Source organism: Achromobacter sp. CF-sbj1-Ac2-l (assembly GCF_052698165.1).
Genome location: NZ_CP199855.1, coordinates 5,457,292 through 5,572,036, shown reverse-complemented (window position 1 = coordinate 5,572,036; position 114,745 = coordinate 5,457,292). Strand labels below are relative to the sequence as shown.

Sequence of the window (114,745 nt, the reverse complement as noted above, 5' to 3'; positions counted from 1 at the left end):
GTGCGTGACACCAGTTGCTCGATGCGCCGCTCGTTGAAGGCCAGCATCTCGTAGATGCCGCCGGGCGCGCGCGCGTCCAGCGTGAAGTAGCTCGACAGCGTGGGCTGCACGTCCAGGTCCAGCAGCAGCACGCGCAGCCCGGCATCGGCGATAAAGCCGCCCAGGTTGGCCGCCGTCGTGGTCTTGCCCACGCCGCCCTTGGTCGAAATGATGGACACCACCTGCATGGGCTTCTCCTCGTCGAATGGCATGAACCGAGAAGAAGCGTCAGGCGCGTTCTTTGAGGCGATCGGCGATCCACTGTTCGATCTCCACCGAGTCCCAGCCCACCGCGCGCACGCCCAGGCGCAGCGCCTTGGGGAACTTGCCTTCCTTCATCAGGCTGTAGATGTGCGCGCGCTTGAAGCCGGTCTTGGCTTCGACCTCGGCGCGGCGCAGGATGCGGTGCTCGGTCGGTGCCGCCGTGGCGGTGGTCTGCGAAGACATGAGGGTCACTCCTTAACGCTCAGTGGCGCTGATTGGCGTGACTCGCATTAAGAACGCCGCGCTGAGGAAAGACACCGCAAATGCGGCATCCGCGACCGCAGATACGGTCTGGCATCGCTCAGGAATTTGTGCTCTGCAGATTGCGCCGAGCCAGTGCGAACTTGGCCTGCAGCGTGCGCTCGGTGATGCCCATCGCGTTGCCGTGGTGCGCCACCATCGCGCTGATGATGGCTTCCTGCGTCAGGAAGCTGGAATACGGCATGCCGCTGGGCGACTTGCCCAGCAGTAGCGTCAGTAACCCGCCAACGATGTTCAGGTAGGTCGATTCGCTGCGCGGCCCAGGCGTGCTCGCACGCTCCGCGTCGGCCGTGTAGGCGGCGTGCGTCTTCAGCAGCGCCTCGTGCTCGGCGCGCAGCGTCTCGTGCACGCCCAAGTGTTCCGCCAGCCGCGCCTTGATCGCTTCCCGCTCGGCCATCAATGCGCCCACTGTGTCCAGGCTGATCGCCGGGTGAAGCGCACGCTCGATCTCATCGAACAGAAACGCCGGTTTCTCGCCGGGGTAGTAGTGCGCCATCCAGGCTTTCAGATCGACGTGCCGCACGGTCAGCGACGGGTCGTCCATCGTCAGGCCCTGCGTGTCCCGCGCCAAGCCGTCCTTGCCATACGGCAGCTCGCCGTGAGCCAGCGCATCGAAGATTCTTTCGGCGTTCAACCGCAGCATCGGCCAGCGCGGAAACTCCGTTGCCTCCGGCAGAGGCCGCTGTCCCAAGGTCGCCAGGATGCGCCGCTCGAAGCGCAGCAATCCGCTCCAGCGGATTGCCGCCTCGATCGGGCGGTAGTTGGTCTTGGCGCCATCGGCCAGGCTGCTCGACTTCGGCATATCACGCGCCTCCATTCGTCATCGCACCGAGTCCACACACACGCACCCGCCGTACAGGCGACGTGCGTGGCTGTCCAGAAATCTCCGGGCGAAACGAGCAAGTGGCGAAGCGGCGAAGACCGTGGCATCGACGATGCCGCCGGTTTCGTTGCGAGATGTGCGTCTTGCCGCGCATGGCGCCATCACTCACAATTCGCAAGCCGCGAAACATGCTGTCACCAGCATCATTCGCGGGCACCATGCCTGACCCGGATAACCAGGCCAAAGTCTTTGCAGGGGAAAAGGCCCAGTAAAGCGCGATCAGCTCAACACGCCAGAGCCGATGCGCATACGGCAAGCACTGTTGCGCCGCGCGTCTTCGCTGTGACGCGACGCGATGGGCATGCAAGTCTCATCGCAGGATGCCAACCGCAAGCGCGAGCAGCCTGAGTGCAGCACGCCCGTGCACCGCGTCAATGGAACCCCGCTATGACAAAACGGGTCTGGCACCTTGACCAAAATGGCATCGCCCCAACCCGCCTGAAGCAGCCTCATGCGAGCCGTTGCGTATCCAACGGCATATGGCCGACACGCTGAGCACGGTCGATGAAGTGGCGCAGCGGCTCCGACATCGCGCCCTCGGGATGTAGCAGGTAGGTCGTCAACGCCGCCGAGTCCTCGTCCAGCGGCCGGACGATCACGTCCGCCTGCCGGCATGCCACCGCGTGCGCCGCGGTGGAAAATCCCACGCCATAGCCGGCCGCCACCAGGGCCAGCATCAACGAGTGGGTCGTCACGTACTCGGCCACGACCGGCGGTGTCTCCACCAGGCGCAGCAGGCGCTCGCATTGCCGGCTGCACTCCTGACAAACCTGCGGGTGACACAGCACCAGCGGGTAGCCCACCACCTCGTCCAGCGGTACCCGCTTGTGCGCCAGCAAGGGGTGCCGCGCGGGTATGGCCACCACCAGTGGATCTTGCCACACCGGCCTGGCGACCACCCCGGCCGCCATCTCGCCGGCCATCGCAAAGGCCGCGTCGTACAGGTCGTTGCCCAGGCCGCCCACCACCTGCGACAGCGGCGCCTCGAACAGCCGGATGCCCACTTCCGGCGCCTCCTCGCGGCACAGCGCGAGCAGCGCCGACAGCCGGGTCCGCCCGACGCCGCCGGCCAGGGCGATGCGCAGGGTGCCCCGGTGTCCCACCGCCACCGCCCGCGTCTTGGTCTGGGCTTGCTCAAGGGTCAGCAGCACGCGCCGGGCCTCCTCCAGAAACACCTGCCCGGCCGGGGTCAGGCGCACGCCGCGCGGCGTGCGCTCCAGCAGCGCCACGCCCAGGTCGGCCTCCAGTTGGCGGATCGTGCGCGACAGGGGCGACTGCTCCACATGCAGCCGCCGCGCCGCCCGGCCAAAGTGCAACTCTTCGGCCACGGCGATGAAACAGCGAAGATGGCGTAAGTTCATGTAATTCCCCCCAGAAAGTGGAGTCCATTCCTCTGGCCGTAGGGAACCGCATGAGTGCTTCCCGGTGGCGATGCCGGTCACAGAGGCTTTCCAGTTGCCGCCATCCGGCCTCAGTCGCCGGCACGAGGCGGCGAGTGTCCAGGCGAGGCCGGGTGATTCCATCGGTGTTGCCATATCACATAAAACCACGGACAATCAATAATAATTCTCATTAGTATCTGTGTCTGAATGGAGTGAAGCCGATCAAGCCCGACGCGGCGAACCTGTCCGTCACCACCCACGGCAGCGTGTCCTGGAACGACGAACGCATGGGCGATGGGCAGCTCGCGCAGCGGCTGCAGGCCTCCGCGCCGCGTCAACCGCAGCCCGAGGACTTCATCCGCGGCGACCGCTTGGTGGGCCCGCCAGCGCGTCGCCCAGGTGTTGGCGGCTACGCAGAAGTCCGGGTGTTGAAACTGAGCTTCGTGACCGACCCGGGCAGCGACCGGGGTGAGCCGAAAGACACCCTCATGAAACTGCATCGGCACGCCCGCCCTGACGCCGGCGTGTCGTCGTCGGCTGCACTGATCGCGGACACGAGCCACACGCGCGCACCTGCGCGCGGTGCCCGGCGCACCGCTGCCCGCCCTGGCATGGCAGCAGCAGGCGCTGACCATCAGCATTCAGCCCGGGCTGTGCGCCGGCCTGCTCCGCGCGTGTCGGCGACGGGCCTGCTCCCGACAGGCATGAGTGCTTCGACGCGATGCCATCGAAGGAGGTGCTGACGGGATGCGGATGTAGATGCTGGCGCCCGAGAGGCCGAACCAGAAGAAGACAAACAGGAGGTGGCCTTGGATTTCAGATTGCTGCGTTACTTCATCGCAGTTGCGGAAGAACTGCATCTGGCCCGTGCAGCCGAGCGTCTGGGCATCGAGCAATCGCCTGTGTCGCGTGCGATGCGCGACCTGGAAAGCCAGCTTGGCGTGCAGTTGTTCGACCGCAGCACACGCCTGACGCGGCTGACCTGGGCCGGCCAGGTGTTCCTCGGCGAATGCCGGCGCGTGCAGGCCACCGTGGAGCAGGCAGTCAAGAGCGCCAAGGCGGCGGCACAGGGCTACCAGGGCCATCTGCGCATCGCGATCTGCGACAGCCTGGCGCAACCCCGCATCGCCACCTTGCTGGCACGCAGCCGCGAGGATGAGCCCGAGCTGGAGATTCGCGTCTTCGAGCTGCCGTTCGCGCAGCAGCTCAAGATGCTGCACAACGATCTGCTGGACATCGGCTTTGGCTTGTCAAACGCGGTGCATGATGGCCTCGTCGCCGAGCCGGTGTGGACCGATCCGCTGTCGGTGATCGTGCCCGCACGCCACCCCTTGCTGGCACACGTGCAGGTGCCGCTGCCCGAAGCCTTGAAGTTTCCGCTGGTTCTGTGCCACCCCGAGGCGGGCTCCGGTTGCCGCCACCAGATTCAGGCGGTGCTGCAGGACACGAACATGCCGCTCAAGCTGGTGGACGAAGTGACCAGCCTGGGCGTGATGCTGACCCTGGTCGGCGCCGGCTACGGCATCGGCTTCGCCATCGCCTCGCAGGTGCAGACGCTACAGCGCCCGGACATCTCCATTCGTCCCCTGGCCGGCATCCCACCGATGCTCTCCACCTACCTGCTGCGCCGCCGGGGCGAACCCTCGGAGCCCATGAGGCGGTTCATCGAGCGGGTGAAAGACGGGGCCGCGCCGGTCGATGATGAGCCGGTCCTTTGAGGACGCAGCTCGCCTGTCCGTTGCGGCCTGTGGCGTTATGTGCCGGTGGACAGATAGACTTCGGAATGAAATCCGATGCTCTGGCTGTTGATGGATGTGCTTGGCTCGCTTTGGATCACCCGCAACGGCCTGCGTTGACCAGGCCGAAGACTTGAGTCCACAATCGAGTCCATTCCGTGACGCCTGGATCGGAAAAAACGTTCGTAATAAATGAGTTAGCAGGCCGTTGAAGAACCCTGAATGAACGCGCGTTCCGCCATCGCTGGATGTTCTGGCAAGTTCATACAGTCCTCGGGTTCCACCCGGAAGGCCGCGGCGCGTGTGTTTCACCGGCATTCATGCATCCGCAAGAGGGCATTTCGACCTCTTCGCAGCTCATTGGACGCACCCCGGGCATGGCTGCGCCAGGTTGCGCAGTCGTGTGAGGTTGTAGGCTGTCATCGTCAGGGTCAGAAGCTGGTCCACCTTGTCCAGTCCTTGCACCATCACCTGACGGATCGGCCCGATGAGCTTGCCCCACCCGAAGCACTGCTCGATGCGCTTCCTCTTGCGCTGGCTGACAGCGTAGCCAGAATGTCTCGTGGTGCGCCCGTCAATGGCGCTGCCGCCATTGCGGCTCGTGTTCTGCGCAACGTGCGGCGTCACTCCGATCTCCCGGCACACCTTGACGAACCCCTTGGTGTCATATGCCTTGTCGGCACCCACCGTCACGCGCTTGCCCGGTCTTGCAACGTCGCCCAGCATCTGCGCGGCGACCTCGCGCTCGGCCGTGCCGTCCGCGGTGCTGGCCTGCACGTTGACCACCAGGCCATGGCGGTTGTCGGTCAGCACATGCCCCAGGTAGCTCGGCAGCGCAGGTGCGGCGTTGCTCTTGCGGTACAGCCGCGCGTCGGGATCCGACGTCGATTCGTGCGTGTCGTTGCTGCGGGGCTGGCCTTTCCAGTCCTCGGGTGGGCGCCCGTCGTCCGAACCGTCCTTGCGCCGCATGCTCTTGTGGCTGGCCCAGGCCTGGATCAAGGTCCCGTCCACGCTGAAGTGTTCGCCCGACAGCAGCCCGCGCTGGTGCGCCATCTCCACCGTGGCGTTGAAAAGCTCGGTCACCACATCGTGCTCGATCAGCCGGTCGCGGTTCTTGCTGAACACCGAGTGGTTCCACACCTCGTCGTCGATGGACAGCCCGACGAACCAGCGGAACAGCAGGTTGTAGCGAATCTGCTCGACGAGCTGGCGTTCGCTGCGCACGCTGTAGAGCACCTGCAGCAGCATCGCGCGGATGAGCTTCTCGGGCGCGATGCTCGGGCGACCGCCCTTGACGTCGGCTGCGTACATGGCCGCGAACGTATCGCCCATCTTGCCCAGCGCGTCGTTGACCCAGACGCGAATCGGCCGCAACGGATGCTCGGCCGGCACGAAGTCCTCCAGCCGTATCGTGCTGAACAGAGCCTCGTTGTAGCTGTCCGCTCCTCGCATCGTCGCCTCACCGTTCGTCGATCGATGGCCTCATCTTCCTGCTTTGCAGGTGAGGCGTCGATAGGTATTTCAACGGCCTGTTAGCGACCGGGTGCTGTTCCCTTCACCTCCACTGCATCGTTCCAGGGAATTCTGAGAATGTCCAAGAAGCATCGTAAGTCGTTGATTCTGGTTGAGTTTTCGACACCTCGATGTTCCAGTGGGCTCCACGGAAATCCACCTTAAGCCACGACGTTTATGTCCATTTTTGTGTCCATTTTTGCGGGCACGACGGCTTCCGGATTGTTGCTAGCAGGCTGGTGAGAAACCCCGACCGCTGCTCCGGGCGCGGGTTTTGAGGCAGACTCCTGCCTCGAATCGTCTTTCTGCTTTTCCCGATTTCCCATGCGCGGCCAAGAGAATCCCCAAGCGTCGATGTTCAGCTACGTGAGCCTGGAGCAACGCGTGCCGAAGGACCACCCGCTGCGCACTCTGCGTGCGCTGGTCGACGGCATTCTCGCCAACATGAGTGCGCTGTTCGATGAGCGTTACTCGCACACCGGGCGCCCGTCGATTCCGCCCGAGCAGCTGCTGCGTGCGCTGCTCGTGCAGATCCTCTTCACGATCCGCAGCGAGCGCCAGCTCGTCGAGCAGCTCGGCTACAACCTGCTGTTCCGATGGTTCGTTGGCCTGGGCATGGATGACGCGGTGTGGGACCGCACCGTCTTCAGCATCAATCGCGACCGTCTGCTCGGCACCGACGTCGCACGCCAGTTCTTCCGTCGCGTACTGCATCTTGCCGAGTGGCAGGGCTTCGTCTCCGACGAGCACTTCAGCGTCGATGGCACGATGATCGAGGCCTGGGCCAGCCACAAGAGCTTCGTTCCCAAGGACGGCAGTGGCCCGGACAAGCCTGCCGGGCGCAACCCGGAGGCGGACTTCAAGGGCAAGACGCGCAGCAACGCCACACACCAGAGCACAACCGACCCGCAGGCGCGGCTCTACAAGAAGGGCGAGTTCGCGGAAGCGAAGCTGCGCTACATGGCGCACGCGCTCTCCGAGAACCGCAACGGGCTCGTCGTCGATGTCGAGAGCACGCAAGCCACGGGACGCGCCGAGTGGGAGGCGGCGATCCGGATGATTGATCGCAGCGTGCGCAAGCCGGGCGCGACGGTGGGTGCGGACAAGGGCTATGACACGGCCGAGTTCGTTGCCGCACTCGAACGGCGCGGCATCAAGGCACACGTGGCGCGCAAGGTCAGCGGCAGCGCCGTCGATGGACGCACGGCGCGTGGCAAAGGCTACGCGATGAGTCTGCGCCGGCGAAAGATGATCGAAGAGGCCTTCGGCTGGATCAAGACGGTGGGTGGTTTGCGCAAGACGCGGCACAAGGGGCTGGAAAAGCTCTCGGGCCAGGCACTGTTCGCGTTCGCGGCGTACAACCTGACCCGAATGCTGAGCCTGATGCGAGCGGCTGCCGCGTAGAAGGGACAGATGCGTCCGCTGCCCGGCGAACAGCGGAATGCGAGGGTGAGAGAACCCTGAATCACACGCCACGGCGCACTTCCGGTGCCGGAAAAAATGATCGGAAGGACATGATCCGGAAGGATTCAAGGGTTTCTCACCAGCCTGCTAGGGCGCTGAGGTCGATGGGTTAAGCATCTGGTTCCTGACTCATGTTCAGGAGCTAGAGCATGGCACTCTCAGACTTGGTGGTCCGCCAAGCCAAAGCCACCGGCAAGGCCTACACACTTCCAGACGGACGCCGACCTTGCCGCGGCTGAGGCGCAGCTCCAGGAACTGCTGGGCAAGAAGAAGCCGCCGGCTACGCCTGGCGCGATGCCTAAGCGCACCGCCTTGCCGGCGGACCTGCCGCGCGTGGACTGCCACCACGAGCCCGAGAACACCCGCTGCGCGTGCGGCTGTGCGCTCAAGCGCATCAGCGAGAAGCTGGACTACACGCCGGGCGTGTTCACGGTCGAGTGCCACATCCGCGGCAAGTGGACCTGCGCATAGATGCCGAACGCTGACCCAGGCGCCGGTCCCGGCGGAGATCATCGCCAAGGGCATCCCCACCTCCGGGCTGCTCGCGTAGGTGCTGGTCGCAAAGGACTCCGACCATCTGCCGCTTACATGGTCGTCCCTAGGCAAGCAGGAATAAGCTGCGTGAGTGAATCGGGAGGTTTGCGTAGCTGATGGCTGGCCAGCAGCGTCTGCGCCGGCGGCTTCACCGGCACGAAGCGCATGTGCGGGCGGGTTGCCGCCTCGCAGATCGCTGCGGCATCGGCCGCACCGTTCTTGCGTCCCTTGCCGGCCATGCGGTAGGGCGTGACGAAGTGGCCTGCAATCAGCCGCGCATCCAGCCCATAGCCGCGCAGCTTGCGTGCCCAGTGATGCGCACCGCCGCAGGCCTCCAGGGCCACCAGGCAGCCGGGAGGCAGCTCCGCGCACCAGGCCGCAAACTTGTCAGCGGCCAGCGCCTTGGCAACCACCACGCGCGTCCACCGCATGCACCTAGATAACCCGCTTGGCCAGATCCACCCCGACTCGGGCAATCTCGTTCATGGACTTCCCCTTTCACATGGCAGCAGATTGATGACTTGGGGAGCACCATCGCGGTGGCAGCCAACATTTGTTTCCTGGCTGCTTACGATTGAGTCACATCAATCGGCCAGCAGATCGCTGGATGTTGACTCTTGACTTTCGGCATTTTAGGTACAATATCTTGCAAAGTCTTGCAAGAACTTCCTCAGGCGAGGCCGCGTGACGACGGAACTTGTGGGGGTGGTATGACAGCGCGCCAGCAGGCGATCTTCACACTCGACGAGTTGGCTGCCTACTTGAAAGTCGGCAAGCGGACGCTTTACCGGCTCGCCTCGCACGGGGAGATTCCGGCCTTCAAGGTCGGCGGGACGTGGCGGTTTCGTCAAAGTGAAATCGATCGATGGATCAATGATCAGATCCAAGCAGGCAGAAAGAAGGAGGTGATACGCACAGATGAGCAGCCAAAGTCAGCGGAACACTCCGTGTCGTCTGGGCGCGCTGTCCGTCGCCGCAGGCAAACGGAGTGAGCGAGAGTCTTCAATTTTTCTTCTGGAGGTGTGACATGGACATTGATTTCAAGAAATTGGCTCCCTGGAACTGGTTCAAGAAGGAGCAGGAAGAACAACAGAGCACTGCCTCGCTCCCGGTGCAGCGCAATGACCTGCCGGTGGCGGGTGGGCCCGTCAGTCCCATCCTGCAATTGCATCGCGAGATCGACCGCCTGTTCGACGACGCGTTTCGAGGCTTCGGTTTCCCGACGCTGGCCATGCCACGCTGGCCGTCGGACTGGCCGGGCATGCTGAAGCCGGCGCTGGACATCCAAGAGACCGACAAGCAGTACAAGATCGCCCTGGAAGTACCCGGCATCGAGGAAAAAGACATCCAGATCACGCTCGACAACGACGTGCTGCTGGTGCGCGGTGAAAAGCGTCAGGAGCAGGAAACGAAAGACGGCGGTTTCCATCGGGTGGAGCGCTCCTACGGCAGCTTTCAGCGCGCTCTGAACCTGCCGGCCGATGCCAACCAGGACACGATCAAGGCCGCTTTCAAGAACGGCGTGCTCACGATCACGATGGAAAAGCGCGAGGCCAGTACGCCCAAGCAGGGGCGCTCGATCCCGATCAACGGCTGACGCGGGGCAGCGCGTTTTTCTCAAAAACCACAAAGAGATGAGGCACCGTGATCGGCGGTGCCTCGTCAGATCAATCTTTACAGGAGCATCAGCATGGCCAGAAAACAATGCCAAGTCTGCGGCCAGCCCGCCACGGTGCGGGTGGAAGCCAATCTCAATGGTCGCCACAGCACCATGCTGTTGTGTGACGATCACTATCGCCAACTGGTGCGCCAGCAAAAGCGCACCGTCTCACCGCTGGAGGCCTTGTTCGGCTCGCGCAGCGGGCTGTTCGAAGACTTCCTTGGCAGCGACTTCTTCCGCATCGGTGACGACGCACCGTCCATGGCGGCCGATACCGACGAGGTCGTCGATGCCTCGTTCGGCGAACCCGCCCCGGCCGGTACGGGCACCGCGCGCCGTCGCGGCAGTGGGCTCGCCAGCCGTATCAGCGAACAGTCCGAGGCCCTATTGCAGGAGGCCGCCCGACACGCTGCAGAGTTCGGGCGCGCCGAAGTCGATACCGAACACCTGCTGCTGGCGCTATCCGACAGCGACGTGGTCAAGACCATCCTGGGGCAGTTCAAGATCAAGGTCGATGACCTCAAGCGCCAGATCGAATCCGAAGCCAAGCGCGGCGATAAGCCGTTCGAGGGCGAGATCGGCGTGTCGCCCCGGGTCAAGGACGCGCTCAGCCGTGCTTTCGTGGCCTCCAACGAACTCGGCCACTCTTATGTCGGGCCGGAGCATTTCCTGATCGGGCTCGCCGAGGAAGGCGAAGGTTTGGCGGCCAACCTGCTGCGCCGTTACGGCCTCACGCCGCAAGCGCTGCGCCAGCAGGTAAGCAAGGTGGTCGGCAAAGGGGCCGAGGATGGCCGCGCCGAGACGCCGACCAACACGCCGGAACTCGACAAGTATTCGCGCGACCTCACCAAGATGGCGCGCGAGGGCAAGCTCGATCCGGTCATCGGCCGCGCGCAGGAGATCGAGACGACCATCGAAGTGCTGGCCCGGCGCAAGAAGAACAACCCGGTACTGATCGGCGAGCCCGGCGTCGGCAAGACCGCCATCGTCGAAGGGCTGGCGCAGCGCATGGTCGCCGGCGAAGTGCCCGAGACGCTGCGCGACAAGCGTCTGGTCGAACTCAACATCAACGCCATGGTGGCAGGCGCCAAGTACCGCGGCGAGTTCGAGGAGCGCGTGCAGAAGGTGCTCAAGGAAGTGACCGAGCACCAGGGCGAGCTGATTCTCTTCATCGACGAGGTGCACACCATCGTCGGTGCAGGCCAGGGTGGCGGCGAAGGCGGGCTGGACGTGGCCAACGTGTTCAAGCCGATGATGGCGCGCGGCGAACTGAACCTGATCGGCGCCACCACGCTCAACGAGTATCAGAAGTACATCGAGAAGGACGCCGCGCTGGAGCGTCGCTTCCAGCCGGTGATGGTGCCCGAGCCGACGGTAGCGCAGACCATGATGATCCTGCGCGGCCTGCGTGACACCTTCGAGGCGCACCACAAGGTCAGCATCACCGAGGATGCGATCATCGCCGCCGCCGAGTTGTCGGACCGCTACATCACCGCGCGCTTTTTGCCTGACAAGGCCATCGACCTGCTCGACCAGGCGGCCGCACGCGTGAAGCTGTCGGCCACGGCCCGCCCGGTGGCGGTGCAAGAGCTGGAGTCCGAACTGCACCAGCTGCGGCGTGAGCAGGACTATGTGGCCTCGCGCAAGCAGTACGACAAGGCCGCCGAGCTGGGCAAGCACATCGAGGCCAAAGAGGCCGAACTCAAGAAGCTTGTCGAGGAATGGGAACGCGAGCGCGCCTCGGGCAGTGCCGAAGTCAAAGCCGAGCATGTCGCGCAGATCGTCTCGCGCCTGACCGGCATTCCGGTCAACGAGCTGACGGTGGAAGAACGCGAGAAGCTGCTGCATCTGGAGCAGCGGCTGCACGAGCGCCTCGTGGGCCAGGACGAAGCGGTGCGCGCGGTGGCCGATGCCGTGCGGTTGTCGCGCGCGGGCCTGCGCGAAGGCAGCAAGCCGGTGGCGACTTTTCTGTTCCTCGGGCCGACCGGCGTGGGCAAGACCGAGCTCGCCAAGGCGCTGGCCGAGTCCATCTATGGCGATGAAGGTGCGCTGCTGCGCATCGACATGTCCGAGTACGGGGAACGCCATACCGTGGCACGCCTGGTGGGGGCGCCTCCGGGTTACGTCGGCTACGACGAGGGTGGCCAGCTCACCGAGAAGGTGCGGCGCAAACCCTACAGCGTGTTGCTGCTGGACGAGATCGAGAAGGCTCACCCCGACGTCTACAACATCCTGCTGCAGGTGTTCGACGACGGGCGGCTCACCGACGGCAAGGGCCGGGTGGTGGATTTCACCAATACCATCATCATCGCCACCTCGAACTTGGGCTCGGACATCATCCAGCGTCGGCTGAAGGCCCGTGGCGCCGCCGGCGAGGAATACGAGAAGACCAAGGGCGAGGTGATGGACGTGCTGCGCGGACACTTCCGCCCCGAGTTCCTCAACCGCATCGACGAGATCATCGTCTTCCATGCGCTGGGCAAGGAGGAGATCCGCCATATCGTCGGCCTGCAGCTCGATCGTGTGGCCCGCAACGCCGCCAGCCAGGGCGTGACGCTGACCTTCGATCAGACCTTGATCGATCACTTCGCGGAGGAAGGCTACAAGCCCGAGTTCGGCGCGCGTGAGCTCAAGCGGCTGATCCGCAGCGAGCTGGAAACTGCTCTGGCGCGCGAGATGCTGGGTGGCGGTATCGGCAAGGCCGATCACGCCAGCGCCCGCTGGGACGACAAGGCCGAACGGGTGGTCTTCGAGCGCCAGGAGCCACCCGCGAAGCCGGCCGAGCCTGAGAAGCCCGATGCCGCGAACGTGGCCGAGACGCCGCCGAGCGACGCGAGCAAGCCTGCGCGCAAGAAGAAGTCAGCGGGCGGCGAATCTTGAGTCATGGGGAGGCTGTCGTGTCCGACCCCAACGGGCTGACATGGGCAGCCACCCTCGTGTCGCTGGCGGTCGCTATCCCCACAGCGGGGCACGCGGTCATCTACAAGCGTGACCCTCGATCGGCCACGCTGTGGGTGCTGCTGATCGCGCTGTTGCCGCTGGGCGGTTCGCTGCTGTATGGGCTGTTCGGCATCAACCGTTACCAGCGGCGGGCGCGGCGGCTGTTTCCGGGGGCAGATCCTGCTGTTCGGCAGGACCTCGCGCCTACGATGCCCCAGGCCGTATCGGCGCCGTTTGCCGGCCTGGCGCACCTGGTGGGACGTGCCACCGGCCAGTCGCTGACCAGCGGCAACCGCATCGAGCCGCTCGTCGATGGCGAGCAGGCCTACCCGGCCATGCTCGCTGCCATCGAGTCGGCGCGGCACAGCGTCGCGCTGGCTTCGTACATCTTCGACAGCCAAGGCATCGGGGCGCAGTTCGTCGATGCGCTGCGCCGGGCTCATGAGCGCGGCGTGCAAGTGCGGGTGCTGATCGACGACGTCTATGCCCGCTGGAGGCCCCGCAGCGCCTACCGCGCCTTGCAACGCGCCGGCGTTCCGGCGGCGACGTTCAACCCGACGTTGATTCCCGCGCGCCTGCATGCCGCGCATCTGCGCAATCACCGCAAGCTGCTGGTGATCGATGGCGAGACGGGTTTCACCGGCGGCATGAACATCTTCAGCCCGTATTGGCGGCCCGATGCGCCGGAGCAGGCCTGTCACGATTTGCACTTTCGTCTGCGCGGGCCGGTGGTTGCGCATCTGATGCGGTGCTTCACCGATGATTGGTGCGATACCACGGGCGAGCGGCTCAGCAAGGGTTTCTGGGGCGAACCGCCCGCAACGGCTGATGAGCAAGGAACCTCTTGGGCGCGCGGCATCGAGGCCGGTCCCGATGAGGCCCTGGACAGGATGCGCTGGACCTTCATGGGCGCTTTGAGCGCGGCGAAGCATTCGGTGCGCATCTGGACACCTTACTTCGTGCCCGATCAGCCGATGATCGCGGCGCTGAGCACGGCCGCGTTGCGCGGCGTGCGCGTCGAGGTGCTGACGCCCGCAAACGGCGACCATCCCACGGTGCAATGGGCCGCGCGCGCCCACTACTGGCAGGTGCTGGAGCACGGTGTACGCATCTTCGAACGGCCTGGCCCGTTCGACCACAGCAAGCTGATGCTGATAGACGGCCAGTGGTGCTGCCTGGGTTCGGCCAATTGGGATGCGCGCAGCCTGCGCCTGAACTTCGAGTTCAATGTGGAGGTGTACGACACCGCGCTGTCTACGCGGCTGGAATCCCTTTTTGATGCCGCCCGTGATGCATCGAACGAGATATCGGCCATGGCGTTGCGCGCCCGCCCGCTGGCCATCCGCTTGCGCGACGGGGTGGCCCGTCTGTTCACCCCCATTCTCTAGCGGCACGACTTGCGAGGAACATTGCCCATGGAAAAGAAAGATCAATGGAACATTGGCTACTGGATCGTCGCCGGCCTGTTGCTGCTGACGCTGCAGAACTACTGGCAGGCGGCCAAGACCGTCGAGCCCGTGCCCTACAGCGAATTCGAGAAGGCGCTGGCCGAGGGGCGCGTCGCCGAAGTGCTGGTGTCGGACCGCACGGTCACCGGGCGCCTGAAATCGCCGGACAGCCGGGGCAAGACCACCATCGTGGCCACTCGCGTCGAACCCGACCTGGCCGAGCGGCTGTCCAAGTACGACGTGCCTTACGCGCGGGTGGTGGAAAGCACCTGGCTACGTGATGTGCTCTCCTGGATTCTGCCGGCGGTGGCCTTCTTCGGCGTCTGGTTCTTCCTGTTCCGCCGCTTCGCCGAGAAGCAGGGCATGGGCGGCTTCCTGAGCATCGGCAAGAGCCGCGCCAAGGTGTTCATGGAGAAGAACACCGGCGTCACCTTTGCCGATGTCGCGGGTGTCGATGAGGCCAAGGCCGAGCTGGTCGAAATCGTCGACTTCCTGAAGAACCCGCAGGATTACGGCCGCCTCGGCGCGCGCATCCCGAAAGGTGTGTTGCTGGTTGGCCCGCCCGGCACGGGCAAGACCCTGCTGGCCAAGGCCGTGGCGGGCGAGGCCGGGGTACCGTTCTTCTCTATCTCCGGCTCGGAGTTCGTCGAGATGTTTGTCGGCGTGGGCGCGGCGCGGGTGCGCGACCTGTTCGAGCAGGCGCGCGGGCAGGCGCCGGCCATCATCTTCATCGATGAACTCGACGCGCTGGGCCGTGCACGCGGCGTCGGCGGGCCCATCGGCGGCCACGACGAGCGTGAGCAGACGCTCAACCAGCTGCTCACCGAGATGGACGGCTTCGACAGCTCGGTGGGGCTGATCATCCTCGCCGCCACCAACCGCCCCGAAATCCTCGACCAGGCGCTGCTGCGTGCCGGCCGCTTCGACCGCCAGGTGCTGGTGGACCGGCCCGACAAGAAGGGACGGCTGGACATCCTGAAAGTCCACGTCAAGAAGGTGACGCTGGCTCAGGATATCGATCTCGAACAGGTGGCTGCGCTGACCACAGGCTTTTCGGGTGCAGACCTCGCGAACCTGGTCAACGAGGCCGCGCTGGCCGCGACCCGGCGCAAAGCATCCGCCGTGGAGTTGCAGGATTTCACCGCCGCCATCGAGCGCATCGTGGCGGGCCTGGAGAAGAAGAACCGCGTGCTCAGTCCCAAGGAGCGGGAAACCGTGGCCTATCACGAGATGGGCCATGCGCTGGTGGCGCTGGCGCTGCCCGGCACCGACCCCGTGCACAAGATCTCAATCATCCCGCGCGGCATCGGCGCGCTCGGCTACACGCTGCAGCGCCCCACCGAAGACCGCTTCCTGATGACGCGCGCCGACCTGGAACACAAGATTGCCGTGCTGCTGGGCGGGCGTGCCGCCGAAAAGCTGGTGTTCGGTGAGTTGTCCACTGGGGCCGCCGATGATCTCGCGCGAGCCACCGATATTGCCCGCGACATGATCACCCGCTTTGGCATGGACGAAGGACTGGGCTACATCGCCTTCGAGGCGCAGCGGCCACGCTTTGTCGATACACCGGAACTGGCCCACGGCGGCTGCCGGGTGGCCGAATCGACCCAGGCGCGCATCGATCAGGCCATCCGCGACATCGTGATGGGCGTGTTCGAGCGCGCCTACCGGATCCTCGACACCAACCGCGCGGTGCTGGAGCGTTGTGCGCGCGAACTGCTGGCGCGGGAAACGCTCGACGAGAACGACATCCTTCAATTGACCCAAGGACTTGTTCTTGATGGAAACGAAAAGTAGTAGGCGCTATTCAGAGTGAGCCGGCGGCTCTGTTCGGTGCGTCATCCAATTCGCCGGCATTGTTCAAGGAGAACCGATATGTCTGCATTGACTCCGTGGGACCCCTTCCGAGAACTGGATGAATTGCAAAACCGCCTGGCGACGATGTTGGGACGGACACCCCAGCGACAGGGTGCCCGTACCGGCAACGAAGCCATGACCACGGCGGACTGGGCACCAATGGTGGACATCAGCGAGGATGAGAACGCATTCCTCCTCAAGCTGGATCTGCCGGAGGTCCCCAAGGATGCCGTGCGCGTCAGCGCGGAAAACGGCGTGCTCACCATCAGCGGCGAGCGCAAACTGGAAAAAGAGGAGCAGGGCAAGAAGTTCCACCGCATCGAACGTGCGTATGGCCGCTTTGTGCGCAGCTTTGTCTTGCCTGACAACGTTGATCCGACCAAGGTGACGGCTTCGATGAAAGACGGCGCGCTGGAAGTGCGGCTTGTCAAGGCCGAGCAAGCCAAACCGAAACAGATTGAAATCTCAGTCAACTAACTTTAATTAGGAGCCCAAGATCATGAATATCAAACAGCCCCAATCAACCTTCTCCGCACTTGCCCTGGCGGTCGTCGTCGGACTGAGCGGACCGGCCCAGGCCCAATCGGCGGCAGGTTCTAGCCCAGGTGCTGCAGCACCCTCTGCCGCATCCAAGGCGGCGCAGCCACAGGTAGATGACAAGGCCGCCCGGGAAGCCGAAAAAAAGCGTGCTGAGCTCACTCAGGACGCCATCACGGCGCTCACCAAGACCCAGGAGGCTTTGACACTTCTTGATGCAAAGAAGACCAAGGAGGCGCTCGCTGCGCTGGAACTGGCCAGCGGAAAGCTGGAACTGGTATTGGCACGCGACGCCAAACTTGCTTTGGCGCCGGTCAATGTACGCGTCATCACCCGCGATATCCACGCCAACGTGGAAACGGTGAAGAAAGCGGTCAAGTTGTCTCGGGAGTTGTTGGGTGATGGCGAGGTGCAAAAGGCCCGGCCCATCGTCGCCAATCTGGCCAGCGAAATCGTGATCGAAACCGACAACCTGCCGATGGCAACGTACCCGGCAGCGATCAAGTCGGCCGCACGGCTCATCGACAGCGGCAAGATCGACGATGCCAAGGCGGAACTCGCCCGAGCACTGAACACGCTGGTGGTGACCTCGGTCGCCTTTCCTCTGCCCGTGCTACGGGCTGAAGCCGCGATGGCAAAAGCTGAAAAGCTGGCCGAGACCGACAAGCGCGATGCCAAGCAGAACGAGGAGCTCAGCACCTTGCTGTCGTCCGCGCGCACGGAGATCGAAATGGCGCAGATCCTGGGTTATGGCAAGAAGGCGGATTTCAAACCCATCTTCGATCAGGTGAAGTCCATTGAGCAAAAGTCGGCTGGTGGCAAAAGCGGCAAGGGATGGTTCGACGAGTTGAAGACGCGCCTCCAAAAGCTGTTTTGAGGTGATGAAGGGGCCGACTGTTCGGTCGGTCAGTCTCGCGATGTTCGCAGTCAGCCCCAATAGATTCGCCTATTTTCACTAACTCATACGAGGCATATCATCATGAATGAGCAAACATCGAATCCCAATGCGACGAACAAAGAAATAAACGAACAGGCCGCGGTAAGCAGCCTTCCTGTCAGTCCACAGGCCAAGCCTGAAGTCGTCACGGAGGTACAGCCTGAGGTTCAGAAGGAAACGGACTCGCAGGCTGCAGACAAACGTAAACAAGTCCTCGATGAGGCCGTCTCGGCCTTGGCGCTGACCAAATCAGCGCTGGCCGCACTTGACGGCAAGGACGCTGCACGCGCATTGGCAACGCTGGCCGAAGTGACGGGAAAGCTGGAGCTGATCGTTGCGCGCGAACCCACGCTTGCCCTGGCCCCCGTTGATGTGCGCACCATCGTGCACGACTTGTTCGCCAACACGGAAACCATTGAGGCGATGACCGACGAGGCGCTGGATGCCCTCAAACATGGCGAGGTGCAACAGGCACGTCACGTGCTGGCTTTGCTGGCAAGTGAAATCGTGATCGCGGTCACCAACATCCCTCTGGCGTCCTATCCCGCAGCCGTGAAGTCAGTCGTGCCGCTGATCGATCAGGGCAAGATTGAAGAAGCCAAAGCCGCGCTGCAGGCAGCGCTCAGCACGCTGGTCGAGACGCGCAGCGTGCATCCGCTGCCCGCCCTGCGCGCCAGGCTGCTCCTGAAGCGCGCCGAGACCTTGGTAGAAGATGGTCAGCGGAGCGAAGCGTCCGATAAGCGCCTGGAGACATTATTGAACGAAGCGCGGCAGCAGTTGGAAATGGCAGAACTGCTGGGCTATGGAAAGAAGAAGGACTTTGAGCCCCTGTATGCTGAACTCAAGAAAGTCAAGCAAAAGACGGCTGGGGGAGGCGGCGGAAAAGGCTGGCTCGATGAAATCAAGGCAAAGCTGTCCAAGTTGTTCTGAAACCGCTGGATAGGGCGTAAGAGGGGCGCGTCGCGCCCCTCTCTTGGCTCAGGAGTGTTTGCTTTTTCACCCCATTAGATCTTTAGGAGATATAGCATGAATACAGACACCATCACCGATTCCAGTGCGGATGAGCCCACCAAAACACTGTGTTCATTGACCGAAAATTGGTGGATTTTTGCGTTGCGCGGTGTCTTGGCATTGATTTTCGCAGCCCTTGCGTTCTGGATGCCACAATCGGCTCTGTTGGCCATGACCTTAGTGTTCGGCGCATTTTCCTTGGTCAATGGCGCTTTCAACTTGGTTGCAGCGGTGCGCCATATCCAGAAAAAAGAGCGCTGGGGCTGGCTGCTGTTCAGCGGCATTGTCGGCATACTTACCGGCGTCGTCGTCCTGGTTGCTCCTTGGGTCGCCACGATGGTCATGGCTTCTTTTTTATGGGCTAGCGTGGGGTTCTGGGCGATTTTCACCGGTGTGCTGGAGATATCCGCCGCCGTTCGGCTGCGTCAAGAAATCAAGGGTGAAATCTGGCTTGCCTTCAGTGGACTGCTCTCGATTGTCCTTGGCGCTATCGTCTTGTGGATATTTTTTTCCCGTCCGGTCGAGTCATTCCTGGCCGCAGGCTGGCTGTTGGGCTTCTATGCGGCAGTCTATGGTGTCACGCTTTTGTTCTTGAGTTGGCGTCTTCGCAAAACGCGCCAGGGATAAGAGCGGGTCAAACTAAATTCTATGGATATGAGCATTTTCGGTTCGTGCCTCCATAGAAATGACATTAAAGGAGTCATACATGCAGATGCAATATAGCTATCGAGCTATCGACAAAGAGTTTCATGAACCATGGCAGAGAGCTTTGGGAAATGTGATCGAGCACGCCCTCAAGCCATTGCTCGACAAACACACTAAAGATTCAGTGCGACTTCAAATCGTCCTTGATCGCGACAAGACCAAGCGGCAATTTCTGGCCAGTGGCTATATGCACCTGCCCGGCAAAAAGATTGTCAGCGTTACTGCATCACATGACGAGCTGACGCCCCTCGCGCAGATGCTCGCACAGTCGTTGTTCCGTCAGGCCAAGAAGCATTTTGACCGGCTGCATGCTCAGGACCAAATCAAGCGCAAAGCACGACGCGAGCGCTTGCGCGAGCTCAAGGTGCGAATTGCCGCAAAACCCGCGTCAGCCGCCCATGAGGCCAAAGTGAACCGAATGCCTCTACTGTCGAAACTTGAGGCTGTCGCAAGGCGTGAGCTGGCTTATCTGCGTGCCGTCGGCGATTTACCGCGCGATTATCCGACGCTGCGCGACGTGGTGGATGAAGCGATTGTCCAAGCTGAGGTGGAATGGCAATCCGTGCCGGAAGAAAAAGCGGCTTACTTCGGTCTTCTGAAGCATCTGTTCGCCGTCCTGGATCACGAAGTGGCAAACAGCCGGCAATTTGGCGAATTCGTTTCTCTGGACGCGCCGGTCGAAGCGGATGCCCAGGACGTCGCCGAGGCCATGGTGGAAGAGGAAGTCTTCGAATTTTATCAGCCCGATGACACACTCAGGCTGGCCGATATCATCGCTGACAGTCAGCATCCCGATGCCGCAACGATCGCGGAACAGCAGGAGCTAGTTGATCGGTCGAGCGAGTTCGCTTTTGCATTCGACCTGCTGAAGGACATGCCGCGTTTGTGGCGGCGCATTTTTCTGCTTATCCGTGTGGACGGGCTGGATGCCAGCAGCGTCTCTGAAATCCTGCTGATTCCTAGTAAGGAAGATACTGTCCAAAGGTGGCTCATGCAGGCCGAAGCGTTCATCGCTGCTCATTTGGAAGAGGCCGGAGTAAGCAAAGACGGGAACGATTGGCTCCAAGGCGTTGATTGGTCGGCATTGTCTGTGACCCGAAGCGCGGCAGCCTCACTGTGGTCCAAGGAGGCGAACCATGAAGAATGATCTTCACCTCGTCTGTCCGCATTGCCAGTCCATCAACCGCGTACCGACTGCGAAGCTATCGGAACATCCCAACTGCGGCCGCTGCCAGCAGCCCTTGTTCACGGGCGAACCCATCGAGTTGACCACGGCGACGTTCTCGCGCCACGTGGAGCGCAGCGACCTGCCACTGTTGGTCGATTTCTGGGCACCTTGGTGCGGGCCGTGCAAGATGATGGCGCCGCAGTTCGAGCAGGCGGCCTCCCTGCTTGAACCCAAGGTGAGGTTGGCCAAGGTAAATACCGAGGCCGAGCCTCACCTGGCCGCCCAGTTCGGTATTCGCAGCATTCCAACCCTGATTTTGTTCCGAGGGGGACATGAGGTTGCACGTCAGGCGGGCGCCATGGGCGCGCAGGACATTATGCGCTGGGTGACATCCCGCTTGCCGCAATGACCCGGCGCAAACCACCCTGCTTATCAGTTGTTCGATCCTTGAAGAAAGTGCGTAGCCGCGATGCATAGCGACCCCAACCACACAATCTTTGACGAAATGCGTTCCCAGTTGCAGAAACTTTGGAACCTCTGTTTCACCCATAAGGAGCGTCACCTTTGAACGAGGCTCCTCAAATCTCAGCCCGACACTGTGGACAGATTAACCAGAATGCCCATTCTGGCAGTTGGCATCTCGATCTTGGCTCGCAACTCCTCACTTGCTCCGATGAAGCCTGCCGCGTGCTCGGCCTGGATATTGGTGCGCCAATAGCCTTCGAGCGATTCCTGCAGTGCATTCACCCTGAAGACCGCCCCCTCTTCGATAGGGCATGGGATGCTGCCATGTGCGGAAAGTCCCTTGATCTGCGGTATCGCATCGTCAGCGGAGGGCAGGTTCGCTGGATACACCTGCGGGCAACATTCAAGGGCGACGCCTCTGGTCGGCCCAGAGCGGCAGACGGGACGGTAGAGGACATCACCGATCTCAAGAGGGTCGAGCAGGCGCTGAACTCTATGCACCGGCAGCGAGAAGAATTGGCCAGCCACGTTCCCGGTATGCTTTACCAATACCGTCTTCGTCCGGACGGCAGCTCGCACTTCCCTTATGCCAGCGCGAGGATACAGGAAATATACGGGGTTGCACCGGAGGATGTTGTTGAAGATGCCACTCCTGCGTTCGCTGCGCTCCATCCTGAAGACCGCGACCGTGTGCATGAAACCATACAGGCGTCGGGGCAGTCACTCGCGCTTTGGCATGACGAGTACCGAGTGCAGTTTCCAGACGGTCGGGTGATCTGGGTCGAAGGCGAGGCGTCGCCTGAAGCCATGCCTGATGGGAGCATCCTCTGGCACGGCTATATCCATGATGTCACCTCACGCAGAAGATCCGCGGAAGAGCTTCGCCTTGCAGCTAAAGTTTTTGAGCACGCAGGAGAGGGCATCCTCGTTACGGACGCTCAAGGCCACATTGTCAACGTCAATCGGGCGTTTTCCGTGATCACTGGTTATGCGCGGGAGGAAGTAATGGGTCAGACACCTCGTCTGCTCGAGTCCGATCGCTATGACGATGAGTTCTATCAGACCGTTTGGCAGGCTCTGCGTGAGCACGACTATTGGCACGGAGAGCTCTGGTGCCGACGCAAGAACGGCAGTCAGTTTGCCGCGCTGCTGACGATCAGTGCAGTCCCGGATATGCGGGGCAATATCGAGCATTACGCAGCCATGTTTTCCGACATCACAGCGCTGAAGGAGAACCAGCAACAGCTTGAACGCGTTGCTCATTACGACCTGCTCACCGGCTTGCCCAATCGACTATTGCTTGGAGACCGCCTTAAGCAGGCCATTCGTCAGACACGTCGGCGTGGCATGCACCTGGCGGTTGTCTTCATCGATCTGGATGGATTCAAGAAGGTCAACGACCAGCACGGCCACGGAGTCGGCGACAAATTGCTTTCCGTCCTGTCCAGGCGTATGACGCAGGTGTTGCGCGAAGGCGATACCTTGGCCCGTCTTGGTGGTGATGAGTTTGTCGCTATTCTGGTCGACCTGCCGGATATTTCCATCAGCGTACCGATTCTCGATCGCCTGATCGAGGTGGCTGCACAGCCCGTACCGATTGGTGACGCACTGTGCGAAGTGAGCGCGAGTATCGGTGTGAGCTACTACCCGCAACTCGAAGACATCGACGCCGACCAACTACTGCGGCAGGCAGATCAGGCTATGTATCGTGCCAAGCAAGCCGGCAAGAATCGATATCACGTTTTCGATACGGAGAAGGATCGTACGCTGCGCACCCGTCACGAAGGATTGGACAGCATAGAGAATGCACTTGCCAATGGGCAGTTTCTGCTTTACTTCCAACCTAAGGTCAACATGCGCACCGGTGAGGTGCTGGGCGCCGAAGCCTTGATCCGCTGGCAACATCCGGCGCGTGGCTTGTTATCTCCTGCCTCCTTCATACCCATCATTGAGAACCATCCGCTCGGGGTTGACGTGGGGAAATGGACCATCGAGGCTGCGCTGACCCAGATCGAAGTTTGGCGCAAGGCCGGCCTTCATGTCCCGATCAGCGTGAATATCGGTGCGCGGCACTTGTTGCAACCGGACTTCACCATGCATCTACGGGGTATGTTGTCACGACATCCCGGCGCCCAGCCGCAAGACCTTGAACTGGAAATCCTCGAAACCAGCGCCGTGGAGGACTTCGTTCAAGTGTCTCAGTTGATGGCGCTGTGCGAGAGGATGGGATTGCGTTTTGCCCTCGACGATTTCGGCAGCGGCTATTCATCGCTGACCTATCTGAAGCGCCTGCCCGCGCACCTGCTCAAGATCGACCAAGGTTTTATACGCGACATGCTCGAGGATCCGGACGATATCGCCATCCTGGATGCGCTACTGGCACTGGCAAGGTCGTTTGGCAGGAACTGCATCGCGGAGGGAGTCGAATCCATTCGGCATGGTGAAATGCTGCTGCGTATGGGAAGCGAGTGGGGCCAGGGCTATGCCATCGGGCATCCGATGCCGGCGCATGAATTCGAGCAATGGCTACACACCTGGCAGGTACCTTTATCCTGGAAGGGATTCAAACCTGACAGTCGCGCCGCGCTGCCCGTGCCGTTCACATACGCCGACCACCGGGTCTGGATTTCCCAGATGATCGACTATCTGTCAGGTAAGACCCAAGTGCCGCCTCAACCCGAAGCACTCCAATACTGGCGGGATCAAAGTGGCCGCCCTACGTTCTTCGGCAAGGATCCTGATGATCAGGTCGATGTCCTGCATCAGAGCATCCAGCAGTTAGCGCACACCCTGAGTGAAATGAAAAATGCCGGCCGTGTCGAGGCATTGAGGGCTGGCATCGACAAGTTGCAACATTTGCAGGCGGATCTGCTGGGATTGCTGCCGCCAGACCAGAAGCCGGATTGATGCCATGCATGGGACAAAGGGTTGACGTGCAAGAGGCTGATCCACCCATCGGCGGCGCCACGGGCGCGCAGGGCATTATGCGCTGGGTGGCTTCGCAATTGCCTCGGCAATCCAGGTGTAATCGAGTCGTCCTCTCGGACTCCCCGTTCCATTAACGTTTCATTGAAAGAGAGAGCACAACGCTTATGCATAAAGAATCTGGCCACACGGCCCTTGACGAGATACGCTCCCAGTGGCGGTTGATGACGGTTTACGAGCGCTTCGAGCAGGTCGTTGCCATCACGCTTTCGGGCGTCATGTCGATGGTGGTTGTGATTTCGCTGATTCAGTTGATTCGGATCGTCTTCACGCTGCTCGTCATGGATGCACTGAATCCACTGGATCATAAGGTTTTCCAGCTGGTATTCGGTGCCACCATGACGCTGCTGATCGCGATGGAATTCAAGCATTCGATCGTCAAAGTGGCGCTGCGCAAGGAAAGCATCATCCAGGTCAAGACCGTCATTCTGATCGCGATCCTGGCGCTGGCCCGCAAGTTCATCATCCTCGAACCCGATGTTGCGCCTGCCAAAGTGGCCGCACTGGCGGGGACGGTACTGGCGTTGGGGCTGACTTATTGGCTCATGCGTGAACGCGACGACCGGAAGAGCGAGTAATTGGACCATGGCCCTTTATGGTCTAGCCGGCCGGCACGATGCCAGGTCGAGGCACCGCTGGCTCAATCGCTTTCAAACCGTACTGCTGGTTTTGACCCTGGTGGGGATCGCGGCTGCCGCTGGCAGTCTGCTGTTCGGCGACAACGGCCTTTGGCTGGCGCTGGCAACCTGCGCATTGACCCTGCTGATCGAACCTGTCGCTGCCTCCGCGATGACCTTGCGCCTCTATGGCGCCCGTCTCTTGCATTACCAGGAAGCCCCCGCAATCTGGTCGTTGCTGCGAGCGCTCGCAGCTCGCGCAGGATTGCCGAACACGCCGGTTCCGTACTATGTGCCCAGCGACATCGTCAATGCCTTTGCCACCGGCTCCAGGCGCCTTGCCTCCATTGCCCTCACCGATGGCCTGCTCCGCAGCCTGAGTATGCGCGAACTGCAAGCCGTGCTGGCGCATGAAGTCGCGCACATCGCTCAAGAAGATCTGCGTGTCATGGGCCTGGCTGATTCGATCAGCCGGCTCACGAACCTGCTGGCGTTGTTGGGTCAGGTCGCGCTCCTGATCAGCATGCCAGCCTTGCTGGTCGGTGCAGCAGAAATTAACTGGATTGGCTTACTGTTGTTGGCCGCTTCGCCGCAACTGGCACTGCTCGCACAGTTGGGTCTGTCACGTGTGCGAGAGTTCGATGCCGACCGGATGGCAGTAGAGCTGACGGGAGATCCGCACGGGCTCGCCTCGGCGCTGGCGAAGATCGAGCGGGTGAGCCGCTCGTGGCGAGCCTGGTTGTTGCCCGGCTGGGGGAATCCCGAACCGTCCTGGTTGCGCACGCATCCGGCGACAGAGGATCGTATCGCGCGCCTGATGGCGTTGGCGCCTCAGCCATCGCAGGCCCTGCCGTTCCAAACGGAATATCTCGCGCCAAGGTCGTTCGCCCCGATGCGCCCGCCACGCCGGGGCCTGAGCGGCCTTTGGCGCTAAATCACTCGAAAGGAACCCCCGCCATGGCTTACCACGATCCTTACCCACAACGCCCAGCTCCGGATCATTTCGTCCGGCGGTGGCTCTTCATCACTGCGTGCGTTGCCGCACTCATGCTGTTCTGGCAGTTCCTGCCCGCCATCGAGGCCTGGTTCAGCCCGCGCCAAGCCGCTGAGCGCACCGTCACGCCGCGTGGCGATCTGGCCGCTGACGAACAGGCCACCATCGAACTGTTCGAGAAATCCCGGGCATCGGTGGTCTACATCACGACGTCCCAACTGGTACGAGATGTCTGGACGCGCAACGTCTTTTCCGTGCCGCGCGGGACGGGTTCGGGTTTCATCTGGGATGACGCCGGTCATGTCGTTACCAACTTTCATGTGATTCAGGGGGCGTCGGAGGCCACTGTCAAACTGGCCGACGGCCGCGATTACCAAGCCGCGCTGGTCGGCGTGAGTCCGGCCCACGATATCGCGGTGCTCAAAATCGGCGTCGGTTTCCAGCGCCCGCCGGCCGTGCCGGTCGGCACCAGTGCCGACCTCAAGGTGGGTCAGAAGGTGTTCGCTATCGGCAACCCCTTCGGCCTGGACTGGACGCTCACCACCGGCATCGTCTCCGCGCTCGACCGCTCGTTACCCGGAGAAGCGGGCGGCCCGGCCATCGATCACCTGATCCAGACCGACGCCGCCATCAACCCTGGCAACTCCGGTGGGCCGCTGCTCGATTCGGCAGGAAGGCTCATCGGCATCAACACGGCGATCTATAGCCCCTCCGGCGCCTCGGCCGGGATTGGTTTCGCCGTGCCGGTGGACACCGTCATGCGCGTAGTCCCGCAACTCATCAAGACCGGTAAGTACATCCGTCCGGCGCTGGGCATCGAGGTGGACGAACAGCTCAATCAGCGCCTGCTTGCACTGACCGGAAGCAAGGGCGTGTTCGTGTTGCGTGTTACCCCTGGTTCGGCAGCGCACAAGGCCGGCCTCGCGGGTGTCAAAGTCACGCCGCAAGGCATCGTGCCGGGCGACCGCATCATCGATGTTGATGGCAAGGCGACGGACGATGTGGCCAAGCTGCTCGCGCGGCTAGACGACAGGAAGGTCGGCGATGTGGTGGTCTTGTCAGTGGAACGGGCCGGCAAATCGCGCGAGGTGCGTGTGGAGCTGCAACCCGGGAATTGATTGAACTGAACCTGTGGATCAGGCGGTAGTGCAGCGTCGCGGTGATTGAGGTTCTCAGGTCTTCGGCCAGGTAGCGTTCCGCCTCAACCTCCGTAATTTTCGGATGCGATCTGCCTATCCGAATAGGCAAGCATGCAACGCCGGAACCTCTTGCCAATCATCGAAGGAGAAAGCGAGGCGCAATCCGCATGAGGTGGACGCAGGCCAGGAACGAGGCAAACAGGAGGCCGCATTGGAACTCAGACTACTGCGCTATTTCGTTGCGGTCGCGGAAGAACTGCATTTCGCGCGAGCGGCCGAGCGCCTTGGCGTAGAACAATCGCCTGTGTCGCGCGCAATGCGCAATCTCGAAGCCACGCTCGGCGTGCAGTTGTTCGACCGCAGCGCGCACCAGACGCGACTGACCTGGGCCGGTCAAGTGTTCCTCGGTGAGTGCCGGCGTGTGCTGGCCACCATGGAGCAGGCGGTGAGTGCCGCAAAGGCGGCGGCGCAGGGCTATCAGGGTTATCTGCGCATCGCCATCTGCGACAGCTTGGCGCAGCCCCACATTGCCACCTTGCTGGCGCGCAGCCGCGAGGAAGAGCCCGAACTGGAGATTCGCGTCTTCGAGCTGCCTTTCGCGCAGCAGCTCAAGGGCCTGCACAACGATCTGCTGGACATCGGCTTTGCGCTGTCGGACGCGGTGAGCGAAGGCCTTGTCGCCGAGCCCGTGTGGACCGATCCTCTGTCGGTGATCGTGCCCGTGCGCCACCCCTTGTTGGCGCACGCGGAAGTGCCATTGGATGAAGCCTTGAAGTTTCCGTTGGTACTGTGCCATCCGGACGCGGGATCGGGCTGCCACCACCAGATCCAGGCGGTGCTTCAAGGTGCGTCCAAGCCGCTCAAGCTGGTAGATCAGGTGACGAGCCTAGGCGTGATGCTGACTCTGGTCGGTGCCGGTTATGGCCTAGGTTTCGCCATTGCCTCGCAGGTGCAGACCCTGAACCGCCCCGACATAACCGTTCGCCCCTTGGCCGGCTCGCCGCCCATGCTGTCCACCTACATGCTGCGCCGCAGCGCCGAACCCTCTGAGCCCATGAAGCGGTTTCTGCAGCGCGCCCGCGAGGAGTTCCTGCCAAAGGGAAATGAACCGGCCTCGTGACGTTGAGCGCTCGGGTACATTGGCTACTGCTGGCTGTCCATGGCTCGCACTGGACTTGGTCGGAGCGCACGTTGACCAAGCGTGGTTTTTCAGTCCATAATTATGTCCATCTCGGTTCGCCGAGTGCGGAAAACTCGTTATCAATCAACGAGTTGGGAACACGATGATGTTCCCATCGCCCGCTCCAATTCGCCAGTTCCCTGTCTGACTCGCAACGGGCCGTGTGCCATGCTCGCATGGGCCGCCGCGCCAGCGGGTGTGCGCGGCGTGACATCCGCGTCAATCGCGCATCATGCGGCAAGGCGGAAGGCCTCTGCCATTCGGTCCTGTTCCCATGCGGATAGGCCCAGTCTTTGGGCCAGGGTTCGCCATTGGCCGACAATGTCCCGGAAATCGTTGATGATTTCGTCTGCTTCATGAAGGGTCAGGCGGAAGTAGCTGGCAATCTGTCGAGTCAATTCCAGGTCCAGGGCATTATCCGCATCGGTAATGTTCAGCTTGAGACCGTCGGCGTAAGGGACGGGGTTCATGTCGTACGCCGGGGAGAGTTTCCAGCCCAGGCCCGGCACCAGGATGAAGCCATGGTTGCGAAGGTGATCGTCGGCGTTGGATACGAGGATGTTGAAGACGATTCGCGACCATAGTTCTCGCAGATCTTCATTGGGTTGCGCGCCCTGGTTCATGAGTGCCTCCGCCAGTTCCAGGTAACTGGCCCCCGTCGAGGCGTCGTCGCCATCGCTGTGGCCAGTCAGGGTCATCGCAGAGGCGAAATGCAGGCGATGGCTCGCATCGGTGCGATCGAAGCGGCGCACAATGAAGCAGTGATGATCGCTGGCAAACTTCCGGGCCTGAGCCGCCGCGACATTGAGGCCGCAACCGCTGGCCAAGGCGTTGACCACCATTTCCCATCCGCCGACGTCATGGGTATCTCGTGTGCTCGGAAACTTGGCAATGTAAAGACGACCGGCGTCGTCCACGACGCTCGCCTTGGGCCTGGCGCCGCCGAGTGAGCCGCCCGGCGCGATGAGCATGCGCAGCCAGTCCTGTCCCCGGACCGCGACGTTGTCGGGGTCTCGCTCAAGCGCACGGCTGGCCTGCTCCAGCGCGCGGATTTCTGTAAACGGCGGGGCCGCAAGGTTGATGCGATTGTCGAGGAAATCTCCAGTGTCCTCGCGTCGGTACCGCAGCGCGCCCACGCGGTACACATCATGCACGCCAAGCAGGTAATCCGACTCGTATAGACGGGCCCCCGCCGGCACCAGACCTTGGCGTTTGTCACGCTCGAATCTTCGATCCATCAAAAGGCGGCCCCAACGGTCGGGGCTGGAATCTTTGAAGACCCCGAATTGGTCTCTTGGTGCGACGGGGTACTGTGGTCCGCCGAAGGCGTGAATGCCCGGGTCCAATTGCAGCCCGCGGAAAAGCGGGGAGGTGAGCGCGGCTTCGTCATATTCGAATTCGAATCGCTCAGTCGCCCGGGTCTTGCGGCTGTGCAAGAAGCCGAGTCGTTGGGGGCCGGGCAGTCCATCCCAATCCGCATATACGGCGATCATGCTCATGACGGCGCATTCCCTTTACGTTTCGGTTTCCGAAGCAAAGAGGCCAGGCTGTCCGTACTCGCGATGTCGACGCTTTTCCCTGGTTTGCCTTCCACCGGCTTCCCCGCGGTTGCAGCCGCCGGCTTGCGGACCTTCGTTTTCGCGCTATTGGTCTGGGTTGAGGAGGCGTTGTCCCGCGCTCGGGCGTTCGGTGACGGGTGGCCGACCGTCTCCGGGGCGGTCCTGTGTTGGCGACGCACAGAAGCATTCCTGATCAAGCGAGCGTCCTGAAGTTGTCGGCCGAGTTCGTCGGCGCCCGCAAGCTTGGCGAGATCGTCGGCCAGCCCCAGGACTTGCATGACGGACAGGTAAGCCCCGATCGTGACTCCCGACCCGCCGGCCTCCAGGGAACGCAGGGTCATGGGAGACATGCCCGCTCGCTCGGCGACTTGTTTGGCGGACAACTTGCGGCGCAGGCGCGCAAGCTTGAGCCGCTCACCGAATTCGACGAGGAGCTTGCTGGTTCCTGGCAGGAGAGGGGCGGTCTTTTTTGCCATGGCTAATATTTTAGCTATTTAATATATTAGATGCCAAAATATTAGCATTTATGAGGTGTTTTCTGGGAGTCAGGGAGGCGCTTACGTCTTTTCCAGCAATATGGGAATGAAAATATTTCATTCTTTTTTGATAATAATGGCCAAAATAATTACATCCAAAGTGCCAGGCGTGATTCAAGTACCCTATAGCCCATCACCCGCGCCAGAATGACAAGTAATGCAAGAAGATCTTTTCGGCGACGCGCTGCCCGTCCCTCCGGCCGAGGCCCCGCGGCAGGCAACGCCTCCTGACATCCCCGAGCTTTCCGCCCTCCGGGGCATGGCCAAAGTGCTTCCCGCGCCCGCGGGGCAGGAATGGCGCGCGCTCGCCCAGCAGTTGCCCGCCCAATTGCGCTTTGGCGTCTCCACCTGGTCGTATCCCGGCTGGGAAGGGCTGGTCTGGGACGGCGAATACGATTCGAGCACACTGTCCAGGCACGGCCTGGGCGCCTACCACCAGCATCCGCTTTTGCGCACGGTCTGCGTGGACCGCACGTTCTGGCAGCCGTTGACGGCGAGCCAGTACGCCGCTTATGCGGGGCAGGTCGATGAGGATTTCCGTTTCGTCGTCAAATGCCCCGCCAGCGTTACCGATGCCCAGGTGCGTGGCGAAGCAGGCAGGACGCGGCAGGCCAACCCGCTTTTCCTCGATCCGTCGGTGGCTGTCCAGGAATTCGTGCGTCCGGCGCTCGAAGGCCTGGGGGCCAAGCTCGGCGTGCTGGTGTTCCAACTGAGTCCGTTGCCTCTGGGCATGTTGAGCCGCTCGGCATCGCTGTTCGAGAAACTGGGGCGCATGCTGGCCGCCGTGCGGGAGGCATTGTCCGCGCATGATGCCGTGATCGTCGCCGTGGAAGTGCGCGACCCGGAACTGCTGGGTCAGGCGCTGGTCGACACGCTCAAGGCGCATGGGGCCACGTTCTGCCTGGGGTTGCATGGCAAGATGCCGCCGATCGACGCGCAACTGCCGATGCTGCGCGCGCTGTGGCCGGGGCCGCTGGTCTGCCGCTGGAACCTGAACCGCGTGTTCGGCGCATACGGTTATGCCGACGCGCAGAAGAAGCATGATCCGTTCAATGCCCTGCTCAGCGAGGATCTTCCCACCCGCGCGGCGCTGGCGCGCACGATCCGCGGCATTACGGGCGCGGGGCAGCCGGCCTACGTGACGGTCAGCAATGACGCCGAGGGCTGCGCGCCGCTGTCCATCCAGAAACTGGCCCAGGCCATCGCCGGGTAGATCGGGCCTGTCCGGCTCGCCCCGCCCGGCATCGAGCTTGCCGGGCGCCCCCGCCGGGCGCGGTAAAATCCGCTCCCCATGCGCTACGCCGATTTCCACCAACGTCTCGCCGCCCTAGGCGCCCAGCCTGCCCATCGCGGGCGGGTCATGCGCGCCTGGCTGACCGGTCAGGCGTTCGACAGCGACACGTGGCGGCGGCGCTTCGACAACTATCTGCCGCTGGCGCTGCGCGAGGCGCTGCCCGCCCTGGCGGCGGAACTGGACGGCCTGGCCCGCGTCCGTTCCGAACACGCAGGCCACGATGGCTCGCGGCTGCTGGTCGACCTGGCCGACGGCCAGATGGTGGAAAGCGTGCTGCTGCCGCGAGACGGGCTGTGCGTGTCCACCCAGGTCGGCTGCGCGGTCGGCTGCCGGTTCTGCATGACCGGCAAGAGCGGCCTGATCCGCCAGGTGGCCAGCATGGAGATCCTGGCGCAGGTGGTGCTGGCGCGGCGGCTGCGCGCGGTGAAGAAAGTGGTCTTCATGGGCATGGGCGAACCGGCGCACAACCTGGACAACGTGCTGGAAGCCATCAACCTGCTGGGCACCGAAGGCAATATCGGCCACAAGAACCTGGTGTTCTCCACCGTGGGCGATCCGCGCGTGTTCGACGCGCTGCCGCGACAGGCCGTCAAGCCAGCCCTGGCGCTGTCGCTGCATACGACCCGCGCCGAGCTGCGCGAGCACCTGCTGCCGCGCGCGCCGAAGATCGCGCCGCGGGACCTGGTGGAAATGGGCGAGCGCTACGCCCGCGATACCGGCTACCCGATCCAGTATCAGTGGACGCTGCTCAAGGGCGTCAATGACGGCGACGACGAACTCGACGCCATCCCGCGCCTGCTCAAGGGCAAGTTCGGCGTGCTCAACGTGATCCCGTTCAACAGCATGGAAGGCGACGACTACCAGCGGCCCGAGGCCGAACGCATTCGCGAGATCGTGCGCACGCTGCATCGCCGCGGCGTGCTGACCAAGATCAGGAACAGCGCCGGGCAGGATGTGGACGGCGGTTGCGGCCAGTTGCGTGCCCGCGCGGCGGGGGCGGAGCAGGTGGTGGAACTGCGCCGCAACCGCGCCACCACGCGGCAAGCCGCGTAGACGCGGCCTTGCCCGGGGCGCGGCGCGTCGTGACGGCCGGTCAGGCGTCGGCGGGATTGATCAGCGACGTCAGCACGTGGTCCGCCCAGCTTCCGTCGATTTTCAGATAGGCCCGGGCCGTGCCTTCGCGCTCGAACCCCAGGCTGCTCAGCAGGCGCGCGCTGCGCGTGTTCTCGGGGCGATGGTTCGCCATGATGCGGTGCAGCCCGTGCTCGGCAAACATGAAATGGGTCGCCGCGACGAGGCATTCCCGCATCAGGCCTTGGCCTTCGCGGTCTTGCGCGACAGAGAAGCCCAGATGGCAGGCCTGGAAGGCCCCCCGCACGATATTGGTGAAGTTGCAGGTGCCGACCAGGCTGTCGTCGGTCCTGTCGAACAGCAGCAGGTGCACCGCCTGCCCGGCGGCGGCACTCGTTTCCATCGCGGCCAGCCGTTCTTCGGTCGACGCGGCGGTGTAGAACGCGTCGGACCGGGCGGGCTCCCAGGGCCGCAGGTGGGCCCGGTTGGCAAGGTGGTACGCCAGCAGGGCCGGGGCATGTTGGCGAGTCGCTTGCCGCAGCGACAGGCGGGGCGTGAGCAGGGGACCGGCCGGGGCCGTCGGGGTGGGGATCATGGGGCGCGGGATGAGCAGCAATGGAAGGCGAGAAGATACCGCGGACAGGTGAACGGCGGAAACGGTGAACGGCGGAAACGCGTGGCGTTGACCGCCCGGGTCGACTGGCGGGCTATGCGGGCATGTCGGCCGGGTGATCAGCAGGCTCGCGGTTGAGCTTCGCGTGCCGGTACAGGCCCTCCCGATCCAGGATCGTCATGCCGCCATAATGCGTGCGCAGCACCCCCGCCCGCGCCAGCTTCGTCAGCGCGGCGTTGCAGCGCTGGCGCGACACGCCGCACAGGCCGGCGATCTCTTCCTGTGAGATCTTGAGGCGGCCGTTGGTGCCGGAATGCTGCTCGGCGTTCAACTGCGCGGCGACGGCGCGGGCCACCGTGGTGTCCACGTCCAGCAGCACGTTGCCGGTATAGCAGGCCATCAGCCAATTGACGCGCTGCGCCAGGTGGGTCATCAGCGCTTTGGTGAACGCGATATTGTTGTTCCACAGGCGCTCGCAGGTGTCGCGCGGCAGGATCACGACCTGGCTCGGGCGCAGCGCCACCACTTCGTATTCGAACGGCTCGCGGCGGATCATGGTGGCCTCGCCGAACCAACTGCCGGTGCTGAAGCCGGCCAGCGACAGCGACCGACCGTCCGAGCCGCGCGACGACCATTTCACCAGGCCGTCCACCACGCCATACCAGCCCAGCGATTTCGAACCCTCGCGGAACAGGCGTTCGCCCGCCTGCAATGACACCACCCGCAGCTCGGCCCGGACCACGTCGCGTTCCAGCCGCGGCAGGCCGTTGTACCAGGGCACGACGGCCAGCATCCGGTCCACCGGGTCTTGCTTGGCTCGCCGCTTCGGGCTGGCAGGTTCATGGCCGGTTCCGGCTGCCGGTGCGCGCATGGTTGTCCCCGTTCCGCCGTGGTGAGGGCGCCCAGGTAAACCCTAGGGCGCTTTGTCAACATGATGACTGTTTGCTGGCGGGGCCAGTCCGAGAATATTCGGGGCCCCAGAGCCAAAAAACCATAAGAGGAGACAGGTATGTTGTCAATGCCACGCAGGTTTTCGCGCGCTGTCCTGGCCGGCGCCATCGCCGGCGCGCTGCTGCACGCGGGCGCGGCCCGGGCGCAGATTTCCGACGACGTGATCCGGATCGGCTTCATCACCGATATGTCGGGCGTCTATTCCGGGCCGGACGGCCCGGGCGGGGCAGAAGCCATCAAGATGGCCATCGAGGAGATGGGCGGCGAGATCAATGGCAAGAAGATCGAGCTGCTGACGGCGGACCACCAGAACAAGGCGGACATTGCCTCGGCCAAGGCGCGCGAATGGTTCGACCAGCGGGGCCTGGACATGCTGATCGGCGGCACCAATTCGAGCACGGCGCTGGCCATGTCGAAGGTGGCCGCCGACAAGAAGAAGCCGATCATCGTGGTGGGCGCGGGCGCGCCGGCCCTGACCAACGAGCAGTGCACCCCATACACGCTGAACTATGCCTACGACACCGTGGCGCAGGCGCGCGGCACGGGCGCGGCGGTGGTGAAGGCGGGCGGCAAGAGCTGGTACATCCTGACGGCGGACTACGCCTTTGGCCATGCGTTGCAGGCCGATACCACCAAGGTGGTCGAGGCGGGCGGCGGCAAGGTGGTCGGGTCGGTCAAGCATCCGCTGTCGACCAGCGATTTCTCGTCGTTCCTGTTGCAGGCGCAGGCCAGCAAGGCCGAGATCCTGGCGCTGGCCAATGCCGGCGCGGACGCCACCAATGCGATCAAGGCGGCCAACGAATTCGGCCTGACCAAGACGATGCGGCTGGCCGGCATGATCATGTTCATCAACGACATCCACGCCATGGGCCTGGAGACGGCCAAGGGCATGTACCTGACCGACAGTTGGTACTGGAACGCGTCGGACGAGACGCGGGCCTGGGCGCGGAAGTTCTACGAGCGCCGCAACGCCATGCCGTCGTCGCTGCAGGCGGCCGACTATTCGGCGGCCATCCAGTACCTGCGCGCGGTCAAGGCGACGGGCACGGACGATGCCGACAAGGTGCTGGCGTATCTGCGCGAGAACAAGCTCGACGACGTGTACATCAAGAACGGCGTGGTGCGTCCGGATGGCCGCGTGGTGCACGACATGTATCTGCTGCAGGTCAAGACGCCCGAGGAATCGAAGGCGCCCTGGGACTACTTCAAGGTGGTCCAGACCATCGATGGCAACGAGGCCTTCACCACCAAGGCCGAGACCCGCTGCGCCCTTTGGAAATAAGAGAATCGCCATGGCAAAACGCAAAGTGATCGTGACCATTGCTCCCACCGGGGGCATGGCGTTCAAGAGCCAGAACCCGCATCTGCCGACCCAGCCGGCCGAGATCGCCGAGGACGTCTACCGCTGCTACAACGCCGGGGCCAGCGTGGTCGCGCTGCATGCGCGCCGTCCCGACGACCAGGCCACCTGCGACGCGGCCATCTACCGCGACATGAACCAGCGCATCCGTGAGCGCTGCGACATCGTGCTGAACAATTCCACGGGCGGCGGCGTGCACGGCGACATGGTCAGGGAAACCACGCCGGGCACCTGGGAGATCCTGTGGGAAGAGCGGCTCAAGGGCATGGACGCCGGCGCCGAGATGTGCACGCTGGACGCCACCACGCTGAACCTGGCCTTCGGCGACCGCGAATACCTGATGAACACGCCCTTGTCCCGCGCCCGCGAACTGGCGGCCGGCATGAAGGCGCGCGGCATCAAGCCGGAGTGGGAGGTGTTCAGCCCGACCCATATCCTGCAGGACGCGACCACGTTGATCAACGAAGGGCTGGACGAGGAGCCGCATTTCATCAACCTGGTGATGAATGTGCACCGCAACTTCCAGAACGCGATGCCGTTCTCGCCGCGCCATTTGCAGATGATGGTGGACCTGCTTCCCAGGAACAGCATCTTCTGCGTCAGCGGCATCGGACCGTCGCAGCTCGAAGCCAACATCAGCGCGCTGCTGCTGGGCGGGCATGCGCGGGTCGGGCTGGAGGACAACCTGTATTACCGCCATGGCGAGCTGGCGACCAACGTGCAACTGACCGAGCGCATCGTGCGCATCATCCGCGAGCTGGACATGGAGCCCGCGACGCCCGCCGAGGCGCGCGAGATCATGGGCCTGCCGCTGCGGGGCGGCGTGCGGCCGGCATTCGCGCTGTGAGACCGATGCGGCATTTTTCAAAGGATGAAGCCTGATGATCGAATCGTTGCAAGGCAAGCGGGTCCTGGTCACCGCTGGCGCGGGGGGAATCGGGCTGGCGATCGCGCGCAAGTTCCTGGCGTCGGGGGCGCAGGTGCATATCTGTGATGTGGCGGCAGAGGCGGTGCAGGCCGCCGTGCGGGCGCATCCGGGCTTGAGCGGCAGCGTCACGGATGTATCCGATGAGGCCCAGGTGCTGGCCATGTTCACGGACCTGGCCACGCGCTGGGGCCGGCTCGACGCGCTGGTGAACAACGCTGGCGTGTCGGGCCCCACCAGCCGGCTGGAGGAGACGGACCTGGCGGCGTGGCGCGCCACGCTCGACGTCAACCTGACCGGCACGTTCCTGTGCGCGCGCGGCGCGGTGCCGCTGCTGCGCGAGGCGGGCGGCGGGGCGATCATCAATATCTCGTCGGTCGCGGGGCGCCTGGGCTTTTCGCTGCGCAGCCCCTACAGCGCCAGCAAGTTCGGATTGGCGGGGCTGACGCAGACCTGGGCGATGGAGCTGGGACCGTCCGGCATCCGCGTCAATTCGGTGCTGCCCGGCGTGGTGGCGGGCGAGCGGGTCGAGCGCATCATCGCCGCGCGCGCGGCGGCCGGCGGCGTCAGCAACGATGTCATGCGCGCGCAACTGGTGGAGAAGGTGTCGCTGCGCAGGATGACGCAGCCCGAGGATATCGCCAATCAGGTCGCGTTCCTGTGCTCGGACGAGGGCGCGATGATCAGCGGCCAGAGCATTTCGGTGTGCGGCAACGTCGAATACCTGGGGTGACGGGGCATGGCGGGCGCCGCGCCCGACAGGGCCGCCTGATCTGCGGCATGGCCGCGCGGGTCGATCGCCGCGACGGCTAGCGGCACCGCGGCCCGCCGGCGTTTCACTTTTTTTCACAAATCCCACACAAAAGGCGGCGGAACGGCCGCCGGCTTGTTTTCTATCATCCCGGGGCGCGCATCCGCCGCGGCCCGCGCGATCCGCCATTGCGGCCGTCCGCGCGTTTCCATCATCCCTCTCCGCCCGCCCTCGCTGCGCGGACGCGCCCGCCGCCGGCCCGAAGGCTACTGATGCTCAGATTTCTCATTCGTGTCGTTGTCGTGGTGCTGATCAGCCTGGGGCTGGCCTATCTGTTCGTGGACAAGGGGCTGGGGGCGCTGCTCAAGCCGATGGTCGAAGAGGTTGCCTTCCAATCGCTGCGGGGCCAGTTCTACGAGTTGCATGAGCGGTTGGACGCGGTGCCGCCGGCGCGGCGCGAAGACGTGCTGCGCGACCAGGTGCAGCCACATTACGGCATCGCGATGCGCTTGCTGCAAGCGCATCAGGTCCACCTGACCGAGGATGAGCGCGAGCAATGGCAGACCATGGGCGTCGTGATGCGCGACGATTTCGACACCCACCTGCTGCCGTTGCCGGGCGAGCCCGCGCAGTGGCTGGAGTTGCGCCTGCCCAACGTGTTCGACACCGTGGTCGCCCTGTCCGTCTGGCTGTGCCTGGGGATCGTGGTGGCGATCGGCCTGCTGGCGCTGTGGGCGTTGCCGATGTGGCGCGACATGGACGCGCTGCGCAATGCCGCGCTGCGCATGGGGCACGGGGAACTGAGCATGCGCGTGCGCCTGTCGCGCATCGCCGGGATCCGTCACGTCGGCGAGAGTTTCAATCACATGGCCGAGCGCATTGCCGCGTTGATCGAGAATCAGCGCAGCCTGACCAACGCCGTCTCGCATGAGCTGCGCACGCCGCTGGCGCGGCTGTCGTTCGAGGTGGACCAACTGGGGCGCGGCGGCCTGCCGCCAGCGCATCAGCCGGTCTTGCGCGACATGCGCGCGGACATTTCGGAGCTGGAGAGCATGGTGGCGGAGCTGTTGGTGTACGCGCGGCTGGAACGGCCCACCGAAGAGGCCGTGCGGTTGGAAACCGTGGACACGCGCGACTGGCTGGGCGAGGCCCTGGCCCAGGTGGCGCACCAGGCCGAGGCGCGCAATGTGCGCTGCGTCGTGGCGGACGGCCATCCCCCGCACGTGTGCCTGCATCCGCGCTATATGAGCCGGGCCCTGCTGAACCTGGTGCAGAACGCGGTGCGCTATGCGCGGGGCCGCGTCGAAGTCGCGCTGACGCACACGTCAGCGGGGCATTTCGAGCTGATCGTGGACGACGACGGACCGGGCATTCCGGTGGCCGATCGCGAACGGATTTTCGAACCCTTCATCCGGCTGGATGAAAGCCGCGATCGCGGCACCGGCGGCGCCGGGCTGGGGCTGGCGATCGCGCAGCGCGTCGCGGTCGGGCACCGTGGCGCCATCAGTGTCACGGACAGCCCGATGGGCGGGGCGCGCTTCGTGTTGCGCTGGGCGGTGCCAGCGTCGGCGGCATAGCATTCGACTGGCCGCCAGGCATAGGGGTCAACCCGCAGGCGTGGGCGGTCGCGCCCGGCCCGTTGCATGGCGGATTGCATTTTGTGGCACACGGGGCGCAAAAATGGTGTTTGATACAGGGGTTTGATTTCCCCCTCATAACGAGAACACCATGAGACACTTCCTGCCCGCCCTGGGCGCAGCCCTCGTTTTGTCCCTCGGCGCCCATGCCGCCTCGGCCCAGCAGGCGCCCGCCGCCGCCAAGCCGCCGCACGATCCTTTCTTCTGGCTGGGCGAGATCAACAAGGCCACGGCCGTGATCAACACCGACCAGGGGCTGCTCGACAAGGCCATGGCGCCGCGCCTGGCGGCGGGCGTGGCCAAGGTGATCAATGATGGCAACCAGCCCGGCGCCAAGCGGCCGGCCAGCGTCATCACCTTCGAGCCGCTGCTGATCAAGGCCGCGGGCGAGGACGTGACGCTGCTGCATGCCGGCCGTTCCAGCCAGGACATGCACGCCACCTACCGCAGCGCCATCCTGCGCGACAAGCTGCTGGAACTGGCGGACCAGCTCAATGCCACGTCAACCACGCTGGTGGAGCTGGCCGCCAAGCACAGCGCCACCATTGTGCCCAACTACACCAACGGCGTGGCGGCCCAGCCGAACAGCTATGGCCACTACCTGCTGGGACAGGCCGCCGGCCTGGCGCGCGACGCCCAACGCATCCGCGAAGCCTACGCGCGCATCGACCGCTCGCCCATGGGCACCACCGTGCTAAACGGCACCAGTTGGCCGCTGGACCGCAAGCGCATGGCGCAGTACCTGGGCTTCACCGCGCTGGTGGACAACGCCTATGACGCCTCGCAGATCTCGTCAATGGACCAGCCGGTGGAAGTGGCGTCGATCGTCACCAGCATCGCGCTGCGCACCGGCAACTTCGTCGAGGACGTGATGACGCAGTATGCCCAGTCGCGGCCCTGGATCCTGCTGGAAGAGGGCGGCGGCAACACCTACGTGTCCAGCGCCATGCCGCAAAAGCGCAATCCGGGCCTGCTCAATGACACCCGCAGCGACGCGTCGACGGCGGTGACGCTGGCCATGGGGCCGGTGATCCAGACGCACAACATCACGCCAGGCATGAGCGACCCCAAGGACGTCAAGCAGAACTCGGCCATGGTCGACGCCGGCATCTCCGCGCTCAAGCGCTGGGACCGCGTGCTCAAGGCCATGGTGATCAGCCCGGACCGCGCGCTGGAGGAACTGAACAGCGACTGGACCGCTTCGCAGGAACTGGCTGACGTGCTGATGCGCAAGTACAAGCTGCCGTTCCGCGACGGCCACCACTTCGCCTCCGAGGTGGTGAGCTACGCCAAGGCCAACAACATCAAGCCGCTGGACTTCCCGTATGACCAGGCGCGCCGCATCTACGCCGAGGCGATGAAGGGTTCCAAATACCCGAACGAACTGCCGATGAGCGAGGCCGAGTTCCGTTCGACGCTGGACCCGGTCGCCATCGTCAAGAACCGCGCCACCAGTGGCGGGCCTCAGCCGGCGGAAATGGAGCGCATGATCAAGGAGGCGCGCGAGCAACTGGCCTCGCAGGACAAGTGGATCAAGGAACGCCGCGCCCACATCGCCGATTCGCTGGCCGCGCTGGACAAGGATTTTGACGCGCTGGTGGCCAGCGCGCCGAAGGACAAGGCCCAGTAAGCGGCCGCCCGGCCGCGCGATGCCGGGCGGCGCGCCGCGCCGGCCGGGGTCAGCGGCACGCCATCGAGTAGTCGCAGCGGATCTGGTCGGGCAGGTCGCGGCCATCGAAGCCGCCCAGGTCCTTGCCGGCAAGGCCTTGCTCGATGTCGGCCTTGACCTGCGCATAGGGTTGGGGAATCAGGTAGTAGCGGCCCGGTCGGCGTCGGTCGCCTCAGAACCCGGTGGGCGGCACGTGCACCCGGCCTTCCATCAGCACGCGCGCGCTGCGGCTCATGATGGCCTTGGTGACGGTCCATTCGCCGTCGATCAGTTGGGCCTGGGCGCCGACGCGCAGCGTGCCCGAGGGGTGGCCGAAGTTGACCTGGTCGCGCTGGCCGCCGCCGGCCGCCAGGTTGACCAGCGTGCCCGGCACGGCCGCGGCGGTGGCGATGGCGACCGAGGCGGTGCCCATCATGGCGTGGTGCAGCTTGCCCATGGACAGGGCGCGCACCAGCACGTCGATGTCGCCGGCGCCGATCTGCTTGCCGCTGGAGGACGTGTAGGCCTTGGGGCGGGCCACAAAGGCCACCTTGGGCGTGTGCTGGCGCGCGGCGGCTTCTTCCAGTTTCTGGATCAGGCCCATGCGCAGCGCGCCGTGGGCGCGGATGGTCTCGAAGCGCGCCAGGGCGGCGGCGTCGCCGTTGATGTCGTCCTGCAGCTCGGTGCCGGTGTAGCCCAGCGCCTCGGCGTCCAGGAAGATGGTGGGAATGCCGGAGTTGATCATGGTGGCCTTGAAGGTGCCCACGCCGGGCACTTCCAGGTCGTCCACCAGATTGCCGGTGGGGAACATCGAGCCGCCGTCGCCTTCCTCGGCCGGGTTCATGAATTCCAGTTGCAGCTCGGCGGCCGGGAAGGTCACGCCGTCCAGCTCGAAGTCGCCGGTCTCCTGCACCGCGCCGTCGGTGATCGGCACGTGGGCGATGATTGTCTTCTGGATGTTGGCCTGCCAGATGCGCACCACGGCGATGCCGTTGCGCGGCACGCGGGCCGGGTCCACCAGGCCATTGGTGATGGCGAAGGGGCCGACGGCGGCCGACAGGTTGCCGCAGTTGCCGCTCCAGTCGACGAAGGCCTGGTCGATCGAGACCTGGCCGAACAGGTAGTCGACGTCATGTTCGGGGCGGCTGCTCTTGCCGATGATGACGGTCTTGCTGGTGCTGGAAGTGGCCGCACCCATGCCGTCGATCTGCTTGCCGTAGGGGTCGGGGCTGCCGATCACGCGCATCAGCAGCGCGTCGCGGGCCGGGCCCGGCACGCGGGCGGATTCGGGCAGATCGTCGAGCTTGAAGAACACGCCTTTGCTGGTGCCACCGCGCATGTAGGTGGCGGGAATCTTGATCTGGGGGGCATGGGCCATGGGGCAGTCCTGATGTCTTGGGTGGGGAAGGCGGGCGCCGCGGCGCCCGCCATGCTGTGGGGGGTCAGCCGGCCTTCTTGGCCGAACCGGCGGCCGATTCGGCTTCCAGGAAGTCCTGCGCGAAGCGTTGCAGCACGCCGCCGGCTTCGTAGATGGACACTTCCTCGGCGGTGTCGAGGCGACAGGTCATCGGCACTTCCAGGGTCTCGCCGTCGCGGCGGTGGATCACCAGCGTCAGGTCGGCGCGCGGCTTGCGCTCGCCCACCACGTCGTAGGTCTCGGTGCCGTCCAGGGCCAGCGTCTTGCGATTCACGCCGGGCTTGAATTCCAGCGGCAGCACGCCCATGCCGATGAGGTTGGTGCGGTGGATGCGCTCGAAGCCTTCGGCGGCAATGGCCTCGACGCCGGCCAGGCGCACGCCCTTGGCGGCCCAGTCGCGCGACGAGCCCTGGCCGTAGTCGGCGCCGGCCACGATGATCAGCGGCTGCTTGCGGTCCATGTAGGTCTCGATGGCTTCCCACATGCGCATCTCCTTGCCTTCCGGTTCCACGCGGGCCAGCGAGCCCTGCTTGACCGTGCCGTCGGCGTTCCTGACCATCTCGTTGAACAGCTTGGGATTGGCGAAGGTGGCGCGCTGCGCGGTCAGGTGGTCGCCGCGGTGGGTGGCGTAGGAGTTGAAGTCCTCTTCCGGCAGGCCCATCTTGTGCAGGTATTCGCCGGCGGCGCTGTCCATCAGGATGGCGTTGGACGGCGACAGGTGGTCGGTGGTGATGTTGTCGCCGAGCACGGCCAGGGGACGCATGCCGCGCAGCGTGCGCTCGCCGGCCAGCGCGCCTTCCCAGTACGGCGGACGGCGGATATAGGTGCTCTGCGGGCGCCACGCGTACAGCGGCTCGACCGCGGCGTCGCGTTCGTTGCGCAGGCCGAACATGGGCGCGTAGACCTTGCGGAACTGTTCCGGCTTGACGGCGGCCTTGACCATGGCGTCGATCTCTTCGTCGCTGGGCCAGATGTCCTTCAGGCGGATCTCGCGGCCGCTGGCGTCGGTGCCCAGCACGTCGCGCTCGATGTCGAAGCGGATGGTGCCGGCGATGGCGTAGGCCACCACCAGCGGCGGCGAGGCCAGGAAGGCCTGCTTGGCGTAGGGGTGGATGCGGCCGTCGAAATTGCGGTTGCCGGACAGCACGGCGGTGGCGTAGAGGTCGCGGTCGATGATCTCCTGCTGGATCACGGGGTCGAGCGCGCCCGACATGCCGTTGCAGGTGGTACAGGCAAACGCCACGACGCCGAAGCCGAGTTTCTCCAGGTCGGCGGTCAGGCCGGCTTCGTCCAGGTACAGGGCCACGGCCTTGGAGCCGGGCGCCAGCGAGCTCTTGACCCACGGCTTGCGCGTCAGGCCGGCGCGGTTGGCGTTGCGCGCCAGCAGGCCGGCGGCGATGACGTTGCGCGGATTGCTGGTGTTGGTGCAACTGGTGATGGCGGCGATGATGACGGCGCCGTCGGGCATCAGGCCCGGTTGGTTCTCGACCGTGCCGGCGATGCCGCGTTCGGCCAGGTCGGAAACCGGCAGGCGGCGGTGCGGGTTGGACGGGCCGGCCAGGGTGCGCACCACGGTCGACAGGTCAAAGCGCAGCACGCGCTCGTACTCGGCCGTCTTGAGGCTGTCGGCCCACAGGCCGGCGGTCTTGGCGTAGGTTTCCACCAGCGCGATCTGCTCGTCCTCGCGGCCGGTCAGGCGCAGGTAGTCGATGGTCTGCTGATCGATGGCGAACATCGCGGCGGTGGCGCCGTATTCGGGCGCCATGTTGGAGATGGTGGCGCGGTCGCCCAGCGTCAGGCTGGCGGCGCCTTCGCCGTGGAACTCCAGGTAGGCGCCCACGACTTTTTCCTTGCGCAGGAATTCGGTCAGCGTCAGCACCACGTCGGTGGCGGTGATGCCGGGGCCGGCGCGGCCGGTCAGTTCGACGCCGATGATGTCGGGCAGGCGCATCCACGAGGCGCGGCCCAGCATCACGTTCTCGGCTTCCAGGCCGCCCACGCCGATGGCGATGACGCCCAGCGCGTCCACGTGCGGGGTGTGGCTGTCGGTGCCGACCAGCGTGTCGGGGAAGGCCACGCCATCCTGCGTGTAGATCACCGGCGACATCCGCTCCAGGTTGATCTGGTGCATGATGCCGTTGCCCGGGGGCACCACTTCTATGTTGCGGAAGGCCTGCTTGGTCCAGTCGATGAAGTGGAAGCGGTCTTCGTTGCGGCGGTCTTCCACCGCGCGGTTCTTGGCGAAGGCGTCGGGATCGTTGCCGCCGTATTCCACCGCCAGCGAGTGGTCGACGATCAGTTGCACCGGCACCACCGGGTTGACCTTGGCGGGGTCGCCGCCCTTGTCGGCGATGGCGTCGCGCAGGCCGGCCAGGTCGACCAGCGCGGTCTGGCCGAGGATGTCATGACAGACCACGCGCGCCGGATACCACGGGAAGTCCAGGTCGCGGCGGCGTTCGATCAACTGCTTGAGCGCGTCGGTCAGCAGCGCCGGATCGCAGCGGCGCACCAGGTTCTCGGCGTGCACGCGCGAGGTGTAGGGCAGGCGGTCGTAGGCGCCGGGGGCGATGGCGTCCACGGCGGCGCGCGCGTCGAAATAGTCCAGGCGGGTGCCTTGCAGGGGCTTGCGATAGGATTTGTTCATGCCTCGGTGCGCTTCAGGTTGCCCTGAGCGATCTGTTTTTCAATGTTGAGACGGGATGCGCGGATGTGGCGGCGCATCAGGAGTTCGGCCAGCTCGCCATCGCGGTCGGCGATGGCGTCGAGAATGCGGTGATGCTCGGCATACGACTGCCGCGGGCGGTTGGGAGTGGTCGAGTACTGGATACGGTACATCCGCGCCAGTTGGTAGAGCTCGTCGCACAGCATGCGGAACAGCATCTGGTTGCCGCTGCCCTTGACGATGCGGTAGTGGAAATCGTAGTCGCCCTCCTGCTGGTAATAGCCGGTGCCGGCCTGGAAGGCCTCGTCCTTCTCGTGGGCGTGCAGCACCTGGCGCACCTGCTCGACTTCGGCCGGCGCCATGCGCTCGGCCGCCAGGCGGCAGGCCATGCCTTCGAGCGATTCGCGGATTTCGTAGAGTTCGGCCAGTTCCTGCGGGCTGAGCGACACCACGCGGGCGCCGGCGTGCGGCACGCGCACCAGCAGCCGTTGGCCTTCGAGCCGGTGCAGGGCCTCGCGCAGCGGGCCGCGGCTGACGCCGTGGATGCGCGCCAGTTCCGGTTCGGAAATTTTGCTGCCGGGGGCGATCTCGCCCTTGACGATGGCGGACTGGATCTTGCGGAAGATGTGTTCCGCCAGGGTCTCGCTATCGCCGGAGGCGGCGCCGGGCAGCGTCAGCACTTTGCTCATTGTGTCAACAATCTGATGATTTTTCCAGTGAAAAACCGATTAAAGCCCGTTCGGGGCGATTGATTGTCAACAATTTACCTTCCGTCCGATCTTGGCGCAAGCGCCCTGGGGCGCATTGGCGTCTGCGGCGAACCGGCGCTTCAAGGCGCGCCGGGGCGGCGCCAGACACGTGTCGTGGCGCATCGCGCTGGCGAAAGTGCGGGAAGTGGCCGTGGTGGACGCCGGCCAGGGCGCTCAGGGGCCGGTGTCCGGGTAGTTCGGGCCGGCGTCGTGGAAACCGCCGCTGCTGTAGGGATTGACCGCGCCCGGATGCGGCGGGCCGCCGGGACCCAGCGAGGAACAGCCGCCCAGTATCAGCAGGGCGGCCAGCAGGGCGAGTGTGCGAGTGGCGGTGGTTTGCATGGCGATCTCCGGCGGCTGCCCCTCGGCGGCCGCATACAGCTTGTCGTCACGGTTCAGTTTACGCCTGGCGCGGCCCGTCCGGGCGGTGCGCCGGCGTCACGAGCGGGGCAGGATGCCGTGGGTCGCCATCAGCGTCAGGTCGCCGCCCAGGCGGGGCTCGTCGTACGGCCCGGCGGCGTGCAGGGCGTCGAAGACGTGCGCTTGCGGCGCATGGCGGCGGTAGAACTCGACCCAGCCCGTGAATCCATGCGGCTGCCGGTCCTGCTGCGCCACCCCGGCCTGACGCGCGAACCAGGCGCTGTCGCGGTAGCCCTCGGCCACGCGCCGCGCCAGCCGGCCAAGCGCGCCGTCGCGGTAGCCATACCAGTCCTGGCCGTCTTCAAAGGCCAGCTCGGCCATTGTCACCAAGGGCGCGGCGGCATAGTCGTGATAGTGCAGCGCGCGGCCGCCGCGCGCCATTTCCATGGGCAGGCTGCCGTCGGCCTGGATGTCGTCGATGCCCTTGCGGTAGATCGTCTGCGCGCTGCGCAGCAGGCCGGCATCGCGGGTGGCGAGGGCGGTCGCCATGACGCCGACACCGGTCCAGTAATAGTGGTTGTTGCGCTTGTGCCGGGGATCGTCCCAGTAGGCGAGGTTGGCGCGCGATAGCTGTTCGAGCCAGGAGGCGATGAGGCCGCGCTGCGCCGGCGTGGCCAGCGGCAGGGTCTTGAGATAGGCCATGGCCGCCGCGCCGTGGGTCCATTCGCGCAGGTAGTCGGCCTGGTCGTTGTTGCCGTGGATCATGCGGCCGAGCATGGCGTCGTCCTTGGCCCAGGCTGCAAGCCACGCCAGCGCGCATTGGCCGGCGGCGGCGTCGCCATGGGCCAGGTAGGCGTCGGACAGGTCGGCAATGCGGCGGGCGTAATCGTTCAGCGGCTTGGTCTGGGCCTGGTTGCGGGCCTGCAGCGCGGGGTCGATCTTCGAGTGGGCGGCGTCGGTGTAGTAGCCGGTGCCTTCGAGGTCGCGCGGGCCGGGCGGCGCCGGTTCGCACTGGCGCGGCGCGGCCAGCGCCTGGGCGCCCAGCAGGATCAGCGGCAGGCAGGCGAGGTAGCGCCAGCGCGCGACGGCGGGCAGGGCGCCGCCACGGAAGGAGAAAGAAAGAGAACGCATTGCGGGTGCCTTTGTCCGGTCGGGCGGGTTGCCATTCACCCGCCTGCCCGGGGGGCGGTGGTGGCCGCCGGCCTGCCGGAGGGCGTGGTGTGGTGGATCGACCGCGCGCCGGGCGGAAAGTTGCACGGCGCGCGGCGTGTCAGGCGACCGTCAGGCAGGGCGGCGCACGCGCGCCTGCTCGACGCACCAGGCGAGCCGGGGATCGCCGGCGGCCATGATGTCGGCCTCCACGTCCAGGCGCAGGCGCGGCAGCAGCCGGCCCAGCAGTTGTTCGCAATCGCGCCGCAGGTAACTGGGTTCGCCGGTGAGGCGGCCGATGAGGCGCAGCAGGGCGGCGTCGCGCGCCAGCACCAGCAGCCGATAGCGGCCGCCGGCGGCCGGGCGCAGCAGCCAGGCGCCGGTGGCGATGCGCAGCAACGGGTCGAGCGTGTCGGCCAGCTTGCCGAGCTCGGCGGGCGACAGGTCGTGCGGATGGTAGCCGTCCGCCGCGTCCGCGCGCGGGGGGGATTGCTGCAGGGCGTCGGCCCGGCGGCGGTAGTCCTCGGCCAGTGCGTGGTCGCCCGCGCGCAGGGCCGCCAGGCTGAGCTGGCGCAGGCTGGGCAATTGTTCCGGGCCGGCGTGGTCCGCGACGCGAAGCCAGTGGTCCGCGGCTTCCCGTGGATGCCCCTCGCGCTGGCGGCAGCGCGCCAATTGGGCCAGCAGGGCGGGATGGCCGGGCGCCAGCCGCAGGCCGTCTTCGGCCAGCAGGGCGGCGCCCGCGACGTCGTCGTCCAGGGTGCCCCGCAACCAGGCGCAGCGCGCGGTCTCGTCGGCCGACAAGGCGCGGATGCGGCGTTTGCGCAGCAGGTCGTGGTACTGGGCGGTGAGCGCTTCCCGCTCCTGGCGGACCTGCGCGGCCTCGTCAGCCGATTGCGCCGCGCAGCACGCGTCGAGCCGGGCCGCCAGGGACGCGCGCTGGCCGGACAACCAGGCCTGCGCGGCGGTGGGGGCGGCGCGGCGCCACGGCAACGGCCGGGCCGGATCGGCCGCCAGCGCGGCCAGGCGATCCGCCAGTGACGGGTGTGTATCGCCGTCGGCGGTCGTGGCGCAGAGGGCGGCGTGCAGCCAGACGCGGGCTTCGGCTTCGTCGGCAGGCGCGGCCAGCGCGTCCCGCGCCGCCAACGCCGCGTAGGGCCGCGGCGGATCGCTGGCGGCGAGCAGCGCCGGCCAGGCGTCGCGCAACGCCCGCCATAGCAGCGCCATGGCCGACAGCGCCTCGGCCATGGCGGGCTGGCCGCAGACGCGCGCGGCTTCGGCATCGGCCTGGACTTCGCACTGCCGGGCGAAGTCCAGGCTGACCGCCAGGAAGCGCGGCACGTACCAGGCCACGAACAGCCGCAGCGGCGCGCTGGAGAGGCGCCGGCGCCGGTCCAGCCGGCGGGCGACTTCCTGCCATTGCAGGCGCGCGAAATACACGCGGCCGGCGTAGCGGCCATGACGTTGCGCGATGTGGGCGTATTCATGTGCCAGGATGGCGCGGCAGGCCGATGGCGACAGCATGTCGAGCAGCGGCAGCCCCAGCCACAGGACGTTGCGGGTCTTGCCGCCCAGCCTGCGGTGTTGGCGGATGGCGGCGTTGAATTCGCCGTCGAGATAGATCGCATCCAGCGGCGGCGCGGCCATCGCGTCGCGGATGCCGTCGAGCGCTTCGAACAGGCCGGGCGCGTCGTCACGCCGCAGCGGCAGGCCTTCCTCGCTGGTGTCGGGGGCGGCGCTGAACGGCGTCCTGAGCATGATGACGCCGGACACTAGCGCGGGCAGCGTGAGCGCCACGCCCGCCAGGGCGGCCGCGCCCGGCAGCAGCGCCCAGGCCAGCAGCGGCAGCGCGCACAGCGCCGCGCCGCCGGCCAGCAGCACGCCGTCGCCCAAGGCCAGCCAGGCGCCGATGCGCCAGCGTTGCGGGTTTGCCCGTCTATTGTCCATGGGTGTCCGCGCGGGCGGGCTGGCGCCGCAATTGCGCATCGATGAATGCGATGATCGCCCGGGTCTGTTCGTTGTCGCCGCCGACATCGGTATTGATTTGCCCGTGATTGCGCGCCACCGGCAGCACCTGCGCCTGGCCGCCGTGCTCGCTCAACCGTTGCGCGTAGTCGCGCGAACGCTGGCATGAGTGCGGCCGCAACGACGAGCAGACCAGCAGCGTCGGCGGGTTGGGGCCGCTCAGTTGCGCGGCGGGCGAGGCGGCGCGCCAATAGGCCGGATCGCTGCCGAATGCCTTGTCATAGAACGGCGCGTGCTCGGCGGCCATGATGCCCGGCAGATCGAAGGGCGTGCCGTCCAGGATGATGTTGGCCAACCAGGGGCGGGCGCCGGTGCGCTCGCGTAGCGGGGCGTCGGCCGCCAGCAGGGCCTGCAGATGGCCGCCCGAGGAATGGCCCATGATCAGGATGCGCGCCGGATCGGCCCGCCAGCCGGCGGCCTCGCGCTGGGCCCAGGCCACGGCCAGCCCCAGGTCCTCGGCCTGTTCCCGCGGCCCCGCGTCGGGCAGCAGGCGGGTATTGACGGAGACGACCACGAAGCCCAGCGGCAGCCAGCGCGCCAGCTTGCCCTGGATGAAATCGGGTGCGGCCTTGTCGCCGTGCAACCAGGAGCCGCCATGCACCAGCACCAGGATCGGGGCGAGCGGCGCGCCGGGCGCGGCGGGCAGATAGACGTCGGCAAGTTGCGCGGCGTCCGGACCATAACGCTGGTCCGTGAGCGTGGCGGCCGACGCCAAACCGGGCGGCAGGCAGAGCAGCGCAAGCAGGCAGAACAGGCGGAGGGCGGACATGGCGGTGGCGCGGGTGGTCGGGATGCCGGGTAATGTAGCCCGGCCGGCGCATGCGTGGGCGACGCGGAGCGGCTCTGTGGCATGCTGTGGGCTGCCCGCCGTCTCCCGACTATCACGCATGTCCAGATTCCTGTCGCGCCTGTGCGATTTCCTGTTGTTCTTCGCCACCGCGTCTTTGTTCGGCGCCCGCCTGACCGCCAAATTGCGCACGGGCAGCTATGGGTTGGAAATTCCCGAGGCGCCCTATATGTACGAGCGCGTCGATTTCTTCCTGCACGCGGCATTCGCTGGGCTGGCCGCGACGGCGGCCCTGGCGCTGGCGGAGCGATTGGCGCGCAGCCGTCTCCCGGCGCTTGGACGCGCCGGGCTAGTCGCGGTGGCCGCATTGCTCGCCATCTACCTCGGGCCGCCGGACCCACAGGTATTCGGCGCCACCTGGGCGCGCTGGGAGGCGACCTTCGAATTGTTCCTGGCGCAGTGGGATATCGCGCTGCCGCTGGCGCTGGCCGCCGCGGCCGTGCGCGGCGTCCTGCCCGGCGCGGCTGGGTCGCCGCGCTAGCCGCGCAACCTGCGATCCAGTTCCAGCACGGTCTGGTACAGCACGCGGGTGCCGTCCAGCAACTGCGCCGGCTCGATCCACTCCTCGGGGCAGTGGCTGCGTCCGTTCAGGCAGGGGATGAAGATCATGCCGATGGGGCCGGTGGGCGCCATGTAGACGGCGTCGTGGCCGGCGCCGCTGGGCAGGCGCATGCTGGCGTAGCCGAGCTGGTCGGCGGCGGCCTGCACCGCGTCCATCACCAGCGGGGTGCAGTCGGTGGGCTGGGCCCGGCTCAACTGCACGAAGCCGGCGGTCAGGCGCAGGGCCTTCAGGTCGGCGGCCACGCCGGCCATCAGGGTTTCGGGGAAGGCGTCCAGCACCGGGTTGCTGTCGCTGCGCATTTCCAGCGTCAGCTCGACGCGGCCGGGCACGGCGTTGGCGGCGTTGGGCGTCATGGCGAGCTTGCCGACGGTGGCGACCACGTAGTGCGGATGGCCGCTGGCGGCGCTGGCCTGGCGGCTGGCGGCGTCGATGATGCGGGCCGCGCCCACAAGGGCATCGCGGCGGATGTCCATGGGCGTGGTGCCGGCGTGGTCGGGCTGGCCTTCGACCGTGATCAGCACGCGGCGGATGCCGACGATGTTGGTGACCACGCCGATGGGCAGCTGGCGGCTTTCCAGCACGGGGCCTTGCTCGATGTGCAGTTCGACGAAGGCGGCGGTGCCGTCCGGGCCGCGCAGGGGCCGGGCCAGCGCGCTGGGGTCGCCGCCGATGCGGGCGATGCCCTGCGCCAGCGTCTCGCCGTCGGCGTTGCGGGCAGCCAGCATGTCGGCGCTGAGTTGGCCGCTCAGGGCGCGGCTGCCGACGCAGGAGATGCCGTAGTCGCTGGGTTCTTCCGACAGGAAGTCGATGACCTCGAACGGGTGCTCCAGTTCGATGCCGTGTTCCCGCATGGTGTGGGCGACCTCGATGCCGGCCAGCACGCCGATGATGCCGTCGAAGCGGCCGCCGCTCATGACGGTGTCGCAGTGCGAGCCGGTGGCGATGGGCTTGCGGTGCGCGTTGCGGCCGGCGCGCGTGCCGATGAGGTTGCCGCCGGCGTCCAGGCGGGTGGCCAGGCCGGCGGCCTCGAACTCGCCGCGCAGCCACTCGCGCGCTTGCAGGAACAGCGGCGAAAAGGCGCGGCGGGTCCAGGGTTGGTCGGGCAGGGTGTAGCGCGACAGGGTCTCGACGCGGGCCCAGAGGCGTTCGGCGTTCAACGGCGGAAAGGACATGGCCATGCCGTTCATGCCTTGCGCGGGCGCAGGAAGCGGCCGTCGCCCGGGTTGTTGACGATGCGGCGGCCGTCATAGACCTGCTGGCCGCGGCACCACGTGCCGGCCACGCGCACGGTGAACTCGCGGCCCTCGAACGAACTCCATTGCACCGCCGACAGGCTGGTGGACGGATCGTAGGCATGGCGTTCCGGCGTCAGGATGACGATGTCGGCGTCCTTGCCGGCCTCCAGCGTGCCCTTGCGGTCATCCAGCAGGAAGTGGCGCGCGGGGTTGTCGCACAACTGGCGCACCACCATCGACGGCGAGATGCCGTGTTCCTCGCAACCGGTCCAGAAGGCCGGCAGCAGCGTTTCCAGGCCCGGGCCGCCGGACGAGTTCTTGAAGACGTTGGGGTTCTGCTTGCGCTCCAGGCCCCAACTGACGTGATCCGACGACACGAAGGTGCATTCGTCGTTGGCGATGTGGGTCCACAGCAGGTCGACCTCGGCCTTGGGGCGGATCGGCGGGTAATGCTTGGTCTTGGCGCCGAAGCGGCGCGTGTGTTCCTCGTGGTTCAGCATCAGGTACTGCACGCAGGTCTCGATGCTGGCGCGGTGGCCGTTGCGGCGGTACATGTTGCAGATCTCGAAACCGCGCGAGGTCGAGACGTGCACCGCGTGGGCGCGGGCGCCGGTCTCGGCGCCGATCTCGTAGATCAGCGCGGTGGCCAGGTTCTCGATCAGCGGCGTATGGGCGCGCATGAAGGCATCCCAGCCGGTGTCGTCGGCCTCGATCAGGCGGGCGATGTTCTTGCGCGTCATTTCCTGCATCTGGTTGTGCACGCCGCACACCAGGCCGGACGGCGCGATCAGGCGGAAGGCCTCGTACAGGTCGTCTTCCTCGATACGCGGGAAGCGGCCCGGGGTGGCTTCGAAGGTCGAGAACTTGAAGGCACAGACGCCGCCTTCGATCAGGCCGGCGGCGGCCGCCAGGCCGTGTTCCTTGTTCAGGGTGCCGAACAGCCCCACGTCGACGTGGCAGTCGCGCTCGACCTCGGCGATCTTGGCGTCCAGGTGCGGGCGCGAGGCGACCGGCTCGGGATCGTCGTAGGGCATGTCGACCATGACCGTGACGCCGCCGGCGGCGGCCGCGCGCGAGGCCCAGCCCAGGCCTTCCTGGTTGGCCTGGCTGCCGGAGTGCACCTGGCCGTCGACCACGCCGGGAATGATCCACTGCCCGCTGGCGTCGACGCTGTCGCGCGCCGCGGGGGGCGCGCCGATGCCGCGCGCGGCGATCCTGCCGTCCCGCACGGCCAGCCAGCCGTTTTCCACGATAACGTGCGGATCGACGATATTGCCGCGCACCACCCAATCGAAATCGCTCATGACCCCTTCCATCCAATGAAGAACTGTAGGGCAGTGTAGTAAGCGCGATTCAAAACGTCTTATGCTTATATGTGCATGGGAATTAACATCAGGTTAAGCATATGAAATTGAATCTGCGCCAGATCGAGGTCTTCCGCGCCATCATGTTGAGCGGCTCGATCAGCGGCGCTTCCAAGCTGCTGTTCGTGTCCCAGCCGGCCGTCAGCCGGCTGATCGCCTACACCGAGCAGCGCCTGGGCCTGATGCTGTTCGAGCGCATCAAGGGGCGGCTCTACCCCACGCCGGAGGCGCGTCGGCTGTTCGTCGAAGTGACCGCGCTTTACCAGAACGTGCAGCGCGTCAACGAGGTGGCCGACAACCTGGCCGAGAACCGCGAGGGCCAATTGCGCCTGGCCTGTAGCCCGAGCCTGGGCCAGTCGCTGCTGCCGCGCGCCATCGCCCGTTTTCGCCAACTGCATCCGGAAATCCGCATCGTGCTGCAGACGCAGATTCCGGCGGCGATGGAACAGTCGCTGCTGACCCAGCAGGTCGAGCTGGGCGTGGCCTACATGCCCGTGAACCATCCCAGCCTGGCGACCCGGCCGCTGTACGAGAACCGCATCGTCGCGGTGCTTCCCGCCGGCCATCCGCTGGCCGGACGCCGCCAGGTCACCGCCGCCGAACTGGCGCGCGAGCCGCTGATCGGCTACAGCGCCGACATTCCCTTCGGCATGCTGGTGCACAAGCTGTTCGGCGCCGAGGACGCGCAGCCCGAGCCGCGCATCGAGGTGCAGCAGGCGCACGTGGCCTGCGCCCTGGTGCAGGCCGGCGCCGGCGTGGCGCTGGCGGACGAGATCACCGTGGCCGGGCCGATCTGGTCGGATGTGGTGACGGTGCCGATCGCCGACACGGTCAACGCGCCGGTCAACGTGTTCCACCTGCAATTGCAGCCGCTGTCGCGGCTGGCGCAGGCCTTCATCGACGTGCTGGTGACACTGGATCTGCCTGCCGGCGCCTGATCTTCCCCCTGCCGCCGCCTGGGGATATCCCTAGGTCCGTTCCGTCCCGGGATTGCCCCTTGCCCGGGGCGCGCCCCACCGTTAACCCAATGTTATGAACAAGGCATAAAAGGTAATACGACATTAAAGGGATTGGTTCCTATGATGCGCTCGTCTGTCTAGCGCGCGCGCCGCTGGCGCTGCTAACGCAATCGGGAAAGGAAGGGTGCAGCAATGGGAAGAATCTTGACGATGCGGGACGTCGAGGCCGCGGTCAGGGGCGGCTCGGTATTCGCCTGTGGCGGGGGCGGCTGGGCCGAGCATGGCCGCGAACTGGGATCGCTGGCTGTGACCATCGGCCGGCCCGAGCTGGTGTCGATGGACGAAGTGCCCGATGACGCCTGGATCGCCACCGCCGCCGCCATTGGCGCGCCGGGCGGCCTGACCGACTGGCAGATGCTGGGCATCGACTACGTCAAGGCGGCCGAGCGCCTGCAGGATGCGCTGGGCGAGCGCCTGTATGGCCTCATCATCGGCCAGAACGGCATGTCCAGCACGCTCAACGGCTGGCTGCCGTCGGCGGTGCTGGGCACCAAGGTGGTGGACGCGGTGGGCGATATCCGCGCCCATCCCACCGGCGACATGGGCTCGCTGGGCCTGGCCGGCAGCCCCGAGCCGATGATCCAGTGCGCCGTGGGCGGCAACCGCGCCAACAATGCCTATATGGAGCTGACCGTGCATGGCGCCACCGGCAAGGTGTCGCCGGTATTGCGCCGCGCCGCCGACATGGCTGGCGGCTTCATCGCCAGTTGCCGCAACCCGATCCGCGCGTCCTACGTGCGGCGCCACGCCGCGCTGGGCGGCATCAGCCGCGCGCTGGCGCTGGGCGAGGCGATCCTGGCGGCGCAGCCCAAGGGCGGCAGCGCCATCATCGAGGCCATCTGCAAGGCCACGCAGGGCGAGATCATCGGTTCGGGCAAGGTGGCGCGCAACACGCTCAAGTACACCGAGGAAGCCTTCGACATCGGCACCATCGAAATCGGCGAGGGCGCGGGCAAGCGCGTCATCCACGTCATGAACGAACACATGGCTGTGACCGACGCGCAGGGCGTGCGCATCGCCTGCTATCCGGACGTGATCACCACGCTGGACGCCGACGGCAATCCGGTCAGCGCCGGCAAGCTGCGCGAGGGCCTGCAGGTGTCCATCCTGCACGTGTCCAAGCAGCACATCCCGCTGTCATCGAGTGTCACCGACGCGTCGGTCTACCCCATCGTCGAGAAGGCACTGGGCATGGACTTCACCGGCTACGCGCTGGGCGGAGTCGGCAAGAAGGACATCGACCGCATCGACACGATGGCGACGCGGGTTTGAAAGGCAACACATAACAGCCCCGGACACGGGGCGAATCAACGGGAACGTCAATGAAAAACATCGCAATCAACCCGGGCGCGGGGATGGCGGGGGGCAATGCCGCCCACGCGGGCGCCGACGAGCACAAGGGCGCCAAGAAGGCGGTCATCGCCGCCTCCATCGGCAACGCGCTGGAGTGGTACGACTTTTCGGTCTACGCGCTATTCGCGGTGTATATCGGGCAGAACTTCTTCCACAATGCCGATCCGACGGTGCAACTGATGGCCTCGTTCCTGGCCTTCGGGCTGGGCTTCGTGGTGCGGCCGCTGGGCGCGCTGGTGCTGGGGGCCTATGGCGACCGCGCCGGCCGCAAGGCGGCGCTGACCATGACCATCATGCTGATGGCGCTGGGCACGCTGCTGATCGCCATCGCGCCGCCGTACGCCGCCATCGGCGTGGGCGCGCCCCTGCTGATCGTCTGCGGCCGCATGCTGCAGGGCTTCTCGGCCGGCGGCGAAGTGGGCGGCGCCACCGCCTTCCTGGTCGAGCACGCGCCCGCCGGCAAGCGTGGCCAGTATGCCTCGTGGCTGCAGGCCAGCATGGGCATCTCCAACCTGCTGGGCGCGCTGGTCGCCACGCTGGTCACGACGCTGCTGACGGAAGACCAGGTGGGCGAATGGGGCTGGCGCATTCCGTTCATCGTCGGCCTGTCGATCGCGCCGGTGGGCCTGTGGATGCGCCGCACGCTGGACGAGACGCCGCATTTCCGCGAGGAACAGCAGCGCCAGGCCGCCAGCGGCAAGCCCGTCAAGGCACCGCTGTTGAGCGTGCTGCGCGATTATCCGCGCGAGCTGTTCACCGGCCTGTGCATGTCGGTGCTGTGGGCCATCGGTCCCTACGCGCTGATCATCTTCATGCCGATCTACGTGCAAAAGAGCATGGGTTTCACCAGCTCTCAGGCCTTCCTGGGCGCGCTGATCGGCAACCTTTTCCTGATCGGCGGCTGCTTCTTCTCGGGCACGCTGTCCGACCGCTACGGCCGGCGCGCCGTGCTGCGCGCCTCGGCGCTGTTGCTGCTGATCGCGGTGTATCCGCTGATGATGTGGCTGCAGGCCAACCATACGCAGCTCGCGCTGATCGTGGTGCAGTCGTCGTTCTGCCTGCTGGTGGCGCTGTACGTCGGCACCGCGCCGTCGGCGCTGTCGGAGGTGTTCCCGACGGCGGTGCGCTCGTCCGGCATGTCCCTGGCCTACAACACCGCGGTGACGGTGCTGGGCGGCTTCGCGCCGGCCATCCTGACCTGGATCACCTACACCACCGGCGTGGCCTTCGCGCCGGCGCTGTACGTGATGGGCGCCTGCGTGGTGGCGCTGGTGGCCTTGACCGTGCTGCCGCAGAAGAACCACGCCTGAGGCCGACGCGCCGGGCGCGGCTGTGGATGGCGCGGCCGCGCGCTGCCCGGGGCGTGGGGGAGCAGGCTGGAGCCTTCGCCGCCGGGGCCGCTGACGATGGGCTTTCCGCTGGAACACTGTGTTGCGCCGTGGGAGCCCGCGGCGCGGCCGGCGGGCGTTTGCTTGCGGGCGATTTGCGCTACATTTGCCCGACGCGCGCGGGGCGCCAGCCAGGCGTCCCGCCTGTCACGATCGTCATCCCTTACCGCCACCGGATCTCCAGGAGCTCCCCCGCATGTCCTCCCTCGACGCGTTCGCCATCACCCGGAAATGGCCGGCCCAGCATCCCGACCGCATCCAGTTGTATTCGCTGCCCACGCCCAACGGCGTCAAGGTGTCGATCCTGCTGGAAGAGCTGGGCCTGCCCTATGAGCCGCATCGGGTCAGTTTCGACTCGCAGGACCAGTTCTCGCCGGAATTCCTGTCGCTCAGCCCGAACAACAAGATCCCGGCCATCCTCGACCCCAACGGTCCGGACGGCAAGCCGCTGGCGCTGTTCGAGTCCGGCGCCATCCTGGTGTACCTGGCCAGCAAGACCGGCCAGTTCATCCCGGCCGACACCGCCGGCCGCTACGAGACCCTGCAATGGGTGATGTTCCAGATGGGTGGCATCGGCCCGATGTTCGGCCAGTTGGGCTTCTTCCACAAGTTCGCCGGCAAGGACTACGAGGACAAGCGTCCGCGCGACCGCTACGTGGCCGAATCCAAGCGCCTGCTGGGCGTGCTGGACAAGCGCCTGGAAGGGCGCGACTGGGTCATGGGCGAGCAATACACCATTGCCGATATCGCCATCCTGCCGTGGGTGCGCAACCTGGTCGGTTTCTATGGCGCCGGCGATCTGGTCGAGTTCTCGCAGTTCAAGAACGTCGCCCGCGTGCTGGAGGCCTTCGTGGCGCGTCCGGCGGTGGTCAAGGGTCTGACGATCCCGGGCTGAGGGTGGTCATTGGCGCGGGTCGGCGCGGCCGCCAGGTCCGCCGCTCCCGCCCCAAATCTGACCGCTTCCCGATTCTTGCCCTGTTAATGAGTCGGAGGACGCGCAGTGGTTTGCGCCCCGTCAAACAACCCCGATCCTTTAATGCTTTTCGGTAATATGGTTATTACTGAAAGGCGTAAGCTGCCTCCATAAGCTGGACGACGCAGTACGAACCCCCGACGTGCGCGCTGCCCGGCACGCAACGGAGGGTCAGAATGAAGCATTTCGGGATCAAGGCGGTGGCGCTGGTGGCGCTGCTGGGAATAGGCGGCGGCATCGGCGGCGCGCACCTGTTGACCGCCATCCGCAAGACGGACGCCACCGCCGCCGTCGATCCGCAGGATCGCCGGCTGGCCGAAGCCGGCGCCTACCTCGCGCGCACCGCCGACTGTGTCGCCTGTCACAGCGTGCCGGGCGACAAGCCCTTCGCGGGCGGCCTGGCGATGCAGACGCCGGTCGGCACTATCTACTCTTCCAATATCACGCCCGACAAGGCCAGCGGCATCGGCGCCTACAGCTACGCCGATTTCAAGAACGCGGTGCAGTACGGCATCCGCAAGGACGGCGCGGCGCTCTATCCGGCCATGCCGTATCCGTCGTACGCCATCATGCCCGACCGCGACATCCAGGCGCTCTATGCCTACTTCATGTCGCAGGTCGAACCCGTGGAGAAACCCAGCGCCGACTCCACCATCCCGTGGCCCCTGAACATGCGCTGGCCCATGGCCTGGTGGCAACTGCTGTTCGCCGGCAAGCGCGACTTCGCCGCGCCAGCGGGGGCCGACGAGCAGATCAGGCGCGGCGCCTACCTGGTGGAAGGCCCGGGCCACTGCGGCGCCTGCCACACGCCGCGCGGCCTGGCCTACCAGGAAAAGGCGCTGTCCATGGCCGACGGCGACGCCTTCCTGTCGGGCGCCGTGATCGACGGCTGGCGCGCCAAGAGCCTGCGCGGCGAGGCCCGCGGCCTGGCCTCCTGGAGCGCGGCCGACATCGCCCTGTTCCTGAAGACCGGCCGCACCGACCGGGTGGCGGTGTTCGGCGCCATGGCCGACGTGGTCGAGCACAGCACGCGCTATTTCACCGACGACGACCTGGCCAGCATCGCCGCTTACCTGAAGAAGCTGCCGCCGGTGCCCGGCAAGGCGCCGGTGTTCCCGGCCAAGGCGGACGACACCACGGCGTCGCTGCTGGCCGGCCGCTACGACTCGCGCGGCGCGGTGATCTACATGGAGCATTGCGTCATCTGCCACCGCGCCGATGGCCGGGGCATGCCGCGCATCTTCCCGGCCCTGGCGGGCAACTCGGCCATCTTCGCGCAGAACCCCCAGTCCATCATCCAGATCACGCTGGAAGGCGGCAGGATGCCCGCCAATGGCCATGACGCCATGGCCTTTGCGATGCCGCGCTTCAACCACCTGAGCGACCAGGACATCACCGACGTCATCAACTTCATCCGCACGGCCTGGACCAACCAGGCGCCGCCGATCGCCAGCGACGAGGTCGCGCACATCCGTGGTTTCCTGGCCAGCAAGAAGCCGAACATCGTGTCGGGAGGCAAGCATGAATAAGCTCTACAAGATCGCCGCCGCGGTGGCGCTGGTGGCCGGGGGCGGCCTGGCCGCGTTGGCGGCGCCGCCGGCGCCGGTCGGCGAAACCAGGACTTTCGCCGTGCTCGACAAGGACGGCAAGCGGCTGCCCGACTACACCATTCCGTCCGACACCCTGATCGACAAGGCGCCCAACGCCGAGCAGATCCGCTACGGCCAGCGCCTGCTCAACGAGACCCGCCGGCTGCTGCCGGACAATACCGGCGCCAGCCTCAATTGCAGTAGCTGCCATGTACAGCAGGGCAAGAAGCCGCTGGGCGCGCCCTACATCAATTCGGTCAATTCGTTCCCGCAGTTCAATCCGCGCGCGGGCCGCGAAGTGACGCTGGCGGACCGCATCAACGGCTGTTTCCAACGCTCGATGAACGGCAAGCCGCTGGACAAGGAGTCGCCGGAAATGCTGGCGATGCTGGCCTACATGAAGTGGCTGGCGCAGGACGTGCCGCACGGCGCCCAGGTGCAGATCAAGAATGCCTGGCCCATCGACACCAAGCTGGTGCCCGATGCGGCCCGCGGCAAGACCCTGTACGCGGCGCAATGCGCCGCCTGCCACGGCGCCAATGGCGAAGGCAAGCGCGACGGCGCCGGCAATATCGTGTTCCCGCCGTTGTGGGGCGAGGAATCGTTCAACATCGGCGCCGGACTGGCCCGCACCTACAAGGCGGCGGCCTTCATCCGCAACAGCATGCCGATGGGCGTGAATACCCATGGCAACTGGGGCGAGGGCAAGGTGCTGTCCGACCAGGACGCGGTCGACGTGGCCGAGTACTTCACCCACATGCCGCGGCCGGACTTTCCGCCCAAGGACAAGGACTGGCCGGACGGCAAGAAGCCCAAGGACGCGCGCTATTGAGCAACCGAGCCGGACGCGCGGGCCTGTCCCGTCCGGGGCGGCCCGGATCCGGGCAGGGGGATGGCGCGCTCCACGCCCTACAATCGGCGAGTCTTCCCTCGTGATCGTCCCGGGCCCGCCATGGAACTGCGCCAGCTTCGTTATTTCGTTCGCGTCGTCGAAGCCGGCAGCATCGGCCGCGCGGCCATGTCGCTGGGCATGGTGACGTCGGCGCTCAGCCAGCAGATCAGCCGGCTCGAAGGCGAGCTGGCCACCCGGCTGCTGCAACGCAGCGCCAGCGGCGTGGTGCCCACCGATGCCGGGCTGGCGTTTTTCCGCCAGGCACAGCTCGCGCTGCGCCATGCCGACGACGCCGTCCATGCCGCGCAGCAGGCGCGCCTGGCCGGCCACGTCAGCGTCGGCCTGTCGTCCACGACCGCCTCCATCCTGGGGGCGCCGTTCGTGCAGGCCATGAACGCGCGCTATCCGGACATCCGCCTGCACCTGGTCGAGGCGTTGTCGGGCCACCTGGCCGACATGCTCAACGGCCGCCAGCTCGACCTGGCCATCGTGTTCCATGCCGAAGCGGCGCGCCGCTGGAGCGTGACGCCGTTGCTGGACGAGCCCCTGTACCTGTGCGCCGGGCGCGGCATGACGGGCCTGCCCGCCGGCCCCGCCACCCGCCTGGAGGAGATCGCGGGCCTGCCGCTGGTGCTGCCCAGCGGCCGCCACGGGCTGCGCGCCCTGGTCAGCCGGGGATTCCAGCAGCGCGGGTTGACGCCCCGCGTGGTGGCCGAAGTCGATGGCCTGGCGTTGTTGATGGAGGTGGTGCAACTGGGCTACGCCGCCACCATCCAGCCCAGTTCCGCCACCGCCCGCATCGCGCCGGGGCAGTTGGCCATGGCGCGGATCGACGACGCCGACCTGTTCCGGCCCAACCTGCTGGCCAGCCTGTCGGACGACGAATTGTCGCCGGCGGCGCTGGCCGCGAGGTTGGTGCTGGCCGACGTCTCGCGCACCCTGGCGCGCGACGGCAAATGGGCGGTGACCGCGCTGCATGCGTCTTGAGCGGGCGGCGCGTGCTGCCCATGAGCGGTACTCACACAGTGGCGGAATACCGCCCTTCACGAATCATGAAGACCCGTTGACGGCGCGCTGATATCGCGGCGCGCGTCGTCGGCCTACAGTCCGTTCCTTGATCCGGGAACGATGACATGGTCGATGTATTGGTGATAGGCGGAGGCAACGCGGCGCTGTGCGCGGCCCTGATGGCGCGCGAGGCGGGCGCCAGCGTGTTGCTGCTGGAGGCCGCGCCGCGCGAATGGCGCGGCGGCAATTCGCAGCACACGCGCAACCTGCGCTGCATGCACGACGCGCCGCAGGACGTGCTGGTGGACGCCTATCCGGAAGATGAATACTGGCAGGACCTGCTCAAGGTCACCGGCGGCCAGACCGACGAGAAACTGGCGCGGCTGGTGATCCGCGAATCCGCCACCTGTCGCGACTGGATGCGGCGCCATGGCGTCAATTTCCAGCCGCCGCTGTCGGGCGCGCTGCACGTGGCCCGCACCAACGCCTTCTTCATGGGCGGCGGCAAGGCGCTGGTCAATGCCTATTACCGCAGCGCCGAGGCCCTGGGCGTGCGCATCCGCTACGACGCGCCGGTGGACGCGCTGGAACTGCGGGACGGCCGCTTCAAGGCCGCCCGCATCGGCGCCGAGCGCATCGAGGCGCGCGCCTGCGTGCTGGCGGCGGGCGGCTTCGAGTCCAACCGCGACTGGCTGCGCGAGGCCTGGGGCCGCAACGAGCGCGGCGAATGGCCGGCCGACAATTTCCTCATCCGCGGCACCCGCTACAACCAGGGCGTGCTGCTCAAGTTCATGCTGGACGCCGGCGCCGACCGCATCGGCGATCCGTCGCAGTCGCATTGCGTGGCCATCGACGCGCGCGCGCCGCTGTACGACGGCGGCATCTGCACCCGCATCGACTGCGTCTCGCTGGGCGTGGTGGTCAACCGCGACGCGCAACGCTTCTACGACGAGGGCGAGGATTTCTGGCCCAAGCGCTACGCCATCTGGGGCCGCCTGACGGCCATGCAGCCGGGGCAGATCGCCTACTCCATCATCGACGCCAAGGCCGTGGGCCGTTTCATGCCGCCGGTGTTTCCCGGCGTCACCGCCGATTCCGTGGCGGAACTGGGGCGGCGACTGGGACTGGACCCGGCGGCGTTCGAGCACACCATCCGCGCATACAACCAGGCCTGTAGGACCGGCACCTTCGACCACACGACGCTGGACGACTGCCGCACCGAGGGCCTGGCGCCCGCCAAGACCCACTGGGCCCGGCCCATCGACACCGCGCCGTTCTACGGCTACGCGCTGCGGCCCGGCATCACCTTCACCTATCTGGGCCTGAAGGTGGACGAGACCGCCGCGGTCCGCTTCAACGGCGTGCCCAGCGACAACCTGTTCGTGGCCGGCGAGATGATGGCGGGCAACGTGCTGGGCAAGGGCTACACGGCGGGCGTCGGCATGTCCATCGGCACCGCGTTCGGCCGGATTGCCGGCACGCGCGCCGCGGCCGCCGCGCGCCAATCGCATCACGCAGGAGCACAGCATGCGGCAGCTTGAAACCCTGGCCCGCGAGGCCCAATCGTTCGCGCAGGCCGCGCCGGCGATGGTCGAACAGCCGGTGCGCTGGCATGGCCGTGGCGCCGCGCTCAGCACCGACGAAGCCGAAGTGGCGCGCGTCATGCAGATCTGCAATGCCTGCCGCTATTGCGAAGGCTTTTGCGCCGTCTTCCCGGCCATGACCCGGCGCCTGGAATTCGGCAAGGCCGATCTGAACTACCTGGCCAACCTGTGCCACAACTGCGGCGCCTGTCTGCACGCCTGTCAGTACGCGCCGCCGCACGAGTTCGCGGTGAACGTGCCGCAGGCCATGGCCAAGGTGCGGCTGCAGACCTACACCGAGTACGCGTTTCCGGCCGTGCTGGGCAAACTGTACCGGCGCAACGGGCTGGCGCTGTCGCTGGCCACGGCGGCGGGACTGGCATTGTTTCTGGCATTGACGGTGATGCTGACGGGCGGGCTGTTCCACGCGCCCATGGCGGGCAATTTCTATGCGGTGTTCCCGCACAACACGCTGGCGCTGATGTTCGGCGCGGTGTTCGGCTTCGCCATGCTGGCGTTGGGCATCGGCGCGGCGCGCTTCTGGCGCGACGTCAGCCCAGGCGCGGCCAGCGGCGCGGCGGTGGCCGAGGCCGCGCATGATGCGCTGCGCCTGCGCTACCTGGACGGCGGCCATGGCAAGGGCTGCAACAACGCCGATGATGCGTTCACCCTGTGGCGCCGGCGCTTCCACCATTTCACGTTCTACGGCTTCATGCTGTGCTTTGCCGCGACCTGCGTGGCCACGCTGTATCACTACCTGCTGGGGCAGCAGGCGCCGTATCCGTTCTGGAGCGCGCCGGTGCTGCTGGGCACGGCGGGCGGCATCGGCCTGTTGATCGGGCCGGCGGGCCTGCTGTGGCTGAACCTGAAGCGCCATCCGCTGCAGGGCGACGCGGCGCAGAAGCCGATGGACCGGGGTTTCATCGCCTTGCTGCTGCTGACCAGCGCCACCGGCCTGGCGCTGCTGGCCGGCCGCGATACCGGCGCCATGGCCCTGCTGCTGGCAGTGCACCTGGGCGTGGTGATGGCGCTGTTCCTGACCTTGCCCTACGGCAAATTCGCCCATGGCATCTATCGCTCGGCCGCGCTGTTGAAGTGGTCGATCGAGAAGCGGCAGCCCGACAAGTTGCAGTTGGGCGCCGATTGAGCCGCGGAGCGGCCGCCCGCCGGCCGCTCCGCGCATGACGGCGTCCTCGAAGACGCCGCGATCCCAATATTCCCCAGGAGACTTGCATGATCCCTCATCGCCTTGCCCGCGCGGCATTCGCCGCCGCCTGTCTGCTGCCGGCGCTGCCGGCCGCGCACGCGCAGACCTTTCCCGCCAAGCCCATCACGCTGGTCGTGCCGCATTCGGCCGGCGGCACCTCCGACATCCTGGCGCGCACGGTGGCGGCCGAGGCGGCGAAGACGCTGGGGCAGACCATCGTGATCGACAACAAGGGCGGCGCCAACGGCACCATCGCCGCCAAGCAGGTGGCATCGGCCGCGCCCGACGGCTATACGCTGCTGCTGGCGACCGCCAGCACGCACGGCATCAACCCGTCGCTGTATTCGCGCATCTCGTATGACGCGGTCAAGGACTTCGCGCCGGTCACGCTGCTGGCCACCGTGCCCAACGTGCTGGTGGTCGGTCCCAACGTGAAGGCCGCGACCGTGTCCGACCTGATCGCCTACGTCAAGGCGCAGGGCGATCGCAGCAACATGGGTTCTGCCGGGGCGGGGACGCCGGGCCACCTGGCCGGCGAGATGTTCAAACGGGCCGCCGGCCTGCAGTTCACGCATGTGCCGTACAAGGGCGGCAGTCCGGCCATCACTGACCTGATCGGCGGTCAGATCGACTTCATGTTCACAACCATTCCTGGCGTGCTGCCGCACGTCAAGGCGGGCACGCTGCGCGCGCTGGCGGTGACCTCGCCGCAGCGCTCGCCGGCATTGCCCGAGATTCCGACCATGGCGGAGTCGGGCCTGGCGGGGTTCCAGGCGCTGTCGTGGCACGGCGTGGTGGCGCCGGCGGGCACGCCGGACGCGGTCGTGGCGCGCTTGAACGAAGCCTTGGGCGGGGCCTTGGCCGCGCCGACGGTCCGGCAGCGCCTGATGGAAGAGGGGGCGCAGGCATCGACCCTGCATACGGCCGCATTCGGCGCGTTCATCGACCGGGAGATCGCGGCCTGGGCGCAGGCCGTGAAGGATTCCGGCGCCACCGCGAACTGAGCGTGTTGCGCGGCGGCGTCCCGCCTCAGCGGTGAGGCGTCAACCTGCCTGGTAGGCGTCGCACAGGGCCAGGTATTCGTCGCCGCTGATCGCCAGCGCCATGGCCGGGATCAGCACGCGCTTGCGATCCGGCAGCGAGGTCTTAAGCTGGATCTGGCGGCCGATCGGAATGCCGACGTAGGTCTGGTTGACGTAGGTGTTCTCGTTGATGGCGCGCCACGGGATGAGCGTGCCGTCCGTCACGCGCAGGCCTTCGCGGGTGAAGGTGATGACGGGCTTGGGGGCGCCGAACGCGCGCATCAGGCAGCGGATCACCAGCCACACGCCGATGGCCGCGATGGCGGCGAAGAACGCCATGCCGCCCAGATTGCCGCGGGCGCGCGCGGCCAGCGCGCCGAATGCCACCGCGGCCACTGTCCAGATGACGGCGCCGGCGATGAGGCGGTTGCGCGAGTGGTAGACCGGGCGATCGGCCAGGGTCTGGGCTTGGTGCGAGGCGGAGCTGTAGATTTCCATGTCTGGGTTGAAGGGCTAAGGGTGAATGGCCGCCATGCGGGCGGGCGTTGAATCAGGCGGGCAGGTAATGCCGCAGGCAGGCCAGCAGCACCGGCTCGTTGTCGATGCCGGAGCGGTCGACCTTGTGGGTCTTGCCGCGCGCGACGATGATCAGCGTCTCGTCGGTCTCCATGCCTTCGCTGTCCGATTGCGTGCGGATGGTGTCGATGCTGGCCCACGGGATCGGCCGGCCCTTGTGGACCAGGCCGGCCGCGTTCATGCCCAGCGCGCCGAAGGAGACGGTGGCGCCGGCATCGATGCGGCGCCGGACGTCGGCTTCGAGATGGCCACCCACGCGCGCGTCCAGCAGGTCGAGCAATGCGTCGGCATGGTCCCAGATCGCCAGCCGCAGCCGCACGCGCCGGCCATTGCCGAGCGTCAGCAGCAGGTGATCGCGGTTGTGCCGATGGCGCATCGAAGCGACGTCGCCGTAGGGCACCGTGAGCGCGCCCAGATGCAGCGCCCGCTCATCCAGCGTCAGCGTGGCGGGCGCGCGCCACCAGGCGACCAGGTCCGAGCCGCGCCACAACAGGTAGCCCACGGTCGGCAGGGTCAGGAAGAAGATCAGCCACATGGCGCGATAACGCAGCATCTCGACCAGCAGCCGGCGCGGCAGCAGCCAGATGTCGACGGTGGCCAGCAGTTGCGCGGCGAACAGGTAGAGCAGCGCAGCCGCGCCGAGGTAGCAGCCAAGCGCGTAGCGCGGCAGGATGCGAGGAAAGGAAGCCGTCATGCGAGCAGCGGGCCGCGACGCGGCACCGTCCTGAACTTTGAAGGCTTGGCACTCTAAGGCGATGTCCGGCGGGCCGGGGTTTCCATCTGTATCAATATCGCGTATTTCATGTCGCCATCAGCTTGCCCAGCGTCGCCATGCCTTGCTCCATCGCCTCGTTCCAGGGATGGCCGCAGTTCAGCCGCAGGAAGTTGCCGAACGCGCCTGAGCTGGAGAACAACGGCCCCGGCGCGATGCTGATGCCATGGTCGAGCGCGGCGCGGTGCAGGCGCAGGGTGTCGATGCGCGCCGGAAGCTCGACCCAGGTGAAGTAGCCGCCCAGCGGCCGCGTGGCGCGCGTGCCCTTGGGGAAGTAGCGCGCCACCGCCTGCAGCATCTCGCCCTGCTGCAAGGCCAGCGTCTGGCGGAACTGGCGCAGGTGGCGGTCGTAGCCGCCCTGCGCCAGATAGGCGGCAATCGCCGCCTGCGTCGGCGCGGCGGTGGCCAGGCTGGTGGTGAGCTTGTTGCGCATGATGGCGCGGGTGTAGCGCCCGGCCGCGACCCACCCGACGCGATAGCCCGGCGCCAGCGTCTTGGAGAACGACGAGCAGTGCATCACCATGCCCTCGGTGTCGAAGGCCTTGGCGGGACGCGGCCGCGTGGCGCCGAAGTACAGTTCGCCGTAGACGTCGTCCTCGATCAGCGCCACGCCGTGGCGCGCCAGCAGCCGGACCAGCGCTTCCTTCTTGGCCTCGGGCATCAGGCTGCCCAGCGGATTCTGGAAGGTTGTCATCAGCCAGCAGGCGCGCGGCTGGTGCTGCACGATGGCCCGCTCCAGCGCCTGCAGGTCGATGCCTTCGCGAGGATGCGTGGCCACCTCGATGGCGTGCAACTGGTTGCGTTCGAGCGACTGCAGGGCGGCGTAGAACGTCGGCGATTCGACGATCACCGCGTCACCCGGCCGCGTGACCGCGCTCAGGCACAGGTTGAGCGCGTCGAGCGCGCCGTTGGTGATGATGATGTCGTCCACCGGCACCGTCAGTCCGTCGGCCAGGTAACGCAGCGCGATGGCGCGGCGCAGCGCGGGGTCGCCGGGGCTGAGATCGTCGATCGACCCCCACGGGTCCAGTTGCTGCACCGTGGTCGCCATGTAGCGCGCCAGCCGGCCGTAGGGCAGCAGCGACGGGCTGGGAAAGGCCGAGCCGAACGGCAGCATGTCGCGCCGCAGGGTGGCGTTGAGCACTTGCAGCACGTTGTCGCTGACATCGACCGGATGGCGGCCGGCGGCGGCGCTGGACAGGCCGTCGGGCTCGGGCAGCGCGGCCTGCGAGGCGCGCAGCACGTAGTAGCCCGAGCGGTCGCGCGCGCGGATCAGGCCGCGCGCTTCCAGCAGGTAATAGGCCTTGAACACCGTCGACGGGCTGACGCCACGGCTGGCGCTGGTCTGGCGCACCGAGGGCAGCCGGTCGCCCGCCTGCAGCAGGCCCGACAGGATCGAGGCGGTGATTTCTTCGGTCAGCCGTTCATAGCGCTTCATGGGGGGATCCGTGGAGGACTGCGGTTCAGGTCGACATGCCGATGGCGCGCATCACCAGCCGCAGCGCGCCGGCGGCCAGGCCCAGCGACGCCACGCCGCCGGCCCAGATCAACAGCAGCCACAGCAGCCGGCTGCGCCAGGAGGGCAGGGAGGTCGGCGCGGCCATCAGTGAAACGCCTCGCCGGTGCGCACCTTGCCGCGGAACACGTAATAGGACCAGGCGGTGTACATCAGGATAATCGGAATGATGGCGAGCGCGCCGACCAGGGCGAAGCCCAGGCTCTGCGGCGGCGCGGCCGCGGTCCAGATCGACACGTCGGGCGGGATCACGGCCGGCCAGATGCTGATGCCCAGGCCGCTGTAGCCCAGGAACACCAGGCACAGCGCCAGCACGAACGGCCCCGCGGCGGGCGCGCCGCGCACGCGGCGCATCAGGTCGATGCCGGCGGCCGCCACCAGTAGCGGCACCGGCAGGAACCAGAACATGTTGGGCAGGCTGAACCAGCGCTGGGCGATATGCGGCTGCGCCAGCGGCGTCCACACGCTGAGCGCGGCGATCACCGCCAGCAGCGCCAGCGTCAGCGGCCGCGCCAGCGCGCACATGTGGCGATGCAGGCGGCCCTCGGTCTTCATGATGAGCCAGGTGCAGCCCAGCAGCGCATACGCCACCACCAGGCCCGCGCCGGTGAACAGCGAGAACGGGCTGATCCAGTGCCACGGCCCGCCCTGGTAGACGCGGTCGACCACCGGGATGCCTTCGATGTAGGCGCCCAGCGTCACGCCCTGGAAGAAGGTGGCGCAGAGCGAGCCGAGCACGAAAGCGCGGTCCCATAGCGCGCGGTGGCGCGGGTCGGCCTTGAAGCGGAACTCGAACGCCACGCCGCGGAAGATCAGCCCCAGCAGCATGAACACCAGCGGCAGGTGCAGCGCGCTCAGGATCACCGAATACGCCAGCGGAAACGCGGCCAGCAGTCCCGCGCCGCCCAGCACCAGCCAGGTCTCGTTGCCGTCCCACACGGGGGCGACGGTGTTGACCATGGCGTCGCGTTCCTCGGCGTCGCCGATCAGCGGAAAGAGGATGCCGATGCCCAGGTCGAAGCCGTCCATCACCACGTACATCATCACGCCGAACAGGATGATGACGGCCCATATCAATGCAAGGTCGATGCCCATGGCCTCAGGCTCCTTTGAATCCAGGTTGCGCGGACGGGGCGTCCGCCGAGGTGGAGGCGGCCGACAGCGGCCGCGACGGCTGGCGCGGTTCGCCCGGGCCGCCGGACAGCGGCGCGTGGCCGGGCGCCGGGGTCGGGCCCATGCGGATCAGGCGCAGCATGTACGACACGCCGGCGCCGAACACGAACAGGTACACCACCACGAACAGCGCCAGCGTCAGCGTCAATTCGCCCAGGCCGTGGCGGGTGGCGGCGTCGGCGGTGCGCATCACGCCATAGACGACCCACGGCTGGCGGCCGATCTCGGTCACGTACCAGCCGGCCAGGATCGCCACCAGCCCCGACGGCCCCATCCACAGCGCGAAACGCTGCAGCGCGCGCGACTGGTACAGCCGTCCGCGCCAGCGCGCCCACAGCGCCCAGCCGGCCAGCAGGATCATCAGCATGCCCAGCCCCGCCATCACGCGGAACGACCAGAACACCACGGTGGCATTGGGGCGGTCTTCGGGCGGATACGACTTCAGGCCGGGGAACTGGCCGTCCCAGCTATGCGTGAGGATCAGGCTGCCCAGGCGCGGCACGTTGAGCGCGTAGCGGGTCTCTTCGCGCTCCATGTCGGGAATGCCGAACAGCGTCAGCGGCACGCCCGCGCCCGGCTCGTTTTCCCAATGGCCTTCGATCGCGGCGATCTTGGCGGGCTGGTGCTTGAGCGTGTTCAGGCCATGGAAGTCGCCCACCACCGCCTGCAGCGGCGCCGAGATTGCCAGCATGGCCATCGCCATCGCGAACATCTTTTTCACCGCCGGGCTGCGGTCGCCGCGCAGCAGATGCCAGGCGCCGGACGCGCCCACCATCAGCGCGGTGGCCAGGAACGCCGCGATGCCCATGTGCGCCAACCGGTAGGGGAACGAGGGATTGAAGATCACCGCCAGCCAGTCGGTCGGCACCACGCGGCCGTCCAGGATCTCGTAGCCCGCGGGGGTCTGCATCCAACTGTTGGACGCCAGGATCCAGGTGGCCGACACCAGCGTGCCCAGCGCCACCATGATGGTCGAGAAGAAGTGCAGCCCCGGGCCCACGCGCGACCAGCCGAACAGCATCACGCCGAGAAAGCCGGCTTCCAGGAAGAAGGCCGTCAGCACCTCGTAGGCCAGCAGGGGCCCGGTGACGCTGCCGGCAAAATCGGAAAAGAAGCTCCAGTTGGTGCCGAACTGGTACGCCATCACCAGTCCGGACACCACGCCCATGCCGAAATTGACGGCGAAGATCTTGGTCCAGAAGTGGTAGAGATCGCGGTAGACGGTGTTGCGGGTGCGCAGCCAGCAGCCTTCGAGCACGGCCAGGTAGCTGGCCAGGCCGATGGTGATGGCCGGAAAGATGATGTGGAAGGAAATGGTGAATCCGAACTGTATTCGGGCAAGCAGTAGCGCGTCGCTATCCATGGCGGGTGATTCCTGACTTCAAGGCCCGCGCGTTCCTGCCGCCACCGGGCGGCGCGCGCGGACAGGCTGATGCCTGTAGCGTCAAGATAGGCCGGCCTTGCTGAGCAGTACAGATTCAGAAGGCGGCGAAAAAAGCGGATCAGTTTGGCGGGCGTCGACTGGGAAATGGCGCGCCGCCATAGGGAAGACCGGCCGTTTTCATGAAAAGGGCCAGATCCGGCCGTTACAAAAAAAACAGCACAGCGGGACCGCTGTGCTGCCTGATCCTGCCGCCGGGGCAGGGCAAAGGGCATTCGTGTTCAGCCGCGCGCCGCTTTGCGGCGCGGGAGACGTCTATGTCGAACGCGTGGCGCGCTGGCGCTGGCGCAAGACGGTGACGGTTTCGCCGGCCACGCCCCAATTGTCGGTATCGACTTCCTCGATGACGACAAACGTGGCTTGCGGGTCCTTGCCGAGCACTCGCACCACCAGGTCGGTGGCGCCGCGGATCAGTTCGGCTTTCTGCTCGCGCGTGGCGCCTTCGCGGGTGATCTGGATGTTGATGTAAGGCATGTCTGTTCCTTGGCGGTTGGCAGCCGGCGCGCGCGCGCCGGCCAAAAGGCGTTGCCTTGCGGATTACCACCGGCCGGCAGTGGCTCCGCCATCGACGGGGATCACGGCCCCCGAGGTGAATGACGAGTCGGTCAGGTACAGCACCGCATCGACCACGTCCCCGGTGTCGCCGCGCCGCCCGGAGGGCGAAAGCCGGTTCAGGAAATCCGCGTCGCCGTTTTCATGCATCGGCGTTTGGATGATACCCGGGGCCACCGCGTTGACCCGGACGCGGTGCGGCGCCAATTCCAGGGCCAGTGCCTTGGTGGCCTGGTTCAGGCCGCCCTTGACCAGGACGGGAAGCAGCGCGGGCACTTGTTGCAGCGGTTGCATGGCGATGCTGGCGGTGATGTTGACGATGTGCCCGCCGCCATGGGCGGCCATATGCGCCGCTGCCAGTTGCGACGGATAGAAGAAGCCCTTGAGGTTGGTGCTGAACAATTGGTCGACGTCGTCGGCGGTGTAGTCGCCCACCGGCTTGGCGATGAAGATGCCGGCGTTGTTGACCAGCACGTCGACCTTGCCGAAGGCCTGCGTAGCGCGTTCGAACAGGGCGCGCGCGGTGTCGGGATCGCCGATGTCGCCGGGCACGCCGATGAAGCGAGGCGGATTGCCCAGTTGGCGCGCTGCCTGGGCCAGGCGCTCGGCGCCGCGGGCATTGCCGACGACATTGTCGCCGCGCTCCAGGTAGGCGCGGGCAATGGCCAGGCCGATGCCGCTGGAGGCGCCGGTCACGATGATGGTTTTGGCGGGATGGGTCATGTCTGGACTCCGGATAAGAAGGGGTAGCGCCACTCTACTTATGACCCGAAACGTGATAAACACCTCAAAGATCAAATCTATGCATACATCATGTAATGAGTCTGGCGGGCTCCGCCAGGCCTGCCAGGACGACATTCATGCAACGTCGCTTCGAAGACCTGATGCTCGGCAGCGTGGAGCTGTTCTGCCTGGCAGCCGAACTGCAGAGCTTTACCGCCGCCGCCAATGCGGCCGGCGTGACGCCGGCCGCCGTCAGCCGCTCGGTGTCGCGGCTGGAAGAGCGCCTCGGCGTCCGCCTGTTCGTGCGCACCACACGCCAGATCCGCCTGACCGCGGCGGGCCTGCGCTACATGGAGCAGTGCCGTTCTGCCCTGGCGTTGCTGACCGAGGCCGAACGCGAGGTCACCGGGCAGCAGGCCGAGCCCGCGGGCAAGCTGCGCATCAGCATGCCCACGCCGTATGCCCATCACCGCGTGCTGCCATTGCTGGGCGAGTTCCGCCAGCGGTACCCGCAGGTGCAGGTCGATGTGCACATCAGCAACCGCAATGTCGACTTTGCCGAAGAAGGCTACGACCTTGCCATTCGCGGCCGGCTGCCGCCGGACTCGAATCTGGTGGCGCGCAAGCTGGAAGACGCGGAACTGGTGCTGGTGGCGGCCCCTGGCTATCTGCGGCGCGCGGGCACGCCGCGCACCCTGGAGGATCTCGACGGGCACGACTGCATCCAGTTCGAGTTGCCCAGCACCGGCCGCAACATCCCATGGATATTCATGCGTGACGGCCGGCAGATCGATGTGCCGACCCATGGCGGCACCAGTTGCTCGGGCGATGTGCTGGGGGGCGTCAGTTTGGCGCGCCATGGCGCGGGGTTGTTCCAGGCGTACCGCTTCACCGTGCAGGAGGATCTGCGGCGCGGCGATCTGGTGGAGGTGTTGCCGCGCTTTGGCGGCGCCACGCGGCCATTCACTTTGCTCTACCCGCACGTGCGCCATGTGTCGTTGCGGGTGAGGACATTTGCCGACTTCCTGCTGGAGCGCCTGCGACGCTAGCCGCCGCGCCGCGGATCAGGCGCCCATGTCCCCGAGCCTGGCGCTGGACCGGCATCTGGCGGATGGCCGCATCGACCTCGTCCAGGGGGGGCGATGCGGCCATCCGTGGCGGAGGCGTCAGTACATGTGCTGCCCGCCGTTCATTGCGACATTGCTGCCGGTCATGAACGCCGCCGCGTCGCTGCAGATGAATGCCACCAGCGCGGCGATCTCGTCGGGCTGGCCCAGCCGGCCCAGCGGAATCTGCGGCAGGATCTTCTCCTTGAGCACCTCCTGCGGCACCGCCTCGACCATGCGCGTGGCCAGGTAGCCCGGCGACACGGTGTTGACCGTGACGCCTTTCCTGGCCAGTTCCAGCGCCAATGACTTGGTGAAGCCGTGGATGCCGGCCTTCGAGGCGGCGTAGTTGGTCTGCCCGAAGGCGCCCTTGGATCCGTTCACCGAGGAGATGTTGACGATGCGTCCCCAGCCGCGGTCGGCCATCGGCCCGCACAGCGGCTGCGTCATGTTGAACATCGAATCGAGATTGCTGCGCAGCACGTCGTTCCAGTCCGCGTAGCTCATCTTGCGCAGGCTGGCGTCGCGGGTGATGCCGGCGTTGTTGACCAGGATGTCGATCTGGCGGCCCTCGTCCGCCAGGCGCCGGGCCAACGCCTGGCACGAGTCGTAGTCGGCCACGTCGACCTTGGCCATGTCGTAGCGGCGGCCGGCGGCCGCCTCCTCGTCGAGCCATTCGCGCGTGGCCGCCTCGTTGGAGTGGCAGGTAACGATGACGTCATGGCCGGCGTCGAGCAGGGCCCGGGCGATGGCGCGTCCCAGGCAGCCGGTGCCGCCAGTCACGAGCGCGGTGCGTTTATTCGCCATGGCGCGCTCCGAACTGGCTGGCTTCCCGCATGGCCGAGCAGGCCGAGGTCATCTGGTCGCAATACGACGACCACATGCGCGTGAGCGGCGACTCCGCCAGGCCGCCGCTGGCCGCGGCCGAGGCGTTGCGCAGCCAGCCGCTCACCGCCTCGCTGACGCCCGCGGCCAGCGCCGCCTGGTCTTCCAGCGCGGCGTGGGTGATGGCCTGGCTGGCCTCGAGTTGACACTGCCATTGCTTGCGCGTGACCTCGCCCAGCGCGGGGGCGATGTTCTGCCAGTTGCCGTCAAGCTTGAGCGGCGCCAGGGTCGACAGGTACTGGCCGGTGCCGTCGCTGGCCAGGCGCTGGCCCAGCTGCAGCCAGCGCTGCTGGCTCTCGCGCGCCAGTTCGCCCAGGCGCTGGCAGTAGGCGGCATTGGCGCCAGCGAGGTCCTGGGGCGTGGAAGCGGTGGTCTTCTCGGTGGTCTTCTTCATGATGCGTCCTTTTAAAAGAGTGGTAAGGGGCAACGAATGCACAGGCCTCACGCCATCTGGCTGAGGGTCTTGCGGAAACGGGTCAACGAGAAGGCGAACAGGACGCTGCCGATCAGCGCCAGCGCCAGGAACGGTTGCCATACGACGCCAAGGCCGGCGCCACGAAAGAGAATTGCCTGGCCGAGTTCCACGAAATGGGTGGTGGGCGCGGCCAGCATGATGTTCTGCACGAAGTCCGGCATGCTCTCGCGCGGCGTGGTGCCGCCGGACAGCATCTGCAGCGGCAGCAGCACCAGCACCAGCAGCATGCCGAATTGCGGCATGCTGCGCGCGAGGGTGGCCATGAAGATGCCCATGGAGGTGGTCGCGAACAGGTGCAGCGCCACCCCGGCCAGGAACAGCGCCACCGATCCCTCGACCGGCACCTGCAGCAGGCCACGCACGACGAATGTCAACGATAGCGCAGCCGACACCAGGACGACCAGCCCCATGGACCAGACTTTCGCCAGCATGATCTCGGTCGGCGTAACCGGCATGACCAGCAGGTGCTCGATGGTGCCATGCTCGCGCTCGCGGATCAGCGCCGCGCCGGTCAGGATGATGGACAGCATCGTGACGTTGTTGATGATCTCCATCAGGCTGCCGAACCAGGCCTGCGTCAGGTTGGGGTTGAAGCGCATGCGCACCGCCAGGTCCACCGGCAGCTCGGTCGGCTTGCGGTAGCGCTTGACGAATTCGTTGATCTCGTCGGTGATGATCTGCTGGATGTAACTGCTGCCGGTGAACGCCTGGCTCATGCGGGTGGCGTCCACGTTCAACTGGATCTCGGCCGGCCTGCCGGCCAGCACGTCGCGCTGGAAGTTCGGCGGCACGTTAACCACGAAGGTGTAGCGCCCGGCGTCCATGCCGGCGTCGGCCTCGGCCGAGGTGACCATCGCCGGTCGCGTGAAGTGCGGCGGGTAGAACGCCGAGGTGATGCGCGCGGACAGCGGCGAGACGTCCTCGTCCACGACCGCGATGGCCGCGTTGTGCAGCGACTCGGGCACGGCGGTGGCGGCGGTGTAGATCATCAGCGTGAACGACACGAAGATCAGGACCAGCATCATCGGATCGCGCGCCAGGCTCCACAGCTCCTTGACGCCCAGGCGGAAAATATTGGCGGCATGTCGCGGCATGGTTCAGGTCTCCTGCTTTCTCAAAAGCAGCACCGACGCGCCCAGGATCACGGGGATCGCGACGATCAGGGGCCAGAACGACCCCTGCAGGTTGGAGAAATCCAGCGCCTTGCTGAACACGCCGCGGCTGATGGTGAGCATGTGGGTGGCGGGGTAGACCTGCCCGATCAGCTTGCCGCCGCCTTCCAGCGACGACACCGGGTTGAGCAGGCCGGCGAACTGCACCGCCGGCACCAGCGTGCCGATCATGGTGAAGAACAGTGCCGCGATCTGGCTGCGGGTGAAGGTCGAGGCCAGCAGGCCGATGGCGGTGGCCACCACGTTGTAGATCAGCGCGGCCGCCAGCAGCGTGAGGAAGCTGCCGGTGATCGGCACGCCGAACAGCGTCACCGCCAGCAGCGTCATCAGCAGGAAGTTCAGCATCGCCAGCGCCACGTAGGGCGCCTGCTTGCCCAGCAGGAATTCCAGCCGCGTCACCGGCGTGACGTACAGGTTGATGATCGAACCCAGCTCCTTTTCGCGCACCACCGCCAGCGCGGTCAGCATGGCCGGCATCATCAGCAACAGCAGCGGGATCACGGCCGGCACCATGGCCGGCAGGCTGCGCACGTCGGGGTTGTAGCGAAAGCGCGTCTCGATGCCGACCTGCTGCGTGGCGCCGGCGCCCAGCCGTTCGCGCGCCTGCTGTTGCAGCCAGCCCTGGTGCATGCCCAGCACGTAGCCGCGGATGGTCTCGGCGCGCTGCGGCATGGCGCCGTCGATCCAGACGCCGATCTGGGCATCGCGGCCGCGCGCGGCGTCGCGCGCGAAACCCTGCGGAATCTCGATCGCCAGCGACAGTTCGCCGCTGCGCATGCGCGCATCCATGTCCTGGTAGCTGGTGATCGGCGGCTGCTCGATGAAGTAGCGCGAGCCGGCCAGGTTCAGGCTGTAGTTCTGGCTCAGCGCGGTCTGGTCGCGGTCCATCACCGCGTAGCGCAGGTCTTCCACGTCCAGGCTGATGCCAAAGCCGATCACGAACATCAGCAGCAGCGAGCCGGCCAGCGCCAGCGTGGCGCGCACCGGATCGCGGCGCAGTTCCAGCGCCTCGCGCCACATGTAGCTGAACATGCGCTGCAGGCTGAAGCCGCGCGGCGCGTGCACCGGTTCCGGCGCTTGCGCGACGGGCGCCTGTTCGATCGCCGGCGACGCGTCGGGCGCGGTGCCCGCGCCCGCGTCGATCAGGTAGGCGATGAAGGCTTCCTCCAGCGTCTTCGCGCCGCGCATCCGGGTGATTTCGTCGGGGGCGGCGCTCACCAGCACCTTGCCGGCGTGCATCAGCGACATGCGGTCGCAGCGCTGCGCCTCGTTCATGAAATGGGTCGAGATGAAGATGGTGACCTGGTCCTGCCGCGCCAGCGCGATCAGCAGGCGCCAGAAGTTGTCGCGCGCCACCGGGTCCACGCCCGAGGTCGGCTCGTCCAGGATCAGCAGCTCGGGCTTGTGCACCATGGCTACCGCCAGCGACAGGCGCTGGCGCACGCCCATCGGCAGCTTCTCGGGCAGATCGTCCAGCGCTTCGCCCAGCTCGAAGCGCGCCACCATTTCGTCCACGCGGCCGGGGATGTCCGCTTCGGGCACGTGGAACAGGCGCGCGTGCAGCACCAGGTTCTGGCGCACGGTCAGCTCGCCGTACAGCGAAAACGCCTGCGACATGTAGCCGACCCGGCGGCGCGTGTCGAGGTTGCGCGGATCGACCTCGGCGCCGAACAGCCAGGCCTGGCCTTCGCTGGCCGGCAACAGGCCGGTCAGCATCTTCATGGTGGTGGACTTGCCGCAGCCGTTGGAGCCCAGAAAGCCGAAGATCTCGCCCTTGCGGATGCGGAAGTTGACATGGTCCACGGCGACGAAATCACCGAAGCGCATGGTCAGGTCGCGCGCCTCGATGGCGATGGGCGCGTCATCGCCCAGCGCCAGCGGCGTGATCTCGACCGGCTTGTGCCCGCGCCGCTTCTCTTCGGGCAGCAGCGCGATGAAGGCGGCCTCCAGCGAGTCGGCCCCGGTCCGCTGGCGCAGTTCGTCGGGCGTTCCGGTGGCCAGCACCCGGCCGTCGTCCATGGCGATGAGCCAGTCGAAGCGCTGCGCCTCGTCCATGTAGGCGGTGGCGACAATCACGCTCATGCCCGGGCGTTCGCGCCGGATCTGATTGATCAGGTCCCAGAACTGGGCCCGCGCCAGCGGGTCGACGCCGGTGGTGGGTTCGTCCAGGATCAACAGATCGGGGTCGTGGATCAGCGCGCAGCACAGGCCCAGCTTCTGCTTCATGCCGCCGGACAGCTTGCCCGCCGGGCGCGACAGGAACGCGGCCATGCCGGTGCTGCGCGTCAGGCTGTCGATGCGGCGGCGGCGCTCGGCCTCCCCATGGCCGAACAGGCGGCCGAAGAATTGCAGGTTCTCTTCCACCGACAGGGTGGGGTAGAGATTCTTGCCCAGGCCTTGCGGCATGTAGGCGATGCGCGGGCAGACGTCATCGCGGTGGCGCTTGTCGGCCATGTCGCCGCCCAGCACCTCGACGGCGCCTTCCTGCACCGCGCGCGATCCCGCGATCAGCGCCAGCAGGCTCGACTTGCCCACGCCGTCCGGGCCGATCAGGCCGACCATGCGGCCGGCGGGGATGTCCAGCGAAATGGCGTCCAGCGCCAGCGTCTTGCCGTAGCGCAGCGATACCCCCGACAGCTTGACCACCGGAGCGGGGGAGGCCGTCGTGGTCGCGGCCATCACGGCACCTTGACTTCAAGGTTGGCGGGCCACTGCGCGTCGGCATCCAGTTTCAGCCAGGCCACGCCGGGCAGGCCGGTCTTGACCTGTTGCAGGTGCTGGCGCAGCAGTTCGGGATCGATCTGCGCCTTGACGCGGAACATCAGCTTCTGGCGCTCGGTGGCGGTCTCGACGGTCTTGGGGGTGAACTGCGCGGTGCTGGCCACGAACGACACCTTGGCGGGAATCACGTACTGTGGCGCCGCGTCCAGCACGATGCGCACGTCCTGGCCCAGCGCGACGCGGCCGGCCGCCTGTTCCGGCAGGAAGAAGGTCATGTAGACATCGGCCAGGTCGACCATGTTCAGCACCTTGCCGCCCGCGCCCAGCACTTCGCCGGCCTGCGCCACGCGGTACTGCACCCGGCCGTCGCGCGGGGCGCGCAGTTCGCTGTCGGCGATGTCGGCCTCGATGCGGGCGATGGTGGCCAGCGCCGCGTTGACCGCCGACTGGGCGCCCACCTGCGCCGCCTTGGCGGCGTCGATGGCCGCCTGCGCCGCCTTGACCTGGGCGCGCGCGGCGTTGACGGCGGCCTGCGCGCTGCGCATGCGGGCGCGGTCGTCATCCAGTTCCTGGATCGACGAGGCGCCCTCCCTGGACAGGGTCTCGGAGCGCGCCAGGCGCCGGCGCGCGGCGTCCAGCTCGCTTTCGCGCTGCGCCACCACGGCCTCGGCGGCCAGCTTGTCGCTCTCGCGCTGCGCGATCTGGGCGCTGGCGCTGGCGGCGTTGTTGATGGCCTGCTGGTGTTGGGCGCGCGCTTCCTCGCGCTGGGCCTGCAGCGTGTCGATCTGCATGCGGGCCAGCGGCTGGCCGGCGCTGACGAAATCGCCCTCGGCCACCAGCACGTCCTGGACCCGTCCGGCCAGCTTGGTGGCGACGTCGACCTCGGTGGCCTCGATGCGGCCATTGCCGCTGACGAAGCCCGCGCCGGGGCCGGTGTCGGACAGCAGGCGCCAGCCGTAGTAGCCGGCGGCAGCCACGGCTACGATCGCGAGCAGGGGAATCAGTTTTCGGGTGGGCAACTTCATGATGCGGATCCTGTGTTGAGCGGCAGGGGGCCAGGCGGGGTCGCGGGCTGGGCGGCGGCGCGCGCCTGCGTGCCGCCGCCCAGCGCGGCATACAGGCCGACGCGGGCAGACAGCAGCGCGCGGCGGGTCTGCACCAGCGTCTGCTGCGCGGCCAGCAGGTCGCGCTGCGCGTCCAGGACCTCCAGATAGGGCGAGGCGCCGTGGTCGTAGCGCAGCTTGGCCAGGCGCGCGCGTTCGGCCTGCGCGTCCACGGTGGCGCGCAATACCTGGACCTGTTCGGCCAGCCACCGGCGCGCCGACAGGGCGTCGGCAACGTCCTTGAAGGCGCCCTGGATGGCGCGCTCGTAGCTGGCCACGGCCTGATCGCGCCGGACTTCGGCCAGGTCGAGATTGGCGCCGCGGCGTCCGGCGTCGAAGATCGGCAGGTCGATGCTGGGCGCGAAATTCCAGGCGCGGCTGCCGCTGCCGAACAGGCCATCCAGCTCGGCGCTGGCGGTGCCGAACGCGCCGGTCAGCGTGATGCGCGGAAAGAAGGCGGCGCGGGCCGCGCCGATGTTGGCGTTGGCCGCGCGCAGTTGGTGTTCGGCGGCGACGATGTCGGGCCGGTTGGTCAGCAGGTCGGACGGCAGTCCCGCCGGCAGGTCGCGCATGACGCTGTCGTCGTCCAGGCCGGCGCGCGGCAACGGCAGCGTCAGGGGCTGGCCGGTCAGCAGTTCCAGCGCGTGGGCCTGGGTGGCGCGGGCCTGTTCCAGATCGGCGCCCAGCGCCCGGGCCTGCTGCCACAGCGTCTCGACCTGCGTCAGGTCCAGCTTCGAGATCGAGCCGACTTCGTAGCGCCGGCGGAATATGCGCAGCGACTCCTCGCGCGAGGCGATCGTCGCGCGCGTCAGCGCCAGTCGCTCATCCAGTTCGCGCAGCGACAGATAGCTGTCGGCAACCTGCGCGATCAGGGTCAGCGTGGCGGCTTCGGCGGCGGCGTCGGACGCCAGGTAGTTCTCCAGCGCGGCGTCCTTGAGGCTGCGCACGCGGCCCCAGAAGTCCAGCTCCCATGCCGCCATGCCGACGCCGGCCTGGTATTGGCTGGCCACTTGCGGCTGGCCGGTGACGTTCAGGTCGCCCGGCGTGCGGGCGCGGGTGCCGTCCGCGCGCAGGCCGATGGTGGGAAACTGGTCGGCGCGTTGAATGCCATAGAGCGCGCGCGCCTCCTCGACGCGCAACAGGGCCACGCGCAGGTCGCGGTTGTGGGCCAGGGCGTCGCCGATCAGCCCTTGCAGCACGGGATCGGTGAAGTAGCCGCGCCAGTCGACCCGGGCCGCGCTCAGCGCCGCGCCGCCAGGCGTGGCGGCCTGGTCGGGGTAGGCGGCGGCCACCGGCGCCGCGGGCCGCGCGTATTGCGGCGCCATCGACACGCAGCCCTGCGCCAGCAGCACGGCCAGGGCCACCGGCGCCAGCCGGGCGGCGCGCCATCGCGAAAGGGGGCGGCGGGTCATGCTCATTTCTCCATCACATAAGCGCCGGGCGCGTCGTCCAGCGCGGGATAGCCTTTGCGCGCGGCGCCCAGGGCGGGGCGGCGGACCGGCTGGCCGGACAGCGCGTCGAGCCAGCCGCGCCAGTGCGGCCACCACGAGCCTTCATGTGGCGTGGCCGCCGCCAGCCAGGCCTCCGGGGTCAGCGCCGGCTGTCCCGCCGCGCGCAGCAGGCTGCGAAAGCGCCGCCGCGGATGGCCCGGTTCGCTGACGATGCCGGCGTTGTGGCCGCCGCTGGTCAGCACGAACGTCAGCGGGGCCGGCGACAGGCCGTGCAGCTTGTAGACCGAACGCCACGGCGCCACATGGTCCGTCTCGGTGCCGACGCAGAAGATCGGCAGGCTCAGGTCCTCCAGTCGCACCGGTCGGCCATCCACGGCGAAGCGGCCGGCGGCCAGGTCGTTGTCCAGGTACAGGTGGCGCAGGTACTGGCCGTGCATGCGCGCGGGCATGCGGGTGGCGTCGGCGTTCCAGGCCTGCAGGTCGGTCATGGGGCGGCGCTGGCCTAGCAGGTATTCGCTGGTCATGCGCGACCACACCAACTGGCGTGCGCGCAACAGTTGGAACGCGCCGCTCATCTGGCGCGCCGGGAAATAGCCCAGCGCCGTCATTTCGGCCTCCATCAGCGCAACCTGGAAGGCATCGATGAACAGGCCCAGCTCGCCGGGTTCGCTGAAGTCGGTCTGCGCCGCCAGCAGGCTCAGGCTGGCCAGGCGGCGGTCGCCGTCGCGCGCCATGGCGCTGGCGGCCATGGCGAGCAGGGTGCCGCCCAGGCAGTAGCCCGTCGCATGTACTCTGGCGCCGGGCACGATGGCCTCGATCGCCGCCAGCGGCTCGCGCACGCCCAGGCGCAGGTAATCCTCCAGGCCCAGATCGCGATCGGCCGCCGTGGGGTTCTTCCATGACACGCAGAACACCGTGTAGCCCTGGCCGACCAGATAGCGGATCAGCGAGTTGTGGGGCGACAGATCGAGCACGTAGTACTTCATGATCCAGGCCGGCACGATGAGGATCGGCTCGGGCCGCACCCGGCCGGTCGTGGGCCGGTACTGGATCAGCTCGGCCAGGTGATTGCGCAGCACCACCTTGCCGGGGGTGGCGGCAACCTCGTGGCCAGGGCGGAAGTGTTCGGCGCCGGCGGGCGGCAGCCCGGCCCACTGGCGCAGGCCGTCCTCCCAGGCGTGGCAGGCGCCGCGCAGCAGGTTGGCGCCGCTTTCTTCCAGCGTCTGGCGCCACACCAGGGGATTGGTATAGGGATTGTTGTCGGGCGCCAGCGGTTCCAGCCACTGGCGCGCGGCGAAGGCCGCCAGCGCGCGCTGGTGCGGGTCGGCCAGGGGCAGGGCGCGGGCAAACGTGTCCCAGCCCTGCTCGGCCTGCATGAACCCCTGGCACCACAGCGCAAAGGGCCACTGCTGCCAGGCGTCGTCATCGAACCGGCCTGCGTGCGCCGCATTCTGCTGGGGGGCTGGCGGGGGCGTGATCGGCATGAGGGCTCCGGGGCGCACGGGGGCGGGATTGCCTCGCGTGGGGACGGATCGTCGCGCAACCGGGCTTGTGGCCTGGCGTCGGACAAATCCGACTTCGAAACCATTGTGCCGCCGCCTGCCTGATCAATCCTTGATCAGGATCAAGCTAACGACTGACCGGTCGGTTTTTAATGGAGCGGTTGGCCGGCGGTGCGTCCGCGCGCCAATTCGCACAGGGAGCAGTGGTGATGAGCACGCAACGTCTGCGTCTCCCTCCGACCGTGCGCGTCGGGCAGATCCTCGACGCCGCGCTGCAGGAGTTCTCGGCCGCCGGCTATGCCGGCGCCCGCATGGACGACATCGCCTTGCGCGCGGGGTTGTCCAAGGGAGGCCTGTACGCGCACTTCGCCAGCAAGGAAGAGGTCTTCGAGGCGCTGCTGGCGCGCTACCTCTGTCCGCCCCGTCTCGATGCCCGCGCCCTGGTCGAAGGCTCCTCCAGCCCCCGCCACCTGGCCGAGCGGCTCGTCAATCATCTCTATGCCAGCCTCGCCAACCCCGCCATGATCGCCGCCATGCGCCTGCTGCTGGCCGAAAGCCTGCGCGTGCCGCACCTGGCGCGCCGCTGGCGCGAACAGACCGCCGACGCCCACCAGGCCGACATCGCGCAATTGCTGGAACTGGCCCGCGCGCGCGGCCTGTGCGGCGACGGCGCCGCGTTGCGGCACCCGTGGCTGCTGTTGTCGCCGGTGGTCCACGCCATCTTCATGGCGATCCTGCTGGGACCGGATGAACGCCTCAACCTGCCGCAGCGGCGCGAGGCGCACGTGGCGCTGATCTGCGACCTGCTGTAGCCCGTCACTACCAACGGTAGCTGGCAGTGGCGATTACGGTGCGAGGATCGCCGTAATAGCAATTGCCGTAGCCGCAGTTGGCGAAATAGGTCTTGTTGGTCAGGTTGCGAGCGTTCAGCGCCAGGCTCCAGCGGTCGATGTCATAGCCGATCATTGCGTCGAACAGCACGAACGACGGCACCTGTTTGGGGGCCTGGCTACCATCACCGTAGTTGGCGCCGGTGAAGCGCGCGCCCACACCTACCTTGATACGCGATTCGAAGCGGTAGTCGACCCACAGCGAGGCCCGGTTCCGCGGCACGGCGGTGGCCTGCCTGCCGATTTCATCGGGGTTGCTGCTGGCCGTGACCGCGGCTTTGGGCGTCCACGAATACGCGGCGATCACGTTCAGGCGCGGAATCGGCTGCACGGTGGCCTCGAATTCGACGCCACGCACCGTGACCTCGCCGGTTTGCCGGGGAATGGAGTCGGCGTCGTAGGTAATGTAGTTGCGGCGCCGCAGGTCGAACGCCGCCATGCTGTAGCTGTCCTTGGTGCCGGGAGGCTGGTAGCGCAGTCCGGCCTCGTACTGGCGGCTGGTCTCCGGCTTGAATGGCTTGCGCTGCGAGGAGTCGACGGTGGCGGTGGGAATGAAGGACTCGCCATAGCTGACGTACGGTGCCCAGCCGGTCGGATCCACGTAGACCAGGCCGGCGCGGCTGGTGAACTTGTGGCTGCTGATGCGGGTGGTGGTGCCGTCCTGGCGGTCCCGCAGCTTGTTGTCGGCGCTGTCATAGCGGCCGCCCAGGGTGGCGACCCAGCGCTCGTTCCATTTGATCTGATCCTGCAGGTACACCCCCGTCTGCGCCAGCGTCAGGTCCGCATCCATCCAGGGCTTGGCGCGCGTGATCGGCCCCTGGCGGTACTTCGGGTCGTTGATGTCCAGCGGTGGCGCCTTGCCACCGCTGAAGCTGACCTGGTCGATGCGGTTGCGCTGGTAGTCCACGCCCACCAGGATGCGGTGGTGCCAATTGCCCAGACTCAGGTCGGTCTGGACCTGGTTGTCCACGTTGAAGCTGGCGATATGTTCGCGGCTGCCGAACGCCGAGCGCCGCAACACCTGGTAGTTGGCAGGATCCGTGACGTCGTCATTGACGCTGGCATAGCCGCTGGCTTGCACCGCCGAATAATCGAGGTCCAGGTGGCCGTAGCGCAGGTTCTGGCGCAGCGTCAGCGCATCGCTGACGCGGTGTTCCAATTCGTAGCCGGCCATCCACTGGGTCTGGTTGAAGTAGTCATAGCCGGGTTCGCCGACGAACAGCGATGCCGGGATGTGCGTGCCGGCCGGCGTCGGCACCAGCGAGCCTACGGCCGGGCGGGCCCGCGTGTAGGTGCCGCCGCGCTTGGTCGCGTACTGCGTCAGCAACGTCAGGGTGGTGTCCGTCGACGGCCGCCAGGTCAGCGATGGGGCCAGGTACAGCCTGTCGTTGTCGATGCCATGGGCAGGCAGTTCGGAGTCCAGGCCCATGCCGACGAAACGGTACAGCCACTTGCCGTCTTCATCCATCGGGCCGGTGAAGTCGGCGGCGAGGCGGCGGCGCTGATGGTCGCCCACCTGCGCCTGCAACTCGCGCAGCGGCTCCTCCTGCGGGCGCTTGCTCACCACGTTGATCAGGCCGCCGGGGCCCGTCTGCCCGAACAGCACCGATGCCGGTCCTCGCAGCAGTTCGATGCGCTCCGCGCCGTAGTTTTCGGTCTGCCAGATGCCCCAGTTGCCGTTGTTGCGCAAGGGCAGCCCGTCCAGGTAGAAGCCGGGCGTATAGGCGTCGAAGCCGCGCAGCGACACCCAGTCGTAGCGGGAGTCCGAGCCATAGGTCGTGGTGGAGACGCCGGGCGTGTAGGCCAGGGCGTCCTTGATGTTGGTGGCGCCCAGCGTGTTGTAGCGGTCCGCGGTGATGACCGAGATCGACTGCGGTGTCTCGATGATAGGCGTGTCGGTCTTGGTCGCGGTGGCGCTGCGACGCGCCACGTAGCCCTGCACCGGGCCCCAGGCGTTCTCGGCGGCGCCGGTGACGCTGATCGGCGTGAGTATCGGCACCGCCTGTGCATTGCGCTTGAATGTGAGCGCCCCGCCGGGCAGTACCACGGGCTCCAGTCCCGAACCGGCGGTCACGTGGCGCAGCGCCTCATCCAGCGTATAGCTGCCATGCAGCGCGGGCGCGTCCAGGCCCCGCATCAATGCCGGGTCCACTGACAGCACGCGGTCATTCTGTACCGCGATGCGGTTGAGCGTGGTGGCTAACGGCGCGGCAGGCAGGTCGTAGACCAGTCGCGCCGGTTGCGCGAAGGCGGCGGGGGCGGTCAACGCGGCCGTCAAGAGCAGACTGGCGCGGGAGAGGCGGGGCATGTCGGGGGATCTCCGGGAGAGCACAAGTGGGTGGATTTACCCGGAGGTGTATCGGCGGCGAAAAACCGGACACGCAATTTGTAATTAGTTGTTTTCAACACGGCGGGGAACCGCGTCATGCCTGATCGACCCACGTCAGCCAGCCGCCATAGCGGGTGATCTTGAGTCGCAGGGTCGCGGCCAGCGCCGCCCAGGCCTGTTCCGGACGATCGAGCGAAAAAACGCCTTGCACCCGCAGGACGGCGGCGCGTTCGGAAAGGTGCAGCGCGCCGGGCATGTAGGGCCGCAGTGCATCGGCTACCGCGGCCAGCGGCGCGTCCAGGACCTCGAGCCGTCCCTCACGCCATGCCGCCAGGGAGGCAGCGCGCTCCGCCGCCAGCGGGCGGATGCCGCTGGCGTCATAGCGGGCCACCTGGCCTTGGGCCAGGTCGAGTTGGTGGCCGGCGCGGGTGGTGATGCGGATCTCGTGCGCCAGCACGGCCGCGACACTGTGGTCGGCTTCCTTGCGTACCATGTACTCGGTTCCGCGGGCCCAGGCGTTGCCATCGTCGGTGGTGACGCAGAACGGACGGTGGGCATCAGGAGCGATGGCAGCGACCACCGCGCCCCGCAGCAAGCGCACACGCCGTATCTGGGGGCTGAATTCGAGCCGGATCTTGCTGCGGGCATCGAGCTCCAGCCGGCTGCCGTCGTCCAGCGAGATCGACAGACGCTGTGCAGTGTCGGTGTGCCAGTCGCCGCGATCCCGCCAGAGGCGGGCACCGAGCCACGCGCCACCGACGCCCACCCCGGCTAGCGCCAGTGTCTTGCCCAGAAACTGGCGGCGGGACGGGCCGCGCGCCAGCAAGTCGCGCACGGCCGAGCCCGGCGTGGCCGACAGGCCGGCCGCGCGTAGCGCCTGCAGCGGCTGGCCGACGCCGGCCTGCAGCGCCTGCCATGCGTCCGCATGCGCGGGCGCCGCCTCACGCCACTGCCGAAAGCGGCTGTGGTCGGCGGCGCTGGCGGTGCCGGAACTGAGCAGCACCATCCATTGCACTGCCTGGCGATCGGCTTCGCGGGTCATGCGCGTTCCTCGCGTTGCACCCGCAGGCAGCGTTCCAGCGCCTGCGCGAAGTGGCGCTGCACTGTGCGTACCGACAGGCCCATGCGCAGGCCGATCTCGGCGTAGGTCAAGCCGTCCAACTGGCTGTACAGAAACACCGCGCGCACGGCGGGCGGCAGGCCGGCCAGCATGGTGTCGACGCGCAGCAGCGTTTCCACCGCCAGGGCCTGGGACTCGGGCGAGGGGGCGCTGTCGGCTGCGTGCAGCGTCAGCCATTGCAGATAGGCTTGCTCCAGTTCGCGGCGCCGCCAGAAGTGGAACAGGAGACGTCGCGCGATGGTGGACAGGTAGGCCTTGGGCTCGGCGATCGGAACCGGTTCTCGGACCGAGGCGACCTGCAGGAAGGTTTCCGAGGCGAGGTCTTCGGCGTCGGCATGATTGCGCAGGCGAAAGCGCAGCCGATCCACCAGCCACGGGCGATAGTCCACATACAGGGAAGCGAGGGCGGAGAAGGCGGACGGCTTTCCCATGGGACATACCAAATGATAATAATAAGTATCATTCAGTATATGGGAAAAACATCCATTCGAGCTATTGCGGCGCACTCGCGCGCCGGGCCGCGCCTGCCTGTATCCTTGCGTCTCCCCATGACTGACGTTGCGAGGACGATGTGCCCACTTCAGGAATGACGGTCCGCGTGCCGTCCTGGCGCTATTTCCCGGTGGCGCTGGCCCTGGTGCTGCCCGTGCTCGGCTGCATCGGCTGGACCTGGCTGCACGCGTTGAGCACCGAACGCGCCGAGGCCGCCACGGCGGGGCGGATCGTGCGCGTGCAGACCGAGCAGATCCTGGCCCGCGCCCTCGATATCCTGCCGCGCGTCACGGCCCTGTCGGCGCAGCCCTGCCAGACCGCGCGCGCCGACCTGTACCGCTGGGGCACGCTCAATCCGTATTTCCGCTCGCTGTTGCTGGTCAAGCAAGAACACATCTATTGCTCGTCGGCCCTGGGCGAGGTGGACTATGAGACCGGCGCGTTCCACCGCTGGCCTGTCGGTACGCCGCCGACGCAATGGTTCGTCAGCGTGGCCGGCACACCGCTGGCGCCCGACCGTTCGGCCCTGCTGCTGGGCATGGCCGGCGAGGACGGCCGGGGCGGCGTGGTGGTGGTCGACGGGCGCTACGTGCAAGACCTGCTCAACGCGGTGTCGTCGCTGGGGGCTTACCAGATGGAGGTCACGTTGGGCGGCGGCGCGCCCATCCGCAACGACGCATGGGGCGGGGCCGCCGTCGAGCGCTTGTTCGAGTCGGCCGAGCCGGTCGCCGGTCGCGGCGACCTGGTCGTCAGGGTGATGGCGCCGGCCGAAACCGTGGTGGAGGCCTGGCAGCAGTTGCTGGTGGGTTATCTGCCGGTGGCCCTGCTGTGCGGCGCGTTGCTGGCGTTCGGCGCCTATCGCCTGCAGGTGAGCCGGCAATCATTCAAGGAGCAACTGCGCCGCGCGATGGCGGCCGACGAATTCCATGTCGAATACCAGCCGGTGTACGGTAACCGCAGCGGCCGTTGCGAGGGCGTCGAGGCGTTGATGCGCTGGACCCGCCCGGGCGTCGGTCCGGTGCGGCCCGACATCTTCATCGCGGCGGCCGAGGCCGACGACATGATCGTGCCGCTGACGCAGCATCTGCTCAGGCTGATCCAGCGCGACATGCAGGGCTGGACCACGCCGCCGGATTTTCACGTCGCCGTGAACGTGGCGCCGGAGCATCTCTCCAGCCCGTCGCTGGTGGCGGATGTGCAGGCTTTCCGCGGCGCCATCCGGCCTTCGCTGATCGTGCTGGAGATCACCGAACGCAGCCTGATCTCGGACGGCGGGCAGGCCCGAAGGAATATCGACACGTTGCGCGAGCGGGGCGTTTTCGTGGCCATCGACGATTTCGGCACGGGGCATTGTTCACTGTCGTACCTGCAGAAGTTCCCGGTCGATTACCTCAAGATCGACAAAGGATTCGTGCACGCGATTGAACCCGGCGGCGAGGAAACGCCCGTGCTCGACGTGATCATCACGCTGTCGCACCGGCTGGGCCTGGCGGTGGTGGCCGAAGGCGTCGAGATGCCGGAGCAGTTCACCTACCTGACGGCGCGCGGTGTGGCATACATCCAGGGCTACCTGTTTGCGCGGCCGATGCGCTCGGCCGACTTCGTCCGTTGGTATGCCGAGAACGCGGCGCGCCCGCCCGTCACGTTATCGGGCAACGTCTAACGTTGCGGCTAGCGCGCAAGGGGCGGCGGGCCTGTAGCCGCGCCCTCGCCGCAAGGGGCGGCCTCAGCCGGCCTTGGCCTGCGGCGCGGCTTTGGCGAAGAACAGTTCGGTGATCGACTGGCTGTCCAGCGGCTCGCCATTGATGGCGCGAGTGAGCAGCTCGGCGCCGAGCAATTGCACCGAGAACACCAGGTCCGGCTGCACCCGGCGGATTTTCTCCAGGTGTTTGCTGGTGTTGACCAGGGCCACGGTCTTGGCGCCCTGGTCACCGGTGGCTTCCTTGGCGGCCAGCACGATGAAGGCATTCTCGGCGTCGTCCTCGCGCAACGCCAGCACGTAGCGCGCGCGGGCCACGCCCGCGCTGCGCAGCACCTCGACGCTGGACGGGTCGCCTTCGATCAGGTCGGTGGCGGGCGGGTATTCCTGCGGCGTACCGGATGGAACGATGACCGTGACCTCATCGCCTCGGCGGCGCAGGCCGTCGTAGACGCTCATGGCCAGGGGAGTGGCGCCGGCGATGATGATGTGGTTTTTTCTCATGGCGTTCGAAAACCGGCCCTTGACCAGCCGTTTCAGGTTGCCGCCGATCACCGGGCCGGCGATCGCGCTGATGGAGGTGGCGAAGACGGTGATGCCAAGGATGATAATCGACGCGGTGAACAGCCGCGCCGCGTTGCTGTGCGGCGTGATGTCGCCATAGCCCACCGTCGACATCGAGACGATCGAGAAGTACAGGGCGGTGGCCGCGTCCCTGATCGGCGGATTGAATTCCTCGCCCATGTAGAGCGTGCCGAAGACCGCGTAGATCAGCAGCGACACCATGCTGACCAGCGCGAACAGCGAGCCCGCGGTGACGCTGGCGCGGTCGAAGCGGCGCCAGTACGCGATCAGCGCGACCACCAGCACCAGCGTATAGATGCCCAGCCCGGCTCGGCCGTCGTGGCCCAGGATGGCGAAGGTGCCGATGCCGATCAGCAGCACCAGCGAGAACGCCCAGGCGATGCGCGCCTTCAGGATCAGTCCGAGCGCGATGATCTGCAGGCCCACGCCCAGCACCAGCCGGGGGATCTCCAGCAGGCCGACTACCCGCATGACGTCATGCCAGTTGTCGAGCGCGAGCCAGAAGGAATACTCGCGGGCGCGCACTTCGCGCAGCACCGGATGCATGAAGGCATATCCATCCAGCGCCACCAGGATGGCGAGGCACCAGTTGGGCGGAACGAGGGCGATGGTGCGGCGCAATCTGCGCGTGGCGCGGGTCAGCAGAGGGGGCATGGCGGGGGCGTCCTTTGACGGCATTCTATCGGCCCGGGCGCGGGGCTCGCTATATCCAATATGTATAGAAGGCTATCAACAAAGAATTACTTGAATTGCGGCCGACGTCCTAAACTTCGTTCATCACGCGGCTATCCGAAAGGAACGCCGCTGATACGGGCGACTAGCCCGCCAGCTGCTAGGGCGGACGAAATCCCCGGGCGTTAATCACGCTGCAGCTTGGGCGGGGACTAGAGACCCCAACCGGGCTCACGGCTAGCCCGTGCGTGAGTTGTACGAGGCACGAATGTTGGAATCGCGTGATCTAGGTAGAAGGCATCAGTGCCGGCTGATGACTCCAGGCTCACGTGTTGTTTTAGCGCGGCGTCTTACCTTCGGGGCAGCGCCGCGTTTTTTTCGCCTGGCGCCAGCCGCCTGGCCCGTAGCGTATCAGTAAGAGGGCGCGTTCGCATCCAGCGTGTAGCGGCGCCAGTCTCCCTGTCCTTCCGGACGACCTTCCTCTCCCCCCTCCCGCGGTTCCAGTTCCAGCGTGATGTCCGCCGCGAACATATAGCCCCAGCCATGCACGGCGCGGATCGGCAGCGTCATGTGATTGGCGGCCGCCTTGCGCCGCAGCCGGCTGATCATGACGTCGACGAAGCGGCGCCGCGTGATGGCGCCGTCGGCGTCCTCGGCGCCGTCCGGATAGAACGCATCGCGGCTGACTTTGCGGTCTGGCGCATTCACCAGTCGGGTCAGAAAATCGCGTTCTCCCGTGGTCAGCCCGAGGCTGTAGCCTCTCGGGCTGATCAGCGTCCAGCCCTTGTTGACCAGCCGCCAGGCTTCCTGCTGCGGCTCGTCGGCGGCGCTGTCGGCGATATGGTCGGACATGTCCAAACCCACCGCGCGCCGCACCAGCGCCTGCAGCACGGCCGCCAGTTCCAGGCCGGTGACATCGGGCGGCAGGCAGGCATCGGCGCCACAGAGCAGGGTGCGGATGCGGCTTTCTTCGCTGCCGAAGGGCGCAATCGCAACGATCCCCAGGCCGCGGTCGATGGCGCGCAGCCGCACGGCGGCATTGTGGATGTCGGGCAGCGGCGCTTCCAGGATGATCAGCGGGCTCGGGCGCCGGGAATAGCGGTCGTAGACGTCGGCCAGGTCATGGCAGCGGCGCACGCTGAATCCAAGGTGCGACAGGGCTTCGACCAGCCGGGCATGCCTGGCGTCTTCCAGGCCGAGAAAGATGACGTCCAGCGTATTGTTCATGGATGCCCGCCTGCGCCTGCGTTGCGTGTCATGCCCCTCTCCCTCTGCTGCGCCATGATGTGGCGGCATCTGGCGATGTTGTCTGATGGCGGGCGAAGGTCTGAACTGTTGATCCGTGCCGGGGCCACGGCCCGCTGAGGCTACGGTCGGGGTCTGAGACGGCGCCTGGCTTGAGCGCGCTGCGCGCAGGCCGCCGATGATCCGATTCCGCATGGAAGTCACGCCCGTGTTTCATTTAAACACGGGCGTGTTTTTTTGTGAAGATACGTTTCTGTAGTTTCTGCTGGTAACAGTGGTCTCGCCGCATAACCCCGCGAAGCCCTTGAAACACTGTTTTTTTATGCAGTTGCGACAATAAAATATTAAGTATTACCGATACATTATTTTCTATTTTTAATCGGTGAATACCCATAAACTCGGGCCGGCTTTTAATCCCCGGCCTGGCGGTTGCGGACCTTGGAGGAGGCGGGCGGGAGCGGGGGCGACGCCAGCGCGCAAACCGATGATAGCAAGGGGTTTTTTTGATCCGTTGTAGGTCCTGGCGCTGGCCGCGGGTGGCGCGCCGCAACGGGCGGCGGAGCGCGCAGCGATTTACGGATTAGCCCCGGAATTGGGGTGTAATCCCTTTCTTTGGCGGCAGTATTGAGATGTTTTAATCAAATAAATAAATTCATATTAATGTCTCAGGTTGATCGATTGGACACGTTTAGCCATCGTCTGCGCACTGCAAGAATGCTTCAGGGATGGACACAGAAAGACTTGGCGGTCGCGAGCAACCTGTCGCAAAGCGCTATCGGCAACTATGAGAGCGGCCAACGCCAGCAGCCCTCCAGCGACGCGCTCATCAAGCTGACGCGAGCGCTGCGGGTCAATCCCATGTGGCTCAGCACCGGCGAAGGGCCGATGCTCAACCCCGGTTATGCCGAGCCCGCCATGAATGCGAGCAATCATCCCGAGCAGCCGCCCTGGCCGTTCGAGACGGTGTCGTACGCGACCTATGCGCGCCTGAGCCAACAGGAAAAGCGCCAGATCGAACAGGTGCTGGCGGCTTACATCAAGGCGCGCGGCGAATAGTCCCCACGGCGGTGGCGGCGGCGCGCCGTCGCGGCGTTTTCCTGCGCGCCGCTTCGGGCGCGTTGCCCGCGTCCGGCGCCGCTGGCGGCTGCGTCGTGCGCAGGCGCCGGCGCAGGCGTTCCACCGGATCGGCGATCAGGCTGTTGAGCAACGCGGCAAAGCCGATACAGCCGGTCACCACCAGGGCCGTGAACATGGCGGGCTGGCGCAGTTGCGCGCCGTCGAGCAGCCAGCCGAAAAAAAGAATGACCAGCGCGTGGCCAATGTAGATCGGGTAGCTGAGTTCGCCGATGGCCTTGTCCAGCCGATGGCGCGCCTGGAACAGGAAGGCCAGCGGCAGCAGCGCCGCGAACAGCAGCACCGCGAGGCCGTCGCGCAGCGTATGCGGCATGCCGATCGAAAAATGCACCAGCACGTACAGCGTCAGCAGGCCGGTGCCCAGCTCGGGCAGCCAGGCGACGCGGCGGCTCCAGGCCTGCCAGCGCGGCAGCAGCATCTGGTGCGACAGCGATCCAGCCAGGAACAGCGCCAGTTCCGTGGGGAAAAAGCGGTAGGTCCACGGGTCGCTCAGGCCGATGCCGCTGGCGATCAGCGCCACGCGCAGCGCCAGGGACGCCGCCAGCAGGACCAGCAGGCGCCGGGGCGAATGCAGCACGAAGGGGGCGATCAGGTAGAAGCTCATCTCGACGCCCAGCGTCCAGGCCTGCGGCACCAGCAGGCCCTGGTACAGCGGCACGTCGCTGCGGGCGAAGCTGCCGGTGAAGGCCAGCGCGCCGTGGTCGATACCGAAGAACATCAGCCAGTCCTGGCCCAGGATCAACAGATTCGACAGCGCCAGGAACAGCGTGGCGGCCAGCGGCAGGCCGTCGTAAACGCGCCAGAACCCCTCGCCGCCGACGGCATAGGCCAGCAGCGTCAATACGGCCACGGCCAGGTAGATCGGGTACAGGCGCAGCGCGCGGTTGGCGTAGAACCGGCCGGGCGCGTCGCGGTAGTGGTCAGTGGCGGTCAGCACATAGGAGATCAGAAAGCCCGATATCACGTAGAAAAGCTGCACCGCGAGGCGCCCGCCCACCAGCCAGTCGGTCGCGCCGCCGCCCAGGTGATCCAGGACGACGGACAGCGCCAGCAAAGTTCTCAGCATGCCCATCGCCGTGTCTCCGGAAATTGTCTTGGTCGTCAGCCGGGCCGTTGCCGGCCGGGCGCGAGGCGTCAGCCGATTCTGCGCGCCACGGCGGCCCGCCGCCATGCGGCATACGATGCACCCCTTCCAGCGCGCGGCGTAACGCGCCTCGCCCCGCGTGCAGCTTTGGGATTCGGCTGTCGGGAGGAGGGCACGGGACGTGCTGGGCCCATGCGGTTACAGTCGAGGCTGTGTCTTTTCAGGAGTGCTGTCCATGTTTACCTTCCTGTCTACGCCTTGCCGCCTGGTCGGCGCCGGAATGCTGGCCATGGCGCTGGCCGGCTGCGCCGGATCGACCGGAGGCGCGCGCGCCGAGGGCGCCGCCGCCGCCAACGCGGCCAGCAGCGCGGATTCACTGGCCCAGACCAGTTGGGAGCTGGTGCGCTGGACGCAGTCCGGCGGCGCCCTGCGCGAGATTCCGCATGGCGACAACGGCGAGCCGATCCGCCTGACCTTCCTGGCGCAGGGCAAGCAATACCGGGTCGAAGGCTTTTCGGGCTGCAATCGCTACATGGGCAGCTACAAGCTGCAAAGCGGCAAGCTGGCGATCGACGCGCCCGCCGCCACGCGCATGGCGTGCGTGCCGGCGGCCCGCGCCGCGCTCGAAAGCGACTACCTGCGCGGGCTGGGCGCGATCGACACGTTCACGCTGGACAGCGGCGGCGCGCCGCGCCACCTGACCTTCAACCTGCGTGGTGGCGACGTGCTGGAATTCGAGCGGCGCCAGGACCCGCCGACGCCCTGACGCCGGATCCCGTGCGTGGCGCCCGTCCAGGACGTGGATGGCGCCCCGGAGCGGACCGAGGCAACCGCGCCCTTCCCGTGACCTCCAGGGAATGTGCAGGTGTTTCAGTATGTTTTCCGGCGCCGGGCGGGCGGCCGTGCCGCGCCTACAATTGGCGCTGCCGGCTGCCCGGCGGGCGCGCCGCGGCGCGCATCCTGGTTTCTTGCGGGAGAGATTTGCATGTTCTTGTCCACTTCCTGGCGCTGGATCGCGCCTTGCGCGCTCGGCCTGACGCTGGCGGCCTGCGCGGCGCCGCCACGCACCGCCGACGGACGCGACCCGCGCTTCCAGCCGGCCGCCGCCTCCGACGTGCTGGCGCAGACCAACTGGGACCTGGCGCGCTGGACCCGCCCCGGCGGCGCGCTGCGCGAGATCCCGCATCCGTCCTCCAATTCGGTGCCGCTGACCATCGGCTTCATCCATGACCAGGGCGCCACGCGGGCCACCGGTTTCGCCGGCTGCAATACCTACAGCGCGCCCTACACCGTCGCCAACGGCCAGTTGATCATCCCGTCCAACCCCGTGGCGACGATGAAGGCCTGCGCGCCGGTCAACATGAAGCTCGAACAGGAGTTCCTGGCCGGCCTGACGCGCATCACCGCCACCTCGTTCGACAACACCAGCAATCCGCAGCGCATGACCTGGGCCTTGAGCAACGGCGACACGCTGGATTTTGGCCGCCGTCTCGATCCGGTCGCCGGCGGCCAGGTGGGCGCGACCAAGCTGGTCTACGTCAACGCCGAACGCGTGCCGTGCAACGCCGGCGCCGGCCGCGCCATGTGCTACCAGGTGCGCGACACGCCGACGCAGCCGTGGCAGCTCTGGTACGGCGACATCACCGGCTTCAATTTCCAGCCCGGCATCCGCTATCGCCTGCGCGTGGTCGAGGTCCGGGACCCGAATCCGCCGGCCGACGCCTCGGGCCTGCGCTGGGTGCTGGATACGGTGGTGGAACAGGAAATCGTGCGGCGCTGAGCCGGGAGGGCGGGGCCCGCGCTTGACCCGCGACAAGCGGGCCGCGCGGGGCAGCGATTACTATTACGGCCTTCGCCGTTTTTTGCCCCGCTTTGCCATGTCTTCCGTCGTCAATATCGCCGCCTACAAATTCGTCTCGCTGGACGCGCTGCCCGAGCTGCGCGCCCGGCTATTGGCCGAGGCCGGGGCGGCGGGCCTGAAGGGAACCATCCTGCTGGCGGAGGAAGGCATCAACCTGTTCCTGGCGGGCGCCGCCGATGGCATCGAGACCTTCCTGCGCGGCTTGCGCGGCGACGCCCGCTTCGCCGACCTGGAAGTGAAGTTCAGCCACAGTGCGCAAGTGCCGTTCCGCAAGCTGCTGGTGAAGATCAAGCGCGAAATCATCCGCATGAACCACCCGGCGATCCGGCCCGAGGCCGGCCGCGCGCCGGGTGTGGATGCGAAGACGCTGGCGCGCTGGCTGGAGCAGGGGACCGACGACAGCGGCCGTCCGGTGGTCATGCTGGATACGCGCAATGCCTTTGAAGTCGACGAGGGCACCTTTCGCGACGCCATCGACTGGCGCATCGACCGCTTCACGCAGTTCCCGGCGGCGGTGCAGGCGCATCGCGCCGAGCTGGAAGGCAAGACCGTGGTCAGCTTCTGCACAGGCGGCATCCGCTGCGAGAAGGCCGCCATCTACATGAACGAAGCCGGCATCGACAACGTCTACCAGCTCGACGGCGGCATCCTCAAGTACTTCGAGGAAACCGGCGGCCCGGGGTTCGACGGCAAGTGCTTCGTGTTCGACGAACGTATTTCGCTCGACCCGGCGCTGGCGCCGAGCAAGGATTGATTCCGTCCCGCGAGGACCGGCGCGCCGCCGCCGCATGAAAAAAAGCCCGCAGATTGCGGGCTTTTTCGCATGGCTCGGGTGTGCGGATCAGCGCACGCGCATGCCGGGCTTGGCGCCGGGGAACGGCTCCAGCACGTAGATGCCGGCGTCCACCGCCTCGTCGGCATGGCTGGCGGCCAGCACCATGCCTTCCGAGACGCCGAACTTCATCTTGCGCGGCGCCAGGTTGGCGACCATGACGGTCAGCTTGCCGATCAGGTCTTCGGGCTGGTAGGCCGACTTGATGCCGGAGAAGACGTTGCGGTGGCGGCCTTCGCCCACGTCCAGCGTCAGGCGCAGCAGCTTGGTCGAGCCTTCGACGTGCTCGCAGTTGACGATCTGCGCGATGCGCAGGTCGACGCGGGCGAAGTCGTCGATCGAGATGGTCTCGGCCAGCGGCTCGCCGCCGGGGATCACGGCGGGGGCGGCGGGCGGCTCGAACAGGTCTTCCAGCATCTGCGGCTCGACGCGCTGCATCAGGTGCTTGAACGGCGCCACGCGCTGCGGCAGCACGGCGGCGTCGGCCCAGGTGAAGTCGGCCTCGGCGGCGAACAGTTCGCGCGCGACGCGCTCGGCCAGGGCCGGCAGCACCGGCGCCAGCATCACCGACAGGGCCTTGAAGCCGGCCAGCGAACGCGAGCAGATGTCCTGCAGCGCGGCCTTCTGCGCCTCGTCGGCGGTGGCGATGCCCTTGGCCAACACCCACGGCTGGGCCGTGTCGAACGCCTGGTTGATGCGGTCGGCGTAGGCCATGATCTCGCGGATGGCGCGGTTGTACTCGCGCGCCTCGAAGGCGGCGCGGATCGACTCGGCCTGCGCGGCGTATTCGGCCGACAGCGCGGCGGTGTCGCCCGCATAGGCCAGCTTGCCGTCGAAGTGCTTGGTGATGAAGCTGGCGGCGCGGCTGGCGATGTTGACGTACTTGCCGACCAGGTCGCTGTTGACGCGGGCGATGAAGTCCTCGGGGTTGAAGTCCATGTCCTCGACCCGGGCGTTCAGCTTGGCGGCGATGTAATAGCGCATCCACTCGGCGTTCATGCCGAGTTCCAGGTAGCGCAGCGGCGAGATGCCGGTGCCGCGGCTCTTGGACATCTTTTCGCCGCTGACGGTGATGAAGCCGTGCACATTGACCGCGTCCGGCGTCTTGCGGCCGGCGAACTTCAGCATCGCGGGCCAGAACAGCGCGTGGAAATAGACGATGTCCTTGCCGATGAAGTGGACCTGCTCGGTGCTGCCGGCCGGGTCGAGCAGGGCGTCGAAGTCCAGCCCTTTGACCGCGCAGTACGACTTCAGCGAGGCCAGGTAGCCCACCGGCGCGTCCAGCCAGACGTAGAAGTACTTGCCCGGCGCGTCCGGGATCTCGATGCCGAAATAGGGCGCGTCGCGCGAGATGTCCCAGTCGCCCAGCTTGGCCTCGCCGTCCTCGGCGCCCAGCCATTCGCGGGTCTTGGCCAGCATTTCGGGCTGCAGGTGCTTGCCGCCGTGGGCGTTGCTGCCGGTGGTCCATTGCTGCAGGAATTCGACGCAGCGTGGATCCGACAGCTTGAAGAAGAAGTGATCCGACGACTTCAGCACCGGCGTGGCGCCGGTCAGGGCCGAGTACGGATTGATCAGGTCGGTGGGCGCGTAGACGGCGCCGCAGACCTCGCACGAATCGCCGTACTGGTCCTTGGCGTGGCACTTGGGGCATTCGCCCTTGATGTAGCGGTCGGCCAGGAACATGCCCTTGACCGGGTCGTAGAACTGCTCGATGGAGCGGGTCTCGATCAGGTCTTGCGCCTTGAGCGCGCGGTAGATGTCCTGCGACAGCGCGACGTTCTCGGGCGAATCGGTGGTGTGCCAGTGGTCGAAGCGGATGTGGAAGCCGTTCAGGTACTGCGGGCGCTCGGCGGCGTAGCGCGCCACCAGGGCCTGCGGCGTGATGCCTTCTTTCTCGGCCTTCAGCATGATCGGCGCGCCGTGCGCGTCGTCGGCGCCCACGAAGTGCACCGTGTGGCCCGCCATTCGCATCGAACGAACCCAGATGTCGGCCTGGATGTACTCCATGATGTGGCCGATGTGGAAGGATCCGTTGGCGTAGGGCAGCGCAGTGGTGACAAAGAGGGTGCGAGACATGGTTGTCGGTCGAGGTTGAGGGGAAAAATGGGTTGGCCGGCCATTTTAGGGCAATGGCGGCGATGCGCCCGCAGGGCGGGGGACGGGCCCCTTGAAACGACACAACCCGCCGGTCGCGCACGCGGGCGCCAGGCGGGTTGGGGAACAGCGAGCCGGTCGTTCGGCCACGAGTGCGCGGCGCGGGCCGCCGCGGGAGGCGGCGGGCGCCGGCGATGCCGCGCTCAGCGGATCTCGCGGGCCTCGACGTCGATCACGTCGCCGCGCGGCTGCGTGGCGAACGGGGCGGTGGCGGACTGGAACGGGCCCGGACGGGCACCCTGGCGCTGGCTCCAGTAGGCGCGCACGCCGAAAGGCTTGCCGCGCACCTTGGCGACCACGTACAGGATCGCCACGGCGATCGCCGTGGACAGCATGAAGACCAGCGCCATTGCCATGCCGATCAGGGCCAGGGCGGCGAATAAGACGGCTCGGAAGAAGCGGATAAGAGTATTGGTCATGAAGGTCGGATGCAAAACGCAGCGAAAGGTTCCCGTGTATCCGCTATCCTTTAGGGGATGGCGGCCCGCAGACGCCGCGCTGCCTACGGAACCATAGTGACATGAGTATAACGATAGAACACCTGCGCGCCGCCCTGCGCGCCGCGCACGACCCCAATACCGGCCTGGACCTGGGTGTATCTGTAAGAGATCGTGACATCCAGATCGATGGCGGCCGCGTCGCCGTGGCGCTGGAACTGGGCTATCCGGCCGACGCCGTCCGCGACCAGGTGCGCGAGATCGCCGTGGCGGCGCTGGCCGCCGCCGGCGCGCCCGGCGCCCAGGTGAGCGTGTCCTGGAAGGTGGCCGCGCATGCCGTGCAGAAGGGGCTCAAGCCGCTGCCCAATGTGCGCAACATTATTGCGGTCGCCTCCGGCAAGGGCGGCGTGGGCAAGAGCACCACGGCCGTGAACCTCGCGCTGGCCCTGGCCGCCGAGGGCGCCAAGGTCGGCCTGCTGGACGCCGACATCTACGGCCCCAGCGTGCCGACCATGCTGGGCGTCTCGGGCCGTCCCGAGAGCCTGGACAACAAAAGCATGGAGCCCCTGACCGGCCATGGCCTGCAGGCCAACTCCATCGGTTTCCTGATCGATGCCGACTCGCCCGCCATCTGGCGCGGCCCGATGGTGACCCAGGCGCTCGAACAATTGCTGCGCCAGACCAACTGGCGCGACCTGGACTACCTGATCGTCGACATGCCGCCGGGCACCGGCGACGTGGCGCTGACGCTGGCGCAGAAGGTGCCGGTGGTGGGCGCGGTCATCGTCACCACGCCGCAGGATGTCGCGCTGCTGGACGCGCGCAAGGGCCTGCGCATGTTCCAGAAGGTCGAGGTGCCGATCCTGGGCGTGGTCGAGAACATGGCCATTCACATCTGCTCGCAATGCGGCCATGCCGAGCACATCTTCGGCGAAGGCGGCGGCCAGCGCATGGCCGAGCAGTACGGCACGCCCTGGCTGGGCAGCCTGCCGTTGACGCTGGCGATCCGCGAGCAGACCGACGCCGGCACCCCCACCGTGGTGGCCGATCCTGGCAGCGAAGCGGCGGGCCTGTACCGCGCCATCGCCCGTAAACTCGCGGCCGGCGTTGCGGCGCTGCCCCGTGACATGGCCGGGAAATTCCCGTCCATCGTCGTGCAGCAGCCGTCGTAACGCATGCGGTGGGCGGCCCGGGCCTTCTTGGCTGGACTTTGCGTAGTGGCGGGCGAGGCGGTGGCCAAGCGCCCGGAAATCATCGTGGACCCCGGCGGCGTGCCGCCGGCGGCGCTGCAGGCGATCACCGAGGCGGTGGGCGCCATCGCGCGCCTGGCTGAAGACCAGGACGGCGGCGAAATCAACCGCCTGCGCCGCCGCGCCCGCGACGCCACGCTGGCCGCGCTGGCCACCCAGGGCTACTTCTCGCCCACCGTCACGCTCGAGGCAGGGACCGACATCGGCGGCGAAACCTGGGATATCGGCATCGTGCCGGGCAAGCGCACCACGGTGTCGTCGGTCGACCTGACCTTCACCGGCCGCATCACGCGGCCGGAATACGCGCAGCGCGTGCAGAAGCTGCGCGACGACTGGCTGCTCAAGCCGGGCCAGCCGTTCATCAACGCCGACTGGAACAAGGCCAAGTCCACCCTGCTGGACGAGACCTCGGTGCGCGACTTCATGCTGGCCCGCATGACGGCCTCCGAGGCCGACGTGCAGGCCGACACGGCCTCGGCCGCCCTGCGCGTCACCATCGACAGCGGGCCGCAGGTGCGCATGGGCGAACTGAGCACCGAGGGCCTGGAGCGGGTGCCGCCCAAGCTCATCACCCGCTACGTGCGCTATTCGCCGGGTTCGCCCTATGACCAGAACCGCCTGGACGAATGGCAGCAGGACCTGCAGTCCACGGCCTTTTTTCGCGGCGCCTTCGTGGCGTTGCGGCAGCCGGGCAGCGACGCGCAGACGACGGAGCCATTGTCCGACCGGGCCCGCGCGCCGGGCGCGGCCAACGCCGCCGAGGCCGCGCCTGCGGGCGATCCGGTGGTGTCCGGCGCCATGCCGCCGGCGCCGCCCGCCTACGATTCCGACGGCGAGGTGACGCTGCCGGTGCAGGTGCGCGTGGTCGAGGCGCCGCCCAAGCGTTTTTCGGCCTCGATCGGCGTCGACGACGAAGCCGGCGTGCGGCTGGAATCGCTCTACCGCCAGAACGTGGTGTTCGGCCAGCCTGTGACAATGGAGTCGGGGTTCAGCGTGGACCGGCTGCAGCAGCGCGTCTACACCGACATCCTGCTGCCCCCGACCGAGCGCGGCTACAAGGATTCCGTCGGGGTGCTGGCGCAGCATTCCGACATCCAGGGCCTGGCGGTGACCCGCTATGCCCTGGGCGCCACCCGCAGCCAGGAGCGCCAGGGCGCCGGCGACAGCCGGGTCACCTACGAAACCCGCTGGGGCCTGCTGCTGGCGCACGATGACGTCAAGATCGACGGCGGCGACGAATATTCGCTGCCCACGCTGACCGCCACCGGCGAGTGGCTGCGGCGCGACGTGGACAACAAGTACGATCCGCGCGAGGGCAACCTGATCGCGCTGGGCGGCGGCGTGGGCGTGACGCTGGATACCGGCGAGCCCTACACCCGAGCGCGTTTCCGTGCCCAGAAGTGGTGGCCGATCGGCAAGCTGGACGTGCTGACCGTGCGCGGCGAGGTCGGCCGCGTCTGGGCCAACGGCAATGTCCAGGTGCCGGACGACTTCGGCTTCCGCACCGGCGGCGCGCGTTCGATACGCGGCTACAAGTACCAGAGCATCGGCCTCAAGCGCGACAAGGCCATCGTGGGGGCGCCCACGCTGGTGGTCGGCAGCATCGAGTACGACCATTACTTCAACGAACGCTGGGGCATGGGCGTGTTCGTCGATGCGGGCGACGCGGCGCAGTCGTTCGGCGACATGTCGCTGGCGGTCGGCTACGGCGTGGGCGCGCGGGTGCGCACGCCGGCCGGCCCGCTGTTCCTGGACGTGGCCTACGGCCAGCGCGAGCGCGACCTGCGCCTGCACTTCTCGCTGGGGATCGCGTTTTGACGGGGCTGCGCCGGTTCCTGCGCCATGTGCTGGTCTGGTGGTTGCCCGGGCTGGCGATGCTGGCCGTGCTGGCCTGCAGCTTCGTGTTCTGGCTGCTGGCCTCGCAGACCGGATCGCGCCTGCTGCTGACCACCGCCGCCCAGCAACTGGACGGCCAGGCGCTGGACGTGCGCGGCTCGGTCTTGCGCGGGCTGGACGTCGGGCGGCTCGACTTGAACATCAGTGGCACGCGTATCGGCATCAGCGACCTGCGCCTGAGCGTGCATTGGCGCGCGCTGGGCAACCGGCTGCTGCATGTGCGCGAACTCTCGGCCACGAATGTCGAGATCGGCCTGACCGCCAGCGAGGACGCGCCGGCCGATGACAAGCCCGAAGAACCCTTCAGCCTGCCGGCGCTGCCGGTGGACATTGCGGTGGACCGGTTGGCGCTGGGTGAATTCCATCTGCTGCAGGACGGCCAACCGCTGCCGGTCGAACTGGGCGACCTGAGCGCCACGTTCGCGGCCGGCAAACAGGGCGCGCAGCTACGCATCGCCAATCTGCGCGTGGGCCATGAGATCGGCCAGGCGCAGTTGAGCGGGCAAGCCGAACTGCAGGGCCTGGCCGACCCCTGGCCGTTCGCCGCGCGGCTGGACGTGATGGCGCGCGGATCGGGGCCGGCGTCGCCGCTGTGCCAGGCCGACCAGTTGAGCGGCAAGTTCGCGCCACCCGCGAAACCGCAAGAGGAGCGGCCCAAGGCGTCCGAGGCGGCCAAGCCCCGGGCCGGCAAGGCCAAGGGGGAAACCGCCAAGGCCGCCGCCGCAGGCGCCAAGCCGTCCTCCGCCACGCCGCCTGAGGGCGCCCCGGCCAAGACCACGGATGCGTTCGTCGGCCCGCCGGCGCCGGCCTGCCAGGTGATGTTGCAGGCCGATGCGGCGGGCTCGCTGGACGGCATCCAGGCCAAGCTGGATGGCACCGGCGCCGGCCTGGCGTTGGAGGTGATGGCCGATCTGGCGCCGCGCACGCCGCTGGTGCTGCGCAGCGCGCGGGCCGAGGCGCGGCTGCCGGACCAGTCGACGCTGTCGGCGCGCCTGGACCTGCGGGCGGTGGACGGCCAGCCGGGCCGCGACCGCATCGTCGGCACCGTGGGGGCCCGGCGCCTGGACCTGTCGCCCTGGCTGGGTGACGCGATTCCGCCGGCGATCGTCAGCGCCAGCGCGCAGTTGAGCGCCGAGTTCGAGAACCTCAGCCAGTTGCGCCAGGCCGCGATCGACCTGCGCTTCGAAGACGGCGCGCGCTGGAACAAGCAGGCGCTGGCGGGCGCGGTCAAGGCCCAGGTGGATATCGCCGCGCCCGCCACCGGCCCGCAGGCCAGCGCCAGCGCCGTGGCGTCGGGCCCAGATGCCGCGCCGGGAGCCCCCGAGGCCGCGGTCAGGCCCGCCGCCGATGCGCCCGATGCCGCCGTCAAGCCCGACGCCGCTACACCCGCCGCGGATCTGCTGGCCGGACTGCGCATCCACGGTCTGGACGTCGATCTCAAGCTGGGTTCCAACCGGATCCGGGCGCAGGGCGAGATCGGCGGGGCCGACGGCGCGCTGACGCTGGACGCGCAGGCGCCGCAATTGGATGCATTCTGGCCCGGCATTCCGGGCGGCGCCGACCTCAAGGGCAAGCTCGGCGGCACCATCGCCGCCCATAAGGCCGAGATCACCGCCGGCTACAACCCGCCCAAGCCGCGCCCCGGTGTGTTGGGCGAATCGCGGGCCCAGGCCACGCTCGCCTTCGCTGGCGGTTGGGGCAAAGGCGCGGCGGGGGCGGCCGACGCCGCCCTGACCGGTTGGCGCGGCACGGTTTCGCGCCTGACGGCCGACAGCGCCGGCTTCACCGTTTCGGTCGACCGGCCCGTGACGCTGTCTTACCTGCCGGCGGCGGTGGCGCCGCAATGGCAGTGGCAGGTGGGGCAGACCGTGCTGGGGGTGGCCCTGCCGGGTAAGGAAAAACTGGCGATCGCGCACAAGGGCTCGCGCGGCGACGCCAAGCGCTGGGAAACCGCCGGCCAGGCCGACAACCTGGTCATCACCGCCGCGATGGCGCGGCAGGTGATCGCCGCCGTCGACCCGGAGGCCGCGGCCAAGATGAACAAAGGACCGAAGCGCGTCAATGCTACGGTGGCGGAAAGCCAGCGCCGCATCGCGCTGGACGCGTCCTGGGACCTGAAATTCGACGGCCGCCTGGCCGGCCGCGCCCGCATCGCGCGGCGCGATGGCGATCTGCTGATTCCGGGCGATCCGCCGGTGCCGCTGGGGGTGAAGGCGCTGGTGCTGGACCTGACCGCCACGCCGACCTCGGCCAACGCCAGCCGGCTGGACGCCAAGCTGGACCTGGCCACCGACAAGATGGGCAAGATCGCCGGCAATGGCACGGCGGTGCTGGCGGTGGACGCCAAGGGCGGCATGGCGCTCGATCCGCGCCAGCCGATCCGCGCCAGGCTGGATGCGGATATCACCGATCTGGCCTGGGTCGGCCTGTTCGTCGGCGACTCCATGGAGGTCGGCGGCCAGGTCAAGGCCAACCTGGAAGCCCAGGGCACGCTCAGCGGCAAGTGGAGCGCCAGCGGCGCGATCCGCGGCGACAAGCTGCGCGTGGTGCGCATCGACGACGGCGTGCGCCTGATCGACGGCACGCTGGCTGCGCGGCTGGACGGCGACAAGCTGGTGCTCGACAGCCTGCGTTTCCCGGCCTCGCTGCGCGTGATGCCGGCCGAATGGCGCACCAAGGAATGGATCACCACCAACCCCGAGGCCAAGGGCGGCTATGCCGAGGCCAAGGGGCAATGGAACCTGATCGACGGCGGCGGCAACGTGCGCCTGACGCTGTACCGCTTTCCGGCGCTGCAGCGCTCCGACCGCTATGCCATGGTCTCCGGCACCGTCGACCTGAACGCCGCGATGCCGCGCATCGACATCGTCGGCGACCTGAAGGCGGACGCCGGCTGGTTCAGCCTGGAGATCCTGCAGGGCGTGCCGTCGCTGGACGACGACGTCAAGGTGCGCCGCGCGGGCGACGACCCCGGCACCGTGTCGACGCCGCTGCAGACCAGCATGAACCTGAAGTTCGACATGGGGCCGCGCTTCTACATCACCGGCATGGGGCTGGACGCCGGCCTGCTGGGGTCGATCCAGATCCTGCTGAACGACGGCCGCCTGACCGGCGTGGGCGCGCTGCGCACCCGAGGCGGCGGCATCGAGGCCTATGGCCAGAAGCTGCGGCTGCGGCGCGGCACGCTGACCTTCCAGGGCCGCCTGGACAACCCGTTGCTGGATATCGAGGCGCTGCGCACCGGCGAGCAGGTCGAAGCGGGCGTAAAAGTGGTGGGCACTGCCCAGCGTCCGCGTATCGACCTGGTGTCGTACCCTGACGTCAGCGACGTCGAGAAGCTGTCGTGGCTGCTGCTGGGCCGGGGCCCGGACGAAAGCGGCAGCGACGCCGCGCTGTTGCTGTCGGTGGGCACGGCGCTGCTGGGCGGCGGCCAGCCCTTCTACAAGCAGTTCGGGCTGGACGACGTCAGCGTGCGCACCGGCAACCTGGGCAGCTCGGGCAGCATCCTGCCCGACCGCACCGTGGCCGGCGACGTCAACCGCGACAGCGACAGCCAGTTGGCGACGCAATTCCTGGTGGCCAGCAAGTCGTTCGCCAACGGCATCACGCTGAGCGTCGAGCAGGCGCTGGCGGGCAGTGACACGGTCGGCCGCGCCAGCTACCGGCTGGCGCGCGGCCTGTCGCTGGACCTGAAGGGCGGCTCGGTCAACGGCATCGCGCTCGTGTACCGCACCTTCTTCGGCGATTGACGCCCGTGGCCGTTCCGTTCCCGTTCGGGGACGGGGCGGCGCGCTCGGGATAAAATGACGCCCATTCCATTTCCCCAAGCACTCTCGCCACCATGAGCATCAAAAGCGACCGCTGGATCCGCCGCCAGGCCGAAGCCGGCATGATCGAACCCTTCGAAGCGGGTCAGGTCCGCACGGCCAATGGCGGGCGCATCGTCAGCTACGGCACCAGCAGCTACGGCTACGACGTGCGTTGCGCCGACGAATTCAAGATCTTCACGAACATCAATTCCACCATCGTCGATCCCAAGAACTTCGACGAAGGCTCGTTCGTGGACTTCAAGGGCGATGTCTGCATCATCCCGCCCAACTCGTTCGCGCTGGCCCGCACGGTCGAATACTTCCGCATCCCGCGCAGCGTGCTGACGATCTGCCTGGGCAAAAGCACCTATGCCCGCTGCGGCATCATTGTCAACGTGACGCCGCTGGAACCCGAATGGGAGGGCCACGTCACGCTGGAATTCTCGAACACCACGCCGCTGCCCGCCAAGATCTACGCCGGCGAAGGCTGCGCGCAGATGCTGTTCCTGGAAAGCGACGAGATCTGCGAGACCTCGTACGCCGACCGTGGCGGCAAGTACCAGGGCCAGCGCGGCGTGACGTTGCCGCGCACCTGATCGTCAGCCGCGGGGGGGCGCCGCCCGGCGCGCCCCGCCATGCCTGAACGCCCGTCAGGAGCGCCCTGGCGCCGGGCGCAGGTATTCGATGTCCCATTCGCTTTCCGACACCTGCGCGAAGCCGTGGCGGCGATAGAAGCGGTTCGAGTCGCTGCCGCGCAGCGCGCCCACGCTGACCGGCAGGCCGCGCCGGTCGGCATCCTGCAGCAAGCGGCCCAGCACCTGGCCGCCCACCCCCAGCCCCTGCGCCGCGGGCACCACATACAGATGATCCAGCCGCAGGCCGTCGCCGTCCGGACGCAGCGCGTAGAAGCCGACACGCGCGCCGTCGCGCTCGATGATCCAGGTGTGATCCGGCCGGAAGGTATCGCGCAGGCGCGCGCGGGCCCGCTCGGGGTCGAACCGGCCCAGGCGTTCCAGGCTCTCGCGCATGGCCTCGATGCGGATGGCCAGCAGGGCTTCGAAATCCGCGGGAGTGACCGGCACGTCGCGTAGCGCGCCCGCCGCCAGCGCGTCGTAGCCCTGGCCCAGGAACCGCAGCAGGCAGATGCCATGACCGAACGGATCGCTCAGGTGGGCGATGCGTCCCCAGTCGTGCGATACCGGGGCATCCTCCAGCGTGGCGCCCGCCGCCACTGCCCGTTCGACAGCGCTGTCGACGTCGTCGACCACCACATCCAGATGCACCGGCGTCCAGTGGCGGGCGTAGTCGCGCGCTTGCCGCGCGGCGCTCGCGGCGGGCGTGCCGGCGGCCTTTTCCAGCAGGTAGATCGGCGCCGACGCGCCCAGCATTTCGGCGGCCCCGGGACCGAGGCGGCGATGCAGCGCCAGGCCGAAGGCGCGGCGGTAGAAGTCGATGGCCGCCTCGAGATCGGGCACGTCGATGTTGACCAGGATGCGCATGAGGTTTTCCGCAAGAAGGGATCGCAAAACATAGCATGGCGCGCACGCCGCGTTGCAATCGCGCCGGCGGCCTGCGCGGCGCTAAAGAACCCGGGGGGGCGACCGTAAAATGACATATGTGTTTGCCGATTTGGCGACGTCATCTCAGCAAGCGTGAGCAAGGCCTATCCGTGCGTTACCCCCATATCCCCTGGCTGCCCCTGTTGTTCTATCCTGCGCTGCCGGTGATTGCGGCGGTGGGGCTGTTGTTGTGGCGCCAGTGGCCGCCGGCGCTGACGCTGATCGTGCCGTTCGTGCCGTGGGTCATGGCGCTGGTCGGCGCGGCGATCTGCCTGATGTACCAGCGTTCGCAGACGCTCGCGCTGATGCTCGGCGTGCTGATGGCCGTGGCCATCTGGCCGACGCTGGCCAGCGAGGCGCCGTGGGCGCTGGGGCCCGCGCTGGTGTGGTGGTCGCTGGCCTACACCATCAACGCGCTCTGGCCGGAACGCGCCGGCATGCTGTGGGACCTGGCCGCGCGCATCGCTCTGATGGCGGTGGGCGCCGCGGCCATCGCGCTGGCCGGCAAGGACGGCGCCGGGCAGTGGTTCGGCACGCTCGCCGTGCAGGGCATGCTGGCGCGGCTCGGCATCCCGGCCGAAGCGCTGGCGGCGCTGCTGGTCACCGGCCTGACCCTGACCCTGCTGCTGTTGCGCTATGGCCGTCCGCAGCAGGCTGGCCAATGGCTGGGTTTCGTCTGCATGGCCTGGGCGCTGCCGCGCGGCGGCGCCCATCCCATCGAGCTGGCCGTGATGGCTGCCGCCGCGCTGACATCGCTGTCTATTTCGCTGGCGCACGAGGGTTATCACATGGCCTTCCGCGACGAACTGACCGGGCTGCCGGGCCGCCGCGCGCTCAATGAGCGCCTGCAACGCATGGGCCGCGTCTATACGTTGGCGATGGCCGACGTCGATCACTTCAAGGCGTTCAACGACACCCACGGCCACGACGTCGGCGACCAGGTGCTGCGCATGGTGGCGGCGCAACTGCGCCGGGTGCCGGGCGGCGGCTATGCCTACCGCTACGGCGGCGAGGAATTCACGCTGGTGTTTCCGGGCAAGACCGCCGTCGAGGCCATGCCGCACCTGGAAACGGTGCGGCGCGCGATCGAGGCCTACCAGATGCGCCTGCGCGACAAGCCGGCGCGGCCCAAGGCGGACCAGGTCGGCCTGCGCCGGCGCGGCGGCCGCGGACGCAATGTGCGGCCGTTGCGGGTCACGGTCAGCATCGGGGTGGCCGAGCGCGGCGAGACGTTGCGCGCGCCGGACGCCGTCATCAAGGCGGCCGACCAGGCGCTTTACAAGGCCAAGGACGGCGGCCGCAACCAGGTCTGGGCCTACGGTTCCCGACGCCGCGCCGGCGCCGCCTAGCGGCCGGACAGGGCCAGCGCCATCAGTACCTCGTCGTAGAGCTGGCCATTGACGCACAGCGCCTCGCGCTCGAGGCCGTATTCCTCGAAGCCGAGGCTGGCGTACAGCCGGCGCGCCGCCGCGTTGTTGGCGGTGACGCTCAACTGCACCGTGCGCACGCCGCGCATGGCGCCGGCGTGATCGATGGCGGCGCGCATGAGCAGGCGCGCCAGGCCCCGGCCGCGCCACTCGGGCGCTACGTAGACGCTCCAGATAAGTGCCTTGTGGCGCATCTTCAGCTTGCGCTGGCGGGTGACGCCGGCGATGCCCGCCAGCGCCGTTTCCGAGAACACGCCGAACATCGCGCTGTCGTCCGCCGGCGCGATCCAGCCGCGGATGTCTTCCAGTGTCAGCGTATGTTCCTCTTCGTAACTCGATCCGAACGCTTCCGGAGTCTCGCGCAGGGCGTCCAGGCGCAATTGGCGCAGCGCCTGGGCATCCAGGGGGATCAGACGTCTGACGAGGAGGCCGGATGCGGAGGTCACGGGACGCGGATTGTTGGGAATAAGGTACGGTTGGGGCAGTATAGGCGCCCCGGCTGCCTATAATGGGGCAACGCCGCTTGCGGTTTTCACAAAGGAGCCAACGATGTTCGGTTTCCTCAAGATAAACCATGAGGCCGAGCGCGACGAGGTCCAGGAAGAGTTCGTGGCCCGCGTGGCCCACGCCGCCGAAGATTTCGTCCAGGCCGCCGGTTCCGCCGGAGCCGGGCTCGACTACACACCGTCGAGCGTCCATGCGCTAGACGATGCGCTCGAAGCCGCGCATGTGGGCACATTGCCACTGACTCCCATGCAGACTGTCGGCGCCGCCGCCTACCTCTACGAGGTGGCCCGGCGCGCCCATGGCGGCCTGTACGAGGTCTGCGACGACGAGGACCCGGTGGTGCTGGTCTGCGGCGAGCCCGAGGCCGAGGTCTGCTTCGGCGCCATCGCCAAGGTCGAGCGGCGCATCCGCTACGGCGCCGCCGAGGCCATCCCGCCGTACTTCGACCGCTTCATCGCGGCCCTGGAGGCGGGCGAGGCCCGCACCCTGCGGTAGGGCCGCGCGAGCTTCTCGCGGGAGCCTTGGCCGGCGCTCTCCCGGCCGCCCCGCGGCGGCCGCTCGCGGACGCGTTGCAACGGTCTTCGGGAAAACCATAGGGCCTGGAGAAAAACGGCCCTACAATTCGGCCATTCCCGCCGCCGGCGGGAACCTCGCGCCCGCCTGTCATCAGACGGTTTTTCACTAGAAGTACACTCGCGTCCGCCAACCCGGTCCGATTCGCCTTGCCCCCAGGAGCGCCTGCATGAAATTCCGCTTCCCCATCTTCATCATCGACGAGGACTACCGTTCCGAGAACGCGTCCGGTCTGGGTATCCGCGCCCTGTCCGCGGCGATCGAGGCCGAGGGCGTCGAGGTGATCGGGGTGACCAGTTACGGCGACCTGAGTTCGTTCGCCCAGCAGCAGAGCCGTGCCAGCGCCTTCATCCTGTCGATCGACGACGAAGAGTTCGACGTGGATTCGCCCGAGGACGTGGCCAGCGCGATCAAGAACCTGCGCACCTTCATCGGCGAACTGCGCTTCCGCAACGCCGACATCCCCATCTACCTGTACGGCGAGACGCGCACCTCGGAACACATTCCGAACGACATCCTGCGCGAGCTGCACGGCTTCATCCACATGTTCGAGGACACCCCCGAATTCGTGGCGCGCCACATCATCCGCGAAGCGCGCAGCTATGTGGACAGCCTGCCGCCGCCGTTCTTCCGCGAGCTGGTCAAGTATGCGCAGGATGGCTCCTATTCCTGGCACTGCCCCGGCCACTCCGGCGGCGTGGCGTTCCTGAAGAGCCCGGTGGGCCAGATGTTCCACCAGTTCTTCGGCGAGAACATGCTGCGCGCCGACGTCTGCAACGCCGTCGACGAACTGGGCCAATTGCTGGACCACACCGGCCCGGTGGCCGAGTCCGAACTGAACGCGGCGCGCATCTTCCACGCCGACCACTGCTACTTCGTGACCAACGGCACCTCGACCTCGAACAAGGTGGTGTGGCACGCCAACGTCGCCGCCGGCGACGTGGTGGTGGTGGACCGCAACTGCCACAAGTCGATCCTGCACGCCATCACCATGACGGGCGCGATCCCGGTGTTCCTGCGCCCGACGCGCAACCACCTGGGCATCATCGGCCCTATCCCGCTGGAAGAGTTCCATCCGGACAGCATCCGCAAGAAGATCGAGGCCAACCCGTTCGCGCGCGAAGCCGTGAACAAGAACCCGCGCATCCTGACGCTGACGCAGAGCACCTACGACGGCGTGATCTACAACGTCGAGATGATCAAGGAACACCTGGGCAGCTACGTCGACACGCTGCACTTCGACGAAGCCTGGCTGCCGCACGCCTCGTTCCACGAGTTCTACCAGGACATGCACGCGATCGGCCAGGACCGTCCGCGCAGCAAGGACGCGATGGTGTTCGCGACCCACTCCACGCACAAGCTGCTGGCCGGCATCTCGCAGGCCTCGCAGATCATCGTGCAGGAATCCGAGACCCGCAAGCTGGACCGCAACGTCTTCAACGAAGCCTACCTGATGCACACGTCGACCTCGCCGCAGTACGCGATCATCGCGTCGTGCGACGTGGCCGCGGCCATGATGGAGCCGCCGGGCGGCACCGCGCTGGTCGAGGAAAGCATCCGCGAAGCCATGGACTTCCGCCGCGCCATGCGCAAGGTGGAATCGGAGTTCGGCAAGAACGACTGGTGGTTCAAGGTCTGGGGCCCGAACCGCCTGGTGTCCGAAGGCATCGGCAACCGCGATGAGTGGATCCTGGAGTCGAACGACCACTGGCACGGCTTCGGCGACCTGGCCGAAGGCTTCAACATGCTGGACCCGATCAAGGCCACGGTCATCACGCCGGGGCTGGACATGTCGGGCAGCTTCGGCGAAACCGGGATCCCGGCCGCGCTGGTCTCCAAGTACCTGACCGAGCACGGCGTGGTGGTCGAGAAGACCGGCCTGTATTCGTTCTTCATCCTGTTCACCATCGGCATCACCAAGGGCCGCTGGAACACGCTGCTGACCGCGTTGCAGCAGTTCAAGGACGACTACGACCGCAACCAGCCGCTGTGGCGCATCCTGCCGGACTTCTGCCGCGGCCATCGCCGCTACGAGCGCATGGGCCTGCGCGACCTGTGCCAGCAGATCCACGAGGCCTACCGCGAACGCGACGTGGCCCGCCTGACCACCGAGATGTACCTGAGCGACATGGTGCCGGCGCTCAAGCCGTCCGACGCCTTCGCCCGCATGGCGCACCGCGAGGTCGAGCGCGTGGATATCGACAAGCTGGAAGGCCGCGTCACCGGCGTGCTGCTGACGCCGTATCCTCCGGGCATTCCGCTGCTGATCCCGGGCGAGCGCTTCAACCGCACCATCGTCCAGTACCTGCAGTTCGCGCGCGAGTTCAACGAGCGCTTCCCGGGCTTCGAGACCTACATCCACGGCCTGGCCGACGAAGTGGGTCCGGACGGCGAGAAGCGCTATTACGTTGATTGCCTGATCGAAGACTGATCGGGTCCGGAGTCCTGATGTTCGATGTCGCCGTTCTCGGCGCCGGCGCCGCTGGCATGATGTGTGCCGCGGTCGCCGGTCAGCGCGGCCTGCGCGTGGTGCTGGTGGATCACGCCGAACGGCTGGCCGAGAAGATCCGTATCTCGGGCGGCGGCCGCTGCAACTTCACCAACATCGGCGCGGGGCCCGCCAATTTCCTCTCCGACAACCCGCATTTCTGCCGCTCGGCGTTGGCGGGCTACACGCCGCAGGACTTCCTGGCGCTGCTCAGGCGCCACCGCATCGCCTGGCACGAGAAGCACCGCGGCCAACTGTTCTGCGACGATTCCAGCGAATCCATCATCGAGATGCTGCGCGCCGAATGCGATGCCGGCGGCGTGCAGTGGCGCATGGCTTGCCAGGTGGCCGAAGTGGCCCATGGCGAGGCGGGCTTCGAGCTGCGCACCAGCCAGGGCGTGATCCGCGCGGCCAAGCTGGTGGTGGCCACCGGCGGCATGGCGATCCCGCAGTTGGGCGCCACCGATTTTGGCCTGAAGCTGGCGCGCCAGTTCGGCCTGAAGGTGGTCGAGCCGCGGCCGGCGCTGGTGCCGCTGACCTTCGACGCGGCGCAGTGGCAGCCGCTGGCCGAGCTGTCCGGCGTGGCGCTGGAGGTCAACCTGGTGACGGGGCAGGGCAAGGCGCGCGGCGAGTTTCTTGAAGACCTGCTGTTCACCCATCGGGGCCTGTCGGGCCCGGCGATCCTGCAGATATCCAGCTACTGGAAGCCGGGCGAGCCCATCGTCATCGACCTGGCGCCGGGGCGCGACCTGGCGGCCGAACTGCTGGCGGCCAAGTCCGGCAACCGGCAGCAAATGCATACGGTGCTGGCCGGCCTGTGGCCCAAGCGCCTGGCCGACCGCTGGCTGCAACTGGCGGAGCAGGGCGGCAAGCCGGGCCTGGCGGCGCTGCGCCTGGCCGATGCGCCGGACAAGACCCTGCGCGCGCTGGCGCAGGACATCCACCAATGGACCCTGGTGCCCAGCGGCACCGCCGGCTACAAGAAGGCCGAGGTCATGCGCGGCGGGGTCGATACGCGCGGGCTGGACCAGAAATCGATGCAGGCCCGCGCCACGCCCGGCCTGTACTTCATCGGCGAAACCGTGGACGTCACCGGCTGGCTGGGCGGCTACAACTTCCAGTGGGCCTGGGCATCCGGCGTGGCCTGCGGCAAGGCGCTCTAGCCGTTCCTGGCGCTGCCCGCGCTCCCCGCGCTCCGGCCGCATTCCTTCCCGGGCGCGACGCCCGCTTTGTCCAACACTTTTCCCGCCGCCGGCGCGGGCACGCTTCGTGCTGCTCGCCAAGGGCTGTCTGGCCCATAGCCTGCCTGCATGACAGGCATTGCAACGTTATCGTTGTCGTATCAAATAAAAATACCTATCATTTGTATTTTCAAAAATAAGACGCTCGCCATTGTCGGCGGCGTTGCCCGACGGAGATCGCCTTGGCCTACACCCTGCCGCCCCTGCCTTATGCCTACGACGCGCTTGAACCGCACATCGATGCGCTGACGATGGAGATCCACCACGGCAAGCATCACCAGACCTACGTCAACAACCTGAACGCCGCGCTGGAAGGGGCCGGCATCGCCGCCGACGAGCCGGTCGACGCCCTGGTGGCGCGCATCGACCAGTTGCCCGAGGCGATCCGCGGCGCGGTGCGCAACAACGGCGGCGGGCACGCCAACCACAGCCTGTTCTGGGCGGTCATGTCGCCGCGCGGCGGCGGCGAGCCCGACGGCGCGCTGGCCCGCGCCATCGATGCCGAGCTGGGCGGCCAGGCAGCCTTCCGCGACGCCTTCACCAAGGCCGCGCTGACGCGCTTCGGCAGCGGCTGGGCCTGGCTCAGCGTGACGCCGGGCGGCAAGCTGGCGGTGGAAAGCAGCGCCAACCAGGACAGCCCGCTGATGCAGGGCAACACGCCGATCCTGGGGCTGGACGTGTGGGAGCACGCCTACTATCTCAAGTACCAGAATCGCCGTCCGGAATACATCGGCGCCTTCTACAATGTGATCGATTGGTCCGAGGTGGCGCGCCGCTACGCCGCCGCCGTGGGCTGAGCCGGCATTGCGCGGGGGCAGTGGACCATGAACACCTTCAGCCGTCATCGCATCCGGCCCGCGGCCACCAGCGTCAGCGTCTGGACGCTGGCGGTGCTGGTCGCCTGCCTGGGCCTGCACCAGGCGTGGGTCTATTTCGATGCCAATGCGCCACACGTGGCCGACGCGCTGCTGGGCGGCATGGTCGCCGCCGGCGCCACCGCGGCGGGCACGCTGCCGATCCTGTTCGCGCGCACCATCCCCCAGAAGATGCAGGACAGCATGTTCGGCTTCGGCGCCGGCGTGATGCTGGCGGCCAGCGCGTTCTCGCTGGTGGCGCCGGGCATCGCGGCGGCCGAGTCGCAGGGCGCCGGCCCCTGGGGCGCGGGCCTGACGGTGGGCGCCGCCATCCTGCTGGGCGCGGCGGCGCTGCTGCTGATGGACCGGCTGTTGCCGCACGAGCATTTCATCAAGGGGCGCGAGGGCATCGAGGCGCACCGCCTGCGCCGCGCCTGGCTGTTCGTCTTCGCCATTACGCTGCACAACCTGCCCGAAGGCCTGGCCATCGGCGTCGGCTACGCCGGCAACGATCCGCTGCGGGGCACCGCGCTGGCCACCGGTATCGCCATCCAGGACATCCCCGAAGGATTGGTGGTGGCGGTGGCGCTGATCGCCGCCGGCTACAAGCGCGCGTTCGCGGTGGCGCTGGGCATGCTGTCGGGCCTGGTCGAGCCGGTCGGCGCGGTGCTGGGCGCGGTGGTGGTGGGCTGGTCGACGGCATTGCTGCCGTGGGGCCTGGGCTTTGCCGCCGGCGCCATGCTGTTCGTGATCAGCCACGAGATCATCCCCGAGTCGCACCGCAAGGGGCACGAGGTCTACGCCACCTGCGGGCTGATGCTGGGCTTCGTGCTGATGATGCTGCTGGACACCGCGCTGGGCTGACACGGGCGCGGCGCGGCGACCGGCCAGCGATCACGGATCAACAACGGAACCGCGTTTCGCGGTATGCTTTCGGCGCTGTCACGCATGTTGCGGGAGAGAGCGGCCGTTCGC

General features: G+C 67.0%; 97 protein-coding genes, 3 pseudogenes and 1 riboswitch (2 of these 101 running past the window's edge). Of the genes and pseudogenes, 56 read left to right on the top strand and 44 right to left on the bottom strand.

The window, feature by feature from the left end:
- From ACUDCK_RS25485 to ACUDCK_RS25470, 4 genes are all read right to left on the bottom strand, one after another.
- Window positions 1–227 carry the 5' portion of a ParA family protein gene (locus ACUDCK_RS25485; RefSeq protein ID WP_023093165.1) on the bottom strand. It extends 640 nt beyond the left edge of the window, so 227 of the gene's 867 nt are visible here — the first part of the coding sequence; it begins with the start codon at window positions 225–227; the stop codon falls past the left edge of the window.
- Between the two features lie 40 nt (window positions 228–267).
- The gene (locus ACUDCK_RS25480; protein WP_016446183.1) at window positions 268–486 is read right to left on the bottom strand and encodes an AlpA family transcriptional regulator; all 219 of its coding nucleotides are present in this window, start codon (window positions 484–486) and stop codon (window positions 268–270) included.
- A gap of 118 nt (window positions 487–604) precedes the next feature.
- Window positions 605–1,366, bottom strand: a complete 762-nt coding sequence (locus ACUDCK_RS25475; RefSeq protein WP_023093166.1) for a hypothetical protein — start codon at window positions 1,364–1,366, stop codon at window positions 605–607.
- A gap of 530 nt (window positions 1,367–1,896) precedes the next feature.
- On the bottom strand, window positions 1,897–2,808 hold the full coding sequence (locus tag ACUDCK_RS25470; protein ID WP_023115025.1) for a LysR family transcriptional regulator: 912 nt from the start codon (window positions 2,806–2,808) through the stop codon (window positions 1,897–1,899).
- 233 nt (window positions 2,809–3,041) lie between these two features.
- Between ACUDCK_RS25470 and ACUDCK_RS25465 the strand changes: the two genes are divergently transcribed.
- Window positions 3,042–3,572, top strand: a complete 531-nt coding sequence (locus tag ACUDCK_RS25465; RefSeq protein WP_071534642.1) for an ExbD/TolR family protein — start codon at window positions 3,042–3,044, stop codon at window positions 3,570–3,572.
- 66 nt (window positions 3,573–3,638) lie between these two features.
- Window positions 3,639–4,547 (top strand): LysR family transcriptional regulator, encoded by a 909-nt coding sequence (locus tag ACUDCK_RS25460; protein WP_023115024.1) that lies wholly within the window; start codon window positions 3,639–3,641, stop codon window positions 4,545–4,547.
- Between the two features lie 375 nt (window positions 4,548–4,922).
- Here the strand turns inward: ACUDCK_RS25460 and ACUDCK_RS25455 are convergent, their stop codons facing one another.
- Window positions 4,923–6,017 (bottom strand): IS5 family transposase, encoded by a 1,095-nt coding sequence (locus ACUDCK_RS25455; RefSeq protein ID WP_023115023.1) that lies wholly within the window; start codon window positions 6,015–6,017, stop codon window positions 4,923–4,925.
- A 384-nt stretch (window positions 6,018–6,401) separates the two neighbouring features.
- Between ACUDCK_RS25455 and ACUDCK_RS25450 the strand changes: the two genes are divergently transcribed.
- The 3 genes and pseudogenes from ACUDCK_RS25450 to ACUDCK_RS25440 all read left to right on the top strand — a co-directional run.
- Window positions 6,402–7,481: an IS5 family transposase gene (locus tag ACUDCK_RS25450; protein WP_445659271.1), complete on the top strand. Its 1,080-nt coding sequence runs from the start codon at window positions 6,402–6,404 to the stop codon at window positions 7,479–7,481.
- Between the two features lie 209 nt (window positions 7,482–7,690).
- Window positions 7,691–7,756 (top strand): annotated as a pseudogene (locus ACUDCK_RS25445) (tyrosine-type recombinase/integrase); the annotation flags it as partial.
- Window position 7,757: 1 nt separating this feature from the next.
- Window positions 7,758–8,088, top strand: a pseudogene (locus ACUDCK_RS25440) (IS66 family transposase zinc-finger binding domain-containing protein); the annotation flags it as partial.
- 121 nt (window positions 8,089–8,209) lie between these two features.
- On the opposite strand, the pseudogene ACUDCK_RS25435 reads toward ACUDCK_RS25440, so the two are convergent.
- Window positions 8,210–8,501, bottom strand: a pseudogene (locus tag ACUDCK_RS25435) (IS110 family transposase); the annotation flags it as partial.
- 284 nt (window positions 8,502–8,785) lie between these two features.
- Between ACUDCK_RS25435 and ACUDCK_RS25430 the strand changes: the two are divergent.
- The 16 genes from ACUDCK_RS25430 (at window position 8,786) to ACUDCK_RS25355 (ending at window position 27,658) form a co-directional block, all read left to right on the top strand.
- Window positions 8,786–9,067 (top strand): helix-turn-helix domain-containing protein, encoded by a 282-nt coding sequence (locus ACUDCK_RS25430; protein WP_012761384.1) that lies wholly within the window; start codon window positions 8,786–8,788, stop codon window positions 9,065–9,067.
- 35 nt (window positions 9,068–9,102) lie between these two features.
- Window positions 9,103–9,672 carry an Hsp20/alpha crystallin family protein gene (locus ACUDCK_RS25425; protein ID WP_016446189.1) on the top strand — a complete coding sequence of 190 codons (570 nt, stop codon included), beginning with the start codon at window positions 9,103–9,105 and terminating at the stop codon, window positions 9,670–9,672.
- Between the two features lie 93 nt (window positions 9,673–9,765).
- Window positions 9,766–12,615, top strand: coding sequence for a heat shock survival AAA family ATPase ClpK (clpK, locus tag ACUDCK_RS25420; protein WP_023115022.1), 2,850 nt, complete (start codon window positions 9,766–9,768; stop codon window positions 12,613–12,615).
- A 17-nt stretch (window positions 12,616–12,632) separates the two neighbouring features.
- Window positions 12,633–14,063, top strand: a complete 1,431-nt coding sequence (cls, locus tag ACUDCK_RS25415) for a cardiolipin synthase (RefSeq protein WP_031755009.1) — start codon at window positions 12,633–12,635, stop codon at window positions 14,061–14,063.
- 27 nt (window positions 14,064–14,090) lie between these two features.
- On the top strand, window positions 14,091–15,920 hold the full coding sequence (gene ftsH, locus ACUDCK_RS25410) for an ATP-dependent zinc metalloprotease FtsH (RefSeq protein ID WP_445659270.1): 1,830 nt from the start codon (window positions 14,091–14,093) through the stop codon (window positions 15,918–15,920).
- A 78-nt stretch (window positions 15,921–15,998) separates the two neighbouring features.
- A complete protein-coding gene (hsp20-GI, locus tag ACUDCK_RS25405) occupies window positions 15,999–16,457 on the top strand; it encodes a small heat shock protein sHSP20-GI (RefSeq protein ID WP_014236586.1) in 459 nt (152 codons plus the stop codon).
- A 22-nt stretch (window positions 16,458–16,479) separates the two neighbouring features.
- The gene (gene yfdX1, locus ACUDCK_RS25400) at window positions 16,480–17,394 is read left to right on the top strand and encodes a heat resistance protein YfdX1 (RefSeq protein ID WP_014236587.1); all 915 of its coding nucleotides are present in this window, start codon (window positions 16,480–16,482) and stop codon (window positions 17,392–17,394) included.
- A 102-nt stretch (window positions 17,395–17,496) separates the two neighbouring features.
- Window positions 17,497–18,384 (top strand): heat resistance protein YfdX2, encoded by an 888-nt coding sequence (gene yfdX2 / locus ACUDCK_RS25395; RefSeq protein ID WP_014236588.1) that lies wholly within the window; start codon window positions 17,497–17,499, stop codon window positions 18,382–18,384.
- Between the two features lie 96 nt (window positions 18,385–18,480).
- Complete coding sequence (gene hdeD-GI, locus ACUDCK_RS25390) at window positions 18,481–19,092, top strand: heat resistance membrane protein HdeD-GI (protein WP_003285392.1); 612 nt, start codon at window positions 18,481–18,483, stop codon at window positions 19,090–19,092.
- A 79-nt stretch (window positions 19,093–19,171) separates the two neighbouring features.
- On the top strand, window positions 19,172–20,317 hold the full coding sequence (locus ACUDCK_RS25385; protein WP_014236589.1) for a hypothetical protein: 1,146 nt from the start codon (window positions 19,172–19,174) through the stop codon (window positions 20,315–20,317).
- The gene (trx-GI, locus tag ACUDCK_RS25380) at window positions 20,307–20,747 is read left to right on the top strand and encodes a heat resistance system thioredoxin Trx-GI (protein WP_280055465.1); all 441 of its coding nucleotides are present in this window, start codon (window positions 20,307–20,309) and stop codon (window positions 20,745–20,747) included. The genes ACUDCK_RS25385 and trx-GI overlap by 11 nt, the downstream gene beginning before the upstream one ends.
- A gap of 155 nt (window positions 20,748–20,902) precedes the next feature.
- Entirely contained in the window at window positions 20,903–23,710 is a 2,808-nt protein-coding gene (locus ACUDCK_RS25375) for a sensor domain-containing protein (RefSeq protein ID WP_445659269.1), read from the top strand.
- A gap of 185 nt (window positions 23,711–23,895) precedes the next feature.
- Complete coding sequence (locus tag ACUDCK_RS25370) at window positions 23,896–24,366, top strand: phosphate-starvation-inducible PsiE family protein (protein ID WP_054470684.1); 471 nt, start codon at window positions 23,896–23,898, stop codon at window positions 24,364–24,366.
- A gap of 7 nt (window positions 24,367–24,373) precedes the next feature.
- A complete protein-coding gene (locus ACUDCK_RS25365; protein WP_033871652.1) occupies window positions 24,374–25,339 on the top strand; it encodes a zinc metalloprotease HtpX in 966 nt (321 codons plus the stop codon).
- A 23-nt stretch (window positions 25,340–25,362) separates the two neighbouring features.
- Entirely contained in the window at window positions 25,363–26,517 is a 1,155-nt protein-coding gene (locus tag ACUDCK_RS25360) for a S1C family serine protease (protein WP_445659268.1), read from the top strand.
- Window positions 26,518–26,749: 232 nt separating this feature from the next.
- Window positions 26,750–27,658 (top strand): LysR family transcriptional regulator, encoded by a 909-nt coding sequence (locus ACUDCK_RS25355; RefSeq protein WP_445659267.1) that lies wholly within the window; start codon window positions 26,750–26,752, stop codon window positions 27,656–27,658.
- A 290-nt stretch (window positions 27,659–27,948) separates the two neighbouring features.
- Here the strand turns inward: ACUDCK_RS25355 and ACUDCK_RS25350 are convergent, their stop codons facing one another.
- Window positions 27,949–29,217 carry a type II toxin-antitoxin system HipA family toxin gene (locus ACUDCK_RS25350; protein ID WP_175167035.1) on the bottom strand — a complete coding sequence of 423 codons (1,269 nt, stop codon included), beginning with the start codon at window positions 29,215–29,217 and terminating at the stop codon, window positions 27,949–27,951.
- Complete coding sequence (locus tag ACUDCK_RS25345; protein WP_175167036.1) at window positions 29,214–29,753, bottom strand: helix-turn-helix domain-containing protein; 540 nt, start codon at window positions 29,751–29,753, stop codon at window positions 29,214–29,216. The genes ACUDCK_RS25350 and ACUDCK_RS25345 overlap by 4 nt, the downstream gene beginning before the upstream one ends.
- Window positions 29,754–29,970: 217 nt before the next feature.
- Here ACUDCK_RS25345 and ACUDCK_RS25340 point away from each other — a divergent pair, with 217 nt between their 5' ends.
- Together ACUDCK_RS25340 and ACUDCK_RS25335 are read left to right on the top strand one after the other, a co-directional pair.
- Window positions 29,971–31,026, top strand: coding sequence for a DUF72 domain-containing protein (locus ACUDCK_RS25340; RefSeq protein ID WP_116791621.1), 1,056 nt, complete (start codon window positions 29,971–29,973; stop codon window positions 31,024–31,026).
- Between the two features lie 78 nt (window positions 31,027–31,104).
- Window positions 31,105–32,160: an RNA methyltransferase gene (locus ACUDCK_RS25335; RefSeq protein ID WP_063580106.1), complete on the top strand. Its 1,056-nt coding sequence runs from the start codon at window positions 31,105–31,107 to the stop codon at window positions 32,158–32,160.
- A 40-nt stretch (window positions 32,161–32,200) separates the two neighbouring features.
- Here the strand turns inward: ACUDCK_RS25335 and ACUDCK_RS25330 are convergent, their stop codons facing one another.
- Together ACUDCK_RS25330 and ACUDCK_RS25325 are read right to left on the bottom strand one after the other, a co-directional pair.
- Complete coding sequence (locus ACUDCK_RS25330) at window positions 32,201–32,773, bottom strand: GNAT family N-acetyltransferase (RefSeq protein WP_064524781.1); 573 nt, start codon at window positions 32,771–32,773, stop codon at window positions 32,201–32,203.
- Window positions 32,774–32,885: 112 nt separating this feature from the next.
- Window positions 32,886–33,662: a Crp/Fnr family transcriptional regulator gene (locus ACUDCK_RS25325; RefSeq protein ID WP_231891503.1), complete on the bottom strand. Its 777-nt coding sequence runs from the start codon at window positions 33,660–33,662 to the stop codon at window positions 32,886–32,888.
- A 138-nt stretch (window positions 33,663–33,800) separates the two neighbouring features.
- On the opposite strand from ACUDCK_RS25325, the gene ACUDCK_RS25320 reads away from it, so the two are divergent.
- The 5 genes from ACUDCK_RS25320 (at window position 33,801) to ACUDCK_RS25300 (ending at window position 40,045) form a co-directional block, all read left to right on the top strand.
- Complete coding sequence (locus ACUDCK_RS25320) at window positions 33,801–35,024, top strand: ABC transporter substrate-binding protein (protein ID WP_100507583.1); 1,224 nt, start codon at window positions 33,801–33,803, stop codon at window positions 35,022–35,024.
- Window positions 35,025–35,034: 10 nt separating this feature from the next.
- A complete protein-coding gene (locus ACUDCK_RS25315; RefSeq protein WP_049076344.1) occupies window positions 35,035–35,949 on the top strand; it encodes a BKACE family enzyme in 915 nt (304 codons plus the stop codon).
- 34 nt (window positions 35,950–35,983) lie between these two features.
- On the top strand, window positions 35,984–36,760 hold the full coding sequence (locus ACUDCK_RS25310) for an SDR family oxidoreductase (protein WP_116791619.1): 777 nt from the start codon (window positions 35,984–35,986) through the stop codon (window positions 36,758–36,760).
- 290 nt (window positions 36,761–37,050) lie between these two features.
- Window positions 37,051–38,355: an ATP-binding protein gene (locus tag ACUDCK_RS25305; RefSeq protein ID WP_116791618.1), complete on the top strand. Its 1,305-nt coding sequence runs from the start codon at window positions 37,051–37,053 to the stop codon at window positions 38,353–38,355.
- Between the two features lie 151 nt (window positions 38,356–38,506).
- Window positions 38,507–40,045: an argininosuccinate lyase gene (locus ACUDCK_RS25300; protein ID WP_063584550.1), complete on the top strand. Its 1,539-nt coding sequence runs from the start codon at window positions 38,507–38,509 to the stop codon at window positions 40,043–40,045.
- A gap of 211 nt (window positions 40,046–40,256) precedes the next feature.
- Here ACUDCK_RS25300 and prpF read toward each other — a convergent pair whose 3' ends face one another.
- The 7 genes from prpF to ACUDCK_RS25265 all read right to left on the bottom strand — a co-directional run bounded on the left by prpF (window position 40,257) and on the right by ACUDCK_RS25265 (window position 49,191).
- Complete coding sequence (gene prpF, locus ACUDCK_RS25295) at window positions 40,257–41,441, bottom strand: 2-methylaconitate cis-trans isomerase PrpF (RefSeq protein WP_144655587.1); 1,185 nt, start codon at window positions 41,439–41,441, stop codon at window positions 40,257–40,259.
- Window positions 41,442–41,505: 64 nt separating this feature from the next.
- Window positions 41,506–44,124, bottom strand: a complete 2,619-nt coding sequence (gene acnD / locus ACUDCK_RS25290; RefSeq protein WP_144655586.1) for a Fe/S-dependent 2-methylisocitrate dehydratase AcnD — start codon at window positions 44,122–44,124, stop codon at window positions 41,506–41,508.
- Complete coding sequence (locus ACUDCK_RS25285) at window positions 44,121–44,831, bottom strand: GntR family transcriptional regulator (RefSeq protein ID WP_049076328.1); 711 nt, start codon at window positions 44,829–44,831, stop codon at window positions 44,121–44,123. The genes acnD and ACUDCK_RS25285 overlap by 4 nt, the downstream gene beginning before the upstream one ends.
- A gap of 234 nt (window positions 44,832–45,065) precedes the next feature.
- Window positions 45,066–45,233: a hypothetical protein gene (locus ACUDCK_RS25280; protein ID WP_116791614.1), complete on the bottom strand. Its 168-nt coding sequence runs from the start codon at window positions 45,231–45,233 to the stop codon at window positions 45,066–45,068.
- A 96-nt stretch (window positions 45,234–45,329) separates the two neighbouring features.
- On the bottom strand, window positions 45,330–46,382 hold the full coding sequence (locus ACUDCK_RS25275) for an alginate lyase family protein (protein ID WP_175167037.1): 1,053 nt from the start codon (window positions 46,380–46,382) through the stop codon (window positions 45,330–45,332).
- Window positions 46,383–46,532: 150 nt separating this feature from the next.
- A complete protein-coding gene (locus tag ACUDCK_RS25270; protein ID WP_445659266.1) occupies window positions 46,533–48,344 on the bottom strand; it encodes a M48 family metalloprotease in 1,812 nt (603 codons plus the stop codon).
- Entirely contained in the window at window positions 48,334–49,191 is an 858-nt protein-coding gene (locus ACUDCK_RS25265) for an alpha/beta hydrolase (RefSeq protein WP_175167039.1), read from the bottom strand. Before ACUDCK_RS25265 ends, ACUDCK_RS25270 begins: the two co-directional genes overlap by 11 nt.
- A 118-nt stretch (window positions 49,192–49,309) precedes the next feature.
- Between ACUDCK_RS25265 and ACUDCK_RS25260 the strand changes: the two genes are divergently transcribed.
- Window positions 49,310–49,750 (top strand): hypothetical protein, encoded by a 441-nt coding sequence (locus ACUDCK_RS25260; protein ID WP_175167040.1) that lies wholly within the window; start codon window positions 49,310–49,312, stop codon window positions 49,748–49,750.
- Here ACUDCK_RS25260 and ACUDCK_RS25255 read toward each other — a convergent pair.
- Window positions 49,747–51,009, bottom strand: a complete 1,263-nt coding sequence (locus ACUDCK_RS25255; protein ID WP_175167041.1) for a Zn-dependent hydrolase — start codon at window positions 51,007–51,009, stop codon at window positions 49,747–49,749. The genes ACUDCK_RS25260 and ACUDCK_RS25255 overlap by 4 nt on opposite strands.
- A gap of 5 nt (window positions 51,010–51,014) precedes the next feature.
- Window positions 51,015–52,370 carry a dihydroorotase gene (locus ACUDCK_RS25250; protein ID WP_175167042.1) on the bottom strand — a complete coding sequence of 452 codons (1,356 nt, stop codon included), beginning with the start codon at window positions 52,368–52,370 and terminating at the stop codon, window positions 51,015–51,017.
- 101 nt (window positions 52,371–52,471) lie between these two features.
- Here ACUDCK_RS25250 and ACUDCK_RS25245 point away from each other — a divergent pair, with 101 nt between their 5' ends.
- From ACUDCK_RS25245 to ACUDCK_RS25200, 10 genes are all read left to right on the top strand, one after another.
- Window positions 52,472–53,368: a LysR family transcriptional regulator gene (locus ACUDCK_RS25245; protein ID WP_049076313.1), complete on the top strand. Its 897-nt coding sequence runs from the start codon at window positions 52,472–52,474 to the stop codon at window positions 53,366–53,368.
- A gap of 213 nt (window positions 53,369–53,581) precedes the next feature.
- Window positions 53,582–54,721, top strand: a complete 1,140-nt coding sequence (locus ACUDCK_RS25240; RefSeq protein ID WP_175167043.1) for a DUF917 domain-containing protein — start codon at window positions 53,582–53,584, stop codon at window positions 54,719–54,721.
- A 50-nt stretch (window positions 54,722–54,771) separates the two neighbouring features.
- Window positions 54,772–56,112 carry an MFS transporter gene (locus ACUDCK_RS25235; RefSeq protein ID WP_081273461.1) on the top strand — a complete coding sequence of 447 codons (1,341 nt, stop codon included), beginning with the start codon at window positions 54,772–54,774 and terminating at the stop codon, window positions 56,110–56,112.
- 274 nt (window positions 56,113–56,386) lie between these two features.
- Window positions 56,387–57,085: a glutathione S-transferase N-terminal domain-containing protein gene (locus tag ACUDCK_RS25230; RefSeq protein ID WP_169536007.1), complete on the top strand. Its 699-nt coding sequence runs from the start codon at window positions 56,387–56,389 to the stop codon at window positions 57,083–57,085.
- A gap of 254 nt (window positions 57,086–57,339) precedes the next feature.
- Window positions 57,340–58,692: a c-type cytochrome gene (locus tag ACUDCK_RS25225; RefSeq protein ID WP_175167044.1), complete on the top strand. Its 1,353-nt coding sequence runs from the start codon at window positions 57,340–57,342 to the stop codon at window positions 58,690–58,692.
- Window positions 58,685–59,584 carry a c-type cytochrome gene (locus ACUDCK_RS25220; RefSeq protein ID WP_175167045.1) on the top strand — a complete coding sequence of 300 codons (900 nt, stop codon included), beginning with the start codon at window positions 58,685–58,687 and terminating at the stop codon, window positions 59,582–59,584. Before ACUDCK_RS25225 ends, ACUDCK_RS25220 begins: the two co-directional genes overlap by 8 nt.
- A 120-nt stretch (window positions 59,585–59,704) precedes the next feature.
- Complete coding sequence (locus ACUDCK_RS25215; RefSeq protein ID WP_049076303.1) at window positions 59,705–60,631, top strand: LysR family transcriptional regulator; 927 nt, start codon at window positions 59,705–59,707, stop codon at window positions 60,629–60,631.
- A gap of 146 nt (window positions 60,632–60,777) precedes the next feature.
- A complete protein-coding gene (gene tcuA, locus ACUDCK_RS25210) occupies window positions 60,778–62,193 on the top strand; it encodes an FAD-dependent tricarballylate dehydrogenase TcuA (protein WP_175167046.1) in 1,416 nt (471 codons plus the stop codon).
- A complete protein-coding gene (tcuB, locus tag ACUDCK_RS25205; RefSeq protein ID WP_144655576.1) occupies window positions 62,180–63,382 on the top strand; it encodes a tricarballylate utilization 4Fe-4S protein TcuB in 1,203 nt (400 codons plus the stop codon). Before tcuA ends, tcuB begins: the two co-directional genes overlap by 14 nt.
- An 86-nt stretch (window positions 63,383–63,468) precedes the next feature.
- On the top strand, window positions 63,469–64,446 hold the full coding sequence (locus tag ACUDCK_RS25200) for a Bug family tripartite tricarboxylate transporter substrate binding protein (RefSeq protein ID WP_054500605.1): 978 nt from the start codon (window positions 63,469–63,471) through the stop codon (window positions 64,444–64,446).
- A gap of 39 nt (window positions 64,447–64,485) precedes the next feature.
- On the opposite strand, the gene ACUDCK_RS25195 is transcribed toward ACUDCK_RS25200, so the two are convergent.
- The 8 genes from ACUDCK_RS25195 to ACUDCK_RS25160 all read right to left on the bottom strand — a co-directional run bounded on the left by ACUDCK_RS25195 (window position 64,486) and on the right by ACUDCK_RS25160 (window position 71,217).
- Window positions 64,486–64,962 (bottom strand): hypothetical protein, encoded by a 477-nt coding sequence (locus ACUDCK_RS25195; RefSeq protein ID WP_049076298.1) that lies wholly within the window; start codon window positions 64,960–64,962, stop codon window positions 64,486–64,488.
- 52 nt (window positions 64,963–65,014) lie between these two features.
- Complete coding sequence (locus ACUDCK_RS25190) at window positions 65,015–65,734, bottom strand: hypothetical protein (RefSeq protein WP_049076297.1); 720 nt, start codon at window positions 65,732–65,734, stop codon at window positions 65,015–65,017.
- A 106-nt stretch (window positions 65,735–65,840) separates the two neighbouring features.
- Window positions 65,841–67,250: an aminotransferase-like domain-containing protein gene (locus ACUDCK_RS25185; RefSeq protein WP_059272611.1), complete on the bottom strand. Its 1,410-nt coding sequence runs from the start codon at window positions 67,248–67,250 to the stop codon at window positions 65,841–65,843.
- Window positions 67,251–67,275: 25 nt separating this feature from the next.
- Complete coding sequence (locus ACUDCK_RS25180) at window positions 67,276–67,416, bottom strand: DUF2474 family protein (protein ID WP_080977493.1); 141 nt, start codon at window positions 67,414–67,416, stop codon at window positions 67,276–67,278.
- Window positions 67,416–68,423, bottom strand: a complete 1,008-nt coding sequence (gene cydB / locus ACUDCK_RS25175) for a cytochrome d ubiquinol oxidase subunit II (RefSeq protein WP_175143454.1) — start codon at window positions 68,421–68,423, stop codon at window positions 67,416–67,418. Before cydB ends, ACUDCK_RS25180 begins: the two co-directional genes overlap by 1 nt.
- A gap of 4 nt (window positions 68,424–68,427) precedes the next feature.
- Window positions 68,428–69,864 (bottom strand): cytochrome ubiquinol oxidase subunit I, encoded by a 1,437-nt coding sequence (locus ACUDCK_RS25170; protein WP_054500617.1) that lies wholly within the window; start codon window positions 69,862–69,864, stop codon window positions 68,428–68,430.
- Window positions 69,865–70,197: 333 nt separating this feature from the next.
- Entirely contained in the window at window positions 70,198–70,416 is a 219-nt protein-coding gene (locus ACUDCK_RS25165) for a tautomerase family protein (protein WP_047991913.1), read from the bottom strand.
- Between the two features lie 63 nt (window positions 70,417–70,479).
- The gene (locus ACUDCK_RS25160; RefSeq protein WP_064524729.1) at window positions 70,480–71,217 is read right to left on the bottom strand and encodes an SDR family NAD(P)-dependent oxidoreductase; all 738 of its coding nucleotides are present in this window, start codon (window positions 71,215–71,217) and stop codon (window positions 70,480–70,482) included.
- A 137-nt stretch (window positions 71,218–71,354) separates the two neighbouring features.
- On the opposite strand from ACUDCK_RS25160, the gene ACUDCK_RS25155 reads away from it, so the two are divergent.
- Complete coding sequence (locus tag ACUDCK_RS25155; RefSeq protein WP_054500619.1) at window positions 71,355–72,266, top strand: LysR family transcriptional regulator; 912 nt, start codon at window positions 71,355–71,357, stop codon at window positions 72,264–72,266.
- A 117-nt stretch (window positions 72,267–72,383) separates the two neighbouring features.
- Here the strand turns inward: ACUDCK_RS25155 and phbB are convergent, their stop codons facing one another.
- Genes phbB through ACUDCK_RS25120 form a run of 7 tightly spaced genes read right to left on the bottom strand, consistent with a single transcriptional unit; the run spans window position 72,384 to window position 81,614 of the window.
- Complete coding sequence (phbB, locus tag ACUDCK_RS25150) at window positions 72,384–73,130, bottom strand: acetoacetyl-CoA reductase (protein WP_063585031.1); 747 nt, start codon at window positions 73,128–73,130, stop codon at window positions 72,384–72,386.
- Window positions 73,120–73,602: a hypothetical protein gene (locus ACUDCK_RS25145; protein ID WP_068952012.1), complete on the bottom strand. Its 483-nt coding sequence runs from the start codon at window positions 73,600–73,602 to the stop codon at window positions 73,120–73,122. Before ACUDCK_RS25145 ends, phbB begins: the two co-directional genes overlap by 11 nt.
- Window positions 73,603–73,649: 47 nt before the next feature.
- Window positions 73,650–74,777 (bottom strand): ABC transporter permease, encoded by a 1,128-nt coding sequence (locus tag ACUDCK_RS25140; protein WP_054500622.1) that lies wholly within the window; start codon window positions 74,775–74,777, stop codon window positions 73,650–73,652.
- 3 nt (window positions 74,778–74,780) lie between these two features.
- Complete coding sequence (gene rbbA, locus ACUDCK_RS25135) at window positions 74,781–77,534, bottom strand: ribosome-associated ATPase/putative transporter RbbA (protein WP_054414945.1); 2,754 nt, start codon at window positions 77,532–77,534, stop codon at window positions 74,781–74,783.
- Window positions 77,534–78,601, bottom strand: a complete 1,068-nt coding sequence (locus tag ACUDCK_RS25130; protein ID WP_063582118.1) for an HlyD family secretion protein — start codon at window positions 78,599–78,601, stop codon at window positions 77,534–77,536. The genes rbbA and ACUDCK_RS25130 overlap by 1 nt, the downstream gene beginning before the upstream one ends.
- Window positions 78,598–80,091 carry an efflux transporter outer membrane subunit gene (locus ACUDCK_RS25125; RefSeq protein WP_175167047.1) on the bottom strand — a complete coding sequence of 498 codons (1,494 nt, stop codon included), beginning with the start codon at window positions 80,089–80,091 and terminating at the stop codon, window positions 78,598–78,600. Before ACUDCK_RS25125 ends, ACUDCK_RS25130 begins: the two co-directional genes overlap by 4 nt.
- Window positions 80,092–80,093: 2 nt before the next feature.
- Entirely contained in the window at window positions 80,094–81,614 is a 1,521-nt protein-coding gene (locus ACUDCK_RS25120; RefSeq protein ID WP_175167048.1) for a PHA/PHB synthase family protein, read from the bottom strand.
- 227 nt (window positions 81,615–81,841) lie between these two features.
- Between ACUDCK_RS25120 and ACUDCK_RS25115 the strand changes: the two genes are divergently transcribed.
- The gene (locus ACUDCK_RS25115; RefSeq protein ID WP_049076280.1) at window positions 81,842–82,444 is read left to right on the top strand and encodes a TetR/AcrR family transcriptional regulator; all 603 of its coding nucleotides are present in this window, start codon (window positions 81,842–81,844) and stop codon (window positions 82,442–82,444) included.
- A gap of 7 nt (window positions 82,445–82,451) precedes the next feature.
- Here the strand turns inward: ACUDCK_RS25115 and ACUDCK_RS25110 are convergent, their stop codons facing one another.
- From ACUDCK_RS25110 to ACUDCK_RS25100, 3 genes are all read right to left on the bottom strand, one after another.
- On the bottom strand, window positions 82,452–84,830 hold the full coding sequence (locus ACUDCK_RS25110; RefSeq protein ID WP_175167049.1) for a TonB-dependent siderophore receptor: 2,379 nt from the start codon (window positions 84,828–84,830) through the stop codon (window positions 82,452–82,454).
- Between the two features lie 115 nt (window positions 84,831–84,945).
- Window positions 84,946–85,893, bottom strand: coding sequence for a FecR family protein (locus ACUDCK_RS25105; RefSeq protein ID WP_445659265.1), 948 nt, complete (start codon window positions 85,891–85,893; stop codon window positions 84,946–84,948).
- Complete coding sequence (locus ACUDCK_RS25100; RefSeq protein WP_054500629.1) at window positions 85,890–86,402, bottom strand: sigma-70 family RNA polymerase sigma factor; 513 nt, start codon at window positions 86,400–86,402, stop codon at window positions 85,890–85,892. Before ACUDCK_RS25100 ends, ACUDCK_RS25105 begins: the two co-directional genes overlap by 4 nt.
- Window positions 86,403–86,542: 140 nt before the next feature.
- Between ACUDCK_RS25100 and ACUDCK_RS25095 the strand changes: the two genes are divergently transcribed.
- On the top strand, window positions 86,543–88,126 hold the full coding sequence (locus ACUDCK_RS25095) for an EAL domain-containing protein (protein WP_309600102.1): 1,584 nt from the start codon (window positions 86,543–86,545) through the stop codon (window positions 88,124–88,126).
- A gap of 63 nt (window positions 88,127–88,189) precedes the next feature.
- Here ACUDCK_RS25095 and kch read toward each other — a convergent pair whose 3' ends face one another.
- Window positions 88,190–89,389, bottom strand: a complete 1,200-nt coding sequence (gene kch / locus ACUDCK_RS25090) for a voltage-gated potassium channel protein (protein ID WP_372416693.1) — start codon at window positions 89,387–89,389, stop codon at window positions 88,190–88,192.
- A gap of 441 nt (window positions 89,390–89,830) precedes the next feature.
- Window positions 89,831–90,646: a response regulator transcription factor gene (locus ACUDCK_RS25085; protein WP_054500631.1), complete on the bottom strand. Its 816-nt coding sequence runs from the start codon at window positions 90,644–90,646 to the stop codon at window positions 89,831–89,833.
- A gap of 732 nt (window positions 90,647–91,378) precedes the next feature.
- Here ACUDCK_RS25085 and ACUDCK_RS25080 point away from each other — a divergent pair.
- Window positions 91,379–91,720, top strand: a complete 342-nt coding sequence (locus ACUDCK_RS25080) for a helix-turn-helix domain-containing protein (protein WP_054500632.1) — start codon at window positions 91,379–91,381, stop codon at window positions 91,718–91,720.
- Here ACUDCK_RS25080 and ACUDCK_RS25075 read toward each other — a convergent pair.
- Window positions 91,701–92,864: an acyltransferase family protein gene (locus tag ACUDCK_RS25075; protein WP_338077841.1), complete on the bottom strand. Its 1,164-nt coding sequence runs from the start codon at window positions 92,862–92,864 to the stop codon at window positions 91,701–91,703. The two genes, ACUDCK_RS25080 and ACUDCK_RS25075, sit on opposite strands and share 20 nt — an antisense overlap.
- Window positions 92,865–93,117: 253 nt before the next feature.
- Between ACUDCK_RS25075 and ACUDCK_RS25070 the strand changes: the two genes are divergently transcribed.
- From ACUDCK_RS25070 to ACUDCK_RS25060, 3 genes are all read left to right on the top strand, one after another.
- Entirely contained in the window at window positions 93,118–93,648 is a 531-nt protein-coding gene (locus ACUDCK_RS25070; RefSeq protein ID WP_054500634.1) for an META domain-containing protein, read from the top strand.
- A 219-nt stretch (window positions 93,649–93,867) separates the two neighbouring features.
- Window positions 93,868–94,662, top strand: coding sequence for an META and DUF4377 domain-containing protein (locus tag ACUDCK_RS25065; RefSeq protein ID WP_175167052.1), 795 nt, complete (start codon window positions 93,868–93,870; stop codon window positions 94,660–94,662).
- Between the two features lie 97 nt (window positions 94,663–94,759).
- The gene (locus ACUDCK_RS25060) at window positions 94,760–95,497 is read left to right on the top strand and encodes a sulfurtransferase (protein WP_175167053.1); all 738 of its coding nucleotides are present in this window, start codon (window positions 94,760–94,762) and stop codon (window positions 95,495–95,497) included.
- An 87-nt stretch (window positions 95,498–95,584) separates the two neighbouring features.
- Here ACUDCK_RS25060 and metG read toward each other — a convergent pair whose 3' ends face one another.
- Together metG and ACUDCK_RS25050 are read right to left on the bottom strand one after the other, a co-directional pair.
- Window positions 95,585–97,651, bottom strand: coding sequence for a methionine--tRNA ligase (metG, locus tag ACUDCK_RS25055; RefSeq protein ID WP_054500637.1), 2,067 nt, complete (start codon window positions 97,649–97,651; stop codon window positions 95,585–95,587).
- A gap of 221 nt (window positions 97,652–97,872) precedes the next feature.
- A complete protein-coding gene (locus ACUDCK_RS25050) occupies window positions 97,873–98,148 on the bottom strand; it encodes a hypothetical protein (protein WP_006226181.1) in 276 nt (91 codons plus the stop codon).
- Between the two features lie 101 nt (window positions 98,149–98,249).
- Here ACUDCK_RS25050 and apbC point away from each other — a divergent pair, with 101 nt between their 5' ends.
- The 4 genes from apbC (at window position 98,250) to dcd (ending at window position 105,717) form a co-directional block, all read left to right on the top strand.
- Window positions 98,250–99,338, top strand: a complete 1,089-nt coding sequence (apbC, locus tag ACUDCK_RS25045; RefSeq protein WP_054500638.1) for an iron-sulfur cluster carrier protein ApbC — start codon at window positions 98,250–98,252, stop codon at window positions 99,336–99,338.
- A 3-nt stretch (window positions 99,339–99,341) separates the two neighbouring features.
- Window positions 99,342–101,234: an autotransporter assembly complex protein TamA gene (locus ACUDCK_RS25040; protein ID WP_144655559.1), complete on the top strand. Its 1,893-nt coding sequence runs from the start codon at window positions 99,342–99,344 to the stop codon at window positions 101,232–101,234.
- Window positions 101,231–105,061: a translocation/assembly module TamB domain-containing protein gene (locus tag ACUDCK_RS25035; protein ID WP_064528609.1), complete on the top strand. Its 3,831-nt coding sequence runs from the start codon at window positions 101,231–101,233 to the stop codon at window positions 105,059–105,061. Before ACUDCK_RS25040 ends, ACUDCK_RS25035 begins: the two co-directional genes overlap by 4 nt.
- 92 nt (window positions 105,062–105,153) lie before the next feature.
- The gene (dcd, locus tag ACUDCK_RS25030) at window positions 105,154–105,717 is read left to right on the top strand and encodes a dCTP deaminase (protein ID WP_006385856.1); all 564 of its coding nucleotides are present in this window, start codon (window positions 105,154–105,156) and stop codon (window positions 105,715–105,717) included.
- 54 nt (window positions 105,718–105,771) lie between these two features.
- On the opposite strand, the gene ACUDCK_RS25025 is transcribed toward dcd, so the two are convergent.
- Entirely contained in the window at window positions 105,772–106,620 is an 849-nt protein-coding gene (locus tag ACUDCK_RS25025) for a VOC family protein (protein WP_064528607.1), read from the bottom strand.
- 170 nt (window positions 106,621–106,790) lie between these two features.
- Here ACUDCK_RS25025 and ACUDCK_RS25020 point away from each other — a divergent pair, with 170 nt between their 5' ends.
- Window positions 106,791–108,029, top strand: a complete 1,239-nt coding sequence (locus ACUDCK_RS25020; RefSeq protein WP_175167055.1) for a GGDEF domain-containing protein — start codon at window positions 106,791–106,793, stop codon at window positions 108,027–108,029.
- Here the strand turns inward: ACUDCK_RS25020 and ACUDCK_RS25015 are convergent.
- A complete protein-coding gene (locus tag ACUDCK_RS25015) occupies window positions 108,026–108,553 on the bottom strand; it encodes a GNAT family N-acetyltransferase (protein ID WP_277355988.1) in 528 nt (175 codons plus the stop codon). The genes ACUDCK_RS25020 and ACUDCK_RS25015 overlap by 4 nt on opposite strands.
- A 103-nt stretch (window positions 108,554–108,656) precedes the next feature.
- Between ACUDCK_RS25015 and ACUDCK_RS25010 the strand changes: the two genes are divergently transcribed.
- From ACUDCK_RS25010 to ACUDCK_RS24990, 5 genes are all read left to right on the top strand, one after another.
- A complete protein-coding gene (locus ACUDCK_RS25010) occupies window positions 108,657–109,109 on the top strand; it encodes a hypothetical protein (RefSeq protein ID WP_064528602.1) in 453 nt (150 codons plus the stop codon).
- A 247-nt stretch (window positions 109,110–109,356) separates the two neighbouring features.
- On the top strand, window positions 109,357–111,618 hold the full coding sequence (locus tag ACUDCK_RS25005; RefSeq protein ID WP_054500645.1) for an arginine/lysine/ornithine decarboxylase: 2,262 nt from the start codon (window positions 109,357–109,359) through the stop codon (window positions 111,616–111,618).
- A 17-nt stretch (window positions 111,619–111,635) separates the two neighbouring features.
- Window positions 111,636–112,838 carry a BaiN/RdsA family NAD(P)/FAD-dependent oxidoreductase gene (locus ACUDCK_RS25000; protein WP_175167056.1) on the top strand — a complete coding sequence of 401 codons (1,203 nt, stop codon included), beginning with the start codon at window positions 111,636–111,638 and terminating at the stop codon, window positions 112,836–112,838.
- Window positions 112,839–113,098: 260 nt separating this feature from the next.
- A complete protein-coding gene (locus ACUDCK_RS24995; protein ID WP_175167057.1) occupies window positions 113,099–113,713 on the top strand; it encodes a superoxide dismutase in 615 nt (204 codons plus the stop codon).
- A gap of 27 nt (window positions 113,714–113,740) precedes the next feature.
- Window positions 113,741–114,634 (top strand): ZIP family metal transporter, encoded by an 894-nt coding sequence (locus ACUDCK_RS24990; protein ID WP_054500648.1) that lies wholly within the window; start codon window positions 113,741–113,743, stop codon window positions 114,632–114,634.
- Window positions 114,635–114,714: 80 nt separating this feature from the next.
- Window positions 114,715–114,745, top strand: a riboswitch (glycine riboswitch) (it continues 62 nt past the right edge of the window).

Coding starts and splice junctions, on each gene's coding strand:
- ACUDCK_RS25480 (WP_016446183.1), bottom strand. CDS start 486: ATGTCTTCGCAGACCACCGCCACGGCGGCACCGACCGAGCACCGCATC.
- ACUDCK_RS25475 (WP_023093166.1), bottom strand. CDS start 1,366: ATGCCGAAGTCGAGCAGCCTGGCCGATGGCGCCAAGACCAACTACCGC.
- ACUDCK_RS25470 (WP_023115025.1), bottom strand. CDS start 2,808: ATGAACTTACGCCATCTTCGCTGTTTCATCGCCGTGGCCGAAGAGTTG.
- ACUDCK_RS25455 (WP_023115023.1), bottom strand. CDS start 6,017: ATGCGAGGAGCGGACAGCTACAACGAGGCTCTGTTCAGCACGATACGG.
- ACUDCK_RS25450 (WP_445659271.1), top strand. CDS start 6,402: ATGCGCGGCCAAGAGAATCCCCAAGCGTCGATGTTCAGCTACGTGAGC.
- ACUDCK_RS25430 (WP_012761384.1), top strand. CDS start 8,786: ATGACAGCGCGCCAGCAGGCGATCTTCACACTCGACGAGTTGGCTGCC.
- ACUDCK_RS25425 (WP_016446189.1), top strand. CDS start 9,103: ATGGACATTGATTTCAAGAAATTGGCTCCCTGGAACTGGTTCAAGAAG.
- clpK (WP_023115022.1), top strand. CDS start 9,766: ATGGCCAGAAAACAATGCCAAGTCTGCGGCCAGCCCGCCACGGTGCGG.
- ftsH (WP_445659270.1), top strand. CDS start 14,091: ATGGAAAAGAAAGATCAATGGAACATTGGCTACTGGATCGTCGCCGGC.
- hsp20-GI (WP_014236586.1), top strand. CDS start 15,999: ATGTCTGCATTGACTCCGTGGGACCCCTTCCGAGAACTGGATGAATTG.
- yfdX1 (WP_014236587.1), top strand. CDS start 16,480: ATGAATATCAAACAGCCCCAATCAACCTTCTCCGCACTTGCCCTGGCG.
- yfdX2 (WP_014236588.1), top strand. CDS start 17,497: ATGAATGAGCAAACATCGAATCCCAATGCGACGAACAAAGAAATAAAC.
- hdeD-GI (WP_003285392.1), top strand. CDS start 18,481: ATGAATACAGACACCATCACCGATTCCAGTGCGGATGAGCCCACCAAA.
- ACUDCK_RS25385 (WP_014236589.1), top strand. CDS start 19,172: ATGCAGATGCAATATAGCTATCGAGCTATCGACAAAGAGTTTCATGAA.
- trx-GI (WP_280055465.1), top strand. CDS start 20,307: ATGAAGAATGATCTTCACCTCGTCTGTCCGCATTGCCAGTCCATCAAC.
- ACUDCK_RS25370 (WP_054470684.1), top strand. CDS start 23,896: ATGCATAAAGAATCTGGCCACACGGCCCTTGACGAGATACGCTCCCAG.
- ACUDCK_RS25365 (WP_033871652.1), top strand. CDS start 24,374: ATGGCCCTTTATGGTCTAGCCGGCCGGCACGATGCCAGGTCGAGGCAC.
- ACUDCK_RS25360 (WP_445659268.1), top strand. CDS start 25,363: ATGGCTTACCACGATCCTTACCCACAACGCCCAGCTCCGGATCATTTC.
- ACUDCK_RS25350 (WP_175167035.1), bottom strand. CDS start 29,217: ATGAGCATGATCGCCGTATATGCGGATTGGGATGGACTGCCCGGCCCC.
- ACUDCK_RS25345 (WP_175167036.1), bottom strand. CDS start 29,753: ATGGCAAAAAAGACCGCCCCTCTCCTGCCAGGAACCAGCAAGCTCCTC.
- ACUDCK_RS25340 (WP_116791621.1), top strand. CDS start 29,971: ATGCAAGAAGATCTTTTCGGCGACGCGCTGCCCGTCCCTCCGGCCGAG.
- ACUDCK_RS25335 (WP_063580106.1), top strand. CDS start 31,105: ATGCGCTACGCCGATTTCCACCAACGTCTCGCCGCCCTAGGCGCCCAG.
- ACUDCK_RS25330 (WP_064524781.1), bottom strand. CDS start 32,773: ATGATCCCCACCCCGACGGCCCCGGCCGGTCCCCTGCTCACGCCCCGC.
- ACUDCK_RS25325 (WP_231891503.1), bottom strand. CDS start 33,662: ATGCGCGCACCGGCAGCCGGAACCGGCCATGAACCTGCCAGCCCGAAG.
- ACUDCK_RS25320 (WP_100507583.1), top strand. CDS start 33,801: ATGTTGTCAATGCCACGCAGGTTTTCGCGCGCTGTCCTGGCCGGCGCC.
- ACUDCK_RS25315 (WP_049076344.1), top strand. CDS start 35,035: ATGGCAAAACGCAAAGTGATCGTGACCATTGCTCCCACCGGGGGCATG.
- ACUDCK_RS25310 (WP_116791619.1), top strand. CDS start 35,984: ATGATCGAATCGTTGCAAGGCAAGCGGGTCCTGGTCACCGCTGGCGCG.
- ACUDCK_RS25305 (WP_116791618.1), top strand. CDS start 37,051: ATGCTCAGATTTCTCATTCGTGTCGTTGTCGTGGTGCTGATCAGCCTG.
- ACUDCK_RS25300 (WP_063584550.1), top strand. CDS start 38,507: ATGAGACACTTCCTGCCCGCCCTGGGCGCAGCCCTCGTTTTGTCCCTC.
- prpF (WP_144655587.1), bottom strand. CDS start 41,441: ATGGCCCATGCCCCCCAGATCAAGATTCCCGCCACCTACATGCGCGGT.
- acnD (WP_144655586.1), bottom strand. CDS start 44,124: ATGAACAAATCCTATCGCAAGCCCCTGCAAGGCACCCGCCTGGACTAT.
- ACUDCK_RS25285 (WP_049076328.1), bottom strand. CDS start 44,831: ATGAGCAAAGTGCTGACGCTGCCCGGCGCCGCCTCCGGCGATAGCGAG.
- ACUDCK_RS25280 (WP_116791614.1), bottom strand. CDS start 45,233: ATGCAAACCACCGCCACTCGCACACTCGCCCTGCTGGCCGCCCTGCTG.
- ACUDCK_RS25275 (WP_175167037.1), bottom strand. CDS start 46,382: ATGCGTTCTCTTTCTTTCTCCTTCCGTGGCGGCGCCCTGCCCGCCGTC.
- ACUDCK_RS25270 (WP_445659266.1), bottom strand. CDS start 48,344: ATGGACAATAGACGGGCAAACCCGCAACGCTGGCGCATCGGCGCCTGG.
- ACUDCK_RS25265 (WP_175167039.1), bottom strand. CDS start 49,191: ATGTCCGCCCTCCGCCTGTTCTGCCTGCTTGCGCTGCTCTGCCTGCCG.
- ACUDCK_RS25260 (WP_175167040.1), top strand. CDS start 49,310: ATGTCCAGATTCCTGTCGCGCCTGTGCGATTTCCTGTTGTTCTTCGCC.
- ACUDCK_RS25255 (WP_175167041.1), bottom strand. CDS start 51,009: ATGGCCATGTCCTTTCCGCCGTTGAACGCCGAACGCCTCTGGGCCCGC.
- ACUDCK_RS25250 (WP_175167042.1), bottom strand. CDS start 52,370: ATGAGCGATTTCGATTGGGTGGTGCGCGGCAATATCGTCGATCCGCAC.
- ACUDCK_RS25245 (WP_049076313.1), top strand. CDS start 52,472: ATGAAATTGAATCTGCGCCAGATCGAGGTCTTCCGCGCCATCATGTTG.
- ACUDCK_RS25240 (WP_175167043.1), top strand. CDS start 53,582: ATGGGAAGAATCTTGACGATGCGGGACGTCGAGGCCGCGGTCAGGGGC.
- ACUDCK_RS25235 (WP_081273461.1), top strand. CDS start 54,772: ATGAAAAACATCGCAATCAACCCGGGCGCGGGGATGGCGGGGGGCAAT.
- ACUDCK_RS25230 (WP_169536007.1), top strand. CDS start 56,387: ATGTCCTCCCTCGACGCGTTCGCCATCACCCGGAAATGGCCGGCCCAG.
- ACUDCK_RS25225 (WP_175167044.1), top strand. CDS start 57,340: ATGAAGCATTTCGGGATCAAGGCGGTGGCGCTGGTGGCGCTGCTGGGA.
- ACUDCK_RS25220 (WP_175167045.1), top strand. CDS start 58,685: ATGAATAAGCTCTACAAGATCGCCGCCGCGGTGGCGCTGGTGGCCGGG.
- ACUDCK_RS25215 (WP_049076303.1), top strand. CDS start 59,705: ATGGAACTGCGCCAGCTTCGTTATTTCGTTCGCGTCGTCGAAGCCGGC.
- tcuA (WP_175167046.1), top strand. CDS start 60,778: ATGGTCGATGTATTGGTGATAGGCGGAGGCAACGCGGCGCTGTGCGCG.
- tcuB (WP_144655576.1), top strand. CDS start 62,180: ATGCGGCAGCTTGAAACCCTGGCCCGCGAGGCCCAATCGTTCGCGCAG.
- ACUDCK_RS25200 (WP_054500605.1), top strand. CDS start 63,469: ATGATCCCTCATCGCCTTGCCCGCGCGGCATTCGCCGCCGCCTGTCTG.
- ACUDCK_RS25195 (WP_049076298.1), bottom strand. CDS start 64,962: ATGGAAATCTACAGCTCCGCCTCGCACCAAGCCCAGACCCTGGCCGAT.
- ACUDCK_RS25190 (WP_049076297.1), bottom strand. CDS start 65,734: ATGACGGCTTCCTTTCCTCGCATCCTGCCGCGCTACGCGCTTGGCTGC.
- ACUDCK_RS25185 (WP_059272611.1), bottom strand. CDS start 67,250: ATGAAGCGCTATGAACGGCTGACCGAAGAAATCACCGCCTCGATCCTG.
- ACUDCK_RS25180 (WP_080977493.1), bottom strand. CDS start 67,416: ATGGCCGCGCCGACCTCCCTGCCCTCCTGGCGCAGCCGGCTGCTGTGG.
- cydB (WP_175143454.1), bottom strand. CDS start 68,423: ATGGGCATCGACCTTGCATTGATATGGGCCGTCATCATCCTGTTCGGC.
- ACUDCK_RS25170 (WP_054500617.1), bottom strand. CDS start 69,864: ATGGATAGCGACGCGCTACTGCTTGCCCGAATACAGTTCGGATTCACC.
- ACUDCK_RS25165 (WP_047991913.1), bottom strand. CDS start 70,416: ATGCCTTACATCAACATCCAGATCACCCGCGAAGGCGCCACGCGCGAG.
- ACUDCK_RS25160 (WP_064524729.1), bottom strand. CDS start 71,217: ATGACCCATCCCGCCAAAACCATCATCGTGACCGGCGCCTCCAGCGGC.
- ACUDCK_RS25155 (WP_054500619.1), top strand. CDS start 71,355: ATGCAACGTCGCTTCGAAGACCTGATGCTCGGCAGCGTGGAGCTGTTC.
- phbB (WP_063585031.1), bottom strand. CDS start 73,130: ATGGCGAATAAACGCACCGCGCTCGTGACTGGCGGCACCGGCTGCCTG.
- ACUDCK_RS25145 (WP_068952012.1), bottom strand. CDS start 73,602: ATGAAGAAGACCACCGAGAAGACCACCGCTTCCACGCCCCAGGACCTC.
- ACUDCK_RS25140 (WP_054500622.1), bottom strand. CDS start 74,777: ATGCCGCGACATGCCGCCAATATTTTCCGCCTGGGCGTCAAGGAGCTG.
- rbbA (WP_054414945.1), bottom strand. CDS start 77,534: ATGGCCGCGACCACGACGGCCTCCCCCGCTCCGGTGGTCAAGCTGTCG.
- ACUDCK_RS25130 (WP_063582118.1), bottom strand. CDS start 78,601: ATGAAGTTGCCCACCCGAAAACTGATTCCCCTGCTCGCGATCGTAGCC.
- ACUDCK_RS25125 (WP_175167047.1), bottom strand. CDS start 80,091: ATGACCCGCCGCCCCCTTTCGCGATGGCGCGCCGCCCGGCTGGCGCCG.
- ACUDCK_RS25120 (WP_175167048.1), bottom strand. CDS start 81,614: ATGCCGATCACGCCCCCGCCAGCCCCCCAGCAGAATGCGGCGCACGCA.
- ACUDCK_RS25115 (WP_049076280.1), top strand. CDS start 81,842: ATGAGCACGCAACGTCTGCGTCTCCCTCCGACCGTGCGCGTCGGGCAG.
- ACUDCK_RS25110 (WP_175167049.1), bottom strand. CDS start 84,830: ATGCCCCGCCTCTCCCGCGCCAGTCTGCTCTTGACGGCCGCGTTGACC.
- ACUDCK_RS25105 (WP_445659265.1), bottom strand. CDS start 85,893: ATGACCCGCGAAGCCGATCGCCAGGCAGTGCAATGGATGGTGCTGCTC.
- ACUDCK_RS25100 (WP_054500629.1), bottom strand. CDS start 86,402: ATGGGAAAGCCGTCCGCCTTCTCCGCCCTCGCTTCCCTGTATGTGGAC.
- ACUDCK_RS25085 (WP_054500631.1), bottom strand. CDS start 90,646: ATGAACAATACGCTGGACGTCATCTTTCTCGGCCTGGAAGACGCCAGG.
- ACUDCK_RS25080 (WP_054500632.1), top strand. CDS start 91,379: ATGCTTCAGGGATGGACACAGAAAGACTTGGCGGTCGCGAGCAACCTG.
- ACUDCK_RS25075 (WP_338077841.1), bottom strand. CDS start 92,864: ATGCTGAGAACTTTGCTGGCGCTGTCCGTCGTCCTGGATCACCTGGGC.
- ACUDCK_RS25070 (WP_054500634.1), top strand. CDS start 93,118: ATGTTTACCTTCCTGTCTACGCCTTGCCGCCTGGTCGGCGCCGGAATG.
- ACUDCK_RS25065 (WP_175167052.1), top strand. CDS start 93,868: ATGTTCTTGTCCACTTCCTGGCGCTGGATCGCGCCTTGCGCGCTCGGC.
- ACUDCK_RS25060 (WP_175167053.1), top strand. CDS start 94,760: ATGTCTTCCGTCGTCAATATCGCCGCCTACAAATTCGTCTCGCTGGAC.
- metG (WP_054500637.1), bottom strand. CDS start 97,651: ATGTCTCGCACCCTCTTTGTCACCACTGCGCTGCCCTACGCCAACGGA.
- ACUDCK_RS25050 (WP_006226181.1), bottom strand. CDS start 98,148: ATGACCAATACTCTTATCCGCTTCTTCCGAGCCGTCTTATTCGCCGCC.
- apbC (WP_054500638.1), top strand. CDS start 98,250: ATGAGTATAACGATAGAACACCTGCGCGCCGCCCTGCGCGCCGCGCAC.
- ACUDCK_RS25040 (WP_144655559.1), top strand. CDS start 99,342: ATGCGGTGGGCGGCCCGGGCCTTCTTGGCTGGACTTTGCGTAGTGGCG.
- dcd (WP_006385856.1), top strand. CDS start 105,154: ATGAGCATCAAAAGCGACCGCTGGATCCGCCGCCAGGCCGAAGCCGGC.
- ACUDCK_RS25025 (WP_064528607.1), bottom strand. CDS start 106,620: ATGCGCATCCTGGTCAACATCGACGTGCCCGATCTCGAGGCGGCCATC.
- ACUDCK_RS25010 (WP_064528602.1), top strand. CDS start 108,657: ATGTTCGGTTTCCTCAAGATAAACCATGAGGCCGAGCGCGACGAGGTC.
- ACUDCK_RS25005 (WP_054500645.1), top strand. CDS start 109,357: ATGAAATTCCGCTTCCCCATCTTCATCATCGACGAGGACTACCGTTCC.
- ACUDCK_RS25000 (WP_175167056.1), top strand. CDS start 111,636: ATGTTCGATGTCGCCGTTCTCGGCGCCGGCGCCGCTGGCATGATGTGT.
- ACUDCK_RS24990 (WP_054500648.1), top strand. CDS start 113,741: ATGAACACCTTCAGCCGTCATCGCATCCGGCCCGCGGCCACCAGCGTC.